This window comes from Rothia sp. HMSC068E02 (assembly GCF_001813565.1).
GTDB lineage: Bacteria > Actinomycetota > Actinomycetes > Actinomycetales > Micrococcaceae > Rothia.
The window spans coordinates 18,776-134,118 of record NZ_KV812887.1 but is presented as its reverse complement, the minus strand read 5'-3'; the positions used below and the strand labels follow the sequence as shown (position 1 = coordinate 134,118).

Sequence of the window (115,343 nt, the reverse complement as noted above, 5' to 3'; positions counted from 1 at the left end):
TTGCACCGGAGAACCCGGCGATGCAGCTGGCGGATAGCACTCTGTGGAATATCCGTTTCCCGCGTGTGCTGTTGGGTGTGCTGGTGGGTGCCGCTTTGGGTACTTCCGGTGCGGTGATGCAGTCGGTGTTTGGTAACCCGTTGGCTGAGCCGGGCGTGATTGGTGTTTCCTCGGGTGCGGCGGTTGGCGCGTGTTTGTCGATTGTGTTGAACCTGCAGTTCTTCGGTATTTTCACGACTCCTGCATTCGCGTTTGTGGGTGCGTTGGCGGCTACTGCGCTGGTGTATTTCCTGTCGCGTTCTTCGGGTCGTGCGAAGGTCCTGTCGATGATTTTGACGGGTATTGCGGTGACCGCGGTGGCGAATGCGATTATTGCGTTCCTCATGTTTATTGCTGATACGACGAGCCGCGATCAGATTGTGTTCTGGCAGATGGGTTCGCTGAACGGTTCCACGTGGAAGGCTGTGGCGAGCGTGTGGCCGGTTATTCTGATCGGCTTGGTGGCGTGTTTTGTGATGGCTTCTTCGCTGGATGTTCTGGCGTTGGGTGAGCGTGCGGCGCAGCATTCGGGTGTGAACGTGGAGCGTCTGCGTGCGGTGTCTATTGCGGCGACGGCTTTGTTGACGGGTGCTGCGGTGGCGTATGCGGGCATTATTGCGTTTATTGGTCTGATTATTCCTCACCTGTTGCGCATGATTTTGGGTCCGTCGAATCGTGTGTTGTTGCCGGCTTCGGCGTTGGGTGGCGCGCTGTTGATTGCGCTGTCTGATTTGGGTGCGCGTACGCTGGTGCCTTTTGCTGATTTGCCGATTGGTATTTTTACGGCTTTGGTGGGCGGCCCGACGTTCTTTGTGTTGTTGCGTCGTTCCCTGGGTCAGGGCGGAGGTGCTTCGTGAGTGAGTTGTTGAGCTTGTCCGGTGTGTGTTTTAACGCTGGTGGGCGTCAGATTTTGAATGATGTGTCTCTGTCTGTTGCTGCGGGCGAGGTTGTGTCGCTGATTGGTCCTAATGGTGCCGGTAAGTCGACTCTGTTGGGTGTGATTGCTGGTGATATTGCGCCCAGTAGCGGTGAGATTCTGTTGGATGGCACCCCTCTGGGTTCGATTCCTGCCCGTCAGATGGCGCGTCAGCGTGCGATGCTGTTGCAGAAGTTGAATGTGGCGTTTTCGTACACGGTGCATGAGGTGGTTCAGATGGGCCGCACCCCGTGGAAGGGTACGGAGCGCGCTGAAGAGGATGACTCCGTGGTTGCTTCGATGATGGAGCGTACGTCGGTAACTCATTTGTCGGATCGCGATATTACGACTCTGTCCGGTGGTGAGAGTGGTCGTGCTCATTTGGCGCGTGTGTTCGCTCAGCAGACTCCGCTGATTCTTTTGGATGAGCCGACTGCGGCGTTGGATATTACGCATCAGGAGCAGACGTTGCGGGTGAGCCGTGAGTTGGCTGCTGAGGGTGCTGCGGTGTTGACGGTGCTTCATGACTTGGATGTGGCGGCTGCGTATTCTGACCGTATGGTGTTGTTGCGTGGTGGTGAGGTGGTTGCTTCGGGTGCCCCTGAGCAGGTGTGTTCGGCGGAGTTGTTGTCTGAGGTGTATCAGCATCCGATTGAGGTGTTGAGGCATCCGGTGACGAATCGTTTGTTGATTCTGCCGGAACGCTGATTCTGCTGGCGCGCTGATTTTATGGGGCGTTAGCGAACCATCCCGCAAACACTTTCCACATCAAAATATGCCAGTATTCGCATATATTAAATCTCCGTTCTGGAATGGCTGTAAATATCAGCTCATTACAGGGCGGAGATTATCTTTATCCCCTTCTGCACGGATACACTGAAAGGTAGTGTCCGCAATACTGAACTCTATTCAGTTCAGCATTCCATCCATTCGAGAAAGAGACCCCCGCATGGATCCTCAGCAGAAAACGGCAGCGCCTGCCGTTGCCGGCTACATTCCCGAATATTCTGAAACACCGCATAGCGGATCTTTCGATATTGCCCAGCACGGTTTGAGCAGCGATGATGTTGCCCGCCTGACTGCTGAAGGTAGGGTCAATACCCAGAACAATAAGTCTTCTCGCACGCTGTGGAGCATTATGCGTGCGCACCTGTTCACGGTCTTCAACTTTGTGTTGGGTGCCTGTGGTGCCGTAGTGATCATGTACCAGCGTTGGGCTGATCTGCTCTTCCTGGGGGCTGTTATCGCTAACGTGGTGATTGGTTTTGTGCAGGAGTACAAGGCGAAGCTTGAGCTGGACCGCATCTCCCTGCTGGACCGCTCCCCCGCTACTGCCGTGCGTGACGGTAAGAGCGTTGAGGTTCCGATGGAGCAGCTGGTTGAGGGTGACGTTGTCATCCTCAAGCGCGGCGATCAGGTTCCCGCGGATGCTGTTGTGCTCACCTCCGATTCTTTGGAGCTGGACGAGTCCCTGCTGACCGGTGAGAACGACCCGATTGCTAAGCGCCCCGGCGATATGGTGCTGTCGGCGTCCAGTGTGCTGGGTGGTACCGGTCGCGTCCTGCTCTCTCACGTGGGTGCGAATTCTCGTGCAAGCAAGATTTCTGATGAAGCGCGTCAGTTCTCGCGTATTCAGTCCGAGCTGCGTGATGCGCTGAACCGTGTGGTCCGCTGGATTACGGTGGGCCTTGCGGTCATTATTCCTGTGGTGTCGTGGGGTCAGATTCAGGCGGCTGGTGGCCTGGAAACCGTGCAGCAGAACCACCTGTGGGAGCAGGTTTCTATTGCTGTGGTGTCCTCGGTTGCTTCGATGATTCCGCAGGGTCTGGCACTGATGACTACTCTGGCGTTTGCGGCGGCGGCTGTGGCGCTGGGTCGTAAGCACAACATCCTGGTGCAGGAGCAGCCTGCGGTTGAGGTTCTGGCTCGTGTGGATGTGGTCTGCTTCGATAAGACCGGCACCCTGACTGAGGGTGGCGTGATTTTTGATTCGGTGCGCCCGCTGGACACCGTTGCTGAGGCTGAGGGCCCGGATGCTGACTCGGCGGAGCACACTTCTTGGCGTGCTTCTCTGCCTGCGGGTTGGAATGAGGCGCTGGCGTGGTTTGGTCACGATGAGAACGCGAACCCGACCGCTGCGGCTCTGACCGGTGGCTTCCCGGATGCTTCCTCAGCGTCGGTGAGCGGTATTGTGCCGTTCTCCTCGGCTCTGCGTTTTAGCGCGATTGAGTTTAAGGATTCGGGTGCGTGGCTTCTGGGTGCTCCGGAGGCGCTTCTCGCCAAGGGCACCGCTGAGCGTGAGCGTGCCGCCGAGCTGGCGGCGCTGGGTCTGCGCACGATGGTTTTGGCGCATGCTTCTGCGGTGGTTCGCAATGAGAAGGATGAGCCGATCCAGAAGATCCCGTCGGATGCTGCCCCGGTTCTGTTCGTGATTTTCCGTGAGAATGTGCGTGCGGATGCGCCTGAAATTGTGGAGTATTTCCACCGTCAGGGTGTGACTTTGAAGGTCTTCTCGGGTGATAACCCGTTCACTGTGGCTGCGGCTGCGAAGACTGCGGGCATGGATACGTCTGCGGGTGCGGTTGATGCGTCGACTCTGCCTGAGGACGGTCCGGAGCTTGCTGAGGCTGCGGCTACTCACAATATTTTCGGTCGTGTGTCGCCCGAGCAGAAGAAGAACATGGTGATTGCTCTGAAGGAGCGCGGCCATGTGGTGGCGATGACCGGTGACGGCATTAATGACGCTCTGGCGCTTAAGCATGCAAGCTTGGGTATTGCGATGGGTAACGCTGCTCCGGCGACGAAGGCTGTTTCTCGCTTGGTTCTGCTGGACGGTAAGTTCTCGTCTCTGCCGGCTGCGTTGGAGCAGGGCCGTCAGGTCATTACGAACATTGAGATGGTGGCGAACCTGTTCTTGACGAAGACTGGTTTCGCGATTCTTCTGGGCGTTCTGTTCAGCCTCTTCGGTTTGACCTTCCCGTTCTTGCCGCGTCAGTACTCGACGGCTGACTTCTTGATTGTGGGTGCGTCGTCCTTCGCGTTGACTCTGTTGCCGAATTCGCGCCGTTACGTGCCGGGCTTCTTGCGCCGCGTGCTGAATTACACGGTTCCGAACTCGATTATTGTAGTTGCGATGCTGTTGGCGGTGACGTTCACGGCTCGCGGCATGGGTGTTGAGGATATCCGTCAGGTTCAGACGGCTTCGTTCATTACCCTGGTGATGATGGGTCTGTGGAACTTGGCTGCGGTGGCTCGTCCGTTCAACCGTGCTCGTGTTCTGCTGTTTGGTGCATTGCTGGCGGTGTTCTTCGCGGCGCTGTTCGTGCCGATTCTGGTGGAGTACCACCAGTTCGTTACTGTGCTTCCGCATCTGCTGTGGACGGCTCTGGGCGCCGGTGCTCTGGGTGCCGCGCTGATTGAGGTGAATGCGCATCGTAATCGCCGTTGGCAGAAGCGTAATTACCCTGAGCTGGAGGTTGCTCCGCTGAATTTCTTCCCGGCTAAGTAGTTAGTCGGAAGGTAGCTGCTTCGGTAGCGTGTGGGCCCCGTATCCTGTGGATGCGGGGCCCTTCCGCGTCTTCAAGAGCGCCGTCTTCGAAAGCACCCGGTCCGGGGCGTATCTGGGCGTACCGGAGGGCTCTGGGACCCTGCCTAGGCTTTGCCTGAGCCCTGCTGGATTCCAGCCGGGAGGCTCCCCGCAGTCAGTGCCGAGAGCGTGTCTCAGCTATTCTCAGCTATCACCTGGGTGAAACATTTAACAGCTTCTGATAGCTTTTGCCTCTCACCTTGCTCTTAACCTGGGAAAACCCTTAGAGTTACAGGGAACTATTTGAGAAGGGAAACCTTCTTCAGGGTTGTTACTGGTTTGGCAGGCAAGACCTGAGTTACTCAACACCGTATGGGACGGCAGTATATATCTGTCGAGAATCCCCTCTATTTGCTGTACCGAAGCTCCATAGTGGGCACGAGTGTAGTGCTTCCGGTGGTCGAGAGACTCGGGTCTTTTGTGTTTTCTGGACGTGTTTTCCGGGGCTTTTTCGGCTACCGCAACGTCAGGTAGGCACAGCCTCCGGCAACAACCGCATAGACATTGACCGCATATCTAAGGAAGTATCGTGAATAACCGCGAACTTGGCGAGAAGATTCTTGACGGCCTGGGTGGCCCCGAGAACATCGCGCACATTACTCACTGTGCAACCCGCCTTCGTGTCACTCCTGTGTCTAACGATGCAGTGCAGAACAAGAAGATTGAGGGCCTGCCCGGCGTTCTCTCTGTGATTGAGCAGTCCGGCCAGACTCAGGTTGTTCTGGGCGATCGCGTTGAGGCTGTGTACAACGAGATCAACGCTCTGCCTTCTATGTCCGGCCACGCTGAGGGTGACACCAAGGTTGAGGCTGGAGGCAAGAAGGCTGGCTGGATTACCAACGTCTTCGACGTCCTGTCTGACTCCTTCCGTCCTCTGCTGTGGGCACTGCTGGGTACCTCGATGATTCTGACCCTGATCGTGTTCCTGCAGCAGTTGGGTTTCTTCGGCCAGTACACTGACTTGACCGGTCAGAGCGTGAACATCGACATCATTAACGGTGCTCGTGTGGCTGACCCGGAGGCTGCTAAGGCTCTGAACAACCAGTGGATGCAGCAGTTCGCTTTCTGGTACATCCTGAAGGCTGCTTCGCTGTCGGTTCTGAACTTCATGCCCATTATGCTGGGTGCTACCGCTGCTAAGCGTCTGGGCGCGAACATGTGGGTTGGTGCGGCTATCCCCGCTGCACTGATGACCGGTACTTTCACCGATCTGACTGCTCTGGCTGACAAGACCACTAAGATTCTGAACGTTCCGTTCTTCGGTCTGGATCTGCCGCTGTACGCATTCAGCTACACCGGTCAGGTCTTCCCCCCGCTGCTGGCTGTTGCTTTGCTGGCTCCGCTTGAGCGCTTCCTGAAGAAGGTTATTCCTTCGATGCTGCAGATGGTGTTCGTGCCGATGATTTCGGTCATGATTCTGGTTCCGGTGACCGCGTTCCTGGTGGGCCCCATCGGTATCGGTGTGGCTATGGGCATCTCTGACTTCCTGAAGATGATTAACGATGTTGCTCCGGCTCTGGTTGGTGCTCTGATTGCTGGCCTGTACCTGTTCATGGTTCCGCTGGGTCTGCACTGGCCGCTGAACGCTGTCATGATTAACAACCTGCAGACCATGGGTACTGACTTCATTCAGTCCCCGATGGGTGCGTACAACTTCGCTGTGTTCGGTCTGGTCACCGGTGTGGCTATCCGTGCGAAGCATGACCGTGAGCTGCGTCAGACCGCTATCGGTGCGTCGATGTCCGGTCTGCTCGGTGGTATTTCTGAGCCGTCGATGTACGGTGTGGTACTGCGTTACAAGCGCGTGATCCCGATTATTCTGGTTCCCGCTGTTATTGGTGGTGCTACCATTTCCTTCCTGGGCGTTAAGTCCTACGCGTTCGCGTTCACTTCGCTGCTGTCGATTCCGGCTATGCAGCCTTCCTACCTGTACGTGATTGGTCTGGCTATTGCGTTCTTCGGCGCTATGACCGGTGTTCTGCTGTTCGGTTATGAGTCGAAGGCTGACGCTGTAAGGCACGCTGCGGAGCGTAAGGCTGAGGATGCTGAGGCCGCTCCTAAGGCTGAGGCTGTTGCCGCTAAGGCTGCTCCGGCTGCTGCCGCTACTGCGACCGCTGCTGCTGTACCCGCTGCTTCCGCCGGTGAGGTCATTGAGCTGCACGCTCCTCTTGAGGGTACTGCTGTTGCTCTGTCTGATGTTCCGGACCCGATCTTCGCTGCTGGCAAGCTGGGCGAGGGTGTGGCTATTGAGCCGACCGGTACCACTGTTGTTGCTCCCGCTGCCGGTAAGGTTGCTGCAACCTACCCCTCAGGCCACGCTGTGGGTCTGAAGCTGGAGAACGGCATTGAGCTGCTGATTCACGTTGGTCTGGATACTGTGAACCTGGACGGTAAGGGCTTCAGCGTGAAGGTTGCTAAGGGCGATGTTGTTGCTGCTGGCGACGCTCTGATTGAGTTCGATCCTGAGGTTATCAAGGAGGCGGGTTACCCGCTGATTACCCCGGTTATCGTAACCAACACCCGCAAGTTCGCTGAGGTTAAGGGTCTGCCGGGCGTTGCTCACCAGAACCTGAGCACTGTCCTGAAGGTGACCACTAAGTAGTTCGCTTTCTAGGCTCTAAGGGGCCCCACCATTGTGGTGGGGCCCCTTTCCTTATGCCTCCCTTTCCTGATGCCCTGCTTCCTGATGTGCTGATTCTTTAGACAGGGTTTGTTGGGCAGGTTTTGCTGGGGTTTAGGCACTAGCCGGGGGGGTATTTCTGCTAATGTAAGAATAAGCTCAACAAGGAAGTTCTCAAGTGATAGGGAGTACGATGATGTCTTCTGATACTAGGACATGGGATACCGGAGTGTGGGAAGAGCAGCAAAAAGAGCTACGCGCTCTTTCTCCTGTTCGGCGGCTGATGCGCCGGCTCAATCTTGAGGCGCTCGTCTACGAGTCCGCGCCGTTTCCGGTTCTGTTGCGTAAGCTCTCCGCGCTGATTCCAGCGTGCCTTCTGTGGTGGGTTATCTACGAGCCGCACCGGCTTGCTTCCTCCACCAGCCTCCCCGAGGGTACTCACGCTATTACGCTGCTCCCCGGAGCCTGGGGCGACCCCGCTACAGGGGCTTATGGAGGTCTTCCTGAGCTGCCGGGGGTCCTCGTGCGCTGGGTACTGTGCATCGCGGCAATGGTGGCTGTCGTTCATGTCTGCGGCGTCAAGGCGAAGGGTCAGAGCTTCACCATTCCTCACGATGCGCGTTCACGGTTGATTGCGCTGATGCAGGCTCTGGGCATTTTCGGTGCTTTTGCGCTGGTGGTCTGGATTGAATACATGATGACTCCGCTGACCCTCATGTTTGAAACCGTGTACGCTGGCCCGACCGCCGTCTATAGCGGTGACGGCATGATTCCCCTGCACCTGTTCCTGTCCTCCTCGTTGAGCGCTATTTTCTTGGGCTATTTTTGTGTGAACATTCTTGCCTCGCTGAATATCCCCGGGTACCTGGGCATCCCCGCAATTATTTACGTGGGGGCGCTCCCTTGGGCTCAGGCGGAGCGGCACCAGTTCACGTTGGCGCTGGCGTGGGTCATTGCGGTGACGCTGGTGAGTTGGCTCGTGCGCGGCATGTGGGGCACTCTGCTCGCCTGCGTTGGCTATTCTCTCTGGATTGTGCTGGTGGCAACCAGCGGTGATCCGTTTGATCTGTCCGCTAATATGAGCCGTGTGCTCGTGATTTTGGGTTTCCCGCTGGCTTTCATCGTTGCTGGAGGCGGCATTTACCGTATCTTCTATCTGCGGCAGAACCCGAAGATGTTGAGGTACCTGCAGGAGCGCGCCCTGTACCTGGGCGAGTGGTAGCAGCCAGTTAGAGTGGCGCTCCCCTAGTTTTTGTAATTACATATCCCGCTAATGTATCCAGCTAAAGGACGCAGAACAAGCGGGACAGAAAAATCCCGGGCACTCTCTCGTGAGAGTACCCGGGATTTCGAGTCCTACAGGACGGCTAGAGCGTTACCGTAAGCGGTACTACTCCTGCCAGCCAACGTTGACCCAGTAGTCAGCGCTGGTGTAGCTCTGCTTGAACAGGGACGGACCGTAGTTCGCGACCTTAGCCTTGACAGCGGCGTACATCGGGCCGTTTGCGTAGGGCAGGTACACTGCGACCTTCTCGTAGTAGAGCTTCTCCGCCTCGTTAGCGATCTTGATGCGCTCGTCTTCCTTCTCGGTGTTCTGCAGCTTCTCGATGAGCTTATCAACTTCGGGGTCACCGACTCCGAACACCTCGGTGGTGAAGAAGTAGGGTGCCGAGGAAGCCAGGTCGGGCAGAACGCCCCAACCGGTGAAGATTGCTTCGTAGCTCTTCTGGCCGAGCACGGAGTTGGAGTTCGACTGCGGCTGGTTGTCAGCGCTCAGGCGGATACCTGCGGACTTCAGCTGCTGCTCCAGAATCTGGTAGACCGCCTGGTAGACCGCCTCGGAACCGAAAGAGGTCAGAGCGAAGCCAGCAACCTTGCCGTTCTTAGCGTAGTAGTCGCCGGACTTGGAGTAGCCTGCGGCCTCCAGAATCTTGCCAGCTGCCTGTGCACCGGTGTCACCAGCGTAGTTGTTCTGGTAGCCCTTCTGGAACGGCATTGCGATGATGGAGCCGGGCAGCGGCTCGGTCCAGCCGAGCTGCGAGAAGTATGCCTTAGCGATCTGCTCGCGGTCCACAGAAGCAAGGATTGCGCGGCGCAGTGCCAGGTCCTCGATGCGCTTGGGGTTCAGCTGAATGATGTTGACGTTGGTGTTCTGGCTCTGGCGAATCTCGGTGCCTGCCTGGCCCTTCACAGCGTTGTAGCTGGTTGCACCCACGAAGGTGAAGGCATCCAGTTCGCCGTTCTTGAAGCTTGCACGGATTGCTTCGGAGTCCATCTGACGCCAGATGATGCGGTCCAGGATCGGCTTCTCGCCCCACCACTTGTCGTTCTTGACCAGGGTGAGCACCTTCTGGGAGGAGTTCCACTCGCCAATCTTGAAGGGACCTGCCCAGTACTGGTCGAGGGGCTTGTCAACGAAGCCTTCGTTGAAGAGGTTGACGTCTTCCAGTGCGGGGTGGATTGCGAAGGCGCACAGACCCTCGGAGGGGTAGTACGGAGCCTTCATGGTGACCTTGACGTGGAAGTTGTCGCCGTCCACAGCCTCGATGCTCTCAACCTGCTGCCACATGGTGTTGTCGGTGATGTGGTAGGGGTTGTCGGTGGTTGCGCGGTAGACCTTCCAGCAAGCCTGCACGGCCTTTACGTCCATGGGAGTACCGTCATTGAAGGCGGCCTTGGGGTTGATCTTGAAGGTTGCGGTCTGCACACCGTCGACGGTTTCGGTCTTGTGCTCGGTGCAGAACTCGGGGTTGAGGGTGCCTTCACCTTCGGGGCTCATGGTGTAGAAGCCCATCACGGCGGGAATGTTGCAGGGTGCCAGTGCGTCCAGGTTGCTGGAGGTGTAGCCGCTCTGGGTCTGCAGGTTGAAGTTCGGACCCAGGGCGGTAGCCGCGAGAGTCAGGGTGCCGCCCTGCTTGAGGGAGGAACGGTCCTGCTTGTTGACCTGAAGGTTCTTCAGAATATCTTCAGCGTTGTTAGCGGCACTACCGCCAACCTTTTCCTTCGAGCTGCCGCAGGCAGCCAGTAGACCAACGGTGCCGAGGGCAACGGTGCCGGTCAGGAGGGTACGGCGAGAGACAGACATGCTCTTCATGGAATTTCTCCTAGAGTATTCGCAGTGTTGTGGAGGCGGCGCGCGAACGGTGCGCAACTAACACTCCAACCCGGCGGGAGGACAGTCTCTGCCGGGGTCGCAGGCAGAATGCCCGCATTTGTTTTAAGTATATCCGTGCAAATCTCTGAGGAACGGGAAAGCGGCGTGCTCCAGAAGGTTTTAATCCTTCTGTAACACGCCGCTGTAGCGCTTTTACCCCTTATGGAGTGTGTGAGCGGTGCTCAACGCTTAGATTTTTACTTCTCCCAACCGACGTTGATCCATACGTTCGGGTTGTAGTAGGGCAGACCGAAGAGCATGGGGCCGTAGTTCGCCAGGCCCTTACGGCATGCCTTGAAGTTCGGGCCGTTATTGGTCGGGACGTAGATTGCGACCTCGTCCAGGTGGCGCTTCTCCAGCTCGTTCATGATCTTGAGCTGTTCCTTCGGGTCCTCGGTGGACATCATGGTTGCTGCCAGCGAGTCCAGATCCTTACCGTGACCGTTGTTGGTCTCGGAGATGTAGAAGTAGTTCGCTGCATCCACCGGGGAGGTGGTGATGCCGTAGCCGCCGCTCTTGATGGTGAAGTTCTTCGCGGAGATGATGCTTGCCATTTCGGATGCACCGTGGTTGTCGATGCTCAGCTCGATGCCGATTTCCTTCATCTGCTGGGTGAGGAACTGTGCGGTGGAGCTGACGACCGGGTCGGTACCGAAGGTGGTCACCGAGTAGGAAGCCTTAGTGCCGTCCTTCTCGTAGTAGTCGCCGTTCTTGGTGTAGCCTGCATCTTCGAGGATCTTGGTGGCGACGTCCTTGCCGAGCTTGGTCGGGTAGTTGTCCTGGTAGCCTTCCTGCATGGGCAGCATGCACATGGAGCCGGGCAGGTTTTCCTTCCAGCCAAGCTTCTCGTAGCGCAGCTTGAGCAGCTGGTCACGGTTCAGGGCTGCAACGAATGCGCGGCGGACGGGCAGGGGCATCTTTTCGGGGTTGATTTCGTAGTTGCCCACGGCCAGCGCGCTACCCTTGCGGATATCGATGTTGCTGACGCTGGAGAGCTCGTTGTAGGAGCTGAGGGTGCTTGCGTCGGCGTAGTCAATCTCGTTGTTCTTGAAGGCTGCCTGCTCTGCCTGGGAGCTCATTTCACGCCAGGTGATGCGCTCGAGCAGAGGCTGGGTGCCCCACCACTTCTCGTTGCGGACAACGGTGAGGACCTTGGAGGAGGAGTTCCATTCGCCGACCTTGAAGGGGCCTGCCCAGTACTGGTCCAGGGGCTTACCGTTCATGCCGTCGTTGAAGAATGCGACGTCGACGAATGCAGGGTGCAGGAAGGAAGTGAAGCTACCTTCGATGGGGTACCAGGGCTTGGACATCGTGACCTTCACGTGGCGGGTATCGCCGTCCACTGCCTCGACGCTTGCGACCTGCTCCCAGATGGGCGAGGGGGTGATCTGGTAGTCCGAACCGGATGCCGCGGCGGTGTAGATGGTCTGGTAGCTCTTGACGGCGTTCACGTCGATGGGGGTACCGTCGTTGAAGACTGCCTTCGGGTTGATCTTGAAAGTCACGGTCTGCACGCCGTCAACGGTCTGAGCCTTGTACTCGGTGACGTAGTCCTCGTTCATGTGGCCTTCACCGCGGAAATCAGCGTAGTAGCCGCCGGTGAATGAGGAGTTAATGGCCGCCTGAATGTTCAGGTTACCTGCGGTGTAGCCGTTGGTGTTGAGGATGTTGAAGTTCGGGCCAATGCCGTCTGCGCTCAGTCGCAGCTCGCCGCCGTTCTTGAGGGCGGAGCGGTCCTTCTCGTTGTAGGAGACTGCCTTGGACAGGTCGTCGCCGGCAGAGAGGGCGTTGCTCTCGGTCTTGGAGGAGTTGCCGCCGCATGCTGCGAGCAGGCCGACGGTGCCCAGGGCAACGGTGCCGGTGAGCAGGGTACGACGGTTGAGGGTGAAAGTGGTCATTAGTTTTCCTCAGTTAGGTGGGATGCTGCTTTGCTGTACGCGGGGGAACACAACCCGCACACCTTTGTGACAGCACGCACATTTTGCATTGGCAATAGTATACACACATTTCCCATGCAATATGACCCAGTTCACCATTCTGGGGAAAATATTTCAGTCAATTCCCGAAACCACCCCATTACAAAACCACCCATCAAAAACGCAGAAAAGCCCCGCAGCACCCCGCCTCTAAGGCGGAATACCGCGGGACTTCACCCTTCCGGAGTCCTATACCGGCGCCTCCAAAAATTCAGAAACCACCGAATAGGAATCCAGAAAATTAACCTGTGGCTTTAGTTCTGCCAACCCACATTGACCCAGCGCTTGGGGTCGGTGTAGCTGGTTGCGAAGAGGGAAGGGCCGTAGTTAGCCAGCTTCTCCTTCACAGCTGCGTAGCTGGGGCCGTTAGCGTAGGGGAAGTAAATAGCAACCTTCTCCATGTGCTGCTTCTCAGCCTCAGCAGCCATCTTCAACTGCTCCTCGTGGGATTCCTTCTCGTAAATGGAGGCAATGTACTTATCCAGCTCAGGATCGCCCACACCCTCGTTAATTTCGCTGGTGTAGAAGTACTGAACGCTGTCGGCGGGGTCAGCACCAATGCCCCAACCGGAGAAGGCACAGTCGTACTGCTTAGCGCCCATCACGGAGTTGAACTGGGACTGCGGCTGGTTGTCCTGCTCGAGCTTAATACCTGCCGCCTTGAGCTGCTGCTCGAGGTTCTGGAACTGAGCCAGAGAGGTTGCATCCGAACCGAAGTAGGTGATGGAGAAGCCTGCAGTCTTGCCATCCTTGGCGTAGTAGTCGCCGTTCTTGGAGTAGCCTGCTGCTTCCAGAATCTTTGCCGCAGCCTCGGCGCCGGGGTTGGACGGCATGTTGTTCTGGTAGCCCTTCTGGAAGGGCATAGCGATCAGGGAGCCGGTCAGGGGCTCTTCCCAGTTGATCTGGCCGAACTTGACCTTAGCCAGCTGAGAGCGGTCAACCGCTGCGAAGACTGCACGGCGCAGAGCGGTGTCGGTCACGCGGGTCGGGTTGAACTGCAGGTTGATCACGCCGAGGCTCTGGCCGGTACGAATCTGGACACCGGGCTGACCCTTGACAGCATTGTAGGTTGCCAGGCCAGCAAAGCCGATGCTGTCCAGCTCGCCATTCTTGAACGCTGCGCGCTCTGCTTCGTCGCCCATTTCACGCCAGATAATGCGGTCCAGCAGCGGCTTCTCACCCCACCACTTGTCATTGGGTACGAGGGTGAGGGTCTTAGCCGAAGAGTTCCACTCGCCAATCTTGAAGGGGCCGGACCAGTACTGATCCATAGGCTTGTTCACGAATCCGTTGTTGAAGAGCTCCTTGTCGGTCAGTGCGGGGTGCAGACCGAGCAGGCCGAGGGTTTCGGCAGGGTACAGGGGCTTGGACATAACGATCTTGACGCGGGTCTTGTCGCCATCCACGGGGTCGATGGACGCCACCTGCTGCCAGAAGGGAGTTGCGATGACGTTGTAGCCGTCATCGGGGTTGCGGTAGACGGTCCACGCGGCGCGGATTGCCTCAACGTCAACGGGGGTGCCGTCGTTGAAGACAGCCTTAGAGTTGAGCTTGAAGGTGATGGTCTGCACGCCGTCAACGGTCTCTGCCTTGTAATCGGAGACGTAGTCATCGTTGAGGCTATAGTCGCCGGCAGGGCTCAGGGAGGTGAAGCCGATAGCGGAGGGGATGTTGCAGGCGCCACCGAATGCGGTGAGGTTCTCGGTGGTGTAGCCGCTCTGAGTCAGAATGTTGAAGTTCGGGCCGACTGCGGAGACGCTACCGCGGAACTCGCCACCCTGCTTGAGGGAGGAGCGGTCCTGCTTGTTGATTTCGAGGTTCTTGACGATTTCCTCGGTGCTTGATGCAGCCTTACCGCTGATCTTCTTGTCAGAGCCGCCGCCGCATGCAGCGAGCAGGCCGACGGTACCCAGGGCAACGGTGCCGGTCAGCAGGGTACGGCGATTAATACGTAGATGAGTCATGTATTCTCCTCATGCCGGAGGGCTCGGGTGCTATTCGATAAGCGCACCGTGTTGTGCGCTGATTTTTCGGGAGCGCCGAAGCTCCCGCCCATCACCTTTGTGAGAGCCCCCACATTGTTTGTGGTTGAAACACAGTATACCCCCAAAAGAAGCGACGCAGACCACAGTCCAATCCGTGGAAGAACTATACACCGTCTAAAAATCACGGGTTCAGCGCCCGAACCCGCATCATCATGCGGAAGCCGCGTGCGAAAACTAAAAAATGAAATATTATGTAGCATTGGCGCGCGAGCGCGTCACACCCGGTACTTTGAGAGTCGTTACAAGTTACAAGCACAGCGTCGGGGCAACTAAAGCGCACTGAACCCTCCACAAGAAAAAGCTCCCCACCCCTATACGACACTGCGAAAACGTATAGGGGGCAGGGAGCTTAAAACTGCGGCTTATGCCATCCAGCCGACGGTAGACCAGTCGGTGGTCTTGAAGAGGAACGCACCGTAGTTAGCGAGCTTCGGGCGGCATGCCTTGAAGTCCGGGCCATTGAGGAAGGGGATGAAGAGGCAAACCTCGCTCATGTGCTTCTTCTCAATTTCGTTGCACTTCTCGGCGCGCTTAGCGTCATCGAGGATGGTGACCATCTCGTCGACCATAGCGTCGATTTCGGGGGTGCCGACGCCGTTCCAGTTCTTGGAGTGGTAGAAGTACTCGGCTGCACTGGTCGGCTCGGAGGTCACGCCGAAGCCCGAAATGCTTACGTCGTACTCGCGGTTACCAACAACCTTCGAGAATTCAGACTGTGCACGCGAATCGAGCTCGAAGTTAATGCCGATTTCCTTCATGCTCTGGATGAAGGTCTGTGCCTGGCCCTTGGTGGTGGCGTCATCACCGAAGGTGGTCAGCTTCAAGGTGATGGTCTTGCCGTCCTTCGCGTAGAAGTCGCCGGACTTGGTGTAGCCTGCCTTCTCCAGGACCTTGCGTGCTTCCTCCGGGTTACGTGCCGGGTAGTTGTCGCGGTAGTACTGGGAGGAACCCAACAGAAGCATCGAGCCGGGAACTTCTTCTTCGTAGGGCAGACCCTGGAAGCGAATCTTTGCCAGAGCACCACGGTCGATACCCAGGAAGATTGCCTTACGGACAGCAACATCAGTGATGTGCTCTGCGTTCAGGTTCATGCCGCCGGCGAAGAGGCGGCGACCGCGGCGGATTTCAGAGTTTGCAACGTCCTTCATCTCGTTGTAGGCGCTGAGGGTACGTGATTCCACGACGTCCAGCTCGCCGTTCTTGTAGGCGGCGCGAGCTGCAGCGTCTGCCATTTCACGCACGACGATGCGGTCCAGCTTGGGCTTCTCACCCCACCACTTGTCGTTGGGGACTGCGGTGAAGGTCTTCTCGGAAGAGTTCCAGCCGTTGGGTGCCAGAGTGAAGGGGCCGCAACCGAGCTCGGGGTGGGGGTTGTCGACGAAGCCTTCGTTGAAGAGGTTTACGTCGAGCATCGCCGGGTGCAGGATTCCACCAAAGAGCAGACCCTTGACGGGGTTGTGCGCAGTCTTGAAAACAACGCGTGCGTGGTAGCGGTCGCCATCGATAGCTTCAACGCTTTCGATGAATTCGTAGATACCCGCTGCGGCAATCTTGTATTCACCGTCGGGGTCACGCTGGATCTGCCAGGTTGCCTTGAGGGCGTCGATGTCGATGGGGGTGCCGTCGTTGAAGACTGCCTTGGGGTTCAGGCGAACCTCTGCGGTGATCTTGCCGTCTACTTCCTTAGCTTCGAAGCCGAGGCAGTAGTTGGGGTCGAGCTCGTCTTCGCCCTTGTAGGTGCTGCGCCAGATGCCGGCACCGGCGATAACGCCCATGGTTTCGGAGACGGAGGTGCTCGAGCCGTTCTGGGAGAAGCGGTTGAAGTCCGGGCCCAGGGAGTAGGTGCTCAGGTTCAGGGTACCGCCCTGCTTGAGCTTCGAGGTATCCTGCTCGTTGATTTCATAGAACGGGGTTTCGCTTGCCTTGTGCTCGGTCTTGGAGGACGAGGAGCCACAAGCGCTCAGTACGCCGACAGCAGCGACGGCGGTTGCGCCGCCGAACAGTACGCGGCGGCTCATGATCGGGTTGAATCCGGAGAGGGAGGGGATGGGGTGGGGGCTCATGACGGGCTCCTTGGGGGTGTGGACTGCACTGATGCAGTGTTTGCAGTGTAAAGTGGGTGGCTCGCGTGCTCTGGAGGCGGGGTTTCCGCCTACAGGAGCGTCTGCCATCTGCGGTGATGGGCGGGCAGGTCAAGCCATGCAAAATAATGTGACCTAAAGCTATGTTCTAAGCCACATTTAATATTTTTTAGTAGTGTACACCACACGCATCACCACAAGTGCGCAACACGATAAATATTTCTAAATTATTACGCCCGGCCCTAAGACACCGAGCCTAAATCCATGTCGGCACAACCCCACCACCCTTCACGCAGTGCCCCCTCCCCCACCTCCAGAAATAGTCAGCGGGCACAGCAAAGCGGGCCGAACGCGCATATACGCATTCGACCCGCTCATAGGGCAGGAACCCCTAGGAATTCATCCAGCCCACAGCAGTCCAGTCCATCGACTTGTACAGGCGCGGACCGTAGTTAGCCAGAGTCTTCTTGACCATCACAAAGTCAGGACCGTTCGTAATGGTGCCCAGGAAGGCGAACTCCGCCATGTGCTTCTTCTCAATCTCGTTGCAGGCGAGGTTACGTTCCTTGTCGTCCTCAATGAGGGTCATGGCGTCGATGAGGGCATCGATTTCCTTGCTGCCGATACCTTCGTTGTTCTCGGAGTAGTAGAACTGCTTGGTACCCTCGGTTGCGTCAGCAGAGACCGAGTAGCCGCTGAAGGAAATATCGTAGTCCCAGTTGCCCAGAATGGTGGCGAACTCACTATCGGCGTGCTGATCGATCCGGATCTCAATGCCGACATCCTTCATCTGCTGAGTGAAGGTCTGAGCCTTACCCTTGTTGGTCGGATCGTCACCGAAGACCACCACTGCACAGCCAGCCTTCGTGCCGTCCTTCTCGTAGTAGTCGCCGTTCTTGGTGTAACCGGCGGCCTCCAGAATCTTCTGCGCCTCCGAAACGCTGTTATTCGGGGTCGGGTAGGAATCCTGGTAGTAGGGTGAGAAGGGCATGTGAATCATCGAACCGGGGATGGTTTCCTCGTAGGGCAGGCCCTGGTACTGAATCTTCGCGAGTGCTTCACGGTTGGTGCCGACGAAGATTGCCTTACGCAGGGCAGCATCCTTGACGCGGCGGGGGTTAATATCCAGGCCGCCAGCGTAGAGGCGGGTGCCCTTACGCAGTTCGGTACCCGCAATGTTCTTCACCTCGGCATAGGTGGAGGAGGTGCTTGCACCGATAGCGTCAATTTCATCGTTCTTGAACGCGGCACGTGCAGCGCTGGATTCCATCTGGGTAAAGACAATCTTGTCCAGCAGGGGCTTGGTGCCCCACCACTTGTCGTTGGGTACAACGCTGAAGGTCTTCGCGGTGGAGTCCCAGCCCTTATCCGCCAGGGTGAAGGGGCCAGCCCAGTACTCGGGGTGGGGCGCATCCACGAAGCCGTTGTTGAAGAGCTCGACGTCTTCCAGTGCGGGGTGCAGAATCTCAGAGAAGAGGCTCTGCAGCGGATAGAAGGGCTTGGAGAAGGTGACGATTGCACTGTAGTCGTCTTCGCCCTTTTCTACGGATTCGACGAATTCGTAGATGCCGCTGGAGACAATGTTGTAGCCGTTATCCAGGCTCTTGAAGATGTTCCAGGTGGACTGGAGCGCCTTGTAGGTAATGGGGGTGCCATCGTTGAAGACAGCCTTGGGGTTGAGCTTGACGGCAACCTGAACCTTGTCGCCCTTCTTGCTGTGCTCGAAGGAGACAGCAAAGTCGGTGTTCAGCTTGTAAGTGCCGTCAAAGTCGAGGTTCCACATGCCGGCCTGGCTGATGGTGCTCATAACGTTGACGTTATCGCTGGTGTTACCGCTCTGGGTGTAGAAATTGAAGTTCGGACCGATGGATCCGGCGGGCAGGCGCAGGGTGCCGCCCTTCTTCAGGCTGTTCACATCCTGAGCGTTGATGTTGTAGAGGTCTTCGATATTGGCACCGGCGCCGGCGGCCTTGGTCTTTTCAGAGCTTGCGCTGCCGTTGCCGCAGGCGCTGAGCAGACCTACAGCTCCCAGAGCCGCGGTGCCGCCAATGAGGGCGCGGCGGCTGAAGCTGTTCTTGGTCGCTTCGTGGCTACTCGCGGTGTATGCGGTGTGGGCGGTCATGGGAGTGGTTTCCTTCTGTCTTGCGTGGGCGGGTGTATCCCGTATCCCCGAAGTGTTGATTATTTATGCAGAGCACTGCATAACTTTGTATGACTCCACTGTAGCGCGCCCCAGGATCGAAAACCAAGAATTATCACAATATTTCTTAATATTTATCGTGTCTTTTGGATATTCATACTATGAATACCCTGTTTTTGCGCGAATTTTTCGGATTTTGCCGGATAGCTATACCATCACTCCCCCACATAGGTACACAAAAGCACCCAAAGCCCCCTCCAGAAATGCAAAAAGTGTCCACCCGGATAATCCGGGTGGACACTTTCAATAGCTCTAGGCTATTCACCTAGGAGGTGAAGGGATGAGGACTTACTTAGCCCAACCAACCTTCTCCCAGTGAATGCCGGTGCCCTGGAAGAGGGACACGCCGTAGTTGCGCAGACCCTTCTTCACGAACTTGTACTCGGGGCCGTTCATGAGCGGAATCAGCACTGCGAACTCAGCCAGGTGCTTCTTCTCGATCTCATTGCAAGCCTGGTTGCGTTCCTTGTCGTCAGCAATGAGCTTCATCTTTGCGATCATCTCATTGATCTCATCGGAACCAGCTTCCTCAGGCTTACGGCGCATGTAGAACTGCTCGGTAGCCTCGGTAGCATCCGGGGAGCTCGGAGCGAAACCGGAGGAGGTTGCGTCGTAGTCCTTGGAGGCCATGGTCTTGTTAAACTCGCTAACAGCACGGGAGTCGAGCTCAGCATTAATACCTACGGACTTCAGCTGCTGAACCAGGGTCTGACCGACAGCCTTGGAGGTGGGATCCTCACCGAAGATGGAGAACTTGAAGGCAGCCTGCTTGCCGTCCTTCTCGTAGAACTCACCGTTCTTGGTGTAGCCTGCCTCTTCCAGAATCTTGGATGCAGCAGCAGCATCGTTGTTCGGGGTCGGGTAGGTGTCCTGGTAGTACTCGTTGAAGGGCATGTGAATCATCGAGTTGGGAAGCTTCTCTTCGTAATCCAGGCCCTGGAAACGAACCTTGGCGAGAGCCTCACGGTTCAGACCAGTAACCACAGCGCGGCGCAGAGCAACATCCTGCATGCGGGCGGGGTTCATGGTCACGCCACCGGAGAACAGGCGAGAGCCTCGGCGGATCTCGATGTTAGCAACGTCCTTGAGCTCCTTGTATGCGGAAGCGGTGGTAGCACCAATCGCATCAAGCTCATCGTTCTTGAATGCCGCGCGCTCAGCAGCGGGATCCATCTGACGGAAGACAATGCGCTCCAGAACGGGCTTCTCGCCCCACCACTTGTCGTTGCGGGTCAGGGTCAGGGTCTTCTCGGTCGAGTTCCAACCACCTTCAGCAATGGTGAAGGGGCCAACCCAGTACTCGGGGTGCGGCTTGTCAACGAAACCAGTGTTGAAGAGTTCCTTGTCCAGCAGAGCCGGGTGCACAATGCCAGCGAAGAGGGTATTCAGCGGGTAGTAAGGTGCGGAGAAGGTTACCTTCACCTTGAAGTCATCACCGTCGCGCTCCACGGAAGCAATGCTGCTGTAGATGCCGCTGCTTCCGACCTTGTAGTCACCATCGGTGCTCTTGAGGATGTTCCAGGTAGCCTGCAGAGCCTTGTAGTCGATGGGGGTACCATCGTTGAACTTAGCCTGGGGGTTCAGCTCAATGGAGACGACGGGCAGACCGTTTTCTTCGGCGACATCGAAGCTCTTCGCAAACTCGGGAGCCAGAGTGCGCTTACCCAGGGGGTCACCCTGCCACAGGCCTGCGTAAGCCACGGGGCTCATAGCGGTCTGGGTGTACAGGGAGTTGCCGTCCGCGCTGAAAAGGTTGAAGTCCGGGCCAATACCCGGAATAGCCAGGCGCAGAGTGCCGCCATCCTTCAGCTCAGATACAGCGGCCTCGCCAAGGTCATAAAGCTCCTTGGCATCGGTGCCCACGGTTGCACCCTTGGTGGTTGCCTTGGAGTCCTTGGACGAGCCGCACGCAGCCAGTACGCCCACGGTACCCAGTGCTGCAGCGCCACCGAGAACGGTACGACGGTTCAGGATGAAATTCTTCTCCATGAGAGTGTCCTCTTATACGTTTGACCCTCAATAATCCTGCAGGAAAGCGTCAAGGATTCCCTGCTCATGCGCCGCAATAGGGTGCGGTGAGCGATGAATTAGTGCCGGTCTATGAATGTGTTCCTTGAGGTACGCCCCTAGCGGCGCACCCACAGGCTTAATTATGGCTTACTGCCAGCAGGAAAGCTCTTCCATAAATATTCATATCTTGAATGGTGAGAAAGGTTATACCTAGTCAGGGCGGTTTTACCCGTTTTCCGGACCGTTTCAGTGCCTAGCGCCACATTCTGCGGTTCCCCCCGTCTCACTAGGTGACAATCTCGAACAACGTACAGCCCACCAATACCGGGCATAAAAAACCCGAGGGGCGAATATTCAACGAATATTCGCCCCTCGGCACACATGCGACTTATTCAGCCGACTCTAGAGCTACACCGTAGCGGCCTCAGCCTCAGGGTAGTAGCAAGCATAACCGTGATCCTCACCCTCAACGTGGGTCAGCTCCGGCATCTCCTCCAGGCAACGACGCTTCTTGTCCTCAGGCAGGAGCTTGAAGACCGGGCAGCGGCTCGAGAAGCCACAGCCCTTAGGCGCGTTCACCGGAGTGGGCAGGTCACCCTCAAGCATAATGCGGTGGCGCTTTGCCTCAACCTCGGGATCCGGAACCGGAATCGCCGAGAGCAGTGCACGGGTGTACGGGTGGATCGGGTTGTCGAACACCTGGTCGACGTCACCAATCTCAACAATACGACCCAGGTACATCACTGCAACGCGGTCGGATGCGTGGCGAATCACCGCGAGGTCGTGAGCAACCATCAGGTAGCTCAGGCCCAGGTTTGCACGCAGCTCCTCCAGCAGGTTAATCACACCAGCCTGGACGGACACGTCCAGTGCGGACACCGGCTCATCCAGAACCACGAGCTTGGGGTTCACAGCAAGCGCACGAGCAATACCGATACGCTGACGCTGACCACCAGAGAACTGGTTCGGGAAGCGGTTCACGTGGTCAGGCTGCAGACCCACAATGTGCATCAGCTCGATGACGCGCTTCTTGATGTCTGCCTTGTTCATGCCCTGGTTTTCCAGCGGCTCAGCAAGCACCTCGTAAACGGTGAAGCGCGGATCCAGAGCACCGGTGGGGTCCTGGAACACCATCTGCTGGTTCTTACGCAGCTCAAGAATCTCACCTGCGGACTTGCCGTCCTTGGTGGAGGTTCCGTTGATCAGAATCTCACCGTCGGTGTTCTTGTTGAACTCCATGATTTCCAGCAGGGTGGTGGTCTTACCACAACCGGACTCACCCACGATGGAGAAGCACTCGCCCTCGCGAATGTCGAAGGACAGGCCGTTCACAGCCTTCACAGTGCCCACGCGGCGCTTAATCAGCGCGCCCTTCATGAGCGGGAAGTGCTTCTTGACGTTGCGGACCTCCAGGACGGGGGCACGCTCCTCACGCGGAATACCGTCGTACTTCGATACCGGGGGCTCCGGAACCGGGTACAGCTCGTCAGCGGTCTTACCGACCAGCTCCTGAGAGATGGTGCAGGAGGAGTAGTGGCCCTCGCCAACGCCTTCCAGCAGCTGCAGATCGGGCTCGCCGTTGGAGTCCTGGCAGCACTGGCCACCGCTCTTAGCGATGGGGCAACGCGGGCGGAAGGAGCACGCGGTCACCGGGTTAATCAGGTTCGGAGGGGTACCCTCAATCGGAACCAGGGAGACCTTCTCGGAACGGTCCACACGCGGGACCGCACCCAGCAGACCGATGGTGTACGGGTGGGAGGGATGCTTGTACAGATCTTCTGCCTTCGCAATCTCCACCGGCTTACCGGCGTACATCACCAGAATGTCGTCAGCCATACCAGCCACAACACCAAGGTCGTGGGTAATCATGATGGTCGCTGCTCCGGTCTCTTCCTGAGCCTTCTGCATAACCTCCAGCACCTGCGCCTGAATGGTCACATCCAGTGCGGTGGTGGGCTCATCAGCGATGAGCACGCGGGGGTCATTCGCAATCGCCATAGCGATCATGATGCGCTGACGCATACCACCGGAGAATTCGTGCGGGAAGGAACGCAGGCGGTCAGCCGGCGAGGGAATACCCACCATACGCATCAGTTCGATGGAACGGTCCTTGATAGCCTGCTTGCTCATGCCCTTGTTGTGGACCTTGAGCACCTCGGCAATCTGATCACCAATGGTGTACACGGGGGTCAGTGAGGACAGCGGATCCTGGAAGATCATAGAGATCTCCTTGCCGCGGTATGCGCACATTTCCTTATCGCTCAAGCCCAGCAGCTCAGTGCCGTTGTACTTGACCGAACCGGTGATGTCAGCGGTAGTCGGGTGCAGACCCATGATTGCCATGGAGGCAACGGACTTACCGGAACCGGACTCACCCACAATACCCAGGGTCTTACCGGGGTACAGGTCAAAGTTCACACCGCGAACAGCGTGCACGACGCCATTCTCAGTATTGAAGCGGACGTTGAGGTCCTTAACGCTCAGAACGGGAGAGGTACTCATTAGTTCTTCGCCTCCTTTGCAGCGGCAGCAGGTGCCTCTGCCTTCTCGTTCTTCTTGGACTTCTTGATCTTACCGACAGACATGGAGGTCGGGTCGAATGCGTCACGCAGACCGTCGTTCATGAGGGCCAGCGGACCAACCAGCAGGAAGAAGAACAGAACCGGGAACCAGAACATGTGCGGCAGGGTGTTAATCTGCTGCGAAGCATCCGAAATCAGCGAACCCAGCGAGTAGTTGGGGTACTTAATACCGATGCCGATGAAGGAGTAAGCGACCTCAGAGAGCACAGCGCCCATGATGCCGCTGGTGAAGTTCAGAACCAGCAGGGAGCCAATGTTCGGAACCAGGTGGCGCATCACAATCTTGAAGGGGTGCACACCCATGTAGCGTGCAGCCTTCACGAAGTCGCGGTTGATGAGGGACTGCGCCATTGCACGAATAACACGGGCGCTACCCATCCAGCCGAAGGCAATCAGCACTGCAGAGAGCAGAACCCAGGTGGGGACGCTCTTCTGAATCTGCTTACCAACCTGACCGTTAATCAGAATTGCCAGAATCAGCAGCGAGGGAACCATGATCAGGGTCTCGAGGATGAACAGCATAATCTTGTCAATCCAGCCACCGAAGTACGCCATCACACAACCGTAAACTGCGGAGATGAACACAGTGGCCAAACCGACGACCACACCAATCTGGAGAGAGGTCCAGACGGCCTCAGACATCATGGCGAACACGTCATTACCCGCGATGGTGGTACCGAACCAGTGCTCGGCCGAGGGGCCTTCACCCAGCGCCATGTAGTCAATGTCGTTGGGCTTGTACTTGGTCAGGTACTTACCGAACAGACCGAACAGACCCATGCCGATGAACACGCACAGACCGAAGACTGCAGCCTTGTTACGCAGGAAGCGGCGCAGAATAATAACGCTCTTGTTGATGACCTTGAAGTCACCGTTCTCCTGTACCACCGGTACGGAGGAAGTTGCAGTTACCTGACTCATGAGATCCTCACTCGGGGGTCGACGATGGTGGTAGCGATATCAGCGATGATCGCACCGACAGCGAACAGTGCAGAACCGTACGCGAGGGTCACGGTCGCAGCGTTCACGTCCTGCGCGGAAATGGAGTCAATCGACCACTTACCGATACCGGGCCATGCAAAGACGGTCTCGGCGAAGAATGCACCCGCAAAAATCATCGGAATCTGGTACGCGATGGACTGTGCCACGGGGATGAAGGAGACGCGCAGTGCGTGGCGAGTAATCGCCTGGTTACGGGTCAAGCCCTTAGCACGAGCGGTACGCACGAAGTCAGCGTTCACGTTATCGAGCAGGTACTGACGCTGTGCAATCTGGTAACCAGCCCAACCGAAGATGGTCATACAGAAGGTCGGCACGACGTAGTGCGCCGCCATATCCATGGTGATTTCCCAGAATCCGGTCAGACCCGGAGTCGAAATACCGGTCACATAGAAAATCTTCTCTCCACCATTAGCAACGGCGATGTTGTTGATAGTGGTCGCGCCCTGCTGCACCACGAAGTAAGCAACGGGAGCGGGGATGATGTAGACCAGGTAGGAGTAACCGGTGATAACACGGTCAGAGAACTTGTACTGGCGAGCTGCCGAGTACACACCCAGGGCAATACCAATCACAATCGAGAGAATGGTAGCCACCAGCAGCAGGCGGGTAGAAACCCACACGCGCTGGCCAAATTCCTGGTTAATGTACGCGCCGTTGGGGCTACGGCCCCAATCGAACTTGGTGACCACATTGGTCAGCCACTGAACGTAGCGGTCCCAGGGGTTCATTTCGGGATCGAGACCCAGGGATGCGAAGTTACGGTTCACCTGCTCGGGGCTAGGCTTCGGAACCTTTTCCTGCTCCAAGAGGGCAGGCTTCAGGGCAGTAACCGCTGCAAAGTAACCCATCGTGGTCGTAATAAAGACCATGACGAGGTACGTCAGCGATCGCTGGAGGATGTACCTAAACATGGGACGGTTCCCCTCCTTGTGTAGATGTCGGTGTTAAGGCATGTGTGTCATGCTGTCCTAGCGCACTGCTTCGTGATGACTGTCACTAGGAGCATATGTACTTTATCTTATATAGCCTGTAACACTTCCACCAAACCCACATTGGGCACTTTCACCCCTTAGAACAGCCTGTATGCAAGCTAAAAGGGAGCTGGGTAAAAAAATGCCCCGGAATACCGGGGAAAAGGGGCGGATTAACAATTTTTACGAAAATTTTACATCGGAAACAATTCTCTCGACATAGGGACGTAATAACCTTTTCGATAAGCGCTTTAATGGGGCAAAACACCACGTAAACCCACTATTTAAGGGACTAAACCAACACTTCCAACCCCTAAACCAAGCACTAAGGCACACCTCTTAAGCGCACTGGTTAAGGCAACTCAGCCAAAAGCGGCGCCCCGGCACGAGCACACGACTCGCACCGGGGCGCCACTTATACAGGAAGGCAACGCCTCCGCGTCTAGTGCTAAGACCCTAGCTCTTAGCGTTAGGCTCCGAATCAGGCGAAGCCTCCGAGCTCAACGACTCATTAATACGAGCACGAGCAGAGCCGTGCATGCTCTTCAAATCCTGAGCGTCCTTAGCAGCCATCTCCGGAGTAATCACCGGAATCGCGCCAGTCGCCGCGCGAGCAATATCAACAGCCGGCTCAGTCTCCAGGGTCGTCGCCAACGCGTCCTCACGAATGAAGAGCAGAAGCAGCGTAGACACCAGACCCAGCGGCACCAGGTACAGGAACAGCGGAATCAGCGCATCGTTATACGCATTCACAATGATGCCGTGCACCGGCTCCGGCAAAGACGCCACCAGTTCAGGAGTCAGAGACGAAGACGCATGGCTACCCGAAGACTGCAGCGCCTGCTGCGGCATACGCTCAGAAATCAGCGAGGTCAGACGCGAGGTAAACAGACCACCCACCAGCGAGGCACCCACAGTAGCACCCACCTGACGGAAGAAGTTATTCGACGCCGTCGCGGTACCAACCACACTCACCGGGAACGCATTCTGAACAATCAGAGTCAAGAACTGCATAGACATACCCAGACCGGCACCCATCACCGCGAGGTACACACAGAACAGCCAGGTCGGAGTCTCAACAGTCACAGTCGACAGCAGGAACAGGCCCAGCGCCACAATCGCGGTACCGCTCGTCACATAACGCTTATAGCGACCGGTCTTCGACACCACGCGGCCCGTCACAATCGACACCACCAGCATGACGCCCATCATCGGGATCATCAGCAGACCAGCCACCGTAGCGCTAACACCCAGCGCCATCTGCAGATAAGTCGGGATATACTCCACCGCACCGAACATTGCCACACCCAGCGCCAGCGAAGCACCCAGAGTCAGCAGGAAGTTACGATTCTTGAACAGGTACATGGGCATGACCGGCTCAGCCGCACGGTTCTCCACCGGGATAAACACCAGCGCAGCAACCACAGAGAAGACCAGCAGACCAATAATCTCGGGCGAAGTCCACTCGTACTGGTTGCCACCCCAAATCGTGGCAAGCACCAGCGCACTCGTACCCGCCATCAGAATCAGCGAACCAAGGTAGTCGATGCTGTGCTTCTCACGCTCACGGAACGGGCGGTGCGGCAGCAAGAAAATCACCGCAAGAATCGACAGGATAGCCAACGGCAGATTCAGCCAGAACGCCCAACGCCAACCCGGACCCTCAGTAATCCAGCCACCAATCAGCGGACCAGCCACCGACGAGAAAGCAAAAACGCCACCGATAATACCCATGTAGCGGCCACGGTCGCGGGGAGGAATCACATCAGCAATCACAGCCTGAGAAAGAATCATCAGACCGCCGCCGCCCAGACCCTGCAGGCCACGAGCAAAAATCAGCCAGTTCATGCTCTGCGCGAGCGCACCAACAATCGAACCCGCCATGAAAGCGACAATCGCAAAAATCAGGAAGGGCTTGCGTCCGAACTGGTCAGAAAGCTTGCCGTAGACCGGCATCGTAATCGTCGAAAGCAGGATGAAAATGGTAATCACCCAGCTCATGTGCTCCACGCCGTGAAGCTCACCCACAATCGTGGGCAGCGACGGCGCCAGAATCGTCTGGTTCAGCGAGGACATGAGCATCACAATGACCAGGCCCAGGAACATGGCGCGGATGCGGTTTTTACTTTCCTGCTTAGCCTCACCGGCTGGCGGCTGAGGTAGATTCTTTTCCTCTGTACTCATCGTTTAATCCTTAGTTACGTTCTATATGTCTGTTGTGAGTGTCCGCCGGGCTCTGGATTCGGTTGCCTCGATTCGGGGCCTCGGATTCGGTTTCCGGCGGGCTTTTGTAGTTTGTAGCAGTGAACCGCCGCTAGATTGCCGGTCGGTTCTGCTCAAAAAGCAGGAACTGGAAGGTCTTCACCGTCTGGCGGATATGGCGGGCAATATCCTCTTTATCTTCCAGGTCGCGGGCGAACTCCAGCTGACGAAGCACCGCGGAGGCAAGCTGGACCTTTGCGCGTGATCGCTCCCGGAAGTGATCGGTCAGCGGGTCAGCGGGGGTTCGGCGCGGGAAGGGGCCGCGGCGACCGGCCGCGTCAAAAGCCACCCAGTCAATAGTGTTCAGGTAATCGGTGAGCACCTGTTCGCACTTCATGTAGTGCATTTTCATTCGTTTCGCGGACTCGGGGAACTCCTGAAAGGGAGCTCGGGGGTCCTTGCCATTGGCGTAGTGGAAGCTCTGGAAAATGACCTCCCAGAGAAGGTGGGTTACACGAATGATGGTGTTGTCATCCTCGTGGGCGCGGTCTGTTTCGAGGATTTCCTCGCTGACCACCGGTTCACGCAGACCCAGAACGGCGTCCTCTTTGGAGGGGAAGTAGTTGAAGAAGGTACGCGGGGAGACGCCCGCCTCCTGGGCGATTTCTTCAACGGTGGTTCCGCGCATCCCGTGTTCGCGGACGCGTTTGAGGGCTGCTTCGTGGATTGCCGTCCAGGTTTGTTCGCGGCGGCGTTCGCGAAGGCTCTGTTCCTTTTTCTGCATAACTGCAATTATTTCATCACTGCACACAATGCTCAAGTGCATTTTTAGCGTTAAGGCCCACAGCATAGCCAGCTAAGCTCCAGCCCCACACAAAACATCGGCATAATAGAGGGATGAACTTGTTTGCCCCCACCTCCCTCGATTTCCTGCCAGACTGGCTACGCCTCGCACTCGGCATCGCCGATATCCTCATCCGACTCGCAGCCCTCTGTTGGCTCCCCTACAACCGCAAACCCGTGGTTGCCCTGGGCTGGCTCATGGCCATCTTCTTCATCCCCTTCGTAGGGTTCATCGCATTCCTCGTCTTCGGCTCCTCGCGCCTGCCCGCCTACCGCCGCGCACGCCAACACGCCATGAACGACTTGATTCGCGAAGTCAGCGAGAACAAGCCCTTCCTCACCCGCACCGACGACCTCTCCGACCCCGCAAAGGCAGCCAGCCAGCTCAACTACACCCTGGGCTCACTCCCCCTGGTCGGCGGCAACCAATTCACCCTCCACACCGACAACCACGAGGCAATGGTCGCCATGGCGGAAGAAGTCGACCGCGCCACCAAATACGTGCACTTCGAGTTCTACATCACCGCCTACGACGAGGCGAGCGCAGTCCTCTGGGACGCCCTCTTCGCAGCCCACGAACGCGGTGTACAGGTGCGCGTACTCCTCGACCACATCGGCTCCTGCAAATACCCGTCCTATAAGAAACTCGTGAAAATGCTCAACGACTCGGGTATGCAGTGGCGCCTCATGCTGCCGCTCAAACCGTGGAAACTCAAGTGGCAGCGACCCGACCTGCGTAACCACCGCAAGGTCCTCGTCGTGGACGGACGCGTCGCGTTCTCCGGTTCGCAGAACGCTATTCACCGCTCCTACGACATGCCCGAAAACATTAAGAAGGGCTTGGAGTGGAAGGACCTGACCTTCTCCTGCACCGGCCCCATCGTTGAAGAGCTCAACGCCGTTTTCGTCTCCGACTGGTACTCCGAAACGAACCAGCTGATCCTGGCAGAAATTAACACCAATATCCCCTACTACAAGGATGGGATGCGCGCCCAGGTTGTGCCCTCCGGCCCCGGTTTTGAAACCGAAAACAACCTGCGCCTCATTAACTACCTGATCTACAACGCCGAGCGGCGTATTACCATCTGCTCACCCTACTTCGTACCCGAAGAGACCCTACTGCAGGCACTCACGAACGCCGCATACTCCGGTATTGAAACCACCGTGATTGTGTGCGAGAAGGGCGACCAGTTCCTGCCGAACATGGCGCAGCGTTCCTACTACGAGCAGCTGTTGCAGGCGGGTGTGCGTATTCTGCAGTACCCCAGCCCGACCGTGCTGCACTCCAAGTTCATGATGGTCGACGACGAAATCGCGTTCATTGGCTCGTCCAATATGGACCCGCGTTCCTTCTCGCTGAACATGGAAGTGTCAACGTTCGTCATTGACCGCAAAATGGTGGCGATGCTGGATGAAGTATGCGCCGAATACGAGCAGGTCTGCACCGAGCTGCTGTACACCCAGTGGGCGGAGCGCCCGCGCCGCATCAAGATGACGGAGAACCTCTGCCGACTGTGGTCATCGCTCCTCTAAACTATTTTTCGCACACTCGCAGGGTCTGAGTTTTCATCCCCGCACTCGCCAAAGGACTATCGGTTGCCCCTTCTAATTCGTAAAGCACGGCGCAAATTCGCTGAACTCGATGCACACGATGTAGCCCACCGCATCTCCGCGTACACCTACGGTAATTTCTTGGTGCTGGCGGCTCTGCTGAGCGTCTACGACGCGAACGCTATCTTTGACGGCACCGCGATTCTCTACATTACGGGTACCGGTCTGACCACCTACATTGCCCACGTCATCGCAGAAATGCAGGAGTACCGGGTACTGCACGGCGGCACCCCGCCGCGAGAATTCGTCAAGCACGCGCTGGGCAACGCAAGCCCGATTCTGGGTACGACCGTATACCCCGTGCTGTTGCTGATTCTGGCGGCAATCCTACCGCCCGGCGCCACCTACGAGATCATTTTTGACTACACTATTCTCCTCTGTCTTGCGACCGTGGTGTGGCGTATTTTTAGCCTCAACTTCGCGATTGCTCGCTACCGCGGCGAACCGCTCTGCTGGCGTACCTTCCGAAGCGCTGTGTGGCTCACCTTCGCCGTTATTGTTCTCGCGATTGTGAAGATTATGTTTACCCACGCTGGTAAATAACCTAAAAGCTCCCTCTGAGCTCGATTGAATCGACGCTCAGGGGGAGCTTTCGTTTCCCTCGCATTCTTTTCCCGCGCACCATTGCAGGATGCGCGGGGCTACAAGCTAGAGCAGCGCTACAGGTGAGCCTCGTAAAAGCGCATGCAGAAAAGGCAAAAGGGCAAAAAGAAACACGCGACACCTCCGACATTGCATACTTTCGTATGCGGCGAATGTATCGCGCGTTCATTTCTACCCTGGACTAGTTTAGCGCCATAAACGGTTTCCCGTGTGGATTGAAGAAGGTTTAATCTGCAACCACTCCGGCGCAAGCAGGCGAACAGCCTTCGCACAACCCGACAAAGCAGTAATAATCGACTCGCAACGCTGATTAAACTCGCTCTGGTGACGCTTATCCACAATCTGCCCCGGAAAATGGCGATGCATCTTCGACACAGAGTCGCTACTCTCCTGCAAACCGTGGCCCGTATGGCCCGGAACATGCTTCACCAGCACACGCTTCTCGCGGATAGCCTCCGTCAAAGCACGCATCTGAGCCACAACACGCTCATCCTGAATGCCCTCAGAAACCCAGGCTTCAAAAGCCCAACGGCTATGCGCCAAACGCAACACAAACGTCAACGCACCCAAAGAATCCGTATGAATAATCAGGCGGCGCGAACCGCTATGGAACACCGTATAAGCCGCCAACATTGCAGACAGCTCACCGGTCATAATGTTCACGCCATCATAGTGGGCATGAAAATAGAAGCCGTCCTCACTCACGCCGGCGATACCCATACGGCCGCCACGCTGATACTTCTTATTGTGAGTCGAACGGAACGAACAATCCGTGAAAACGCTATAGTCCTGCAGCTGAGCCAGCGGACGAGGGGTCAGTGCCTCCTCCACCATCTCATCCACAGCGGTACGTGCCGCACACACCTCAGCCTGCATCCGCTCATACGCGGGCGTGCCAGCAAGCTTCACATGCACTTCACCCAAAGAATGGTTATCGTACGGGTCCAGCACCTTCTCAAAGGCGCGGTACTCCATAATCCCCTTCAACTGGTCGCAATCACGGAAAAGATGCTTCAAATTCTTACGGTCAGCAGCAATCGTCACCAGGTTCTGACGGTACTGCTCAGGAACCACATCCCACGCAGAAAGCACGGCACGGCCCAGCAGACGCGGATGCACCTCATCACAGCACTCCATCAGGGAATGAACGTGAGTGAAAAGCATCAGCTCCTCATTCACCACCGTGCGGGTGCCGTCCTGCTTAGAAATAAAAACCACCGTCGACAACGCCGAATAGCAAAAACCCTGCGCCGTACGATGCTCCTGAGCCACCGCAATCACAGCAACGCCCTGATTCGTGTACCCGGCAGGGTACGAGGCGCTATAGTCGGGAGCCTCCCAAGTCAGGGTGCATCGTTTGATATGCGCCGGTGAAAATCCCATGAGTGTCACCCCCCATGTGTGCCATACCGCTTCTCCTTCCATTCATGCGGTGTATCGTCCTCGTTCTTTTATAGGTCGAAAAGAAAGGGGCACGCAAATATAAAACACCTTTTTTACAGTTAGCGAATGGGCCAGCCGAAAATCCTCTCACCCGCCGCCACAGCGCAGAAACACCGCCCACAACACAGCGCGAGAAACCCCCACGCATACCTCACCGAGGCGCAGGGAAAGGTGTACGGTAAAAGAGTCATATACGACGCGGCAACCGCCGCACCACCCCACAAGGAGAGCCCCATGATTGGTGTTTACGCCGGAGTATCCGTCAAGCCCGAGCACGTCGAAGAATTCCTCAAGACCATCGAACCGCTCGTGACCGCAAGCCGCCAGGACGAAGGCAACGTCAGCTACGACTTCGGTGCCGTCTCCGACACCGACTTCGCATTCATCGAGCGTTGGGAATCCCAGGAACTGCTCGAAAAGCACATGGGCACCGAACACTTCCAGAAGGCTGTCGCCGCATGGGAGCCGCTGCTCTCCTCCGAGCTGGACGTTCGCATCGTCAACTTCCGCTAAACGACGTTAAAGACCGAGGTGCCCGGCACCCCCTAAGTGAGGGGTGCCGGGCACCTTCGCATGTCAGTTATGGAGGCGAGCGCAGCTACTCGCGGCGCGCCTTTATGCTCGGTCTAGCGGCGTTCCAAACCGACCTCCACCGAATCAAGCGTGAAACCGTTCGTCGCGCTCACGCAATGCACCTTACCGGTATTCACCGACTTGCAGGTGTAACCGTACGCAGTCACCACCTGACCGGTAGACAGGGCAACAATGCCCTCAGTATTCACCGGCTCCGGGGTGGCGGTCTGACCGACCAGGCTCACCTCGGGCGCCTGGCCCTGCACCATGTGCACGCGCTGCTGCGCCTTACCGGATGCGGCATCCCAGCCCTCCAGGGTCACGCCCACCATCGCCTGGCAGTCCACACCCGACGGGGTCACCGAGCACGCGACCTTAGAGTCCGGGCTGGTGAAACGCAGCGCCTCAACAGTCTTCGCAGAATCACCCTGACCGAAAGTGCCGCCACCGTACGCTTCAGCGAAAGTCAGCGTACCCGACAGCATGCGGGTCTGTGCCGGAATCAGCGCCAGGCGCGGCTTCTCAACGCTACCACCCTGCGTGAAGCAGGCACCCGTAATGTAGTCGCGGCCCTGCACCTTCGTAGCGCACTGGTACCACTCAACACTCGCCGCGCCGTCCTGGTTCTTGCGGCTGTTGAAGAGGCGCACCGCCTCCTGAGCCTTCGCGCAATCCGAACCGTCATACACGTAAATACCGGCGGAACCACCCAGCTGGCTGGTCATGCCGCAGCGGGTGCCCGCATCGATAGTGTTCGCGGAGCCGCTCGCCGTGGCGTATGCAGCCTCGAACTCGGCATCGGTGCTCGGCTCATCCGTGGGGGTCGCTACCGAGTCGTAGGTTGCCGGGGAGTCCAGGCCGGCAGAAATCTGGACAGTATTCGGCTTCCAGGAGCCATCCGCCGCGTGGAACAGGGTCTTTGCATCAACGGGCGCGGAAGAAGTCGCCACCATCATCGGGGCGGTTTCAGAATCATCAGCCTGCGGCTGAGCGGAGCAAGAGCTCAAAGCGAGCGCACCGATGCAGGCAAGAGCCGTCAGGGCACGACGAGTAAAAGCACGCTGTGCGCGCGCGGGCAGGGTAACCATGAATGCGTCCTCGTGAGGGTTGCGAATTGCGTTGTGTCGAGTGGTTGTGCTGAGTCGGTGAATCGGGTACCTAAAATACCTTCTTACACCCTACTGCAACACCACTGACAAGGCAATACGCCGCACCGGGTATCCCACGACGGTGGACAAAGATACGAACAAAGACGCGAACAAAGAGCAGCGCCCCGCCCGCAGAAAAACCGCGGAACGGGGCGCCAGACATTAGGGCAAGATATTAAATTCTCACACGATACGTGAGGGGCTTATGCGTCCTCGGGCAGGATGCGCACGCCGCCCTTATCAGCCGAAGCAGCCAGCATGCCGTACACCTTCAGAGCGGCCGAAACCTGACGCTCACGCGGCTTCGACGGACGCCACGGTGCAGCGCCCTTCGCCTCGCGGCGAGCAGCAAGCTCCTCATCCGAAACGTTCACACGCAGGATACGGTTGTTCACGTCAATCTCAATCTCGTCACCGGTCTGCACCAGGCCGATCGCGCCGCCAGCAGCCGCCTCCGGGGAGACGTGACCGATAGAAATACCCGAGGTACCACCGGAGAAACGACCGTCAGTAATCAGCGCACACTTCTTGCCAAGGCCCAGACCCTTCAGGTAGGAGGTCGGGTACAGCATTTCCTGCATGCCGGGGCCACCCTTCGGACCCTCGTACTGGATGACAACAATGTCGCCTTCCTTCACGTTCTTCGACAGAATCTCGTGCACAGCCTCGTCCTGCGACTCGACCACGAAGGCGCGGCCCTTGAAGTGGAACAGCTCCTCATCAATACCAGCAGACTTGATGATCGCGCCGTTCTGGGCAATGTTGCCGTACAGGACCGCCAGACCGCCGTCCTTGGTGTACGCGTGCTCCACGGCGCGGATGCAACCGTTCTCGGCGTCGGTCTCGTGGGATTCGTACTTGTTCGCGGTGGAGAACGCCTGAGTGGTGCGCACGCCGCCGGGAGCAGCGAGGAACAGTTCCTTCGCCTTCTCGCTCGCCTTGCCGCTGCGGATATCCCACTCGTCCAGCCACTCGTCCAGCGAGTCAGCGTGAACAGAATGAACGTTCTTGTGCAGCAGGCCGGCACGGTTCAACTCACCCAGCAGGGCAGGAATACCGCCGGCACGGTGCACGTGCTCAATGTGGTACTTAGTGGAGTTCGGGGCAACCTTCGCCAGGCAGGGAACCTGACGCGAAATGCGGTCAATATCCTTCAGAGTGAAGTCAGCGCCCGCCTCGTGAGCAATCGCCAGGGTGTGCAGCACGGTATTGGTCGAACCGCCCATCGCCACGTCCAGCGCCATAGCGTTCTCGAACGCCTCCTTGGTCGCAATGGAGCGAGGCAGAACCGACTCGTCATCCTGCTCGTAGTAGCGCTTAGCCAGCTCAACGATGCGGCGGCCAGCATCCAGGAACAGTTCCTTACGAGCAACCTGAGTAGCCAGGGTGGTGCCGTTACCGGGCAGCGCCAGACCAATCGCCTCATTCAGGCAGTTCATGGAGTTCGCGGTGAACATACCCGCACACGAGCCACAGGTCGGGCACGCATTCTTTTCAACCTGAGCGAGCGCCTCATCGCTGACGCTGTCATCAACAGCCATCACCATGGCGTCAATCAGGTCGAGGCGGTGCTCAACAATACCCTCAATGCCCTCGCCGGACTCCATGGGGCCGCCAGAGACAAAGATGGTGGGGATGTTCAGGCGCATAGCCGCCAGAAGCATACCGGGGGTGATCTTGTCACAGTTAGAGATGCAGACCAGCGCGTCGGCACGGTGCGCGTTGACCATGTACTCGACCGAGTCAGCGATCAGATCGCGGGAAGGCAGCGAGTAGAGCATACCGTCGTGACCCATCGCAATACCGTCATCAACAGCGATGGTGTTAAATTCCTTGGCGACGCCGCCAGCCTCACGAATCGCGCCGGCGACCAGCTCACCCATGTCCTTCAGATGCACGTGGCCGGGCACGAACTGGGTGAAGGAGTTCGCGATAGCAATAATGGGCTTGCCGAAGTCGTCATCGCCCATGCCGGTGGCACGCCACAGGGCGCGGGCACCAGCCATGTTACGGCCGTGAGTTGAAGTACGTGAACGCAGTTCTGGCATTGTTTTACCTTCCGTAGTGATGCAAGTACTGATTTTACGCGCGGCGTCCAACGCTCTTCAGCTCAGGGTCACTTTGGTTTCATGCATCGAAACGCGCACGAGCCTGCAACCGCCTATCGGTGGGAGGGTTGAGGCCACGGGGGTTGTGCCGGATCTGCGGCAGAATTGCCCCCTTTGGGGTAGATGGGGGACATCACCCCATTATGCCCCCTAATCTGGAATGAGCCCAGGTTGCGGGCGTCGATATTCAGTCGGCGAACGCACCGGGAGGCGGCGGGCTACTGTGCCTGCCGCGTACGGGCCTCGCTGCGCATACGTAGCAACATCCGTAGCACCGGCGCAGTTCGTTTCTAACGCACTGATTTATACACGCTTTTATACACGCTGAACCCTGCTTACGTTTCAGAAGGTTTCCATGACACAGGCACCCACCGCATCGCTCACCCTCACGCCGGCAACCAGCCCGGCAACCACCCCGGCAGGCGGCAAGGATTTCGCGTCCTCCGTCATCTACCAGGTGTACCCCAAGTCCTTCTACTCCTCGGCGGGTGGCGCCTACGGCGACCTGCGCGGCGTCATCGAGAAGGTGCCCTACATTGCTTCCCTGGGCGTGGACATGGTGTGGTTCAACCCGTTCTTCGCCTCCCCGCAGAACGACAACGGCTACGACATCTCCGACTACTACGCCATCAACCCCGACCTGGGCACCATGAAGGACGTCGAAGAGATGATTGCCGCCCTTGCCAAGCACGGTGTGGGCGTCATGTTCGACATGGTGCTCAATCATGTTTCGACCGAGCACGAGTGGTTCCAGCGTGCGCTCGCCGGTGAGCGCGAGTACTGGGATTACTTCTACATTCGCCCCGGCAAATACACCGAGGACGGTCAGCTGCGCGAACCGACCAACTGGGAGTCGAAGTTCGGCGGCTCCTGCTGGTCCCGCTTTGGCGAGTACACGGATGAGCACGGCACTCCCCTGTTCTATATGCACCTGTACGACCGCACCCAGGCGGACGTGAACTGGTACAACCCGACTGTGCGCGACGAACTGTTTAAGGTCGTGAATTTCTGGTACGAGAAGGGTGTGCGCGGTTTCCGTTTTGACGTCATTAACGTCATCGGCAAGGGTGAAGAGCTACTCGACGCCCCCGAAGGCACCGTGGACAAGGCACAATACACCGACACCCCGATTGTGCACACTCGCATTCAGCAGCTTAACCGCGCCTCCTTCGGTCAGTATGATGACACCGTGACCGTGGGCGAAATGTCCTCGACCAGCATCGAAAACTGCGTGGGCTACTCCAACCCGGCAAACCACGAGCTAGATATGGTGTTCAGCTTCCACCACCTGAAGGTGGACTATGAGAACGGCGAGAAGTGGTCGAAGGTGCCGTTCCGTTTTGCCGAGTTGAAGCAGATTCTGAACGATTGGGCGCTGGGTATGCAGGCCGGCGGCGGCTGGAATGCGCTGTTCTGGAATAACCACGATCAGCCGCGTGCGCTGAACCGTTTTGGTGACGTTGAGCGTTACCGTGCCGAGTCGGCGACCATGCTGGCGACTGTGATTCACCTGCTGCGCGGCACCCCGTACGTGTACCAGGGCGAGGAAATCGGCATGATTGACCCGGTCTACTCCTCGATCGAGCAGTACGTGGATGTGGAGGCGCACAACGCCTACGCAATGCTGCGTGAGCGCGGTCTGAGCGAGCAGCAGGCCCTGGAGATTGTGGCGTCGAAGGCTCGCGATAATTCGCGTGTGCCGATGCAGTGGACCGCGGATCCGGTGATTGCCGGGTTTGGTTCCACGTCGCCGTGGCTGGCTCCCGCCCCGGTTCGTGATGCGGCGACCGGTGCCGGTATTTCGGTGGAAGATGAGGAACGCGACGGCATGATTCTGCCCTACTACCGCAACCTGATTGCCCTGCGTAAGCAGTACCCGGTCATCTCTGCGGGTTCGTACGCGCCCTACGCGCTGGATCACGAGCGGGTGTTTGCGTACCTGCGTGAGCTGCCGGCTGAGGCTAGTGCTGAGAACGGTAGCCCGGCGCAGCGCCTGCTGGTGCTGACGAACTTCTACGGTGAGCCGACCGAGGTTGAGGTTCCGGCTGAATTCGTTCGTTCCGGTCGCGTGCTGGTGTGTAATTACAAGAATTCTACGGTCGATTCTGCCGTATCTGATTCGGCTGAGACGGTGACGCTGAGCCTACGCCCCTACGAGGCTCTGGCGCTGCTGATTGAGGGCTAAAAGCTACTGTATGCCCCTCCCCTAACGTGTGGGATAAGGGCAATATAAACCGACCTGGCAATATTCTATTTCTAGAATATTCCCAGGTCGGTTTTGTTTATAGACATTCCTATAGAGGAATTTATATGGAATATCAGGCAGAATCTTAGAAGCCGTGCTCGTTCAGCCAGGCAGCCGCCGCCTGCGCAGGCTCCTGCTTAGAGGTACCCGAAACACGGTCATTGAGAGTGCGCAAATCAGCGGTGGTGAGCTTCGCCGAGACGCGGTTCAGAACCTCCGCCGCGGAGTCGGGAACTCGCGACGTATTGATAATGGGCAGCACCTGCTGAGCCAGAATCATGTTCTTCGGATCCTCCAGCACCACCAGCTGATTCTGCTCAATTGCAGGGGTGGTCGAGTAGAGGTCAACCACCTGCACAGTGTCATCCAGCAGGGCCTTAACGGTCAGCGCGCCACCACCATCCGAGAGGGGCACAAACTCGGCGGGGACGCATCCGTACTTCTCTTTCAGACCCGGGATACCGTAGGCGCGCTCGGCAAACTCCGGGGCGGCGCCAAGCTTCAAATTCGTACAGCGAGAAGCAAGGTCCTCTAGGCTTCGCAGACCGTACTTCTGGGCGGTCTGCGCGGTAACGACAAGCGAGTCCTTATCCTCCGCCTCGGAGGCGTTCAGGGCGCGGATTTCAGCCCCGGAGCCACCCGTGGTGAGGGTGCCGAGGGCGGCGGGTAGCGCCTGCAGAATCTCCTGCGCAGTGTTAGCTGTAGCCTTCGGGTCGAGGTAAAGCAGCAGGTTACCGGAGTAGTCCGGGATAACATCCACCGCACCGGAGGCAAGCGCCCCCAGATACGCCTCGCGGGCGCCGATGCTCAGCTGGGTGCGGGCGTTGAATCCCGCCCGGGCGAGGGCTCCAGCGTAGATTTCGGCAAGGATTTGGGATTCGGCGAAGGCGGCTGAGCCGACGATGATTCCTTCATGTTCGCCGCTGAAGACTTTATCGCCGCTGAGCCCGCAGGCGCTAAGAATACCCGCCATGCCGAGTGCACCGGCGGCGGTGAGTGCAACGCGACGAGATACGGTACGGCGCGTGAAGGTTTGATGCGTCTGATTCATCGGTTCATGCCTTCTTCCAGTTGATGGTGAGCCCCGCGGGAGTGAGCGCACGCTGCACGAGGCCCATGAGCGCGTCCACGGCGAAAGCGAGAAGCGCCACGAGCAGGGTTGCGACGAGCATACGCGGGTAATCGCGCACGGCGAGCCCATCAAAGAGGTACCTGCCGAGGGTTCCGCCGCTGAGGTAGGCGACGATGGTCGCGGTTGCGATGACCTGCACGAGTGCGGAGCGGAGCCCGCCGAGCATCATGTTGGCGGCGAGCGGGATTTCGAGGCCGGTCAGAATCTGCCATTCGGTGAGTCCCTGGGCGCGGGCTGCGTCCACGAGGTCTTCCGGCACGGCGGCGAGGCCTTCAAGAACTCCGGCGAGCAGAGGTGCCGCCGCAATAATAATGAGCACGATGAGGGCGGGCAGGGTCGAGACACCCAGCCAGAGTGCCAGGATAGTGAGCAGACCGAGCGCGGGCAGCGCGCGGGTGGCGGCAACGGTGCTCATGAGCAGGTTGCTACGGCCGCGGTTGGTGCCGTCGGAGGGTCGGTGGTGCCCTGCCCAGAGGCCGAGGGGCACGACGATGAGTGCCGCGCAGACGGTGGCAAGGGCGGTGACGCTCAGGTGTTCGAGCAGGCGCACGAGGATTCCGCCGCTTCCCTGCCAGTTGGCGCCGTCCATGAGGTAGGCGAAGGTTCGTTCTATGACGTTCACGGGTTATGCCTTCCTTTCGGGGCTGCGGCGGTTCGTAACCGTAGCCGCCTGCCAGGGCGTAAGTGCCCTCATCAGAAGGATAAGGAGCAGGTCGAGGACCAGTGCCAGCAGCAGGCTAAGGACTACGCCAGCCAGGATTTCCGAAGGGATATTGCGCGCGAGTCCATCGGTGAAGAGCGTACCGAGCGAGGGCACACCGATGAGGGCACCCACGGACACCATCGCAATATTTGCCACGGTTGCCACGCGGATTCCTGCCATAATGACGGGCGTAGCGAGGGGCAGGTAGAGCTCCATCAGCGCCTGTCGGGGCGTGTATCCGAGGGCGCGTCCAGATTCGTGCACGCTATCGGGCACAGAGTCGAAGGCATCCACGCCGGAGCGCACCATGAGCGAGAAGGAGTAGACACTCAGGGCAACGAGCACGTTCAGCGGGGAAATAATGGAGGTTCCCAGAATGAGCGGCATCAGCACAAAAAGCGCGATCGAGGGGATGGTGTACAGCAGTGAGGAGAGATGCATGAGGGTTCGCGCACCGATGCGGCGTTCGGAGCCGCGGTCGCGGCGACGGCTCGCGTAGTAGGCGACCGGCAGCGCGACGAGAGCGCCAATCGCGACGGGCACGACGCCCTGGTAGAGGTGGCTGAGGGTCAGCTCGAGGATGCGCTGACTATTGGTGGCGACCCATTCCCAGTGCATGTCGCTTGCGGCGAGGGGTGATGCCACTAGGGGATGCGCGGTGAGAGGTGGTGCCGCGATCACACTATTTTCTAGAAGACTCATTCGCTTTTCTCGCCTTCTACCGCACCATTCTGTGCTTCTCGGGAGGCGGCAAGTCGGCGTTCACGCGCCTGGCGCACCGTCTGCTCATCCAGCAGGCCGGCAACGGAGCGGCTCACGAAGGAGCGCACAAAATCATCGGCGGGGCTGTAGAGAATCTCTTCGGGAGTGCCGAACTGGGCGAGGCGACCGCCCTCCGCGAAGACGGCGATACGATCTCCCAGCAGGAGCGCCTCATCAATGTCGTGGGTGACGAACACGATCGTCTTGGCGAGTCGAGCCTGCAGGCGCAGCAGCTCGCGCTGCAGGTCGGTACGCACCACCGGATCCACCGCGGAGAAGGGTTCGTCCATCAGCAGGATGGGCGCATCGGCGGCGAGAGCACGCGCCACACCAACGCGCTGCACCTGGCCACCCGAGAGCTGGGCGGGGTAGCGCTTAGCATACGAAGAATCCAGGCCGACCACTTCAAGCAGTTCGAGCGCGCGAGCCTGCGCCTCCTTGCGGGAGGCGCCGAGCAGGCGCGGTACGGTGGCAATATTCTGCGCGACGGTGCGGTGCGGCATGAGCCCGCCCTGCTGCATGACGTAGCCAATACCGCGGCGTAGCTCGTAGGGGTTCTTTTCGTGCACGTTCACGCCGTCAATGGTGATGGTGCCGCTATTGGGCTCGACCATGCGGTTAATCATGCGCAGACTAGTGGTTTTACCGCAGCCGGAGGGGCCGACGAACACGGTAATCTGCCCCGCGGGGATGTGCAGGTTCAGGTTCTGGAGCACCGTGGTGGGTTCGCCGGTTCGGCTCGGGTAGCTTTTGGTGATGTTTTCGAAGCGGATTCCGCCCGCCTGCGTGCTACCAGTGGCAGCATTTTTTGCCCAGGGAATCTGAGGTGAGTCCTTTTGGTGCGGGTGAGTTGAATTTTGTGCGGCTGAATTTTGGGCGGTCATGGGTGCGTTGGTGCTTTCTGCAGTGGCTATAGGGCAGGTGCCTCTGTATACAATCTGTATACAATTCTATATACGAAAAGGCGGCATCTCAGGGTTTTATTCCCAAGATGCCGCCTTTTCGACGGTTTTGCAGTATCTGCAACCGCAAAGTTTTTTAAAAACAAAACCCGCCCCACTGTAGAAGCCTGGAGGCGGATTTCGTGGCTCCGACCGGCGTCGATCCGGTGACCTTACGATTTTCAGTCGTACGCTCTACCAACTGAGCTACAGAGCCTTGCGTATTTACTTTTAGATACGCAATGACCGCGTCTTCGGATGAATAATCATCTGAACTTACGCGGCCAGAGCGACCCCGACGGGACTTGAACCCGCGACCTCCGCCGTGACAGGGCGGCGCGCTAACCAACTGCGCTACGGGGCCTTGTTGGAATCAACAGAAGTAAACTCTATATCATCTAACTTGGCTTTGCAAATCGTGAGATTTGCAAGTACCCCCAACGGGATTTGAACCCGTGCTACCGCCGTGAAAGGGCGGCGTCCTAGGCCGCTAGACGATGGGGGCCTAGTCGATCGAACAGGTTCCGTTTTCTTCATCCCGTCGTTCGAACCTCCACTAGTCTATGACAGGTTTGCGGAGGCACGCAAACCGTTTTGTTCGATTTTGCCCGATTTTGACCCCCATTTTCGACCATTTATAGCCTGGCACATATGTGTTTAAGCTTGTCAATGAGGATTCAGAGAAACTTCAAAAAATTTTAAAATTTCTTCACAACACCCCAAATCAGGGGCTTTTGGAAGGTTTTTAGACACGTTTGGGTACCTACAGGAGCCCAGAGAAAGACTTTTTCGCCACCTCCATTTCTACAGATTTTCTACAAACTCCTCCGAAACTCCTCCGAAATTTTGTTTTGAAGATGCCGGCATCAGTCCCGCAAGAATTCCGAAAACCCACCTTCACATCTCTTATACACCCCTCTTATGCGCATCGCAGCGGCCAAAAAACTCCACAATATCTCCAAAAAATTTTCGACAACTTTCTACACGCTTATATAGGACATGCAGGCAAGACGCTACCCTGGGTGCAAATATCTGCAAGAGAGTGCACGGCAACACCTCTTTAGGGGGGTTCACCCCAGCCTCCCCGGAGCCCTCAAAAATGTGCCGCGCAAAGCAACTACAGGCCAGAATGCACATAGATGCAAATATTCACTCTTGGGAATACAATAAACCAGCTTGTCAGACGCTTATTTTTCTCTCAGTGCAGATATCTACGCAATTATGACGACGCAGAAATATAAAGATTTGATAAACCTCTAGCGATTGACAAGGAGAGATGAAAGCTGGCTGAAAATACCCCCTGAAATAGCTTGAAGCCCCCTCTTTGAGCACCGTACTATAGAGGGCGTGAGGTCACTTCCGGACCTTGCACGGGGCCACTTCCGGAGCCCCAGACGTAAAGTCACCGCACATTACAGCACCGATAAACCGCATAGAGATCCAAAGGGGGATCCAGTGTCCGCAACGATGAATCGCCGCATGGCATTCCGTGCACTCGGCGTAGGCACCGCAACCATCGCTCTCGGCTGTGTAGCTGCACCCGCAGCGCAGGCACAGCAGATGGCGCACCCGCAGAAGGCAATGACTGCCGACCAGCAGCTCAAGCTGATCCTGCGCCGCCTAGAGCAGGTACCTGCCCGTTTGAAGTATGCGAAGCCTGGATCCTCCAACCGCGTTAATAGCGGCATTGAGAGCGCACTGGGCAACCTGACCACCGTCCAGGGCACTGACGCAGGCCGTCAGATTGCAAGCGCTAAGGCCGCTGTTCGTAAGTCTGATGGACGCGCCCACGCAGCTCTCTCCCCCGTTGGTGTTATTGCCTGCGTTGTCAGTATTGCAAAGTTTGTCATTCAGCTGGGCATCGCCATTTACAAGCTTATTAAGGCACTCGTTAACGCCTTCAAGCAGTGGAAGACCTTCAAGAACATCGTGAAGGCCGTCATTTCTGGTGAAGCCCGCAAGAAGCTGGGTACTGAAACTGAAACCGTACTCAAGGCCATTTTGGGCATTGAAGACGTCCTCAAAAAGTGTGCATAGTCTACACACCGTACGGCTATGCGCTTGTTTAGAGAGCTAATCTTGGTGTTTCTTTAGCTTTCTAGACCCCGTTAAGGGATGCGCCGCACGTGGAGTCACTGCATGGGCTCGCTGCGCGTCCGGGTAGCCGGAGGGTATGTCCTCGAGTGTCTTCGGCGCCTACCCAGCCCACCCCGCATGACCTCATGGTGCGGGGTGGGTTTCTTTAACCGCTCTTTCGACGGCTCTTCCGGGCGAGCGCTTCTTGAGCTTCCTCCCCCGCTACTCCCCTACTTCTTATTACCTCCTTATATATAGACAAAAATCGACCCCGCACCGGTTCACGGTACGGGTCGATTTCTATACTCTACGTACTCAACGTAAGGATTACTCGCCGCGGGAGACGTTAATCATCTCGTCGCGGTCCACAACCTTCACACGGGCGCGAGGCTCACCGGCTGCATCCTTGGATGCGGCGCCCAGTGCCTTCTCGTGGTCGTCCAGACGGTGCCAGCCTTCCCAGGTGGTGTACTTGATGCCCTTGGAGTCCAGGTAGGCGCTGAATGCCTCTGCCTCCGGCTCGGGTGCGGTGTAGAGGTTCTCGCGGTCCTCGAGCAGGTGGGTGATGGTCTCGAGTGCATCAGACTTGGTGGAGCCGATCAGGCCGACGGGGCCGCGCTTAATCCAACCGGATGCGTACAGGCCGGGAACGACCTCGCCGTTCTCGTCCACGACGCGACCCTCAACGTTGGTGATGACGCCGCGCTTGTCGTCGTAACCGATTTCGGGCAGTTCGGAACCAAAGTAGCCGATCGCGCGGTAGACAGCCTGTACGGGGTAGTCCACGTACTCGCCGGTGCCGATGATACCGCCGTTGCCGTCGAGCTTGTTGCGTTCAATGCGCAGGCCCACGACCTTGCCGTCTTCGCCGAGGATCTCGTGCGGGGACTGCAGGAAGTGCAGGTGCAGGCGGCGGGATGCGGTCTGCTCATTGGTCTTCTGGTCTTCCAGCCAGCCGCGCAGGGTCTTCATCATGACCTTGGTCTGCGCGTTCTTCTCCATTGCTTCTTCGGAAGCAGCGTCGAACTGGAAGTCCTCTTCATACAGGACGATGTCCACGTCGCGGGAGTGTGCGAGTTCGCGCAGCTCGAGCGGGGTGAACTTCATCTGTGCGGGGCCGCGGCGACCGAAGACGTGCACGTCGGTCACGGGGGAAACCTTCAGGCCCTCGTAGACATTGTCGGGGATTTCAGTGACGAGCAGGTCGTCAGCGTGCTTGGAGAGGATGCGGGAGACGTCCAGGGCGACGTTGCCGTTACCGAGCACTGCAACCTGCTCAGCTTCGAGCGGCCAGGTGCGGGGGTAGTCGGGGTGGCCGTCGTACCAGGAGACGAAGTCTGCTGCGCCGTAGGAGCCGTCCAGGTCGATGCCCTTAATGTTCAGGGGTGCATCAAAAATCGCGCCGGTTGCGAAGATGATGGCGTCGTAGTGTTCGCGCAGGTCGGCGAGGGTCAGGTCCTTGCCGTATTCGACATTGCCGAAGAAACGGATGTCACCGCGGTCCAGGACCTTGTGCAGCGCGGTGATGATGCCCTTGATGCGGGGGTGATCCGGTGCCACACCGTAGCGGATCAGGCCGAAGGGGGCGGGGTAGCGGTCGAAGATGTCGATGGCGACCTCGACGGCGCCGGTGCGGACCTCTTCAGACTTGGTGAGGATGTCGGCGGTGTAAATACCGGCGGGACCTGCACCAATAACGGCGACGCGCAGGGGGCGTGCTGCTTCAGACACGAAAATCTTCCTTTCGAAGTTCACCGTCCGGCGCCCGGTGCGGCGCGAACAGGCGGTGAGCTTAGTGTTCACTTCTTGCCTATTTTACCGGGGATTGACGGGTGTTCGGTGGCTTATATGTCTTCGCCCACTAAATAGGATAATTTTCTGTCACCTAATCCGGGCGGGGTCACCTAATTCAGGAGGGGTCGCCTAATCCGGGCAGGGCGGCGCATCCGACCCCGGGCACCTCCGCACGCAGCGGGCATAGAACTGCCCCGCCCTCCGAGGTGCAGGAGGGCGGGGCAGGGTAACGAAGACTAGGGGTCGGTTTTAGGCGGCGGGTACCGCCTCAAAGGTGACGACCAGTTCCTCGCGTTCACCGAAGCGGACCAGGTGGCGGTCCAGCACATCCGCCAGACCAGCAGCCAACTCGTCGCTTTCGGCGCGTACCTCCATGATGAGTGCACCGTCGGCTTCGCGCAGGTCACCGTAGCCGCGGAAAATGCCGTCCCGGTTGAAGGTGAGGCGCAGCCCGTCAGGCAGTTCTGCAGTGCCGAGCTTGCGGCCCATGTGCGAGCCGAGCTGCTTGATGTATCGGGCGGGGCGGTCGGTTGCTACGACGGCGCGCTGGCGTACCGGCAGGGATTCCGCGGCGGGATAGTTCTCAGCGGTGTTTTCTTGGGGAGTTTCAGTCACGGTGGGCTCCTTCTCATCTATGCCGAATTCTCATCTATGCCGAAAAAGGCTCACCACACGGAACCTGGCATCCGGCGACGCATGTTTCACCTCGAATATAGCAGAAACTTAGGGTCTACTAACCTAACAAACTATCATTGTTCGCGCAGGGGCGAGAGATAGTTACCGCTATTACGCCTCCCACAAAAGATCTCTGAACGAAAGCTGGGAATTTCCTGGATTAACGCTTAGAGAAACTTTAACCGTAGAATATTTCGGTACAACAGTGTCACCTCCCCAACACACCGGGAAGTGGCACTTTTTTATGCGGGCTCGGAACCCCGAGTCACGCCCCGACTATGAGTATCTACGGATTTTCACGAATGTCTTCTGAGAACACCGCGGCTCCCCAGACCCCCAAGGCAGAAGCCAAGGGCGCACTGGACCGTTACTTCAAAATCACTGAGCGAGGCTCCACCATCGCCGCAGAATTCCGCGGCGGCCTCGCCACCTTCTTCGCGATGAGCTACATCGTCGTGCTGAACCCCCTCATCATCGGCCTCGGCAAGGACGCATCCGGCAACGCCCTCGGCGTACCGCAGGTCGCAGCAATGACCGCACTGGTCGCAGGCGTCATGACCATCCTCATGGGCGTCGTCGCCAAGCAGCCCTTCGCCATGGCGGCAGGCCTCGGCGTGAACGCACTGCTGGCAACCACCATCGCCTCCACCCCCGGACTGACCTGGCCCGCCATCATGGGCCTCGTCGTATGGGCTGGTGTGCTGATGACCATCCTCGTGCTGACCGGCTTCCGCACCGCAGTGTTCAACGCGGTCCCCGAATCGCTCAAGGTCGCAATCGTCGTCGGTATCGGCTTCTTCATCGCCTTCATCGGCCTCGTCAACGCAGGTATCATCCGCCGCATGCCCGACGCAGCAGGCACCACCGTGCCCGTCTCCTTCGGCGTGAGCGGTCACCTGCTCGGCTGGCCCACCCTGGTCTTCCTCTTCGGCCTGTTCCTCACCATTGCGCTGTTCATCCGCAACGTGAAGGGTGCAATCCTCTACGGCGTGCTCGCCTCCACCGCCCTCTCCATCATCCTGGAGAAGGTCGTGCCCTCCGGCAGCTCGCTTCAGTCCCCCACCGGCTGGTCTCTGAACGTCCCCGTCTGGGACTCCAACACCAGCAAGCTGCCCGACTTCTCCCTGTTCGGCTCCGCTGACCTGTTTGGCGCCTTCGGCACCCTCGGCGGCATGGCTGCAGTTCTGCTGATCTTCACCATCCTCATCTCCGCGTTCTTCGACGCAATGGGCACCTCCGTCGGTCTCGCAACCGAAGCAGGCACCATCAAGGACGGCCAGATTGAGAACGTCGACAAGGTCCTGCTCGTGGACGCCCTCGGCTCCGTAGCCGGCGGTGGCACCTCCTCCTCCGCAAGCCAGATCTTTGTGGAATCCGCAACCGGTATCGGCGCGGGCGCACGCACCGGCTTCGCGAACGTCGTCACCGGCGCACTGTTCCTCGTCGCGATCTTCCTGTCCCCCCTGGTCACCATCGTGCCCTTCGAAGCTGTTGCACCCGCAATGGTGTTCGTTGGCTTCCTGATGATCCGCCAGGCAGTGAACATCGACTGGAACGACTGGGGTCTGGGTATCCCCGCGTTCATGACCATCATCTTCATGCCGCTGGCATACTCCATCGCGGACGGTATCGGCGCAGGCTTCCTGTCCTACGTCTTCATCCGCCTGGTGCAGGGTCGCGGCAAGGAAGTTCACTGGCTCATGTACGTGGTTTCCGCAGTGTTCCTCATCTTCTTCGCTAACGGCCTGATTACCGGCTGGATGCACTAAATACATCAGGTGTCTCACCCTCCACACGTGGAGACGCGGGCACCATCAGGGCGGGGTATCGGCACCTTTGGGTTGCCGGTACCCCGCCCTGCGCTATTCTTCCCTCTACCCCAACTACCCAATTCTGGTTGCAGGGGTCGGGGAAACACCACATCACCGACTGAACCGCCGCACACAACGCGTTTCAACGGCACAAGCTAGGAGGCGGCGCCTACAATGGTTGAACCATCGTGGCGCCCAACCCGGGACTTACCCGCGAGCCTCGCCCGTGAAATTTACCCGCGAGCTTTAGCCGCGAAACCGGCGGCGGAAACCGGCGGCGCAACACAGTACACACCGAACAACATCAACGGATCCTCACATGTCTGAACCCCAGAAGGCGGCAGCGCCCACCAGCGCACTCGACCGCTACTTCAAGATTTCCGAACGCGGCTCCTCCATCGCCGCAGAATTCCGCGGCGGCCTCGCCGCGTTCTTCGCCATGAGCTACATCGTGGTGCTGAACCCCCTCGTCATCGGCCTCGGCAAGGACGCATCCGAACGCACCCTCGGTATCGCACCCGTCGCAGCTGTGACCGCGCTGGTTGCCGGCGTGATGACCATCCTCATGGGTGTTATCGCCAAGCAGCCCTTCGCCATGGCGGCTGGCCTGGGCGTGAACGCGCTGCTCGCCTCCACCATTGCCACCACCCCGAACCTGACCTGGGCAGACATCATGGGCCTGGTCGTTCTTGCCGGTCTAATCATGACCGTTCTGGTGCTCACCGGCTTCCGTACCGCGGTGTTTGAGGCGGTCCCTGAGTCGCTCAAGACCGCGATTGTGGTCGGTATCGGCTTCTTCATTTCCTTTATCGGTCTGGTCGACTCCGGCATTATCCGCCGCATGCCTGACGCAGCTGGCACCACCGTTCCGGTGAGCCTTGGCGCGGGCGGTCACCTGCTCGGTTGGCCCACCCTCGTCTTCCTCTTCGGCCTGTTCTTCACCATCGCCCTGTTCATCCGTAACGTGAAGGGCGCGATCCTGTGGGGCGTGCTCGCCTCCACCGCGCTGTCCCTGATTCTGGAGGCGGTTGTCCCCTCCGGTTCCGTGAAGGAATCGGCAACCGGCTGGTCCCTGAACGTGCCTTCCCTTGCGGACATGAAGTTCACCACCCCGAACTTCTCCCTCATCGGTTCCGCTGACCTGTTCGGCGCATTCACCCACATCGGTCCGCTGGCTGCTTCGCTGCTGGTGTTCACCATTCTGCTGTCCGTGTTCTTCGACGCGATGGGCGTTTCGGTGGGTCTTGCCGCCGAGGCTGGCACCATGAAGGACGGCAAGGTTGAGGACATCGACAAGGTCCTGCTCGTGGACGCTTTCGGTTCCGTTGTCGGTGGTGGAGCGTCCGGTTCGGCGAACCAGATTTTCGTGGAATCCGCTACCGGTATTGGTGCGGGTGCACGCACCGGCTTTGCGAACATTGTGACCGGTGTGCTGTTCCTGCTGGCGATTTTCATTTCGCCGCTGGTCACCATCGTTCCTTTCGAGGCGGTTGCTCCGGCGCTGGTCGTGGTCGGCTTCCTGATGATTCGCCAGGCCGTGAATATTGACTGGACCGATTGGGGTCTGGGTATTCCGGCGTTCTTGACCATTATTTTCATGCCGCTGTCGTACTCGATTGCGAACGGTATTGGTGCCGGCTTCGTGGCGTACACTTTCATTCGCCTGGTGCAGGGCCGCGGTAAGGACGTGCACTGGCTGATGTACCTGGTGTCCGCGGTGTTCGTGATCTACTTCGGTATGGGCATCATTAACGGCTGGACTAGCTAAGTCCGCTAGCCCCGATAGTTAGCCTCATTGAGAGGCGTCAACAAAGAATGGCAGAATCGTTCCGGTTTCGGAATGATTCTGCCATTTCTTTATCTGCCCACCCGCACTCAGCATGTACGAGAGGCAGGGAAAGTGACGAGACTTAGCGGACGTCTCCATCCACGTAGAACCAGGCGCCGCCCACCTTCTCAAAGCGCGACAGCTCATGCATACTGCCCTTCACCCGCTCCTCCGCAGGAACACCCGGCACCGAACGGTAATACGCAACGAACTCCACCGTACCGGACGCATCAAACGGGCCACCCGAAGCACCCAGAATATCCAGGCGATACCAGCAGATATTATCCTCCAACTCCAGCGTCGCCGGGCGAGTACTCGGATGCCAGCTCGCCAGCAAGTACGCCGCATCCCCTGTCGCAAACGCGGTAAAACGCGAGCGCATCAGCTGCTCCGGCGCGGGAGCAGTCAGCGTGCCGGAGGCGGCAAACTCGCCCAGGAACCTGCCGCAGCAGGCGCCGTACACCTCGCCGCTCGAGCAGGGGCAGCGGTCATCATGGTTAAGTTCAACCTGGTTCAGTTCAGTCATGCCACCCAGTATAAAGAACGTGCCACGTCAAGAAGGCATCGCATCAAGAAAGCACAGCGCAAAGAAACGCCCGCTCCGCCGGGGATACAAATCCTCCAGCAGAACGGGCGTTCTTGTTTTCAATCGTTAAGTTTGAGCGAACCTACACGGTGCGCTTCAGCGGCAACGCTTATTCAGCGATTGCGCGAGCCGGGGTGTCAGCAGCCGAAGGCTTGCCCACGTATGCGCCGCGGTACTTAGCAGCCGGGTGGCTGTCAGCAACCTTGGTGTGGCCCTTACCGAAGATGTTCTCACGCAGGGTGTTGCCCTCGTACTCGGTGCGGTAGCGGCCGCGCTTCTGCAGCTCGGGAACAACGTACTCGATGAAGTCCTCGAAGGAACCCGGGGAGACGTGGTACGCCAGGTTGATGCCGTCCAGGCCGCCCTCGTCGATCCAACGCTCCAGCTCGTCAGCAACCTGAACCGGGTCACCAACAATGACCTCGCCCATACCGCCGAGGGTGGTGTGCTCAGCGATGTCCTTGCGGGTCCACTTCTTGTCCTTCGCCTGCAGGGTGAAGGGGGTCAGGAAGGACTGAATCGACTCGGTCTGCACGTAGTTCAGGACCTCATCCTCGTCGAACTGGGACAGGTCAACACCGGACCATCCGCCGACAATAGCCTGTGCAGAGTCGAGGTTCACGTACTTCTTGTACTCCTCGTACTTTGCCTTTGCCTTCTCCTCGGTCTCATCCACGATGACGGAGAGCATTGCGAGGATCTTGACGTCGTCGCGGCTACGGCCCTGCTCCTCGGCAGCGGCACGGATACGGTCGGTCACAACGCGGGTCAGGTCGGGACGCAGGGCGCTGATGAACACAGCCTCAGCGTGCTTACCGGAGAACTGCTGGCCACGGCTGGATGCGCCAGCCTGGAAAATCACGGGGGTGCGCTGCGGGCTCGGCTCAGTCAGGGAGATGCCGGGTACGGAGAAGTACTTGCCCTTGTGACCAATCGGGTGGACCTTGGAGGGGTCAGCGTAGATGCCGCGCTCGCGGTCCTTGATGACTGCGCCGTCTTCCCAGGAGCCTTCCCACAGCTTGTAGCAGACGTCCAGGAACTCGTCGGCGATTTCGTAGCGCTCGTCGTGCGGAATCTGGGTGGGCAGGCCCTGGTTCTCAGCAGCCGAAGGCAGGTAAGAGGTCACAACGTTGAAGCCGACGCGGCCCTCGGTGAGGTGGTCGAGGGAGGCGTAGCGGCGAGCCAGAGTGTAGGGCTGCTCGAAAGTAGCGGCAGCAGTCACGCCGAAGCCGAGGTGCTCGGTCACTGCAGCCATTGCAGAAATCTGGGTTGCGGGATCGTTCACGGGAACCTGAGCGGCACCCTCAATGGCGGGAGCGGCAGAGTTCTTGTACACGTCGTAGATGCCGACCACGTCAGCGATGAACACGGCGTCAAACAGGCCGCGCTCAAGGGTCTTAGCCAGGTCAGTCCAGTACTTGATGGTGTTGTACTCGGTTGCGCGGGAGCGCGGGTGACGCCAGAGGTCGAAGCTCTGGTGACCAATGCAGGTCATTTCGAATGCGTTAACTACGATGCGCTTCTTCTGCTCAGCCATCGATTTTCCTTTCGCGAATGATCGGGGACGATCGGGTTAGTGCCCTGCACCCCGCGCGCCGCCTCCTTCTTGCCTTCTGCGTTCGGTGGTGGCCTTCGTGCAGGTGGCGCGTTCGCGCCGTACTTGCCTCGTAACGTTGAGGCCAGATCATCATCTGGGGCACCCCGCTACGGGAGAGGGTTGCCGCCCGGCTAGCCAGAGCTTAGCGCCGGGACTCATGATCTCGTGGTTTGAGTGTACGGGGCGCACGGGAGGGAGGTCACGTTTGTGACGAAAAAATCTTTTTGTGACGTGGAACCGAAATATTTCGTGATAAATGCGAAATATACGGTCATAGAAATTCATACGCGCCCGCCGGGTTGATTGAGGCACGCCACAGCCCATAGGGTGGGAGAAGCAAACCATCCAGAGCGACTGAGAGACCTGGCTCCACGACGTCGCAGCAACCGACACGGATTCTTCCGCCCCCGGTGCTAACGCCAGGAACGATGGAAGTGACATGACACTCAACAGTGCAGTAACTGACGTACCCACCAGTGAAAAGAACGGCCGCCGTGCCGTATCCACCGCCGCCGTCCCCTTGAGCTTTGAAGACGTCGGACAGTCTTTCCCCGTGCCCGGCGGAACCCACGAAGTTCTTCGCGGAGTCTCCTTCACCGCAGCCCCCGGCGAGATTATCTCCGTCATCGGATCCTCCGGATGCGGCAAATCCACCCTCCTGCGTGCAGCAGCAGGCCTGAACCGCATCACCGCAGGTACCGTGCGTATCGGCGAGAAGGCAGTGACCGGCCTCGACCCCCGCGTAGCTATCGGTTTCCAGGAACCGCGCCTGCTCCCCTGGCGCACCGTCGCCGACAACGTGGCGCTCGGACTGCCGCAGGGCACCAAAAAATCTGAAGGCGCAGCATCCGTAGCGAGCCTGCTCGACCTGGTCGGCCTGGGCGAATACGCAACCCACCGTCCCAAGGAAATTTCAGGCGGTATGGCTCAGCGCGTGTCCCTGGCACGAGCGCTCGCACGCAACCCCGGCGTGCTGCTGCTCGACGAGCCCTTCGGTGCTCTGGATGCGCTGACCCGCATCAACATGCAGGATTTGCTGTTGGACGTGCACCGTCAAGACCCGACCACGATTCTGCTGGTCACCCACGATGTGGAAGAGGCGCTGTACCTCTCTGACCGGGTGATTGTCCTCGGTAAGGACACCCCGGAGGCGCCCGCCACCATCCAGCGCATCGTGACCGTTGACCGTTCTCACCCGCGTGACCGCGCCGATGCAGAGATCACGGCGCTGCGTAGCGAACTGTTGGCTGAGCTCGGCGTGGAAGATAACGCCTAAAGCCGCCACGAAACGCATTTCTTACACATCACATCATCATCTTCAGAAGCGAAAAGATTTCATCATGACTTACTCCCCGTCTCGCCGTACCGCCCTCAAGTCCTTTGCCGCAGCCGCCGCTTTTGCTACTCTGCTCAGCGCCTGCGCTGGCGAAGGTTCCGGTTCCGCTAACGCCTCCGGTGCTGCCGGTGGTGGCGACCAGAACACCGTGACCATTGACTACGCGACTTACAACCCGCTGTCCCTGATTATCCGCAAGAAGGGTTGGCTTGAGACCGCCCTCGCCGCGGAGGGTAAGAAGGTTGAGTGGGTCAAGTCGGCTGGTTCGAACAAGGCGAATGAGGCGCTGCGTAGCGGCAATATTGATGTTGGCTCGACCGCCGGTTCGGCGGCGCTGCTGGCACGCGCGAACGGCTCCCCCATCAAGGTCATTAGCCTCTACTCGCAGCCGGAATGGTCGGCACTGGTGACCCGCAAGGATTCGGGCATCACCAAGGTTGCGGACCTGAAGGGTAAGACCGTTGCCGTGACCAAGGGTACCGACCCGTACTTCCTGCTGCTGCAGGCACTCAAGCAGGAGGGTATCTCTGCTTCGGACCTGACCATTCAGAACCTGCAGCACGCTGACGGCCGCACCGCCCTGGATAACGGTCAGGTCAACGCGTGGAGCGGCCTGGACCCGATCATGGCTGCCGCCGAGGTGGAAAGCGGCGACGTGCTCTTCTACCGCAACCTGAACTTCAACACCTACGGATTCCTGAACGCGACCGAGAAGTTCATTCAGTCCAACCCGACCGCCGCACAGACCATCGTGGACGTGTACGAGTACGCTCGCGCCTGGGCTAAGAAGAACCCCGAAGAGGCTGTGAAGATTGTCGAGGAGGAGTCCGGCATTAAGCACGAGACCGCCCAGGTCGTCATGGAGCGCACCCACCTGGATATCGACCCGGTTCCGGGCGCTAAGCAGGTTGAGGTTCTGAAGGGTGTCGGCCCGATCCTGGTGGAGTCCGGCGACGTTCCTTCCCAGTCCGACGTGGACAAGGCGCTGAACAGCATTGTGGACGACCAGTTCGCAAAGAAGGCTGACAGCGCAGCCGTCGAGAAGATCGCGAAGGTAGTTGAGAAGTAATGACCGCCGCAACGATTACCGCCGCCTCCAGCGCTCGCGCTGAGCGTGCCGAGAAGCGTGTCTCTTCCGTGAAGCTGCCGTCGAACCCGTTCGCCGGTAAGCAGTACCTGGGCCTGATTCTTCCCCTGGCGCTGATTGCCCTCTGGTATATTCTGAGCACGAACAGCGTGTTCACCCAGGTTCAGCTGCCCTCCCCCGACCGTGTGGTCAGCGCCGGTGTTGAGCTGGCGCAGCGCGGCGAGTTGGGCCGCCACGTGGCGATTTCTACTCAGCGTGTGCTGATTGGTTTCGGTATTGGTGCCGTGCTCGGCCTGGTGCTGGGTGCGCTGATTGGCTTGTCTGCGCCGGTGCGTCTGATTGCCGCACCGACCATTGGTGCGCTGCGTGCCGTGCCGTCCCTGGCGTGGGTTCCGCTGCTTCTGCTGTGGATCGGTATCGGTGAGAATTCCAAGGTGACCCTGGTTGCTATTGGTGCATTCTTCCCGGTGTACACCACGGTTTCTGCGGCTCTGGCGCACGTTGACCCCAAGCTTGTGGAGGCGGCACGCGCCTTCGGTCTGAAGGGTCTGCGCCTGTTCACCACGGTTCAGCTTCCCGCGGTTCTGCCGTCGGTCGTTTCGGGTCTGCGTCTGGCGCTGGCTCAGGCGTGGCTGTTCCTGGTCGCCGCTGAGCTGCTGGGTGCATCCATGGGCCTGGGTTACCTGCTGACCGACTCGCAGAACAACGGTCGCACCGACCGCCTGCTGCTGGCTATTGTGGCGCTGGCGGTGCTCGGTAAGATTACCGACGCCCTGGTGGGTGTTTTCGAGCGCTGGGTGAAGGCGAAGTACCCCAGCAACTAACGCCACCAGCAATTAGCACCACAGCTAAACGCAATGCTCAGCACGCGCTGAGTTTTAGGAGAGATGTCCGCCGCGTGGTTGCTCCTCTGAAGGTGAGCTAATCATCGCTACGCGCCGGAGAAAGAAGTCGGCGGGGAAACCTGTCGCCTACTGAATGATGATGATGAACCCCGCCCCGCGCCCCACAGCAGTGAGCGCGGGGCGGGGTCTTTAAATATTTCGGAATATTACGAACCGGTACTCACCATGCCGAATATGACGGTCCCCTTTGCTTCCTGGCCCGGAGCGCGCTTTACTAAGAAGGCAAACCATCCAGAGCGACCGAGAGACCTGGCTCCGTGACGTCGCAGCAACCCCCTCGCCAACGCACACACAGACCCCACGGTCACACAGACAGCGGCACGGCGAGCAAGGGTGCTAATGCCAGCAACCGATGGGAGAATAATGGGACTGCCCACCCCCTACTCGTTCACCGACCCGCTGAACCCCACCCCGAACCCCGCCCTCGAATCTGACGAGGCACGCGTCGCGTTCTGGGAGAAGCAGGCGCAGCGCCTCACCTGGGCTGAGCCCTGGCACACCGCGCACCGCTTCGAGAAGCCGAAGTCCCTCGGCTTCGATGAGGAAGGCATCGAACAGTTCACGATCCCCGAAATTAAGTGGTTCGAGGGCGGTAAGCTCAACGTCGCCTACAACTGCGTAGACCGCCACGTGGAGGCGGGCCGCGGCGACAAGGTCGCCCTCTACTTCGAGGGTGAGCCCGGCGACCGTGAGGCCATCACCTACTCCGAATTGCAGCGCCGCATCGCGAAAGCAGCAAACGGCCTGCTGTCCCTGGGCGTGCGCAAGGGTGACCGTGTGGTCATCTACCTGCCTGTCATCCCCGAAACCATTATTTTCACCCTCGCCTGCGCGCGTATTGGCGCGATCCACTCCCTCGTCTTCGGTGGCTTCTCCGCCGAGGCGCTGAAGTTCCGTGTGGAAGACACCGGCGCGAAGGTCCTCATCACCACCGACGGCCAGAACCGCCGCGGCAAGGTCGTTCCCGTGAAGGTCAACGCCGACGAGGCATGCTCCGGTGAGAACAACATTGAGCACGTTATCGTGGTGGACCGCACCAGCGCCTCCGACCCGGTAGCGCACGCCGCTGTGCCGTGGACTGAGGGCCGCGACGTCTGGTACCACGACCTGGTGGACGACCAGCCTGACACCCACGCCTACGAACTGCACGACGCAGAAGACCCGCTGTTCATTATTTACACCTCCGGCACCACCGGTAAACCCAAGGGCCTGGTGCACACCATGGCTGGATACCTGGTGCAGACCGCGTACACCCACGCGCTGCTCTACGATCTGCTGCCGGATTACGTGGACGAGAACGGTGTGCTGCGCCCGGACGAGCTGTCGGCGGTCAACGACCCGGAAAAGGTTGAGTCCACCGTTCACTGGTGCACCGCCGACCTGGCGTGGGTTACCGCGCACACCTACGAAATTTACGGCCCGCTGGTCAACGGTGTGTCCGAGGTGATTTACGAGGGCACCCCGAACACCCCGCACTACGGCCGCCACTTTGAGGTTATCGAACGCTACGGCGTGACCAACTACTACACCGCCCCGACCCTGATTCGTTCCCTCATGGGTGCGTTCCCGAACGGCCCGGAGCCCGGCAAGTACGATTTCTCGACCGTGCGCCTGCTCGGCTCGGTGGGTGAATCCATTAACCCGGAGGCGTGGCGCTGGCTGCGCGAGCACGTGGGCGGCGGCACCGCGGCGTTCATCGACACCTGGTGGCAGTCCGAGACCGGTTCGACCGTATGCTCCCCGCGCCCGCACGACCCGGCATTCGCACCCGAGGGCACCTACCCGGAGGGCACCCCGCACTGCACTCCCCTGCCCGGTTGCGCTACCCGCGCCGTTCCCGGCGTGTCCACCCGCGTGGTGGATGAGCACGGCGACCCGGTCGAACCCGGCAAGCAGGGCTTCATCGTGGTCGATAAGATTGGCCCCTCGATGGCTCGTACCGTGTGGCAGAACCCGCAGCGTTTCCTGGATTCCTATTGGCGTCACTACGGCGAGCGCGGCTGGTTCCTCGCTGGCGACGGCGCGAAGGAAGACGAAGAGGGTAACGTGTACATCCTCGGCCGTATTGATGACGTGATTAACATTTCGGGTCACCGCCTGTCCACGATTGAGATTGAGTCGGCTCTGGTGACTCACCCGGCTGTGGTTGAGGCTGGTGTCTGCCCCGTGGAGGATGAGCTGACCGGTCACCAGGCGGTCGCCTACGTGACGCTCACCGATGAGGGTAAGGACCTGACTGAGGATGAGCTGAAGGCGGCGCTGACCGCGCACGTGCGTGAGCACATTGGCCCGATTGCTAAGCCGAAGGACGTTGTGGCGGTTGCCGATATCCCGAAGACTCGTTCGGGTAAGATTACTCGCCGTCTGCTCGGTGAGCTGTACCAGGGCCGTTCTTTGGGCGATGTTTCTTCGCTGCAGAATGAGGAGGCGCTGGGCCACATTGCGCAGGTGCTGGTGGATACCGGCCGCGTGAGCTAGGCCCTCTAGGCTCTGTTGCTGAGCTGAACGCTACGCCGAGCTGAAAGCTACATAGAGTAAAGGTGCGGATACCGAATGCTGATTCGGTATCCGCACCTTTTGTTATGCCATTTTACTAAGCTGACAGGGCTCTTTGTTGGCGTTGCGCCGCCTAGTCAGCCTACTTGATCAGGCCCAGCGAACGAGCGTGTTCGGCGGTAATGCCACTCGGTTCAATGTGCTCGGGGCCCTTGTCCTTCTCGGGGTGCTCGGTCGCCTGGAAGCGGATCATCTTCACATCGTTTGCCGCACCCAGGTTCGTGATCATGCCGTCACCGTTCAGGTCCACGGAGACCGGCTCGGTGTCGATCTTGCCGTTGCCGTTGAAGTCAATCGGCTGGTTGGCGGGCTTGCCCTTGTACAGGAAGCCAGCCGCGCGGGGACCGAAGCCGCGCGCCTCGTACAGCTTCGCCTCGTTGAGCATGCGGTACTCGGCGGTGGAGTAGCCGAAGTAGCGGCTACCGTCAGCCATGGGCACGCCGGTGAGGGTGTACTGGTAGTTCATGACGCTGTAGTAGTTGGGCTTGTAATTGATTTCGTCCCAGCCGCCGTGGCTCAGCGCGAGGTTGTGGCCGAGCTCGTGCACGAACACTGCCACGCGGATGTCGCTGCTTGCCTCGCCCCAGAAGTGCGGGCCGACGGTGACCATAAAGTTACGACCGCCGAAGTTAGCGATACCGGAGGAGTAGCTGTTGTCGTAGTAGTCTCCCCAGATCATGTAGTGGAAGGTGCCTTCGCGGGCGGGGTTGAACTTACCTTCGGTCGCCTTGATGCGGTGGAGCGCCTTGAATTCGCTGTCGAGTGCCTGGTAGCTGATTTCGTTGCCGCCGCCCAGGTTGTACTTGGCGCTACGGGCGTCACCGGCGTCCAGGTGGATGTTCACGCCGTGGGTGCCGTCGGGGTTGCGCAGGGGCAGGTCGGCGTAAATCTTGGTGATGCGGTCCAGTTCATCTTCGCTGGGCAGCAGGCCTGCCATGTAGTCCATCTCGACGAAGATGTCCTTGTGCTTGGGGTCTGCGCCCATTGCGGGGAAGTCGACATCGATTTTGCCGTCGCCGTCAGCGTCGTAGCCCTTCATTTCCCAGGTGTTGGGGATGCCGTCGCCGTCAATATCGGGGCTGTAGGCGTTTGCTGCGGGGGCTGCGATAGTGCCCAGGCAGAGCACTGCGAGGGAGGCAAGCGTGACGCGTGCGCTCTTCATAAATGCCATGTTGTGTTCCTTCAGTGTGTGGTGACCGGTGGTGTTTCTGTGGAGTTTTCCGGGAGGGCGTTCTCCACGGTTTCCATGATGCTCCCGTTTCACGTATTAGGTGAGCTGGGTGCCGCAATGTTCATACATTGAAGTAAAAGTTGAGATAATTTTGAAGATGAGCTGAATTACATTAGAGTATCAGTAATTCAAATCACATGCATCACCACATTTTTCACAACAAGAGAGATCCCATGACTTCTTCCTCGAACACCACTAACGGTCTGAACCGCCGCGCACTCATCAAGGGTGCCGCATGGAGCACCCCCGTCATCGCAACCGCCGCAGCGGTACCCGCCTACGCGGCATCCACCGACGCGCAGGAAACCCCGACCCTGAAGTTCGGTGTCTTCACCCAGGCGTTCAACTCGAACCCCTCCAACGACTTTGATACCCGCTACGGTCTGGACTCCTACACCGTGCAGGTTCCCAACATCAGCGCAACCTCCACCACCCCGCAGAGCCGCGGCGGCGGCACCTTCACCCCCGGAGGTAGCGTCGGTGCCGGCCTGTACGGTGGCGCGGGTCTGTGGATTTCCGCACCCATCAACTCCAAGGGCGAGTTCCAGGGCAGCTCCTGGCTGTACCCTCAGGCGCATCTGCAGGTGACCTTCGAGTTCACTTTCCCCACCGCCGAGGATGTCACCGACCCGCTGCTGTGGGATGTCGATAACGACGTTGAGATCCCGGCACTCGCCAAGAGTGCGGGCGGCGCAAAGACCAACAACCCCGCCGTGGCGGCGTTCAACGGCATCGCATACACCGCGAAGTTCTACGAGCCGACCATCGAGGACAACGTCTGGACCGGCGTACTGGACATCCGCACCTCCGACTACCTGGAAGCCACCGCGAAGGACGGCGTGAGCTACGCGCAGGTGCTGGCTTCGCTGGTTCCGGTGTACTTCACCGAGGTGACCTCCAGCTACACTCTGACCACCACCGCTCAGATCACCAGCGGTAGCGTCGCAATGCAGCTGACCGAGGGTGGCGAGTACACCTTCCAGGACCTGGCTGGTTTGCGCGCTTCGGCGACCATCACCCGCTAAGGGAAATGACCCGCTAAGACAGCGAATTTAAACACCGGGGGCCCGGCATCCGTTATGGATGCCGGGCCCCTCGCCGTGTTTAAGGCTTATCCTACTGGGCACCGCCGGTAGCTACTAGAGGCTAGTCCTTCGCGGGAACCAGACCCTCAGCTGGTAGCAATAGTTCATGACGCTCAGGTAGTTCGGCTTGTCGTTCACGTCATCGGTGCCGCCGGGCAATAAAAACCTAGCACTTCATCATAACGCCGTCTTGAGCCCCGCACGAGAATTCTCATCATGCGGTGCTGTTTGAGCGCATCAGCACAGGGAATGCGGGTATCTGTCGTTCTCGGGAAGCATAAGAAAAACCATAGACGTTGCGGCACAGCAAGCCTATTCTGGATATACAAGTATTTTTCAACATACAGGAGGATACGATGGCTAACGTTACGATCATTGGCGGGCACGGCAAGGTTGCTCTTCTGGCCGAGCCGCTGCTGGTGGAGCGCGGGCATGCGGTCAATGCGCTTATTCGCAGGCCGGAGCAGTCAGAGGATATTGTCACGCGCGGGGCGAACCCTGTGGTCGCTGACATTACCGCGTTGAGCACCGAGGAGATGGCGAAGCTCTTCAAGGATTTACATACAGAAGTGCTGGTGTGGTCCGCGGGTGCGGGCGGTGTAGGTGGCCCCGAACGCACCTATGCGATTGACCGTGACGCTGCGATCCGGTCGATGGATGCGGCGCGGCTGGCCGGTATTAAACGGTACGTGATGGTATCGTACCTGGGCGCGGGTTCCGGGCACGGCATCGACCCTGATGACAGTTTTTACGCCTACGCCGAGTCGAAGACGATCGCCGATGAGCACCTGCGCGGCTCGGGGCTGGATTACACGATTCTGGGGCCGGGGACGCTCACCCTTGAGGAGGCAGGCGGCATTACTCTGGGGATTGAGCCCGCCCACACGCCCGGCGCCGAATCTAATACTCCGCGGGCCACCGTTGCCCAGGTGCTGGCGGCGGTTCTTGAGGACCCGTCCACGGTTGGGAAGGCGCTCCCGTTTATTGGCGGGCCCACCCCGATAGCTCAGGCTCTCGCATCGGCGCCTAACAGCAATAAGCTGCGCTAGGGTTTGCCGGATGCACCCGCCCCGGCTGAGTGCGGACGCGTCCCGAGCCTCTTCACGGGTTTGGGGCGTGTTTTTCTCTCACGCAAGGTTGGTGCCGCATCGCTCAGTATCCTAAAGTACCATGTATTTTTAGAGCAACTGCAAGAGGTTCCCGTGGGATTCTTCGATCTCTTCGCCGACAAAACCCCGGACGAGCCCGCCGAGGCGTAGCTTACCAGGACATTTCTGGTCTGACTGCTTCGGCGACCATTACCCGCTAAGGGGCATGAGCCGCTAAGACAGCGAATTTAAAACACCAGGGGCCCGGCATCCATACTGGATGCCGGGCCCCTTTGCTTTCGGGCTCAGCCTATCGGCCGCCGCCGAGGTAAATTGTCGCAAAAAGTAGTTCCCAAAAAAAGAGAACTGTATTACAATGTATATATAGTCTTTAGGAACGAGGTACCAACTATGGAAAACCTAGTAATTTCAGTCTTTAACACCGAAAGCGAAGCTTATCAGTCCTTTGCAGATTTGAAGGCTTTCCGCCAAACTCAGACGACCAAGGTTGCTCAAATCGCCCTGGTCAAAAATGAAAACGGTCATATCGTTGAAAAAGAACGCTATGACTTTGAAGATTCAACGACGGATGCAACCCTAAAAGGTGGCTTGCTCGGTGCAGTTATCGGGCTTTTGGGTGGTCCTATCGGCGTCTTGTTTGGTTATGGTATGGGTAGCCTCTATGGTTTGGCTGCTGGTGCTACTGTTGATACGGCAGAAACTGGCCTGATTGACGTTGTTTCTCAAAAATTGACTAACGGTGAAACAGCCGTTGTTGCCTTGGTGCAAGAAGACAACGAAGCAGTCATCGATGCTTACTTCACCAAGTACGACACCCAAATCGTGCGTTGGGATGTAGCAACCGTCGTAGCCGAAATCGAAGCAGCTCTGCAAGTCCAAGAAGACCTCTACAACCAGGCGCGTGCACAGATGAAGGCTGAACGTAAAGCCGAACGCAAGGCTAAGCGTGAAGAATTCAAGGCGAATGTCAAAGCAAAGTTTGACAAATTGGAAGCGTAAGCACCCAAGCATCTCATAAAAAATAGGCTATCTACTTCTGGTAGATAGCCTATTTTTTTTAAAAACTAGATTTTAGAAAGAGGAAGTGAGGATTTTGGCTCAAGATCTTGAACAAATCAAGGAAGACAATGGCAAAAATACCAAACTCAAGGTGGGGATTTTAGCCATCTCTCTTTCTCCAGGTGGATGTTGATGCCGGTGGTGCCGTTGGGGTTGCGCAGGGGAAGCTGGGCGAAGGATTCGGTGATACGGTCCAGCTCATCCTCGCTGGCGAGCAGGCCGGGCATGTAATCCATCTCCACGAAGATGTCCTTCTACAGCGGGTTATTGCGCTCTCACGAGGTTTCAACACCTCAGGGCAACAATAACCCGCTTCATCATACACAGAGTGCATATAGATTTTCTCCGGTATAGCACCATATCTCAGGTTTATGCACCGAATATGACGTAAAACTGTTCTAGCAAGTCTCTATTTGGCGTTTTCTGCCCCAGCGTTCTGTGCGGCGGCTTTTGCCTCGGAGGTCTTCTTGGAGGCATAGAACAGGCACACGACCGCGCCCACCGCCGAGGCAACCAGGGGCAGCATCATGGAATCAGCCATTGCCGCCGCGTAGGGTTCACGCAGGACCTGCGGAAGCACGCCTCCAGCAGCGCTGCCGTGAGAGCTACCGCCCGCTGCGGCAGCCGGACCCAACGCGGACAGGTGCGAGGTAATCGCAGAAGCCATAATCGTCGTAATCGCAGCCGAACCCAGCACCGACGCCATCTGGCGGGTCTCGTTGTACACGCCCGAACCGGCACCGGCACGCTGCGGCGGCAGGTTACGGGTCGCAGACACCGACAGCGGACCCCAAATGCAGGCATTCGCCGCACCCAGAATAATCATCGGACCAACCATCAGCCACAGGTTGCCTTCCGCAACCATCGTCGGGCGGAGCAGAGCAAAACCAACAACCATCAGCGTAAAACCAATTACCGCAATCCACTTCGGGTCGTTACGGTTCAGACGCGCACCCACCACCGGCGCCAACGCGCCCGAAAACAAAGCCATCGGGGCGGTCATCAGCGCAGCCTGGGTCGGGTCCAGGCCCTCCACCTGCTGCAGGTACAGGGTCAGCGGGAATGCCATGCTGATAGCGACCACACCCATAGCGGAGATAGCCACATTCGACACGGAGAAGTTACGGTCACTGAACAGGCTCAGCGGAACCAGCGGCTCACGCGGGTTAATAGCCTGCCAACCAATGAACAGACCCAGCACCAGAATGCCGGCAATAATCAGACCCCACACGCTCACCGCAATACCGGTGCCCAGGAACGAATCGGTCATGGTGCCCCAGTCGTAGGTGGCACCTTCCTGAATACCGAAAACTAGCAGGAACAGACCGACCGCCGAAAGCACCACGCCCAACCAGTCGAAGCTGTGCTTCTTCTGCTCAAACACCGGCACGTTACGCCACGCCAAGAACAGACCGACCAAACCCACCGGAATGTTCACGAAGAAAATCCAGCTCCAATTCAGGGCATCCACGAGCACGCCGCCCAGAATCGGGCCAACCAGCGAGGCGACACCCGCCGTCGCACCCCAAATACTCATCGCAACACCGCGCGCATTCGGCGGGAACATCAGCGTAATCAGAGACATGGTCTGCGGGGTCATCAGCGACGCACCCAGGCCCTGCACCACGCGGGCAGTAATCAGCGATTCAACGTTCGGTGCCAGACCACACCACAGGGAGGCGAGCGTAAAAATAGCCATACCGATCATGTACAGGTTCTTCTGACCGAAGCGGTCACCCATACGGCCGGTAATGAGCAGCGGCACCGCATACGCCAGCAGGTAGGCGCTCGTCACCCACATGCCCGCCGACAGCGACGCATCCAAATCCTGCAGCATGTGCGGCAGGGCGATGGTGACAATATTGCCGTCCACCAGAATCATGAAGAAGCCAACAACCAGGGACCAGAGAGCAGGCCAGGGCTTGTACGGTGCCTTCGCCGGGTTACCGACGAGGGGCTCTTTCTTGGGGCGGGAATTCATGATCCTCCAGTGGATGAGCGTTGCGGGTACAGTCTGCGTGTTCAGCGTTGCCGCTAATAAATATCACCCCATCTTACTCCCCTTGTGGGCACGGCTCCGGTTGCTCTACCCTAATTCAGCTGTTCACGACGCGTGCGCGAGGCAACCAGGCAACAGGCGCCCTGATGCCACCCCGAAGCACTCTGAACCCACTAGACTGAAGCTATAGAAACTGACAGGGCGCCGCCAATGCTGGCGCGCCCCCCATCAGACCACCCTCAACGAGACGACCACGGGAGGACCCATGGGTTTCTTTGATTTCTTCACCGACCGCACCCCGGCAGAGCCCGCCGAAATCCGCCTCGTCGCTTTCGTCAGCGGCAAAGTGCAGGGCGTGGGCTTCCGCTGGTGGTGCGCCGGAACCGCCAAGCCCATGGGGCTGACCGGCTACGCCGAAAACCTCGACGACGGGCGCGTGAAAGTCGTTGCGGAAGGTACCGCCGTCTCCTGCGCTCGCCTGGTAGATATTCTGCGCGGCGGCGACACCGCGGGCCGCGTGGATGAGGTGCTCGTCGAGTGGGAGGAGCCGTCCGGCTCGTTCCGCGGCTTCGGCATCAGGTAGCGCGGACTAAAGTAGCGCGGTTTAGCTAGCCCAGAGCTAGTCAGACCAGAGCGCCGCGAACTGGGCGCGGGTCATATCGGCGCGGCGCACCCGATGCTGCACCGGGTGGCCGTTCTCGTCGGGGCGGCCGGAGCTCGGGTCAATATCGTCGTAGATGCCGGTGAAACCCGCCTTAACCGCCACCCGTTCCGAGGGCTCGTTACCCGCCAGGGCGGTCCAGCGCACACTCTCAAGACCCAAGCCAAGCGGGTCGAAAGCGTAGCCGAGGACGGCACGCAGCGCCTCGGTCATGTAGCCCTTGCCGCGCACTTTCGGGGCGGCATAATAGCCCAGTTCGGCGCGGGTTCCGGGGCTTTCGGGGGTGCCCTCGGGCAGGCGCAGTTCAATGGTCCCGGCAAACACGCCGGAGGCGTCAATCGCCCAGCGTTGAATCTGCCCGGCGGCAATCTGGCGGGCGGTGGTGAGCAGGTAGTCTTCGGCGTCGGCGCGCGTGTAGTTCAACGGGAGGCGGGTGTAGCGGAGGGTTTCTTCGTCGCGGCAGGATTCCACGATGTCGGGGATGTCCGCCTCGCACAGGTGGCGGAGGGTGAGGCGCTCGGTAATGAGTTCGGGCTGGTTGGGCTCTACGTGTTCGCTGTGTTCTGAGAAGTTACTGTGTTCGGGGGTCATGATTCGAGCTTAACCCCTGGGGTTTACATGTGGGATTTGCGCATGGATATTTGCACGGGGGAGATTTGCACGTGGAGAAGCTTTTTGAGCACCCCAGAATATTCGGTGATGCAAATCATAGTTAAACCTTCGGGTTTTAATCCAACACCACTTGATTATTATGAATTATTCATAATAAAATATTTATCGAGCCCGCCCAATGGGCACCACTTAGAACAAGCGCCGCGCAACGAATCCGCGCGGCACGAAGTAGAAAGAAGAACACTATGGCAGTTCTGACCATCGGCGACCAGTTCCCCGCATACGAGCTCACCGGCGTTGTCCCCGGTAAGCTGGCTGACATCGAAGCAACCAAGCCCGAAGACTACTTCACCACCGTCTCCTCCGAGGGTCTGGACGAAGGCACCTGGCGCGTCGTCTTCTTCTGGCCGAAGGACTTCACCTTCGTTTGCCCCACCGAGATTGCAGCATTCGGCAAGCTCGCTGACGAGTTCGAGGCGCGCGACACCCAGGTAATCGGTGTTTCCGTTGACAACGAGTACACCCACTACGCATGGCGCCGCTCCCACGAAGAGCTCCTGGACCTGCCCATCGTCATGGCATCCGACCTCAAGCGTGAGCTGGTCAGCGCACTGGGCATCCTGAACAAAGACGGCGTTGCAGACCGCGCAACCTTCATCATCGACCCCCACAACACCATCCAGTCGGTCTCCATTACCGCTGACTCCGTCGGCCGTAACACCGACGAGGTGCTCCGCCAGCTGGACGCACTGCAGTCCGACGAGCTGTGCGCATGCAACTGGCAGAAGGGTGCAGCAACCATCGACGCATTCAAGGAGATGAAGTAATCCATGAGCATCGATAACCTGCGTTCCGCTCTGCCTTCCTACGCGAAGGACATGAACCTCAACCTGTCCTCCCTGCCCCGCATCACCTCCCTGACCGAGCAGCAGCTCTGGGGCGCAATCCTCGCAACCGCAGCAGCAACCAAGGTTGACTCTGTTGTTGTTGAGATTGCTGCAGAGGCTAAGGAGCACCTGAGCGACACCGCTTACGAGGCTGCTCTGGGTGCTGCGACCATCATGGGCATGAACAACATCTTCTACCGCACCCGTGGCTTCCTGCACGGTGCATACGATGACCAGCGTGCAAACCTGCGCATGCAGATTATCGGTAAGAACGGTGGCATTGAGAAGCTGGACTTCGAGATGTTCGCTCTGGCAGTGTCCGCAGTCAACGGCTGCTCCCACTGCGTTGAGGCTCACGAGCACACCCTGCGTGAAGAGGGCGCAACCAAGGAGCAGGTCAACGACCTGATCCGTATTGCTGCAACCCTCGGTGGCGTGGCACAGGGCATTCAGCTGGCTGAGGCACTGGGCTAAACCCACTAAGCGTTAGAGCTTACACAGAAGCGGCGCATCCACCCCTTTACGGGTCGGATGCGCCGCTTCCTTTATGTCCTCAAGCCCAGCAACGTGTTGGGTAGCAGTTTCTAAATTCCCCCGATTTGGCGCTATACAATGCCTGTATGCGGTACTGTATTTTGGACTCCACCAGCCCCTATCCCAGCGTGGAAGAACTTACTGAGCTTTACGATTCTGTCGGCTGGAGCGCCTATACCAAAACGCCCGAACGCCTCCTCCCGATGTTGGAAGGGTCGCGGTATCTCTACACCGCACGAGAGGCGACCGCAGAAGAAACAGGACGACTCGTCGGGCTAGTACGCGCCGTCGGGGACGGTCACTCTATCGCCTACATTCAGGACCTCCTAGTGCATCCGCACGCCCAGCGTCAGGGCGTTGGTTCTGCGCTTCTAAAGCGTGTCATTGATGACTTTGACCGAGAAGACATTCGACAGCGACTCATTACCACCGACGTTGCGAGTGAACACGCCATTGCGCTCTACAAACGCTACGGTTACGCCCCCGTAGAGGCGGCAGGATGCATCACCCTTGCATACTATCGATAAGGCAATATCGCATGCGGCTTGATACGGATTGACTCGTTCAAGCTGGCTGAGACGCTGGGCTAAACCCACTAAGCGTCAGAGCTTACACAGAAGCGGCGCATCCACCCCATCACGGGTCGGATGCGCCGCTTTGTTTTAACTACTTTTGGCTGTCCGCAGCGCCAATGCGCAGGGCTGCATCCCAGCTACTCGCCAGGCGCGTCGCCGCGGCCACCAGAGCCACCAGATCCTCGGCGTACACCGGGGTCGAGCGCACGCCCGCACACCAGTCAATCGTGCCCAAACCCAGCCAGGGCTTACCGGGGAAGAACTCGCGCCGCAGCGCCACGCGGCGCTTACCCAGGGCGCGGCGACCGGGCACGTACCCGCCGCGGCTGATGAACAGCGTCTCGCGGCCCTCGAACTCCACCAGCGCCTCCAGGGCCCTCAGCGCAGGAACCCAGCTCGGCTCCCCCACGCTCGCCAGGTCGGCCAGTTCGGGATACTCGCTCTCGTGCTCCGCCACGCTCACGCCCAGGATGTACTGGTAGCGCACCTGCCCGAGCTCCTGCGGCAGGCCGCGGTCAGCGGTCTGAATCGTGCCGCACAGGTGCCGAACGACCGGCTCACCTTCGGCGTTCACGCCGGTCAGGGGCTCGCCGTCCCGGTAGATTGCGGGGCCGTCCAGATAGAGCCCCACCGCGCCGGTACCCGTGATGTTGGGACGCACCGACCAGCCGGGAAGCGCCTCCTCCAGGCGGGGCACCACGCCCCGCAGGATTTCGAAAACTTCGTCACGCGATACCGTCACGGCGGCTCCTTTCACCTTACGCAGATAACGATTTGCGATGTGGCCCGGTCTATCAAACGACCGGGCCACATGCCTTCAGTATTCGTCTAGACCCAGCTTAGCGAGCGCTCCGCTTACGGGAGGGTAGCCACACCATGAGCGCCGACAGCGCCGCACCGGCAAACATCATGATCGCCATAGACTCCACCGCATTCAGGGGGCTCAATGCCAACAGTAGCGAAGAAATGATGCCACTACCGTCCTGGAAGGACCCCAGCACAAAAACAATCATGACAGAGCATTGGGGGTGGAGATTCACTCATTCTACGCCCATCTTTTAGCGCGCCCACAAGCTTCTCCGTTACGTCTCAGAGCTCGTCATGAGCACCTTTCAACTAGGAGCAGAGGCGGCGGCGGGTCTACAATAAATCGGTGCCAATTCAGGTACGCGCACAGGCAAACAGAGCCGGATGCGGTGATAACGTCGTCACCCGACCCCCCGTTGCGCGCACTTCCCCTACCGGCACACGCATCACGTACGCAGGAGAACGCCCATGCACGAGCTCTTTGACCCAGATCAGGTATTCCGCATCGTCGACATTGCCGCCGTTGTCGCTAACGGCCTGCTCGGCGGTGCTGTGGCGCGCGCCTTCCGATTCGACATTGTGGGCTTCCTGCTGCTCGCGGTCGCCTGCGGCATGGGCGGCGGTATGATCCGTGACATCCTACTGAACTCCGGACTGCCCGTGGCACTCACTGACGGCGGCTACTGGGTGGGTGCTATCGGCTCCTCGATTCTGGCGTACAGCATCGACTTGAGTGCCCGCTGGGCGACCCGAACCATGCTCATCATTGACTTCATCGGTATGGGTGCGTGGGCGGCAACCGGCACCATTAAGTCCCTGAACTTGGGCCTGCACTGGCTGCCCGCTATTGCACTGGGTGTGACCACCGCGGTTGGTGGCGGCGTTATCCGTGACATTATGGTCAACCGCATTCCGGCGATTTTTGGCGGTAACTCGCTGTACGCGACGGTCGCGTTTGTGGGTGCGACCGAGACGGCGATTGTGTCTGGTTTCTTCCACCGCCCGAACCTGGCGATGGGTCTGTCTATTCTCCTGTGCCTGGTGTTTGGTGTGCTCTCCCATATGAAGAATTGGCAGCTGCCGACTACCCCGGCTGAGCTGCGTGTGCCTCGCCCGCGTCTCTTCACTTTTGGTAAGCAGGAGGACCGTGCCGTTGCTAATGAGGGCTGGGCCCCTGGTGCTCCGCTCACTGAACAGCTTGAGGTGATTAATGCTGAGCAACTGGAGGAGTACCGCCGCTCTAAGGGTCTTTCAGAGTAAAAACCAATATATGCTGAATATAGAATATGGGATGGTTTCCGCTCGTCAGATGATTATCTGACCGGCAGAAACCAGCCCATATTTACTATGTGCAGTACGGCTAAATCGTGTACTCGGTGCTGTCGTACACCGTCAAGAACTTACGGATACGCTCATCATCCGAAGCAAAGAAACCGGTCGGCTCACCGTTATAGCGCAGGGTACCGTTCTCCAGGAACACGATACGATCCGCAACCTTCTTCGCAAACGCCATATTGTGCGTCACGATGACCAGGGAGCGCCCCTCCTTCGCCAGCTGCATCAGCACGCGGATCACCTCCGCCTCCAGCTCGGGATCCAGCGCACTCGTCGGCTCATCAAAGAGCAGGTAGGAGGGTTCCAACGCCAAGGCGCGGGCAATCGCCACACGCTGCTGCTGGCCACCAGAGAGAGCGTCCGGGTAGGAATCAACCTTGTCGGCAAGACCCACCTTAGCCAGCAGCTCACGGGCACGCTCCTGCGCCTGCTGAGCATTCAGGGTGCCGTTGAGGGTCGGGGCGAGCGCCACGTTCTTCAACGCCGTGTAGTTCGGGAACAGGTTAAACTGCTGGAACACCATCGCCGAACGGGAACGAATATCACGCACCTGCGCGTCGGTGAGCTTCTGACTGTAGTCCACCTGCGCGTCGTCAATGGTGAGCGTGCCGGACTGCGGGGTTTCCAGCAGGTTCAGGCAACGCAACAGAGTCGACTTGCCGCTACCAGACGGGCCCAGAATCACCGTGGTCTCACCGTCGGGGATGTCCAGGCTGATGTTCTTGAGCACCTGCGTGTCGCCAAAGCTCTTCGACAGGGAATCAACGCTAAGCATTGTTGCTCCTTACGTAACGGTTACTGTACTTCTCCAGGGCCGACTGCGCGGCGGTCAGCAGAGTGAAAATCACCAGGTAAATGATGGCGACCTCGGAGTACATTGCCAGCGGCTCGAAAGTACGCGACGCGATCTGCTTACCGGTCTGGAACAGGTCAACCATCGAAATAACCGACACCAGCGAAGTGCCCTTAATCAGGTCGATAAAGTTGTTGCCCAGGTTCGGCAGAGCAATACGCACCGCCTGCGGAATGACCACGTGGCGCAGGGTCTGCATGCGGGTGAAGTTCAGGGTTGCCGCCGCCTCAAACTGGCCGCGCGGAATAGCCGCCACCGCGGAACGGAACGTCTCCGCCACGTACGCGCCGGTGTGCAGGCTCATCGTGATGATCGCGGCACTCCACACGTCCAGGGCAATACCGACCTTCGGCAGGCCGTAAAAGACGATGAACAGCTGCACCAGCAGCGGGGTGCCGCGGAAAACCCAGATATACAGCCAGGCCAGCCAGTTCACCGGGGCGAAGCGGCTCGTGCGCGCGCCGGCGGAGATGATGCCCACCAGCAGCGCCAGCGCGAAGGAGATGAGCGATAGCGGAATGGTCACTGCCAGGGTCGAGCCCAGCAGCTGCGGCAGTGATTCTGCCCAGAGGTTGAGGTAGCGTTCCATGCGCGGAACTCAGCTCCTTATGAGAGTGTTAGTTCTTCGGGGAGAGGTCTTCGCCCACGTACTTCTCGTAAATCGCCTTGATGTCACCGTTGCCCAGGTGCTTCTTCAGCGACTCGTCGATAGCGTTACGCAGAGCATCCTGGCCCTTAGGCAGCAGGATGGAGGAGTTGCTGCCGGTGCCCAGGTCACCGGAGAGCAGGCGCAGGTTAGCGTCCGGGTGCTCCTTCAAGTACTCGGCGAAGGACACGGAGTCGTTCGCGGTCATCTCTGCACGGCCCGAGAGGACCTGCTCGATAGCCTCGTCGAAACCGGAAACAACCACGATCGAGGCGCCCTTCGCCTCCACCATCTTGCGGAAGTTCGAGGTCTCAGACTGCGCCGAGGAGTGACCGGAAATCTCGCTCACGTTCTGCAGGGAAGAATCCTTCTTCACGGCGACCTTCGGCTCGGAGTACAGGTAGGGTACGGAGAAGTCGTACTTCTGCTTACGCTCGTCGGTTGCAGAAACGTTGTTGATGACGATGTCGTAGCGGTCAGCGTCCACGCCGGCGATCAGCGAATCCCAGGGGGTTTCGGTGAACTCTGCAGTCACGCCCAGGTCCTTAGCGACCAGGTCGATGATTTCCTTCTCGAAACCGACCAGGGCGCCGTTCGAGTCGTGGAAGGAGAAGGGGCGGTAGGTGCCCTCCAAGCCCACACGGATCTTGCCGGCAGACTTGATAGCCTCCAGCTTGTTGGTGCTGGATGCGGTGCTGCTGCTGGACGAACCGCACGCTGCGAGCAGTGCAGCCAGGCCGGTGAAGGCGGTGCCTGCGAGGACTGTGCGGCGGTTAATCATTGCGGACATGTTTCTTCCTTTGCGTCGTAGTCGATGCTCTTGTAGGTGCGGGTTGTCACCTTGCGATAACCCGGGGCATCATGCGGTGTGCCCCTTACTCTGCGGGTACAACGCTGGCTATCGTACAGCTATTCCCGATGGGAAAGAATTCAACGTAACATTCCGTCATATTCTCTCATCAATACGGGAAAAGCGGCTGAGACATCAACCACGACGCAGTGCCGGAAGTCCTAGAAGGCGAACCCCTTCCGAGCCTTTCACGAAAGCTTAGGAGGCGGGGCTCAAGTCCTCGCTCACATGCTTCTCGAAAATTGCTTTGAAGTCGCCGTTGCCCAGGTGCTTCTTGATGGAGGCGTCAATCGCATCCTTCAGCGCGGTCTGGTTCTTGGGCAGCAGAACGGCGACGTTGGTGCCGGGGCCGACCTCACCCTCCAGCAGGCGCAGGTTGGCGTCCGGGTGCTCCTTGAAGTACTCGGCGAAGGACACGGAGTCGTTGGCGGTCAGCTCGGCGCGGCCGGTGAGCACCTGCTCGATGGCCTCGTCGAAGCCGGTGACTTCGATGATGGTGGCGCCGCGTTCCTCCACGAGCTTGCGGTAATTGCTGGTCGCGCTCTGGGCGGCGCTGTGGCCGGAAATCTCGGAAGCGTTCTTCAGGCTCGAGTCCTTCTTCACGCCCACGCGGGCACGGGAGTGCGCGTAGGGCACGGAGAAATCGTACTTCTTCTTACGTTCCTCGGTGGGTGCCACGTTATTGAGTACGATGTCGTAGCGGCCCGCGTCCACGCCGGCGATAAGCGAGTCCCAGGGGGTTTCGATGTACTCGGCGGTCACGCCCAGGTCCTTGGCGAGGGTCTCGGCGATGTCGTACTCAAAGCCGGCGAGCTTACCGGAGGCGTCGTGGTAGGTGTAGGGGCGGTAGGTACCCTCCACGCCGATGCGGATTTTGCCCGCGGACTTGATGGACTCCAGCAGGTTGGAGGAGCTCTGTGCGGAGCCTGCGCTGGAGCCGTTACCGCCGGAGCAGGCGGCGAGCAGGCCGGTGGTTCCGGCGAGGGCCGCGCCCAGTAGCAGGGAGCGTCGGTTCAGCACGGCGGAGGTGTTGAGAACGGTCATTCTTGGTTCCTTAATCTACGTTGATGTGTGGTGTGAAAGTTGAAATCTGCGGTATGGATCGGCGACGTTCGCCAGCGGTATGAACCGGCGGCACGAACCTAGCCGGCGAAGGCGGCCTTCAGACCAATCTCCAGGGCCGCGATGAGGTCCTGAACATCCTCAATGCCGATTGCCAGGCGCACGAGGCGGTCATCCACGCCGAACTCGTCGCGGTGCTCCTGGGCGTATGCGCCGTGCGTGGTGTGCGCGGGCAGGCTCACGAGCGATTCGATGCCACCCAGGCTCACGGCGTTCACGAAGATGGGCAGGGAGCGGGCGAAGGCCTGCGCGTCGCCGCCGTCCTTGAGCAGCAGCGAAAAGACGGAGCCGATGCCGCGGGCCTGGCGGGACTGCACCTCCGCCTGTTCCTCGGAGGAGCTGCCGGCGTAGAAAATCTTCTCGACCTCGGGACGCTCAGAGAGGAACTCGATGAGCTCGCGGGCGTTCTGCTGCTGGCGTTCCAGGCGCAGGGCCAGGGTCTTCACGTCCTGCAGCAGACGGTAGGAGTCAATCGGGGGCAGCAGCGCGCCGCTGACGAGCTGACCGCGGTGCAGCAGAACGGCCAGGTCAGGGTCGTTCGTGGCCGCGACACCGGCGAGCAGGTCGGCGTGGCCGGCCAGGAACTTGGTGGCAGATTGCACGGTGATGTCAGCACCGAGTTCCAGGGGACGTTGCAGGTAAGGCGTCATGAAGGTATTGTCCACGATCAGCAGGGCGCCGTGGCGGTGCGCCAGCTCCGCAACCGCGTCAATATCGGTGACCTGCAAGGTAGGGTTCGTGGGGGTCTCAAGGAAGACGACCTTCACGTCCGGGGTGAAGTCCTCATCGCTCAGGGCCGTGAAGTCGCTGATAAAGCGGGTCTTCACAGCACGTTTAGTCAGCTCGGTGGTCGCGAAGCGGTAGGTGCCGCCGTAGGTCGGCATGCCCAGCAGCAGGGTGTCGCCCGCCTCCAGAACGCCGAGGGCCGCCGCGGTGGCCGCCATGCCGGAGGGGTACGCGTAGGCGTGCTCAGCCCCTTCGAGCGCGGCGAGGGTCGCCTGCAGGTTATCGCGGGTGGGGTTCGCGCCGCGCTGGTACATGTAGGTGGTGTCCTCACCTGCGGTACCGAAGGTGCTAGCCAGGTAGACCGGCGGCACGGACGCATCGTAGCGGGCATCGTGCACGGCGTGGATGGTGCGGGTCGTGAAACCGGTCGGTTCGAGCTGGTTCTGTTGGCTCATGGTGGTTCTCCTCTGTTCGGGCTACCCCGAACGCGGGTGTAGCTGTGTGTGTCGTCGTGTATCTGAGATTTACCCTACCCGCATTTTTTATGCCGTTCTAGCTAAACTTCACGGGGGTTAATATGTTCACGCAACGTCATATAAAAATGCGGTGAGGGTACACAAAATACCCGCATTAAAAACATTCTTTTACGTTGAAAGAAATACGTTAATCCGGGTATTTTGAGTAATTATTATGGGTGACATTACACCGCGTATTTGGGGCACCTCGAATCACGCGATACGGTCGTGCGGTGCCTCATGTTCAGGGACTATGCCTGATGCGCCAGGGCCGCGGTCAGGCCGCGCTCCAAATCCTCGATAATGTCCTCAATCTCCTCGATGCCAATGGCCAGGCGGATGAGGTTGTCGCTCACGCCGTATTCGTCGCGGTGCGCCTGCGTGTAGGCGGCCTGCACCATGAGCGCGGGACGAACCACCAGCGACTCGATACCGCCCAGGCTCACCGCGTGGGTGAAAATCTTCAGGGCTTCGAGGAAGGCGGGCAGGTCTGCGCCGTCCACCAGCTCCATGGAGATGAGCGCGCCCAGGCCGTTCGCCTGGCGGGCGTGCACCTGCGCCTCATACTCGCTGTGCGAACCCGCGTAGAGCACGCGCTTCACGGCGGGGTGCGCCTCCAGGTAGTTGATGACCTCGATGGTGTTCTTCTGCTGCTGAGTCAGGCGCAGCTTGAGGGTCTTGACCTCCTGCAGCAGGCGGTAGGAGTCGGTGGGCGAAAGCATTGCGCCGGTAATCATCTGCAGGTGCCAGAGGCGCTCGGCGAGCGCGTCATCGTTGGTTGCGGCGACGCCTCCGAGTAGGTCGGCGTGACCGCCCAGGTACTTGGTGGCGGACTGCACGCTGATGTCTGCGCCCAGGTCGAGGGGCTTCTGCAGCAGCGGGGTCATGAAGGTGTTGTCGACGACCACGATTGCGCCGTTGCGGTGCGCGATTTCGGCGATGGCGGCGATGTCACTCACGCGCAGTAGCGGGTTGGAGGGGCTCTCCAGGAACACCATGGTCACGTTGTCGGCGAAGTCCTCGTCGGTGAGGGCCGTGAAGTCGCCGATGAAGCGGGTCTTGACGCCGCGGGCGGGCAGCTCGATGGTCGCGAAGCGGTAGGTGCCGCCGTAGGAGGGCATTCCCAGCAGCAGGGTCTCGCCTTCCTTGAGGATGCCGAGGGCGGCAGCGGTGGCGCCCATTCCGGAGGGGTAGGCGAAGGCGTGCTTGGCGCCTTCGAGGGTTGCGAGCGTGGTTTCGAGGGCCGCGCGGGTGGGGTTGCCGCCGCGCTGGTAGTCGTAGGGACCTTCGGTGCCGTCACAGGGCTGGGCGTAGGTGGTGGTCGTGTAGATCGGAGGCAGGATGGAGCCGTACGGGTTGTCGCGGTCCGTAGTGTGAATTGCCTTCGTCGTAAATCCGGTCATGCTGTCCTCGGCTAAGGTTGGGCATAAAATGCGGGGGATAAATATATTGCTAGCTTATGGCTCTTTTTAGTGGCTGACTAGTTTTTTCTTTTCTGTGACCGAGTGACTTTTTATGACCGAAAAATAGCGTTATATTTCGACATTTTAGACATATATTTCGTCATATTTCGCGCGTGAAAAGACCCGGCGGTCGGTACGCGTGTGTGCTGAGTACCGGCCGCCGGGCTCCACACTAGGATACCGGCTCAGCACCCCAGAACATAAGGGTAGGTTTACCTTAAAGCTGAACTTCCCTCCACTAGGGGCGATGCTGCGCTCTCAATCTCGCCCAAACACGCCGGAATTTTGGGCTTTGCAGAGGTATCAGTCGTCGGCATCATCCAGAGACGAGAACCATGAGCTACACGGTTTCTCAGAGTAGTCAGAGACCTAAGACGACCCTCAAAGTGCTTATGGTTTACTCCCATGTACTCTGCCGTACTTCGGTTCGCCGTAGAACCGAACATAAAAAAGGACCCCCTCGAGATGCGCTTGAATCAGAGGCGGAGGGGGGACTGTTACTACAACAATAACATTGGAGCTACACGCTCTCAAGGAATCTGGGCGTTTTCCCTGGTCATCTTATGGTTGCTTATATCACTGCGTCAGCATCAAAGAAGGAGGGGCGTACCCGGGAATCACCCCGGGTACGCCCCTTCCATTCAAACGCTAACGAGCGCCTGATTTTTTGTAATTACAAGCCGCAGCGGCTTACACAGCACAGGCTGCTTACTTCGACAGCACCTGACGCTTCGAAGAAATCACGCCCGTGTTGAAACCAGCCAGGTGCAGGCCACCGTGGAAACGCGCATGCTCAATCTTCACGCACTTATCCATCACCACGTTCAGGCCAGCAGCCTCACCAATCGCGGCAGCCTCCTCACTCCAGGAGCCCAGCTGCATCCACACGGTCTTCGCGCCCAGATCCACAGCCTCCTGAACCACGCCCGGCAGGTCCTCGTTACGGCGGAAAATCTCCACCAGATCCGGGACCTCCGGCAGGTCCTGCAGCGCCGGGTACACCGGCTGACCCAGCACAAGCTTGCCCTTCGCCGCCAGAATCGGGTTCACAAAATACAGCTTGTACGGCGACGCCGACTGCAGATACGTTGCCACAAAGTACGAGGCACGCGAAATCTTATCGCTCATACCCACAATCGCGATCGTGCGGGTATTACGCAGAATGTTCAGACGCTCAGGGGCGGAAGGACCCACCCAGGTACGCTTCTCAGTCATTACTTCTCCTCCTGAGTGGTAGTAGGCAGGGAGCAGGATGCGCCAGCAGCAGCCTCAGCGGCGGCAGCGTCCTCGGCGGCCTTAGCGGCGGCAACCGCCTCCTCAGCCTCCACAACCTTGTCTGCGCTGGACTCACCCACACGCTCACCGGCGTGGTTCAGACCGGTCGCGTAGGTCAGCGCCTGGTCCAGGTCCCAAATGATGTCTTCAACGTCTTCCAGGCCCACCGAAATGCGAATCAGGTCCTCACCCACGCCGGCAGCCTCAAGCTGCTCACGCGACAGCTGCTGGTGCGTGGTCGAACCCGGGTGCAGCACGAGAGTGCGGGAGTCACCAATGTTTGCCAGGTGGCTTGCCAGCTGCAGGGCGCCAATGAACTCGCCACCGACCAGACGGCCGGACGCCTTCTCGGTGCCCTTCACACCGAAGGAGAACACGGAACCGACACCCAGCGGCAGAAGCTTCTTCGCACGCTCGTGGTGCGGGTGGTCTTCCAGGCCGGCGTAGTTCACGTAGGCGATACGCTGATCCTCAACCAGCCAGGAGACAACCTGCTTAGCGTTCGCCAGGTGCGCATCCATACGCTGCGGCAGGGTCTCAACACCCTGCAGCAGGTTGAACGCGGACTGCGGGCTCAGCGACGGACCGAAGTCACGCAGCTGCTCAGAACGCAGCTTAGTCAGGAAACCGAACTCACCGAAGTTACCCCACCAGGACACGCCATTGTAGGAGGGAACCGGCTCGGTCATGGACGGGAAGTTGCCGTTACCCCAGTTGAAACGACCGGACTCGACGACGATACCGCCGAGGGTGGTGCCGTGACCGCCCAGGAACTTGGTGACCGAGTGAATGACGATGTCCGCGCCGTGCTCGATGGGGCGGATCAGGTAGGGGGTGGACAGGGTTGCGTCCACGACCAGGGGGATGCCCGCCTCGTGGGCGACCTCTGCGAGGCCTTCCAGGTCGGCAACCTCACCGGAGGGGTTCGCCACGATCTCGGTGTAGATTGCCTTGGTGTTCTCGGTCAGTGCCGCCTTGTAGTCGGCGGGGTCGGTGCCGGGCACGAAGGTGGTCTCAATGCCGAAGCGGCGCAGGGACACGTCCAGCTGGGTGACGGTGCCGCCGTACAGCTGGGAAGAAGCAACAATGTGGTCACCCTGCTGGCACAGAGCCGCGAAGGTGATGAACTCGGCAGCCATGCCGGAGGCGGTCGCTACCGCACCGATACCGCCTTCGAGGGAGGCGATGCGCTCCTCCAGCGCGGCTACGGTCGGGTTGGACAGGCGCGAGTAGATGTTGCCGTACTTCTGCAGAGAGAAGAGGTTCGCGGCGTCGTCAGCGTCTTTGAAGACGAAGGAGGTGGTCTGGTAGATGGGGACCGCGCGGGATCCGTGCTCGGCGTCGGGGGTGCCGCCCGCGTGTAGTGCGCGGGTGCGGAAGCCGAAAGTATGTTCAGCCATTGGTTTGCTCCTGTGTATCTGCCCGCCTGTGTGCGGGGAGTCGATAGTGGCTCGACTTTATACTGTGCCACCGGCGCGGGGGTGCACCAAGTACGGGTACCTATGTGTCGTTTGTTGCGGATTATGACGGGCTGTTTTCGGTGAGGCGGGGCATCATATCAGCCGTCATAACAGAAGTTGTTATGACGGCTGATATGATGCGCGGTCAATGAGACCGACAGGAATGCCCAGTTTTAGCCTGCAATTTCGGGGTTTTTAAGATTCTAAGAATGATGAAGACAGCGAATCATATCAACATCATCGCAGGATCATAACAACATCATCGCAGAAATTGTTATGATGCTGTTATGACGTTGCTATGACGTTCACCAAGAAGTAGCCATCGGGAGCATGCATGGAAACAAACACCACCGAACTCATCGAAAACCTACGCCGTAGCCAGGCTGAAAACGGGCGAGTAGAAGTCAAAGCTGCAGCTGGCGGGTTCCCCAAGTCCGTTCTTGAAACCGTTAGTGCCTTCGCCAATGGAGACGGTGGCACCATTCTTCTTGGCCTCACCGACCCGGCAGAAGGTCTACAGCCAGTTGAAGGTTTCAACGCACAGGCAGTCCACGACGCATCCGTTGAGGCAATCCGTTCCAAGATCACGCCTCGACCCCCGGTAGATATTCAGATTGAGGCGACAGACGAGCAGCACCGTATCGTGCGCATCGATGTGCTCCCCGGCGACCCGACGCAGAAGCCCTACTACATCGAAGCACACGGCATGTATAACGGCTCCTACCAGCGCGTCGGCGAGGCCGATATTCGCCTCACCAAGTACGAGATTGACCGCTTCCTAGAGAACCGCAGTCAGCCCCGCTACGACGAGGAGCTGGTCAGCGAGGCAAGCTTCAAGGACCTCTCTCCCACCCTTGTGAGTGCCTATGTCGCTCGCCTGCGCGAGGAGCAACCTCGCGTTTTTGCGGCGCTTTCTGACCGTGAGGTTCTTCTGCAGGCACGCATTCTACGCATCGATTCTGAGGGCCGAGAAGTGCCCACTCTTGGGGCGCTTCTCGCCATGGGATCCTACCCGCAGGCGTTCTTCCCGCAGCTGATGATGAGCGTTGTTGTTCTTCCCGGTGAAGAGCTTGGTGAGGTCACTGAGGACGGTCGACGTTTTCTGGACAATCACAGCTGTACCGGGCCTATCCCCTCCATGTTGGATGAAGCTATGGGCGTTTTGGTTCGCAATATGCGCAAAACGTCCACGATGGAGGGCCTCAACAGTAGCGGTATCGGGCGGGTTGAGCGCTACGAGTATCCGCTGGAGGCTATCCGCGAGCTCTTGGTTAACGCCCTCATGCACCGCGACTACTCGCCGGGTGCGCGCGGCTCGCAGGTGCAGGTTGAGCTCTACACCAACCGCCTGGTGGTGCGTAGCCCGGGCGGTATCTACGGTGCTGTGACTATCCGAGATTTCGGTCAGCCCGGTGTTTCTTCAACCCGCAACAGCTACTTGGCAAGCATTCTGACTGATCTGCCCGACCCGGGTACGGGGCGTTTGATTGCAGAGAATAGGGCTTCCGGTATTCCCACGGTTCTACGCGCACTGAAGGAGGCGGGTCTGCCCGCTCCCCAGTTTGCTGACCGTCTACTCTATGTGCAGGTCACTCTGATGCAGCCCCCGCAGGGTGCGTCTTCTACGGAACAGAAGACCGCGCCTGAGGATAAGACTCAGCAAGCAACCCATTCCACGGGCAAACATTCAGCCGACACCGTCGAACCGGCAGGCGCCGATGCGTCGCTTGACGGCCTCAGCGAACGCCAGGCTGGTATTGTGCGTGGCCTGCGTGCACAGGGCGAGGCTGTTTCCACGACATATATCCAAGAGCATTGGGGTCGGGGCGCTTCACGTACCTCCATTACGAATGATTTGCGCCATCTTGTGGAGGCGAAGCTGATTGTTCCTACGGCTCCGCCGCGTAGTAAGAACCGTAAGTATCGCGCTGCTTAGACGTGCCCGATAAAAGGTACACAAAAAAGGGGAGGGAAATAGAGCGGTTATTCTCTATTTCCCTCCCCCTTCGACTATTCAGCCAAAACCACGTTTAGCCGCAAGCCCATTCAAAGACGACCTGCGAGAAGTCGCGGGCGGCAAGCGCCTCCGGAGTAATCAGCCAGTTCGCCGCACCGGCATCACCCCACATGATCTCAATCTCCTCGTCTTCGTTCTCCTCGTTCTCCGATTCGGAGACGATAGTCAGCAGGTTCACCGTGTGGCCGCGCAGCTCCTTGAACTCGTCACGCGGGTCATTCTGCACGAAGAACGGGTATCCGCCCACGTGGGAGTACTCTTCCTCCGATTCGAAAGGCTCCGTCAACTCGTAGAGAGCTTCGCGGCGAGGCTGGTTCTTATACGGGTTCTCGTGCGCTTCGGGAAGCAACTCATCCGGGTAGGTTTCATCCCACTTCGCACCAAAAACGTCGTAGTAGTCGTAGCCGGAGGCGGTCACACCCTGCTCACGCACCTCAAAGGTCATGCCGTACTCAATTTCGAGCGGGCCGCTCTCACAGTCGAAACCACCGATGGGCCAACCGCCCTCGTCCCAGTCAACGTTGGGGAACGGGGCATCCGGGTTCGGCTCACCCAACGTCTCGTAGTAGACAACGCGGTGATTCTTCTGCGAGAGAGGGTTCTCGTAGTCAAAGCCCCACAAGCACTCTTCATCGTTCGGGTTAATCCAGAACTGCAACATACCGGTCGCCGGGTAAATGTCATTCTCGGGCAGGTCGGCGCAGTTAATCTGCGCAATCATGCCCAGCGGCTCACCCTTCTCATTGGTCGGCGCAGACTCCCCGGCAGGCAGGTACGGTCGGCCACCAAACTTGGATGCGGTCTGCGGCAGCGGGGCGTCGGGGCGGGTTACCTTCAGGCGGATCGCCTGCTTGCGGGCGCCACGTTCGTTGAGTGCGTCGATGACGCGGCGTGCCTGTGCCAGGGTCTCTTCGGAGGGCTTGTTCTTCGGCATTGTGTGCTCGTTTCGTCGGTGAATTAATCGGTGTGTAAGGTTTCAGTGTGTCAGGCGCGGGCAACGGTACCGCTGCGCCTTCTACCCCCATTAGACCCTATTTCGGGCGGGCGCGCGCCAATTCCGGTCACGAGTGCATCCGGCGGCAGCAATCAGGTGGGAAAGCAGGTGCCAAGCGTGCAGAAAGCCCCGCCTCCTCACCCTCATGCGCGGGCATGAGAGGTAAGAACGCGGGGCTTCCCGGCGAATCTCTACGAATCTCTACGAATCTCTACGAGAGGCTAGAGCCTTTAGAGCGCCTTCTCGATGGTCTCCAGAACGCCAAGCGCGGCAGCCGGGCCAGCGTTCAGGAAGAACATATCAGAATCCACGCTGTGCGCGCGCTTCTCGGTAACAGCCTTGAGGGTGCTCCACAGCGCCTCACCGGTCAGCTTAGACTCGTCACCGCCCTGCACACCGTAGAACAGGTAATCGCCGTCAGCCTGGTCAAGCTGCTCGGAGCTCAGGTCGATGGAAGTCTTCTCAACCTGCGCAGCTGCGGGGCGTGCCAGGGACGCATCCTGGCAGATGGAGCCCACGAACGAGGACTTCGCGAAGATGCGGGTGCGGTCAGCGGAAGCGTACAGGAAGGAGAAGGTCTTCTCGGTGCCGGCCTTCTGACCGACCGACTTCGCCTTGGTGGTGTACTCCTCCATAAGCTTCTCAGCCTTCTCGGTGGTACCCAGCGCGGCGGCAATCAGCAGGAAGTCCTGCTTCCAGTTAATGCCGGTACCCTCGGTGACCACGGTCGGCGCGATCTTGGCGAGGGACTCGTACAGCTCGTCCTTCTTGTTGGTGTTGTTGATGAGGATCAGGTCGGGCTTGAGGTTTGCGATGGCCTCAACGTCCGGGTCGGTGCGCTTGCCGACCTTGGCAATCTTGTCGAGCTCTGCGGACTTATCGGAGAACTTGGTCTTCAGGTAGGTGGGGACCAGGTCGGCGTCACCGGCAGTTGCCGCGCCGACGGGTACGATGCCCAGGGAGAGCACGCCGTCGAGCTGACCGGTGGAGAGAATCACGACCTTGGAGGGTGCGGATTTGATGGTGGTTTCACCGCGGAAGTGCTTGACGGTGCGGGGGAATTCGCCGTCAACGGTGGTGGTGCCCATGCCGGAGGGCAGGGCGGAGGGTGCCACCTTCTTACCGGTCGCAGAAGCAGACGCGGAGGAAGAGCCGGAAGTGTTGGAGGAGCCGCATGCCGCCAGGGCGAGGGCACCGAAGGAACCGAGTGCGAGTGCGCCGAAGGAGCGGCGGGTGATCTTATTCGTCATATTTGCCATTTTATTAGGATAACCTCATATATGCATATGCGATACTTAATACTCATCTATTGATACGTTAAGCATCCTCCGTCCGCACGGGAGCGCACCGCTCCCCCACCACCTCCAAGGCATATGACCCCACAGACCACCACCCCTTCCGGACCCGCCGTCAGCGAAGGCTCCACCGTCAGCGCTGCCTCCCTGGCGAAAATTCGTGCCCTCTCCGCTTCTTCGGACGCCGTATCTGGCGCCTCCTCGGGCGGTCAGGGCGGCAAGTCTATCTCGCGTCTGGCGGTTGCGCTCATTATTGGCGGCGTTCTGCTGGTGCTGCTTTGCGCCCTGTCGTTTGCGGTGGGTTCGCGCATGTTCCCCCTGGATCGCTCCATTGACGGTTTCCTCCACCCGGAGGCGAACACTATCGAGTCGAAGCTGATTTGGGCGAAGCGTGCCCCGCGTACCGCCGCGGCGCTACTGGTCGGTGCCGCGTTGGCGGTGTCGGGTGTGCTCATGCAGGCGTTGAGCCGTAACCCGCTGGCTGAGCCGGGCCTGCTGGGTGTGAACTCGGGTGCTGCCGCCTCCGTGGTGGTGGGTGTGGGCGTTTTTGGGGTGTCGTCCCCGTTCGTTCAGCTCTGGCTGGCTCTACTGGGTTCGGGTCTAGCGGCGGCGCTGGTGTTCGTCATGGGTCTGGTGGATTCTAAGCCGAACCTGGATTCGACGGCGCGTCTGGTGCTGACGGGTGTGGCGGTGAACGCTTGCCTGGGCACGATTACCGGCATTATCACGATGTTTAATTCGAAGGCTTTTGATTCGCACCGTTTCTGGGTGGTGGGTTCGCTGGAGAACCGCACCTTTGAGCAGGTGCTGTCTGCGCTGCCCTTTGTTGCGTTGGGTTTGGTGCTGTCGTTTATGCTGATCGGTCCTCTGCGTGCCCTGGCACTCGGTGAGGATGCGGCAGCCGGCTTGGGCGTGCCGGTGACGATGGTGCGTGGCGCGACGATTATTGCGATTATGGCGCTGTGCGGTGCAGCGACTGCGGTTGCGGGCCCGATTGGTTTTGTGGGTCTGGTCGTGCCGCATGTGGTGCGTCTGCTGGTGGGTTCCGATATTGCGCGCGTGCTGCCGCTGTCGTTGGTGTACGGCCCGGTGTTGGTACTTGCCTCCGATATTTTGGGTCGCGTTCTGGTCATGCCCAGTGAGCTTGAGGTGGGTATTGTGACCGCCTTTATTGGTGCCCCGGTGCTGATGGTTCTGGTGCTGCGTTTGAGCACCGGTGCGCGCGGTGCGAAGAAGGGCCGCATGGGTTCGAAGGCGCAGGCGCACGATGAGTCGGGTCCGGCTCACGTGTCGGAGCACGGTCCGCATCGTGCTCAGCGCCCTGTTGCGCGTGGTTCGTCTGGTTCGACTGGCGTATCTGGTTTGTAGGCCCCGGTTTCTGAGAGGTTTTATTGTGAGCGTTGTGTCTCGTTCTGTAGCCGGGTCTGCTGTTGCCGGGTCTGTGCGTATCCCGGGGCGTTACCGCACCCCTATTCCGCGTACCCTGCTGGTGGTGGCGGTGCTTGTGGTGGTGGCGGTCGCCTCACTGGTGTTTGGTAGTTATCAGATGAGCCCGGATCAGGTGTTTCGCCTGATTTTTCAGGGTGAGGGCACGGAGATTGAGCGTCAGCTGGTGTTGAATCAGCGTCTGCCGCGTATGCTTGCCGCAGTGGTGGTGGGTGCGGCTTTGGGCTTGTCGGGCGCTATTTTTCAGTCAGTTTCGCGTAATGCTCTGGGTTCGCCGGATATTATCGGTTTCACGGTGGGTTCGGCGACCGGTGCCCTGTCTGTGGTGCTGATTGGGTCGTTGAGTTCTACCGGCGTGGGTATGGGCATGGGCGCTATTATTGGCGGTTTTGCGACGGCGGCCGTGGTGATGCTTCTGGCGGGTGCGCGCGGTGGCGCGACGATGGGTCAGAAGATGGTGCTGATTGGTATTGCGGTGAGTGCGATGCTCAGTTCCGTGAACGATTACCTAATCACACGCGGTGATTTGGAGAAGGCGGAGGCGGCGAAGACCTGGCAACACGGTTCGCTAAATGCGCTGTCGTGGAATCAGGTGTCGGTGCAGGCGGTGCTGCTGCTGGTGGCGATTCCGCTGGTGCTGATGCTGACGCATCGCCTGCGCGTCTTGGAGCTCGGCGACGATTTGGCGGCGGGTTTGGGCCTGCCGGTGAAGAGGACCGTGAACCTGCTGGTGGCGGCTGCCGTGCTCCTGGTGGCTGTGGCGATTTCTGTTGCGGGCCCAATTGGTTTCTTGGCGCTGGTTGCCCCGCAGATTGCGCGCCGCCTGTGGAACACTCCGGGTATGGCGATGTGGCATTCGGCGCTGCTGGGTTCGGTGATTTTGGTGCTGGCTGATTTTGTGTCGGCTCGTGCGTTGGCGCCGTTCCAGATTCCGGTGGGTCTGGTGACGGGCGCGTTGGGTGGCGTGTACATGCTGTGGTTGCTGCACCGTCAGCGCTAGTTGCGCCGTCTTATTCCGTATGAGTGACCGGGTGTTCCCAACTGGGGGCACCCGGTTTTCTCTGTTTCACGGGGTTTCGCTAGGTTTCACGGGTGGTTTCAGAATTTTTCAGAATTTTCCCAGTTTTACCCCGGGGTAGATTAAAAACTGCTTATCGTGTCAGGGGTCGCTCATAGAGTGTAGGTGTTGGAAGGGACGATCCTTCCGACCGGGCACACCGTCTCCTGCGGTGTTGCCGCTAGGTTGATTCAGCATCTACGGAAGGAACGGTCATGGACAACACCACTCACGAGAGCCAGTACGCAAACGCAGAGATTTCCTGCACCGCCGATGAGCAGCTGTGCCGTGATGCAGAGTTCAACCTGCTGATGCAGGCGGGCACCATCGTCCGTATGGAGCGTTTCAACGTGGAGGAGCTCCGCGGCGTTCTGGAGCAGCTGGTAGCTGACGGTTCGTGCTTCCGCACCGCGCCGGCCTCTTCGACGATGGGCCGCGTGATGCGTCACCTGACTCAGGGTGCTTCCGGTTACGAGGCGAACTTGACTGAGCTGCGTGCGGCGGCACAGAACGCTCTGCTGTTCGTGTTCCCCCTGGAGAAGGACCTGGAGATGTGCCTGCGCTTTGAGCGTGTGCAGGGTACCGGCTTGGCGTTGACTCGTCTGGGCGTGAGCCCGGTCAATGGTGACCTGTGGACTCAGCACTGGGCGATGCGCGCGCTGGAGTGCACCGGCGGCGTGTTTGCGGTGGAGTCCGCTCCGGGTGCCTGCAATTTTGAGCTGCGCCGCGAGATGTTCTACGCGATGCTGTCGCTGGTTGAGCTGTCGACTTTGGGTCTGTCGGCTGAGCCGGAGGACTTCTACATGTTTGCCGATTCGGAGGCTGTGTGTAAGAAGTTCAAGCGTGAGCGTCGTGATTGCCGCCGCGCAATGCGTGCCCAGTACGACCGCGCCGCGTAAGGCATGTGTGTATGCCCTGCGCGGCATACGCGTTTAAAGGCCTAGCCAGTGCCGTTTTGTGGACTGTTAGAGCCACTTATTCTTCTTGAAGAACCAGTAGAGGAGCAGACAGGAGACCAGCATCAGCAGCAGGGCCGCCGGGTAGCCGAACTCCCACTTGAGCTCGGGCATGACCTCAAAGTTCATGCCGTACACGGAGCCAACGATGGTGGGCACCATGAGTAGCGCCGCGTAGGCGGAGATTTTCTTGGTGTCGTCGTTCTGCTGCTGACCGAGCAGGGTGTCGTGCACGCGCAGGGCGTTTTCGAGGGAGGTGCGGAGGTCCTCCAAACGTTCCTTCGTGTGGACCACATGGTCGAGCACATTACGGAACTGGCGGGCAAGTTCCACGGCCTCGTCTTCGACTTCGCCTCGGCTCGCGCCCGGGTAGGGGGACGGGTCGAGCGCGCCGGTGCGTAGGCCTTCAATGATGCGACCCATCATCGGTTCGAGGGGTCGGCAGGCTCGCTGAAAGTCAATCACCTGGTTGAGTAGCTCGTATATGCGCTGCGCCAGGGAGTTGGCGTCTTGGCGGTCGTGCGCGGAGAACAGGATGTCTTCAATCTCGTCGTTGTCGTTCTCGAGTCCCTCGAGCACGGGGGCGTACCTGTCGACGGTGCTGTCGAGGATGCGGTGCAGCAGTCGGGCGGGGGATGCATCGGGGGTGGCGTAGAGCAGGTTGAACTTGTCGTTGATGCGCTGTTCGTCGCGAACGAGTGCGAGGGTGTAGCGGGGGCCGGTGAAGAGGTGCAGTTCGCTGAGGCGCACTTCTTCTTCTTTGTCGAGGTAGATGGCGGGGCGGATGACGGTGAAGAGGGAGTCGCCGTATCGTTCTAGTTTGGCGCGCTGGTGGCCTCGTCCGGCGTCTTCGATGGCGAGTTCGTGCAGGTTGAAGGTTTTTTGCAGGGCGTGTAGTTCGTGGATGTCGGGGTTGGCGTATCCGAGGGCTACGGCGGTGTTCTCGTCCGCGTAGGCGCGGAGGGTTTCTTCCTCGGTGGCACCCAGCTGAGGGCGGTCCGAGCTCGGGTAGATAGCTCCGGTGATATAGGACATCGTTTTTCTCCTCTGAACGCTTTGGCGCCACGTGTGTGGGCGCTCTTTCCAGCATACGGCACACGCCCCGCCTGGTCATGTGCACCGCGTGTGCACCTGGCATGGAAAAGCCCCCGGAAGGCACCTGTAAGGCACCCTCCGGGGGCTTTCACGTATTGAGCTTATTAGCTTAGTCTTCGTTGATGAGGTCGCGGACCACGATGGTCTGGTCGCGGTCCGGGCCCACACCAATCGCAGAAATACGGCAGCCAGAAATCTCTTCCAGCTTCAGCACGTACTTGCGGGCGTTTTCGGGCAGCTCATCCAGGCTCTTCGCATCCGAAATGTTCTCGGTCCAGCCATCGTAGTACTCGAAAATCGGCTTAGCGTGGTGGAACTCGGTCTGAGTCATCGGCATCTCGTCGTGGCGCACACCGTCAACGTCGTAAGCCACGCAGACCGGGATCTTATCCAGGCCAGTCAGCACGTCCAGCTTGGTGATGAACAGGTCGGTGAAACCGTTGATGCGCACAGCCTGACGCGCCAGCACGGCGTCGTACCAGCCGCAACGACGCGGGCGGCCAGTGTTCACGCCGAACTCGCCGCCGGTGGTGCGCAGGAACTCGCCCATCTCATCGAACAGCTCAGTCGGGAAGGGGCCAGCACCCACGCGAGTGGTGTACGCCTTCTGAATACCAATCACACGGGAGATGCGGGTCGGGCCCACCCCCGAACCGACGCACGCGCCGCCGGAGGTCGGGTTGGAGGAGGTCACGAACGGGTAGGTGCCGTGGTCAACGTCCAGGAAGGTTGCCTGGCCGCCCTCCATCAGCAGGGTCTTACCCTCGTCCAGTGCCTTGTTCAGCAGCTGGGTGGTGTCCACAATCATCGGCTTCAGACGCTCAGCGTAAGACATGAAGTACTCAACGATCTCGTCAACCTCAACGTGGCGGCGGTTGTAGACCTTCACCAGCAGTTCGTTCTTCTGGCGCAGTGCGCCTTCAACCTTCTGACGCAGGATCGACTCGTCCAGGATGTCCTGAACACGGATGCCGAGGCGGCCAACCTTATCCATATAGGTCGGGCCGATACCGCGGCCGGTGGTGCCGATAGCGCGCTTGCCGAGGAAACGCTCAGTCACCTTGTCCATGGTCTGGTGGTAGGGTGCGACCAGGTGTGCGTTAGCGGAAATCTTCAGGCGGGAGGTGTCAGCGCCGCGGGCCTCAAGGCCGTCAATCTCAGCGAAAAGAGCCTCGGGGTTAACAACCACGCCGTTACCAATCACGGGGACGGCGTTCTCGCTCAGAATACCCGCGGGCAGCAGCTTCAGCTCAAACTTCTGGCCGTTCACCACCACGGTGTGACCGGCGTTGTTACCGCCGTTGGGCTTGACCACGTAGTCTACGCGGGGGCCGAGCAGGTCGGTTGCCTTACCCTTACCCTCATCGCCCCACTGGGCGCCCACAATCACGACAGCTGACATTTTTGTGCTCCTTGAAAGCCTTGAAGATACGCACCGGATTTCACGGCGCGGCGGCGACCTACCGCCTCATGATCCGGGTAGGCACACCTCTTCTAATGATACCGTGCCCGCCCCTTTAAGTCCCGTGTTACGGGGCGGTAGGCGTGCCGGATCCGGTGCCGGTGAGCCTCACCGGGCACAGTAGCGCCCCCATCCGATATTCGGACGGGGGCGCTACCGGTATGAGCTTATGAAGACTACTTGATGATCTCGATGAAGGTCATCGGGTAGGTGTACTGCTCACCGCGGTTTGCGGCCAGAGCAGCCAGGCTGTGGAAGATAACCATCAGGATAGCCACAACCATCGGGACGACCCACAGGATGATGCCCAGGATGCCGAAGGTCAGAATAATCAGCAGCCAGGAAGCCATGCTGATGACCCACAGGGAGAAGTTGAAGTTGAACGCGCGGCGGGATGCTTCCTTAGTGAAGGAGTAACCGGGCTTGTCCTTGTAGATGAACCACATGACCAGCGGCGCGAGAATACTTGCGGATGCGAAGGACAGCAGAGACAGAATTGCAGAAGCCAGGTGCGCGAGCATCGCCATGTTCTGGTCGTCCTTGGAGGAGACTACGTAACCGTTGGGCTGCTGACCCGGCGCCTGCGAGTAGGAGGGTGCCTGCTGGGAGTACTGGTTGTACTGTTCAGGGTTCGGGTTCTGGGACATCGTTCTTTTCCTTAATCTATCGATGAGTGGATACAGCTAATCGTTGAGGCGCGGCTAATCATTGAGGCGCGGCGGCAGGCTAACTCGCCGTTTTCGGCGGGTGCCCGCCTCGCTCGGCTTGGTCGCAACGCTCGTGATGGTTTCACCCTATCAAGGCAAAGTAAATGGAATATTAACCCTCGCCGGACAACAGACGAAGAAACCCGAATATGACACAAAAAGACGCCCCTGCCCCTCCACGCGGTGTTATGTACGTGGAGGGGCAGGTCGTTATACGGTGTGGGCTGGCCGAGGTTAGTCCTGTTTCTCTTCATCAGCGAGCGCAGGATGCGCGGCGGGCTTATGTAGTGCGGCAGCCTCGCGCTGTGCGGCGGCCTCGTGTAGCTTTGCGTGTTCTTGCTTTTTCAGAAACTCGTACACCGAGAAAGAATCCTCTTCTTCCTTCGTGAAGCCATTGACGCCCGTGTAGCCGTCCGGCAGGCGGTTGTACACGAGGTAGTACCAGAACTCGGCATGTGCCGTCTCTATTTTCTGGAGGAGTTCCCTCAGCTGATTCTTACGCTTCACCGCCTGAACAATACCCACAATCCATAGGATCGGCACCACAAACAACGATCCCACGCCGATAGTGATGAAGAAGAGCAGCATCGACATGCCAGCACTACTATCTAACATACTCACCAGAGGAACCAGCACAAACGGGTTCAGTATCAGCAGGACAATAAGCACGGTCTTCCAGAATGTGCGCTGACTCTCGATCTCTTCAATGTTGGAGCCAGCAAACGGATTATTGATGGGAACGTAGCCTACCGGCTGGATCATTGCCGCCCGCGATATGGGGTTCTCCTCAACCTTGACCGGGTTCAGGTGGGCAGCGCACGCCTGCATGGGTGCGGACTCGTCGTGGGAGCGGTCCAGTAGGCGCATTTCGATGAGTTTTGAGTCGGGGGTGCCGAAGAGCGGGTCGGGGATGACCGGCAGAATAGCGCCCGGTTGCAGACCGAGGTGTTCCAGCCGAACGTACTCGCCGTAGGCGTGCGTTGCCTGAGCCTGTTCAGTGGAGGCGAGCGCCACCGGGTGGTTCGCCTCGTCGTCCTTGCGAGATTCGTGAGTATCTTCCGGGGTGTCTTCTGAGGTGTCTTCCGGTTCGTTGCTACCGTCGGAGTCTTCGCTGTCGGAGGCTTCGTGCAGCTCAACGTCTTCATTTTTCTGCGTCTGCTCGCCCATGAGTAGCGCCATGTATTCCGGGATGGACTGGTCGGTGTCCCAGAGGGGCTGGTACGCCTCGTCCTTCTTTGCAGCTTCCTTCTTTTCAGTGAGTCGGTCTGCCATGGTCGTCTCCTTCGCTTACCAGACATACTCCTAGCGGCACCACCGTACCAGCAGGCGCTGGATAGTCCCTTGAAACCTGCCTGATAAAAGCTGAGAAAAAGCCCCCGACAAGCGCCAACACACACGTGTTAACACTGCCGGGGGTTCAGCGCTACCAGAGTCCAGGGGCTCACGGGAAGTCGACTACGATACATCCGCTGAGTTTGGATCAGAGCTTGAGGTAGGGCTCGGGGCACTCAGCGGCTGAGGGGCTGACGCCACCGAAGACATCGAAGACGCTGCACCCAGGATTCCCTGCATTTCCTCGGAGTCCCTAGGCAGGCGGTCATACACCAGGTAGAACCAGAACGACCCGAGAGGCATGGCCTTCCACTTCAGCGCCCGATACTTTCGGCTCACTCGGAGTAGCGCAAAAATCAGCGCACCAGCCCACAAGAACAGGGGAAGACCCATCGTCAGCAGAGAAAGCATCAAGAAGTAGTAGAAGACATACCCACCGATCTGAGGGTCCCCTGTAACGGTAGCCAGCAGAAGATAAGTCAGGGGATTAAACACCACACCCACGAAGAAGAGCACTATGAACTCAGGCCAGGCTTTCCACCATAAGTCTGATACACGCACCTTGCCCGCAAGTGGGGTCGCTGAGATATACCCGATGGGTCGCGGTGTACCCACTACTTTCCCCTCCTGCCAGGTAGGAAACACACTTGGCACCTGCTGGTTTGCAGATGCGCCAGTATCCGTGCCCATGGGGGACATTCGGCGCATCGTGGGGCCCGGGCGGCCATACAGCGGTCGATTCAGCACCGGGTACCCCTCCGCCGAAGGGAAAAAATTCGCCGCCTGCGCAGAGGGCGCAGGAGCCGAAACCGCCAGAGTAGACGCCGCAGAATTGGGCGCTGCAGGGTTGGGCACCGCAGAATCAGGTGCTGCAGGAACCGATGGGACAGCAGGCGCGGATGCAGAACGAGCCTTCTGTATCGCCAGGACCTCCTTCACCGGCTCGGGAATCTCCCCGGTCGGCGCGGCAACCAGCGTTCCATGAAGCAGCAAAGCCGAGTAATCGGGGGCGGGCTGATCCGTATCCCACAGGGGCTGATACCTGCTATCGCTCTTCTCGGTTGGGTTCTGAGGGTTTTTCGGTGCTTCGCTATGCTCCGCCACGGTGGTCTCCTCCAATGCTTGTCTGCTGTTATGTGTCTGTTGTGTTATCTACACTGTGTGTTCAGTGCGCGGGGGCTATCCCCCAGCTACTATCGGCGGTCATGATTCCTCCTCATCGCGCGATTCAAAGATGCGGTGTAGCAACGCCGTGGCTGAACCACCGTCAAGCGGGGTGCACTCGTACACCTGCCGGAACTCAAGATCGTGCTGAATCTTGTGCTGCCCGATGAACAGGCGCATCGACTCGACGGCATCCTCAACGGCCTTCAGAAACTTTCCTGCACTGAGAAACAGCAACCAGATTCCTACAACGACCCCAACCAGAATCAGCGGCGGAAAGTAAAAGAACGGCGCGAAGATATTCATCAGCACCAGCTCCATGCCTTCACTGATTTCTATATGGCTCTGGGAGAGGAGCACCGGACTCACCAGCGCGATAAAAAGAGACGACCAGAACGCCATCCGCAGTACCGGTCCCAGCACATACAAGGTGAAGCCGTCCCAATCAGTGAAGAAGCCCTTCGCATCGAAGGTTTCGCGCGACTTCTCCATGGGAACATAGCCCACCACCTCGCCAATCTGCCAGGCGGATGAGCTGTACTCGGTGAGGATGCCCTGCACCTCTCCTCTATGGATGCGTTCCAATAGTGAGCCGGGGCGGCCGTAAATAACCTGGGAGGACATCAGCAGAACAGAATCGTCGATGAAAACGCGTCGCTTGACCATGGTTCGGCCCTCCCTATCCCATCATTTTTGATAGATGTTCAATAGATGGTTTTACAGTAACAACCGAACCTGAAAAGAACCTGAGCCCAAATGCAAATGAAAAACGTGAAAAAGAAAAGGGTCGAACATGTCCACAATTTGATGCATTTAGGAGTAATAAACGCTTCACAAGCCATTTTGAGGTGTATCCTAGTTCACATCTAGTGTGTTCAAGTTCAGCTGGAACCCACCAGAACAACACCACAAGCCTCCCAGAAACACTCCGGGAGCCAAGCAAAGGAGCACCGTGACACACACCGCCTCCCCAACCCCCCGCGGCCGGTCGCATCGACGCCGAATCGGCAGCGGGCTACTCACCCTCAGCATGGCACTGAGCCCCCTCGCAGCCCTGGGCACCACCGCCCACGCCGCGGAAGACCCCGACGCCGTCAAGCAGGTACTCAGCGAAAGCATGAAGAACGCCAGCGGCACCGTCACCGCCTTCGTCCGCTTCAAGGGTAAGGGCGCCTTTGAACAGACCCAGCCCGCAGGCGTACGCGCCGGCACGCAGGCACCCGTCAACACCAGCTCGCAGGTGCAGGCAATCGCCTCCCAGGTGCAGAGCCAGGCACAGCAGGTCAGCAGCCAGTCCGGCGCGCAGGTCCTCTACACCACCCACAACGCAGTACGCGGCGTGGCAGTGCGCGGTGACGCCGAGTCCATCAAGGCACTCGCCAACCGCTCCGACGTAGAGAAGATCTCGCCCATCCTGCCCAAGTACCGCCAGAACGCGGGCGCCGCCATTGACGCAGGCTCCCTCGCCACCTGGACCGGCACCACCAACCCCGCTGGCGCGGGCGGATACACCGGCAAGGGCGTGAAGATCGCCGTCATCGACTCCGGCATCGACTACACCCACACCGACTTCGGCGGTAGCGGCAAGCTCGAAGACTACGAGAAGGCATCCAAACTCACCGAGCTGCCCTCCGCAGACTCCGGGCTCATCAACCGCACCAAGGTTGCTGGCGGCTACGACCTCGTTGGTGACGCCTACGACGGCAGCAACACCGCTGTTCCCGACGGCAACCCGCTCGACTGCACCACCGGCGGCCACGGCACCCACGTGGCGGGCACCGCGGCAGGCTACGGCGTGAACGCCGATGGCACCACCTTCACCGGCGACTACAGCAAGCTCACCGCAGAGCAGCTCAAGACCATGAAGATTGGCCCCGGCGTCGCCCCCGACGCTGAAATCTACGCCTTCCGCGTCTTCGGCTGCAGCGGTAGCACCAACGTCGTTATCGAGGCGCTCGACCGCACTCTTGACCCCAACGGTGACGGCGACTTCTCCGACCGCGTGAACGTGGTCAACATGTCCCTCGGCGGCGAATTCTCCCCGCAGGACGACCCCGAAGCCTACGCCGTTGACGCGCTCACCCGCGCCGGCGTGCTCTCCGTGATCTCCGCGGGTAACGCCAACGACTACAGCCTGCGCGGCGACACCTACTCCAACTCCGGTCACCCCGCCACCGCAGCCAGCGCAATCACCGTAGCGAACGCCTACGGCTCCACCCGCGCCGTCGATGCGGCAGAGCTGACCGACCCCGCCACCGGCACCACCCGCAAGGTACGCGGCGACTACAGCGTCTCCTACCCCTGGGCACAGGCGGGCACCAAGGAATTCACCGGTGAACTCACCGCAATCTCCGAGAACAACCGCTACGCCTGCAACGCCCTCAGCGCCGACGAAGCGGTAGCTGTAAAGGGCAAGTGGGTGCTCATCGACTGGGCTAAAGATGACGGTGAACTCGCCTGCGGCTCCAAGGTGCGCTTCGACAACCTGGAGGCGGCAGGCGCCAAGGGCGTACTGCTTGCAGGCCATGACGAAGAGCCCGGCCTGGGTATTGCCGGTAACGACACCCTGCCCGGTTTCCGCCTGGCAGCATCCGCCGCTAAGGACCTGCGTGCACAGATCACCGCAGCAGAAGCGGCAGGTAAGCCCCTGACCGTGCGCCTCGGCAACGAGCTGAAGTCCTCCCTGCGCGTGGACACCGACAAGCTGGATCAGCTGAACCCCATGAGTGCCCGCGGCTTCCACGGCAGCTACGGCTACACCAAGCCCGACATTGCGGCACCCGGCTCGTACATCACCTCCGCGGCGGTGGCGACCGGTAACAACTCCGTGACCTTCAGCGGCACCTCCATGGCGGCACCCTACGTGACCGGCTCCGCCGCCCTGGTCATGCAGAGCCACCCGACCTACACCCCCGCACAGGTCAAGTCCGCCCTCATGAACACCGCAACCCACGATGTGCGCACCGAATCCGGTGCCGCATACGCGGTGGACCGTGTGGGCGCCGGACGAGTCGACACCCTCGCTGCCGTGCAGTCGAAGTCCCTCGTCTACAACGCTGACAAGAGCGGCACCGTGTCCCTGAGCTTCGGCGTGCTCGAGTACGCACCGGATGCTGGCGTTCAGACCCTCACCCGCGAGGTGACGGTCGAGAACACCGACTCCGTGGCACACACCTACGCCCTGTCCTACGCTGAAAGCACTAATATTCCCGGCGTGGAATACTCCTTCCCCTCCGCGGTCACCCTCGCACCCGGTGAAACTAAGAAGTTCGAAGTCACCGTGCGCATCGACCCGTCCAAGCTGGAGAAGACCCGCGACACAGCAATGGACACCACCCAGAACGCAACTGACTACTACACCGGCAACGAAATCGTTCCCGAACAGTACCGTCAGTACATTGCCAGCGCATCCGGCCGACTCGTCCTCACCGAAGACGGCACCAAGGCACTGCGCCTGCCCGTTCACGTGGCACCCAAGCCCGTGAGCACCATGCACGCTGCCGAAGACACCGTCACCTTCACCCAAAAGCCCTCCAGCGACGAGGCACAGAAGGCAGACACCGGCTGGACCAAGTCCCAGATCTCGCTGCGCGGCACCGAGGTCAACCAGGGCGGCTACCGCTCCCTGCTCGGCGCGTTCGAGTACGGTGCGAGCGTGGACCGTGTGGCTCCCACCTCCCTGTCGCTGAACAGCAACGTTAAGGCGAACCTGCAGTACGTCGGTGCTTCCTCGGATGCGCCCGCGCTGAAGGCAGCCGGCGGCAACGCTGATGACGGCACCCTGCGCTTCGGTATCTCCACCTGGGCGAACTGGGATGTTGTCTCCTACGAGAACACCTTCACCGTAGAAATCGACACCGACGGCAACAACCGCGCCGACTACAAGCTGGTCACCGACCGCGCTAAGGGTCTGGACTACCCGCTGGTTCGCCTCTACGGCTACAAGAACGGCAACCTCGTCGAGCTCGGCTACTACCCGCTCAACGGCGCCTGGGGTGATGTGGACACCAACATGATGGACACCAACACCCTCATCATGAGTGCACCCCTCAAGGATCTGGGCCTGACCAGTGCAAACAACCCGGACATCCAGTACCGAGTCAGCGCAACCACCCAGTACGAGTGGGGTAACGTCAGCGAAACCGGCTGGATCAAGTACCGCCCCTTCAGCCCCAAGCTGTGGTTCAGCGGCGACTCCTCCGCCGTGGCTGGCCTCCACCCGGATGCCTCCAGCACCACCCTGACGGCGCACCGCTCCGCTGACGCAATCCCCGCGCTCGGCGAATCCGGTACCCCCGCCAAGGCGCTGTTGCTGCACCTGCACAACGGCACCGGCGACCTCTCTGGCACCAACGGCGCCAAGGGCAACCGCGCCGAGGTGCTGAACATCAAGGAGCAGCAGACCGAGTACATCACTCCGTCCCGCTTCACCGATGTGAAGAACGGCGACCAGTTCTACACCGAGATTTCTTGGTTGGCTCAGCGCGGCATCACCACCGGCTACCCGGACGGCACCTACCGCCCGCTGGAGTCCGTGGAACGTGGCGCAATGGCGGCGTTCTTCTACCGCATGCAGGGTTCCCCGCAGTTCACTGCCCCCTCCACTCCGAGCTTCAAGGACGTGCCCACCACGCACCCCTTCTACAAGGAGATTGAGTGGATGAAGGCTCAGGGCATCACCACCGGCTACTCGGACGGCACGTTCCGCCCCTCCGCACCGGTGAACCGTGACGCCATGGCTGCGTTCTTCTACCGTGCAGCGGGTTCCCCGCACGTGGATCTGCCCGCAACCAGCCACTTCAGCGATGTTTCCACCGATAACCAGTTCTACCGTGAAATCACGTGGCTGGCTTCGAAGGGCATCAGCACCGGCTGGCCGGACGGCACCTACCGCCCGGTGACCCCCATTGCCCGCGACGCAATGGCTGCGTTCATCTACCGCTACACCGAGAAGGTTGCTAACCAGGCCGGCCGCTAGACGGTAGCTAACCGGTAGCGAACAGTTCGGGTCCTCTCCCACCTCCTGCATGGGGTGGGAGGGGTACCTGGAACCGGCAGGCTCCGGGGCCTGAAATCCCGGAACCTCTCAAGTTTTGGTGGCGGTTTCACCGGCGGATGCACTCACTCGTCGTCTGCCGGTGGGGCCGCCTCCGCACATCACCGATACACAACCACAGAGCACACAGCACTGTCGAAAAATAGATAATCCGAAGGAGGATTCCATGACAACGCCTCATGCGCCACGCCGCAGAATGAAGGCTGTCGGTGCGACCGGTTTGAGTGCGGCTCTTGCCCTTACTCTCGGCGTTCCCGCCACTTTCTCTGCCGCTCACGCTCAGAGCCCCCAGCAGGTCGAAGGAAGCACTGCGAGCGCATCCGGTAACGCTGCCTCGCGTATCAGCCCGGGCCTGCAGAAGGCTGAAGGCCAGATCACCGTGTACGTGCAGTTCAAGGGCAAGGGCGCGTATGAGCAGACCCAGTCCGCGGCTGTTCTGGCACGTAAGGAGGCGCCGGCGAACCGTCAGGCGCAGGTGCAGGCTATTGCAGCTCAGGTGCAGTCGCAGGCTCAGTCTGTGGCGGCTGCTTCTGGCGCGAAGCTGATGTACACCACGCATAATGCGATGCGTGGTGCGGCGATTACTGGTGATGCTGCGCAGATTCGTGCGTTGGCGGAGCGCCCGGATGTGGAGCGTATTTCGCCGATTATCGCGAAGGAGCGTATGAACTCCGGTAGCGAGATTGATACGAAGACTCTTGCCACGTGGACTCGTGAGAATACGGGGTACACGGGTAAGGGCGTGAAGATTGCGGTTGTTGACTCCGGTGTTGACTATACGCACGCTGATTTTGGTGGCCCCGGTACGGTGGATTCGTACCTGAAGGCTAAGGCGATGACGGAGCTTCCGTCCGCTGATTCGGGTCTGATTGATCGTAATAAGTTCATTGGCGGCATTGACTTGGTCGGTGATGACTACAATGCGTCGGTGGCTGAGAAGTCGACTCCGCAGCCGGATAATAACCCGCTGGATTGCCGCCCGGATGGTTTCGGTTCTGGCGGTCACGGCACGCACGTGGCGGGTACTGCCGCCGGTTATGGTGTGACGGCGAACGGTACGACTTACCGTGGCGATTACAAGAACCTGACGGAGGAGCAGCTGAAGGGCATGTCTATTGGCCCCGGTACTGCTCCTGATGCTCAGATTTTGGCGATTCGTGTGTTCGGTTGCTACGGCAATTCGAGTGTTGTGATGAAGGCGCTCGATACCGTGATGGACCCGAATGGTGACGGTGATTTCTCTGACCGCGCCGACATTGTGAACCTGTCGCTCGGTGGCGAGTTCGCCCCGGCTGACGACCCTGAGTCGTACATGATTAATACGATGGCGCGCCAGGGTGTGTTCACTGTGGCTGCTGCCGGTAACGCCAATAACTACAACGGTGTGGGTGACACCTACTCCGATTCGGGTAGCCCCGCGAATGCGGCTGCGGCGCTGTCGGTGGCGAACGCCTACGGTTCGACTCAGCCGATTGACCGTGTCCGCGCGACCACGAAGACTGGTTTGGAGTGGTTGCAGGGTGATTACTCGGTGAACTTCGATTATTCGAAGGCGTCCGCTGATCAGCTGCGCGGCGAGGTTGTTGCCGCACCGAAGCGTAACCGTTACGCTTGCGAGGCTTTCACCGCTGAAGAGGCGAAGGCTTTGAAGGGTAAGTGGGTTTACTTCGAGTGGGATCAGGACGATTTGACGTTCCCGTGCGGTTCGAAGGTGCGTTTCGATAACGTTCAGGCTGCCGGCGGTGTTGGTGTGGTGATGGCCGGTAAGGCTGAGCGCTACACGATCGGCATTGGTGGTAATGCGACCATTCCGGGTCTGCGTCTGACTGCTTCTTCGACGAAGGACCTGGAGAAGGCCCTGGCTGCCGGTCCGGTAACCGTCGAGATGAACCTGGACTACAAGGCTTCGGGTCGTAGCACCCACTCGCACGCTTTTGATCTGAATTCCTCGAGCGCTCGCGGCCAGCACGGTTCTGATGGCTTCATTAAGCCTGACCTTGCGGCACCGGGTACTGAGATTGTCTCTGCCGCTGTGGGCACGGGTAATAAGGGTGTTTCCTTCACCGGTACCTCCATGGCGACCCCGCATGTTGCCGGTGTTGCCGCTCTGGTGATGCAGGCGCATCAGGATTACAACCCGCAGATGATTAAGGCTGCGCTGATGAACGGCGCGTCCACCCCGATCAAGAATGAGCAGGGTGCGCAGTACGCGGTGGATCGTGTGGGTACGGGCATGGTGAATGCTCGCGCCGCCGTGGACGCGAAGGTTATCGCATACGATGCGAAGACCCCCGAGCGTGTTTCGACCGCGTTTGGTGTGCTGGAGTATACCCCCGATTCGGGTATTCAGACTGTTCAGCGTGAAATCGTGCTGGACAACACCGATTCGCAGGCTCACACCTACACTCTGAGCTACGAGGCAAGCACGACCATCCCGGGTGTGGAGTACTCCTACCCGCAGCAGGTGAGCGTGGGTGCCGGTGAGCGTAAGAACGTGACCGTGACCGTGCGTATTGACCCGTCCAAGCTGGAGAAGACCATGGACCCGGCAATGAGCGCCGACCAGGTCGCTCAGGACTGGACGAACGGTAAGACTCTGGCTGCCGGTAAGCGCCAGTACATTGCGAGCGCTTCTGGTCGCCTGATTTTCTCTGAGAATGGTCGCGAGGCGATCCGCCAGTCGATTCACGTGGCACCGAAGCCCGTCTCGAAGATGCGTGTTGATGCCTCCCGTATTGATTACAAGGGCATTGCCGATAAGGAGTCCACGGTGACTCTGCGCGGTACGACCCTGAACCAGGGTGGTTACCGTTCGCTGCTGGGTGCATTTGAGCTGGGTGCGGTCAGTGACCGTATTCCGTCCGGTCAGTTGAAGCTGCCGTCGAACCAGGCTGTTGACCTGCAGTATGTGGGTGCCGCCTCGGACGCTCCGGCTTTGAAGGCTGCCGGTAAGAACCCGAACGATGGTTCTCTGTTCTTCGGCATTTCGACCTGGGGCACCTGGGACAGCATGCACTGGGGCCGTCAGGTACAGGTTCAGATTGATACGAACAACGACTCCGCCGCAGATTACGTTCTGGAGGTGACCCGCGAGAAGGGTCTGGACTACCCGCTGGTGAAGGTCTGGTCCATCTCCGGTAACGCATCCACCGTGGTGGCTCGCTACCCGCTGAACAACGCCTGGGGCGACACCGACACCAACATCATGGACACCAACACCATGATTCTGGGTGTGCCGCTGAAGGACCTGGGTCTGACCGCTGAGAAGGCTCAGAGCATCAAGTACACGGTGCAGACTGACACCTGGCACAACGAGGGTAACTCCTACGTGGACACCACCTCGGCTATCGAGTACTCCCCCTTCAACCCCGGTGTTTGGTTCACCGGTGAGGAGTCGGGCGTGCCCGGCCTGTTCGTGGACCGTGACGGCGGTCAGCTGACCGTTCACCGCAAGAACAACAACAAGGAGCGTCAGGCTCTGTTCCTGCACATGCACAACGCGACCGGTGACCTGAGCGGCCGTAAGACCGCTAACGGTGTTGCCGCTGGCGACCGTGCGCAGGTCGTGAAGGTGGCTCGTACCATCCACGATGCACGCTTCACCGACGTTCCGGCGGATAACCAGTTCTACCGTGAAATCACGTGGATTGCTGCCCGTCAGATTGACCGCGGCTACCAGGACGGCACCTTCCGCCCGCTGAACAACATGGACCGCGCAACCATGGCTGCGTACTTCTACCGTATGAGCGGCTCGCCGCAGTACACCGCGCCGTCCACCCCGAGCTTCTCTGATGTTCCGCTCAACCACCCCTACTACAAGGAGATTGAGTGGATGAAGGCTCAGGGCATCACGACCGGCTGGCCCGATGGTACGTACCGTCCGGAGGGTTCGGTGAACCGTGACGCGATGGCTGCGTTCTTCTACCGTTACGCTGGTTCGCCCGAGTACACTGCCCCCGCGCAGGCTCGTTTCACGGACGTTCCGACCGACAAGCAGTTCTACCGCGAGATTTCGTGGCTGGCTGAGCAGGGCGTGACCACCGGCTGGCCCGATGGTTCGTTCCGCCCCGTGGAGCCGGTGCACCGCGACGCTATGGCGGCGTTCGTGTACCGCTACAGCACGGGTGTGCTGAAGGAAAGCCCTGAAATCTAGGGTTCCGGAATCTAAGAACCTATAGGTTCTACCGAGGGAGCCGTACCGTTGCAGTTTATCTGCGGCGGTGCGGCTCCCTTTTTCTGTGGTTGGGTGCTTTGTTATTTACGCGTAATGTTCCGTAATACGAGTTTGACTAGGTTATATAAAGAATCGTTGAGACAATAAGTGAAGGTTTCTTCACCATCGGCATGAACCTTGACGTTTACGCCGCACAGACGCACTGGAGGCGCACTGGAAACACAGTGCAGACGCACCGTAGCACTCTCGGTGCAGAACCCTTGCCGTACAGCTCTCCGAGTAGAACTCTCGGCGTAGAAACCGCTAAGAAACACACCATAACTAAAAGAATCAAGGAGCATTCAGTGGCAACCTTCCCTGAAGCTACCCCCGCGCGAGCCGCCCGGCACACACAGCCGGGCCGCCTCAAGCAGCTGGCACGCAGCTGCGGCGCACTCACCCTGGGGCTCACCCTCGGGCTGACCGCCCTGCCGTTCGGTACCGCCGCCTACGCGGCACCGGGCGTAGTACGCGGCGCAGACCGGGACGCACCCCACCAGAACACCGGCACCGGCGAGAACAACAACGAAGTCCTCTCCCCCAGCCTGGACGGCGCCACCGGCGAACGCGCCGTATTCGTCCGGTTCAAGGGTCAGGGCGCGTACGCCCAGACCCAGCCGGACGCGGTCCGCTCCCGCGCGCAGGCACCCGTCAACGCGCAGGCGCAGGTGCAGGCAATCCGCGCCAGCGTGCAGCAGCAGGGCGCCTCCGCGGCGAAGGAATCCGGCGCGCAGGTCCTGTACACCACCCACAACACGATGCGCGGCGTGGCGCTCTACGGTAACGTCGAGCAGATTCGTGCGCTCGCGAACCGCGACGATGTGGAACGCATCAGCATCATTGAGGACATGGCACCGCAGAACAGCGGCACCCTCATTGATACGGACACGCTCTCCGTGTGGGCGAAGAGCCCGGCGAACCCCGCCTCCACCGGCTACACCGGCAAGGGCGTGAAGATCGTCGTGCTCGATACCGGTATCGACTACACGCACGCCGATTTGGGTGGCCCCGGCACGCAGGAAGCCTTCGAGAAGGCAAAGGCTTCCGACACGATCCCCGAGGGCACCTACGATCCGAAGAAGTTCCTCGGCGGCTACGACCTGGTCGGCGACGACTACAACTCCGGCAAGAAGGAAACCTCCACGCCCCACCCTGATAACAACCCGCTCGACTGCGGCGGCCACGGCAGCCACGTTGCCGGCACCGCGGCAGGCTACGGCGTGAACGCGGACGGCAGCACCTTCCACGGCGACTACTCCAAGCTCACCGAAGAGCAGCTCAAGGACATGAAAATCGGCCCCGGCTCCGCACCGGACGCCCAGCTGATTGGCCTGCGCATCTTCGGTTGTAAGGGCACCACCGCGTTCGTCCCCAAGGGCCTGGACCGCGTGCTCGACCCCAACGACGACGGCGACTTCTCCGACCGCGCCGACATCGCGAACCTGTCGCTCGGCAACGAGTTCGGCGTGTTCGATGAGACCGTGAACTACGCGGTCGGTTCCCTCTACCGCGAGGGCATCCTCTCCGTGGTTGCGGCGGGTAACGCCAACAACTACAACGCCGTGGGCGACACCTACTCCAACTCGGGTGGCCCCGGCACCAGCGCCTACGGCCTGACCGTGGCGAACTCCATCGGCTCGACCCAGCTGGTAGACCGCGTGAAGATTCTCGCCCCCGCGAACGAGGCGGACACCTACGGTGACTACTCGGTGAGCTTCGACTACTCGAAGGCGACCGAGGAGCAGCTGCGCGGTACCGTGGTGCGTGCCGCCTCCCGCAACCGCTACGCCTGCGAAGCATTCACCGAAGAGGAAGCCGCAGCGCTGAAGGGCAAGTGGGCTCTCATCGACTGGGCGGACGCTGACGGCACCGCACCCTGCGGTTCGAAGGTACGCTTCGACAACCTGCAGGCGGCTGGCGCAACCGGCGTGGTGCTCACCTCGAACACTGAGGTTGGTGATACCGCTATCGGCGGTAACTCCTCCATTCCGGGCGTGCGCCTGGCAAAGAGCCAGGTGGAGCGCCTTTCCGCGCAGATTGATTCGGGTGAGATGACCCTGCAGCTCGGCGAGAACCTGCGCGACTCGATCCGCGTGCCCAACGGCAAGCTGGATCAGGCGAACACCTCCACCGCGCGTGGCCTGCACGGTTCGCACGGCATCACCAAGCCGGACGTTGCGGCACCGGGCACGAACATTTCCTCTATCGAGGTTGGTAGCGGCACCGGTTCGAGCGTGAAGACCGGTACGTCCATGTCCACGCCGTTTGTTGCCGGTGTTGCGGCGCTGATCATGCAGGCGCACCCGGAGTACGGTCCGCGCATGCTTAAGACCGTCATCATGAACACCGCCGACCACCACATGCAGGACGCCTGGGGCAACCCCTACGCGGTGGACCGTGTGGGTACCGGCCGCATCAACACGCGTGCGGCGGTGGCTGACCGCGTCATGCTGTTCAACGCGGCACGCCCCGAACAGGTTTCGGACACTTTCGGCGTGCTCGAGTACACCCCGAACGCCGGTGTGCAGACCCTGCAGCACCGCGTGAGCGTCGAGAACACCGACTCGGTGGCGCACACCTACACCCTGAACTATGAGGGAAGCACGAGCATCCCGGGTGTGGAGTTCTCCTACCCGCAGTCCGTGTCTGTGGGTGCCGGTCAGAAGGCAACGTTCACCGTGACGGTGCGCATTGACCCGTCGAAGCTGGAGAAGACCCGCGACCCGTCCATGTACCCGAACCAGGATTCGGTGAACTACTCGACCGGTACGGTCACCATTTCGGGTGCCCGCCAGTACATTGCGAGCGCTTCGGGCCGCCTGATCCTGACCGATGCTGACTCGTCGGCTGCGGTGAAGACCCTGCGCATGCCGCTGCATGTGGCCCCGAAACCGGTCTCCGCAATGCGCGTAGCCGGTGCAGATATTCACTTTGACACGAACGGCGTGGGTGCCCTGGAGCAGACCCTGACCCTGCAGGGTACCGCGGTGGATCAGGGCGGTTACCGCTCCCTGCTGGGTGCCTTTGAGCTGGGCGCTTCGAGCCCGCGCATCCCCACCGCGAAGCTGGGTGTGGGTTCGGATTCCCGCATGGACCTGCAGTATGTGGGTGCCACCTCGAACGTGGCGGCGTTGAAGGCTGCCGGTGCGGACACCTCGCAGGCGCACCTGTCCTTTGGTATTTCCACCTGGGGTAACTGGCAGGAGGTGACCCCGCGCGGCACCTACTACGTGTTCGTTGACACCGACAAGGACGGCACGAGCGACTACCGCCTGCAGACGGTGCGTGAGAAGGGCCTGGACTACCCGCTAGTGAAGGTTTCTAAGCGCAGCAACGGCAAGTGGCAGGCCATTGAGAACGCCCTGTACCCGCTGAACGGCACCTGGGGTGATACGGACACCAACATCATGGATTCGAACACTCTGGTGATGACTGTTCCGCTGAGCGTTCTGGGTCTGGACCCGGACGCCGAGTCCACTGAGATTTCGTACTCGGTGACCACTTCTAGCGCGTTCTCCGCGACGACCGTGGTTGATACGACTGATTCGGTGGTGTTCAACTATGCGGCGCCGAAGCTGTGGTTCAGCGGCGATTCGGCGGGCGTGCCGAACCTGTTCGTGGACGCACCCTCCGCGCAGCTGGTGGCGCACCGTAACGGCGACGCGAAGAACGTTTCTGCGCTGTTCCTGCACATGCACAATGCGACCGGTGACCTGTCCGGTGTGAATGGGGCTGCGGGTGAGCGTGCGCAGGTTCTGCGTGTCTCGTCGAACTCTGAGGATACCGCCGCGAGCGCGCACTTTACGGATGTTCCGGCGGATTACCCGTTCGTGAATGACATTAACTGGCTGGCTCAGCGTCGTATTACGACCGGCTACCCTGACGGCACGTTCCGCCCGAACGGTTCGGTGGAGCGCGGCGCGATGGCGGCGTTCTTCTACCGTATGGCGGGTTCGCCGCAGTTCACTGCGCCGAGCACTCCGAGCTTTAAGGATGTGCCGCGTGACCACCCGTTCTACAAGGAGATTGAGTGGATGCGCGCTCGCGGTATTACGACCGGCTGGTCGGATGGTACGTTCCGTCCGAATGCTGCGGTGAACCGTGATGCTATGGCGGCGTTCTTCTACCGTTTTGCGGGTTCGCCGGCGTATTCGGCTCCTGTAGCGTCGCCGTTTAGCGACGTGTCGGCCGGTAGCCAATTCTACCGTGAGATTTCGTGGTTGGCTGATCAGCGTATTACGACAGGTTGGGCTGATGGTTCGTTCCGTCCGGTTCAGCCGATTGAGCGTGGCGCGATGGCGGCGTTCTTGCACCGCTATAACGTGCGTGTGCTGAATAACCGCTAGTCGGATGCGGATGTGAGGGCCGTGTCGGGGTAGAGTTTTCTGCCCCGACACGGCTCTTTCTGTGGGCTGTTATGTCTGCGGCGTAGACTTAGGTTATGCGTGAATTACAGGTTCAGAACGGCGAGGATGAGACGCTGTCAGCTACTCGGGACGCCCTCGACCAGGAGGAGCTTCTGAACGCGGCGGCGGACTTCGTTGACCGTTATGAGAGCGTCTTTGAAAATCTAAGCCACTGATATTCCTTTGAAAGAAATACCCCCGGTGGATGCCGTACGCATCTGCCGGGGGTATTTGCTTGCCTCACTCTGCCCGAGGCGGCCTAGTTAGCGTTGGCGGGCTTCTTTACGGTTGAGCTTCTCAATGGCGGCTTCCACCTTGGACTTGCGGTGACTCAGCTTCCAGAGGCTGAAAGACTGCGTCAAGGTACTCTTGCCGATCTCCACGAGGGAAGGCAGCCCCTGCCGGATGAGTGCCTCATTGATTTCTTCCTGGGTGGCGCCCTGCTCCTTCATCTGCTCGACGAGGATGTTCGCCTCCGCTATTTTCCCGGAGGTGAGCGGGTGGTTTTCGAGGCTGGTTTCGATGTCTACGAGCTCGTCGTAGAGTTCAGTTTTTGTTTTTGCCATGGTGCTGTCTTCACCGTCCTTGGTTGACGTGTTCTGTGGCATTGGGTGTGGGGGCGTTTTCCCTCATCACCGGCTGTTTTGAACGGTATTTGAACCGTATGTTCATGCTAACAGCCGCGTAGCTTGTCGCACAGGGTTTTTACCGGTGAGTATGCTGTGTATTTGCGGGCCTGGCGGGAGGCTGGGGCACCACTGAACCCGCCGCGTGCGCCGCGCTGAACGCACCGTGTGGAATACTACCTCGCCTCCCTCGGCGGTTCACCGCGCGGGCTATAAGGTGGAGCGTACACTTAAGTCATGCGTGAATTACAGGCACAGATCATCCGTGAAATGGGCGTCAAGCCCAACATGACCGAAGAGCAGGCACGCGAAGAAGTGGAGCGTCGCATCCAGTTCATCTGCGACTACCTGGAAGCCACCGGAAGCCGCGGCCTGGTACTGGGCATCAGCGGCGGCATCGACTCCACTCTGGCGGGTCGCCTCTGCCAGCTGGCTGTCGACCGCCTCAACGAGCGTGGCCGCACCACCGAGTTCGTGGCGGTGCGCCTGCCCTACCGTGTGCAGCACGACGAAGAGGACGCGCAGGAGGCGCTGCGTTTCATCCAGCCCACCCGTTCCCTGACCTTCAACATTGCGGAGGCTGTCGACGGTTTCGACACCGCCTACACTGCCGCGACCGGCGAGCAGATGAGCGACTTCAACAAGGGTAATGTGAAGGCGCGCGCCCGCATGATCGCCCAGTATGCGGTGGCTGGCGGCCCCGGCTACCTGGTGGTGGGTACCGACCATGCGGCGGAGTCCATTACGGGTTTCTTCACGAAGTTCGGTGACGGCGGCGCGGACCTGCTGCCGCTGTACGGCCTGAATAAGCGCCAGAACCAGCTGCTGCTGCGTGTTTTGGGTGCGTCTGAGCGTCTGTGGGCTAAGCCGCCGACGGCTGACCTGCTGGACGGCGTGCCCGGCCGTACCGATGAGGATGAGCTGGGTCTGACGTACCCGCAGATTGATGACTACCTGGAGGGTAAGGAAATCGACGAGGCGGCCGCTGCGAAGCTGGAGCAGATTTACCTGCGTAGCCGCCATAAGCGCACCACTCCGGTGACGATTTTTGATTCCTGGTGGAAGAACTAGCGCTTTACCGCCGTAAAACTAACGTAAAAGCTCCGGGCTCCTATGCGGGAGTCCGGAGCTTTCGTGTAAACGCTGACTGCGTAGGTGCTCGCCGCGTAGGTGCTGGCGAGCGCTCGCGTTCAGAGGCGTTTATGCCTTCGATGCGGCGGCAGCCTGAACGTCCGAATCCTCAGAACCTTCAGCCTCAACCTCAGCTTCAGCGGGCGGTACCTTCGCGCCACCCGTGGCGAGGAACAGCACCAGGCCCAACGCGCAGGCGAGCACCTGGGTGAAGGGGAACGCCCAGGTCAGACCCTTAAAGCCGAACCACATGTTGCCGAAGTACACGGCGGGGAAGAACAGCAGAGCAATACCGAGGGTCATCAGCATTGCCGGGCCGCCCTTACCGGCCGCCTGGAACCAAGACACAAACACGATGCTGACCGCGTTGAACACGGCGGCGAGCATCAGCGCAACCATAATCTCCTCGCCGGTGTCGATGAGGCTTGCATCGCCAACCACGGCGAGCAGTTCACGGCGGAAAATCAGCACCGGAATGGTGATGATCGCGGAGGTCGCCACGGACAGGATCGTTGCGGTGCGCAGCGCCTCCTTCACGCGGGCGCCGTTGCGGGCACCGTACGCGTAGGCGTACAGCGGGATACCGCCCATGCACAGGCCCATGCACAGCATTTCGGGCACCATGTTCAGGCGCATTGCCAGGCCGAACGCTGCGACGGTGTCGTCACCGTAGGAGGCGGCGAGGTTGTTCAGCAGCAGGGCGGCGAAGATCAGGTTGAGGCTCTGAATGAGCTCGGCGGCACCGACCGCGACCACGGGCTTGATAATGGCGGGGTCGAGGGAGAAGTCGCGGATGTTTGCGGAGAAGTTCTCGCTCTGACGCATCAGGAACAGCAGGTAGTACAGCATGGACGCAACGTTCGCCAGGATCATCGCCCAGCCGGCGCCGGCGATACCCATGCCCATGATGGCAATGAACAGCACATCAAAGATGCAGGTGACGACGGTACCGACGATGATGCCGTACATGGACTGCTTGGCGTAGCCTTCGGATCGGACCAGCTGTTCCAGGGTGAACATGCCAATGGCAAAGGGGGCGCCGAGGAACATGAGGTGCACGTAGATGCGGGTCGGCTCGTAGGAGCCGCCGGAGGCACCCATAATGCCGGTGATCGGGTCGGCAAGGATGAAGCCGATAATGGCGGCGATAACACCGGCGCCGAGCGCCGAGTAGAGGGCGAAGGAGGTGACGCGGTGAATTTCGTGGGCGGGCTGGCCTTCACCGAGCTTGCGGGAGGCGAGGGTTGAGGAGCCCAGGCCGAACAGGCCTGCGATCGCCATGATGACGCCGAAGACGGGCACGCCGTAGCTGGTGGCGGCGAGGTCTTCGGTGCCGCCGTAGTGGCCGACGAAGTAGGAGTTCACCACGTTGTAGATGCTGGTGATGGCGAGGCCGAGTGCCATGGGCACGCCGAGGGAGAGGAGCGCCTTGAGGATGGGTGCTTCTTTGAGCAGGTAGATGTTCTGCGGGTCTTCGCTTGCGCCGTGCGGGCCGTGTCCTGCGGCGGGTGCGGTGTTGTTGGGTGCGCCGTTTTTGGGCGCGTTATTTTCAGTCTGGTGGGACGTCATAGGTTCCTGTGGTTCTAGTCTGTGTTGTGTCCGGTGCGCGGCAAGAAGCGTGGTCCGCGCGAAAAAACGGGCTAGTGTATTGTACCGTCTCCACGTAGTGGTGGGTCTAGAGGTTTAGACATAAAAAGCAACGAGGCGCCCCTCCCCGTTTAGGGGTGGGGCGCCTCGCCTCATACGTATCGCATGTAGGAGTGTGAGCTATTCGAGCTCAACCGGACCAAGCACGCGAACCTCCTCAATATCCAGGATTTCCTGAATCGCGTGGAGCACATTCGTGTCGATTATGCGCTCATTACGCAGGCGCTTGAGCACGCTGCGTTGCTTCTCCAAATGCCGCAGGCGCAGCTCTTTCTCAAGGTCGCCCGCTTCAATAATGCGGCGGGCTTCTTCCGGCGCATTCGCACCGTCTTTACGAACGGCGTGCAGGTTGCGGTGTATACTCGCGTTGTACATCTGTTCGTCGGCAATGCGGTCGATAATCCACTGTGGTGCACCAATTTCCTGGCCGATCTCAGCCACAGAGTCGAAGGACTCGGCAATGATTGTGCGGATTGCTTCATTAATCTCATCTTCTTCGGTGGTATCAACCGGAATTTTCGCCCACCTAATAACGAGCGGCAGGAGCATCCCCTGAACCACCATCGACAGCAGAACCACGCCCGCAACAACAAAGATAATAAAGTCACGCGCGGGAACATCAGTCGGCACGGAGAGAGCCACCGCGAGGGAAACACCGCCGCGCAGTCCCGCAAAAGTGTTCACTACACGACCACGGAAAGTTGTGCGCAGCTGCCTCTGCTTTTCTGAACGGTCAAGGGCACGAATAATACCAATCGAGATGTGCAGGAAGATAAAACGCACCGCAATGGAAACGAGCCACACCACCACAATCACGGCGAGCGCCAAAGCCCACGCATAGTTGTATTCATGAACAACACCATCCATATGCTCAACGGCGCTGGGCAGCTGAACACCCACGAGCACGAAGAGCGCACCGTTCATGACATAGGTGACGAACGCCCAGATGGGCAGTCCGTAGAAACGGTTCTGGGGTTTGATGGTATCCGGTCCGCGATAGGTCAGGTAGAAAGCGGCGACCACCACAGCCACCACTCCGGAACCTTTCATGCCTTCAAAAGGCTCGATTTCTTCAGACAGGAAGAAAGCAATAAACGGTATGGTAAACATGAACACACTGAAGTTCATGGGGTTGCCGATGTGCGCACGCAGCTTATCTGCACCCCATCCGACGGCCAGGCCAACGAGAGTTCCAATCAGGAACGAGAAGAAGAACATTCCGGATGCGGTCCCCAGGGTAAGTTCATGACCGCCCGCAAGCTGCAGGGCGAGTGCGAAAAGAACTAGGGTGGTGCCGTCGTTAATGAGTGCTTCCGCTTTGAGGGTGGTGATGGAAGATTTGGGGAGTTTGCCGTTAAGCGTTGCCACGGCCACAGCATCGGTGGGGGCGAGCGCCACACCGATAATCAGCGCCACAGGCCAGATGAAGACGCCCATAAATGTGTGAATCACCCAAGCGATAACGAACGCCGTGAGAATTACGAGCACCGTGCCCGAGAGCAGGATGCCGCGCAGACGGGCGCGCGCTTCACGCCATGAGGTGTTGCGGGCTTCCCAGAAGAGCATGATGGGCAGGAAGATTTCGAGGATGACGTGCGGCGGCAGGCCGATACTCTGAACTTCGTGCAGTTCGTGGGCGGGCATAATGCCGATAGCCAGGCCAATGAATATCAGCACAATGGCGGGGGTTATCCGTATTTTATGGGCGAGGATATTACCCAGAAGAATTGCCAGCGATAGGGCAATGATGACTTCAAGCAATTTGGTGTGTTCCTTTTGGATGTGGCGGCTGGTTCATGGTGTGCGTCTGATAGACGGCTGATGTCCGCGAGTGTGCGGGTGCCAGGGTGCCCAAAATGTTTTGCTCGTTCCCTGGGCCGTGAGGCTTCCGCGTGGGGACGAGTGCGGGCGTAGCTTCTGTATTTTACCGTTGTTCAGTGCGGGTGGGTGGATGTTTACCCTGAGCAAAACCTTGCCTTATGGCCGCTCGGGATGTGAGTTTATGGGAGGCGACCTGCGTGCATCCGGCGGGTCTGCTCAGCCGGGCCTGCTCAGCCCACGAACCGCCCTACTCTGACCGCTTTTCATGACGTTTTGTGTCATTCTGACGTGAACTTGGGGTCGTACTGTGTCAGAGAACAGAAAATCCGCCCCTGTGAGTGCGCGCGAACACTCAGAACGTGAGAAGATAAGGTCATGACTGATAACAACACCGTAACCGGCAGCCCGCTTGTTAAGCGCGGCCTGGCCGACATGCTCAAGGGCGGCGTCATCATGGACGTCGTCACCCCCGAACAGGCTAAGATCGCTGAAGATGCTGGCGCTGTTGCCGTCATGGCTCTCGAGCGCGTTCCTGCGGATATTCGTGCGCAGGGTGGCGTGGCTCGTATGTCTGACCCGGACATGATTGAGGGCATCATTGATGCTGTTTCGATCCCGGTCATGGCGAAGGCACGCATCGGCCACTTCGTTGAGGCTCAGATTCTGGAGACCCTGAAGGTCGACTACATTGACGAGTCTGAGGTTCTTTCCCCCGCTGACTACGTGAACCACATTGATAAGCACCAGTTCAAGGTGCCTTTCGTGTGTGGTGCTACCAACCTGGGTGAGGCTCTGCGCCGTATCACCGAGGGTGCCGCTATGATCCGTTCGAAGGGCGAGGCTGGCACCGGTGACGTCTCTGAGGCAACCAAGCACATCCGCACCATTAAGCGTCAGATTGCTGAGCTGCAGGGCCTGTACAACACCATGCCTGATGAGCTGTACGTGAAGGCTAAGGAACTGGCTGCACCGTACGAGCTGGTTCGTGAGGTTGCTCAGACCGGTAAGCTGCCCGTGGTGATGTTCACCGCTGGTGGTGTGGCTACCCCCGCCGACGCTGCGATGATGATGCAGCTGGGTGCTGACGGCGTGTTCGTTGGTTCCGGTATCTTCAAGTCGGGCGACCCGGTTGCTCGTGCGAAGGCTATTGTGAAGGCTACCGCTTTCTACAATGACCCGGAGAAGGTTGCTGAGGCTTCTCGCGGCCTGGGTGAGGCTATGGTCGGCATTAACGTTGCTGACATTCCGGCACCGCACCGCCTGGCGGAGCGCGGCTGGTAATTCGTGCGCGCACCCCACGTTTGGGGTGAGTGTTTGATGAGGGGGTGGGGTTCGCTGAGGCGGGTCCCACCCTCCTTGTTTTTGTTGATTTTCTGAAGGGAGCGGTGATGGTTGAGAAGGTTCAGCCTGCCGGTGTTTTGCCGGGTGAGGGTTTGACGGTTGGTGTTTTGGCGTTGCAGGGCGGCGTGAGTGAGCATGCGGAGATGCTGGAGTCTCTGGGTGCGCAGGTGCGTTGGGTGCGTACCGGTGAGCAGCTTGAGGGCCTGGATGCGCTGGTTTTGCCGGGTGGTGAGTCGTCGACGATTGACCGTTTGACCCGTATTTTTGGTGTGCGTGAGCCGCTGATTGAGGCGATTTCTTCGGGCCTGCCGACTCTGGGTACGTGTGCTGGCCTGATTATGTTGTCGAAGCGTATTGATGATCCGGCGCCGGGTCAGCAGTCGCTGGGTGTTTTGGATGTTTCGGTGGGTCGTAACGCGTTTGGTTCGCAGGTTGATTCTGCGGAGGTGCGCCTGCCGTGGCTGACCCCTGCCGGTGATGAGGTGGTTATTGATACGGCGTTTATTCGTGCGCCGATTGTAACTGGCACTGGTGAGGGTGTGCAGGTGACGGCTCGTCATGAGGGGAAGATTGTGGGTGTGCGTTCGGGCAACCTGATTGGTATTTCTTTCCACCCGGAGGTTACGGGCGATACGACGGTGCATGAGGAGCTACTGGCTCTGGCACGCGAGGTGAAGGGCAAGTAGCCCCTCCCCCAAAAAATAAGCCCGGTAATGACCGTTTAAAGAGTTGTGGCGATGACCGTTGTTCGGTCACCGCCACAACTGTTTTTGCGTGGGCTTATGCGTGAGTGGGTTTATGCGCGGGAGCTGCTGGGGATTTGGGGCTGGGCCTTCCATTGCTGGTAGGCGCTCGTGGCGAGGAATCGTGCACGGTTCGCGTCGCTGAGCGTCTTGATGTCTGCGGGGGCTGCCTCGTACCACTTTTCGTAGAGACGAATAATCATTTCGGGGTAGGCGGCTTCTTCCAGGTCGGCGCGGTGAGGGATGAATTCGTTGCGGTCCTTGATGTCTCGGTACTCGCTACCGGCGAAGGGGTCGGAGAGTCCAACGCTGGGGCGAGCGTTGTAGGCATCGATGTTTTGAACGTATTCGGGGAAGGTGCTCCGCCCTGCTTTGAGTGCGGCGTGGCACTTGCTGTCGATTTCGCTGGGCTCAATCATGTGGGCGCCGTCTGCGAGGATGTGCCGGTACTGGATGTACGCGGGGTATTGTTCATCGGTGCGCGGGACGGGCTTGGCGGCTTCTGCTGATGCGAGATCTTCAGCGGAGTATGAGGAGCAGCTGACGGTGGGCGTGGTGCTTGCCGTTGCTGAGGCGCTCGCCGTGGAGGGTGAGGGGGTGCTGCTTGCCGCGGTGTTTGCACCACCGCAGGCGGCAAGGAACAGGGGCAGGGTTAAGAGAGCGGCACCGTATCGCAGTGCGCTATAGCGGGGGTTGGGGGTCCTAGAATTCAGGGTCATGATGTTACCTCATTGTGGGCTGGAACATACCGAATTGACCCTCACTATACGGGCAGTTTTGATACGTGGTCAAGAGAAAATTATGTTTATTTTTTAAAAGCCAACAGCTCGAAAGAAAATCGACAAACAAGCTTATTCAGCGTCTTGACTTGCGCAAACACGGAAGCCACCGGGCTCTTGAAGCAAATACGGCACAAAGACACCAGCATCAGATATTGTTATTTGCCCGATAATCAGCAGAAGCCAACATATCCAGAGGGGCACGGTTGGAGCGCCCTTTATGCAACCTCGAACTCCGTAAAAGCCTGCACCTCAACGGCCCAACGCTACTGCAGGAGGAAATAGATAAGTCCCCTAACGTATTCCCAGAGCAGCACCGAGAGGACGCACTGCGCAACAAATGCGGCTACAGCTGCGAGGGTTGGTATCCAGTAGCTACGCTTAGAACATGCAATAAAAACTGCTATAAAAATAACGCATGAGACAATATCGGGACCCAATAGAATGAATGCCTGTAGATCATATGGCCACAATATTCCATGCATATATTCTGTAGGAACTTTACATGAACTTAAGATATTGCCTTTTAAAATTTCATAAGTCCCATACATTTTAAAAACTAAATATAGCGACGCAATCCAAAAAATGCCTATGCGAAGCTTTACACCCAGCCATATACTAAAGATCTGCCACAAGCTAGCTAATACAACTCCCACCACGAAGAAGGGTATATAGTCGAAATATGCACTTTGCCACCTATCACATGGCGAGACAAATCCATTGAACTCTATATACAGGCTAGTTGGGAAAATATAGAAAAATTGCAATACAATGAGAAACAAGATATATAAAATTATTTTCTCATTTACGGCAAACATCTTATAAGTAGAATTCATGATGCCATTTCCTTTCAGTAGCATAAAACGCTAGTAGCGGAACACCGAATACATAGCCTCAATGTTGTTTTTCTTATCTACTAAGCCCCAAAACCAAAGCTAAAACAGTAAGTGACCCGCAAAATCTCCGCACTCTTACCCTATCTACCTCATGTTTAAGCAGGTCAGAACCTTAAGACTACTGGGTAGCACACCTTGTGTCTAGAGTGTTGGTTTTAAACTAAGATGGTATTTTCCATTGACCACATATCAAATATTTGGGTATGTTTAGACGCAATATATCGTTCCATCCCTCTTGTGAGGTGGTCTCATGACCCACACCCCTGTTTTTCTTTCGTTCCGTTCCAGCGGTCTACGACGCAGTGCCGCGCTGGCGATTCTCCCCCTGCTTCTTGCCTCCTGCGGTAGCTCCACCAGCACGGCATCAAACACTCCCGCACCCTCGAACACAACCGTGGCTTCATCCCCGTCAGCTTCAAGCGCCGCCGGGTCCGCTTCCTCTTCCGCGGCGAAGAAGACCTCCACCCCCTGCCTTGAACCTGACGAAGCCGCGAAAGCTCAAGCCCTCAAGCAGCAGGAAGCCATCAGCGCCGACCGCGGTACGGCACTGCCCTCCTACGTCTCCGCGCGGCATGTTGTGCGCAACCAGGCGAACTTCCCCCCCCCCC

83 protein-coding genes, 3 tRNA genes, 2 pseudogenes and 2 riboswitches (1 of these 90 cut by a window edge) are annotated in these 115,343 nt (G+C 59.2%); of the genes and pseudogenes, 36 read left to right on the top strand and 52 right to left on the bottom strand.

Annotated features, from left to right (window positions below; all coding sequences use genetic code 11):
* The 5 genes from HMPREF2919_RS06970 to HMPREF2919_RS06950 form a co-directional block, all read left to right on the top strand.
* A protein-coding gene (locus HMPREF2919_RS06970) for a FecCD family ABC transporter permease (RefSeq protein ID WP_012904203.1) crosses the window boundary here: on the top strand, positions 1-896 show its 3' portion. The gene continues 184 nt to the left of window position 1, outside the view; the window shows 896 of its 1,080 coding nt (coding positions 185-1,080); its start codon lies off the left edge, out of view; it ends in the stop codon at positions 894-896.
* On the top strand, positions 893-1,663 hold the full coding sequence (locus tag HMPREF2919_RS06965) for a heme ABC transporter ATP-binding protein (RefSeq protein ID WP_070666953.1): 771 nt from the start codon (positions 893-895) through the stop codon (positions 1,661-1,663). The genes HMPREF2919_RS06970 and HMPREF2919_RS06965 overlap by 4 nt, the downstream gene beginning before the upstream one ends.
* Positions 1,664-1,904: 241 nt before the next feature.
* Positions 1,905-4,463: an HAD-IC family P-type ATPase gene (locus HMPREF2919_RS06960; RefSeq protein WP_070666951.1), complete on the top strand. Its 2,559-nt coding sequence runs from the start codon at positions 1,905-1,907 to the stop codon at positions 4,461-4,463.
* A gap of 607 nt (positions 4,464-5,070) precedes the next feature.
* Positions 5,071-7,143 carry a glucose PTS transporter subunit IIA gene (locus tag HMPREF2919_RS06955; protein WP_070666949.1) on the top strand — a complete coding sequence of 691 codons (2,073 nt, stop codon included), beginning with the start codon at positions 5,071-5,073 and terminating at the stop codon, positions 7,141-7,143.
* 211 nt (positions 7,144-7,354) lie between these two features.
* Entirely contained in the window at positions 7,355-8,383 is a 1,029-nt protein-coding gene (locus HMPREF2919_RS06950; RefSeq protein ID WP_246824068.1) for a dihydrodipicolinate synthase, read from the top strand.
* A gap of 168 nt (positions 8,384-8,551) precedes the next feature.
* Here HMPREF2919_RS06950 and HMPREF2919_RS06945 read toward each other — a convergent pair whose 3' ends face one another.
* The 11 genes from HMPREF2919_RS06945 to HMPREF2919_RS06895 all read right to left on the bottom strand — a co-directional run bounded on the left by HMPREF2919_RS06945 (position 8,552) and on the right by HMPREF2919_RS06895 (position 28,168).
* Positions 8,552-10,255, bottom strand: coding sequence for an ABC transporter family substrate-binding protein (locus HMPREF2919_RS06945; protein WP_070666947.1), 1,704 nt, complete (start codon positions 10,253-10,255; stop codon positions 8,552-8,554).
* Between the two features lie 257 nt (positions 10,256-10,512).
* Complete coding sequence (locus HMPREF2919_RS06940) at positions 10,513-12,213, bottom strand: ABC transporter family substrate-binding protein (protein WP_070666945.1); 1,701 nt, start codon at positions 12,211-12,213, stop codon at positions 10,513-10,515.
* Between the two features lie 332 nt (positions 12,214-12,545).
* A complete protein-coding gene (locus HMPREF2919_RS06935) occupies positions 12,546-14,255 on the bottom strand; it encodes an ABC transporter family substrate-binding protein (RefSeq protein WP_070666942.1) in 1,710 nt (569 codons plus the stop codon).
* A 443-nt stretch (positions 14,256-14,698) separates the two neighbouring features.
* Complete coding sequence (locus HMPREF2919_RS06930; RefSeq protein WP_049357820.1) at positions 14,699-16,399, bottom strand: ABC transporter family substrate-binding protein; 1,701 nt, start codon at positions 16,397-16,399, stop codon at positions 14,699-14,701.
* A 409-nt stretch (positions 16,400-16,808) separates the two neighbouring features.
* Positions 16,809-18,539, bottom strand: coding sequence for an ABC transporter family substrate-binding protein (locus tag HMPREF2919_RS06925; protein ID WP_070666941.1), 1,731 nt, complete (start codon positions 18,537-18,539; stop codon positions 16,809-16,811).
* 366 nt (positions 18,540-18,905) lie between these two features.
* Positions 18,906-20,606, bottom strand: coding sequence for an ABC transporter family substrate-binding protein (locus HMPREF2919_RS06920; protein ID WP_070666939.1), 1,701 nt, complete (start codon positions 20,604-20,606; stop codon positions 18,906-18,908).
* Between the two features lie 429 nt (positions 20,607-21,035).
* Positions 21,036-23,129, bottom strand: a complete 2,094-nt coding sequence (locus tag HMPREF2919_RS06915) for an ABC transporter ATP-binding protein (RefSeq protein ID WP_005507215.1) — start codon at positions 23,127-23,129, stop codon at positions 21,036-21,038.
* Positions 23,129-24,130, bottom strand: coding sequence for an ABC transporter permease (locus HMPREF2919_RS06910; RefSeq protein WP_005507216.1), 1,002 nt, complete (start codon positions 24,128-24,130; stop codon positions 23,129-23,131). The genes HMPREF2919_RS06915 and HMPREF2919_RS06910 overlap by 1 nt, the downstream gene beginning before the upstream one ends.
* A complete protein-coding gene (locus tag HMPREF2919_RS06905) occupies positions 24,127-25,122 on the bottom strand; it encodes an ABC transporter permease (protein WP_005507218.1) in 996 nt (331 codons plus the stop codon). Before HMPREF2919_RS06905 ends, HMPREF2919_RS06910 begins: the two co-directional genes overlap by 4 nt.
* A gap of 516 nt (positions 25,123-25,638) precedes the next feature.
* Entirely contained in the window at positions 25,639-27,366 is a 1,728-nt protein-coding gene (locus HMPREF2919_RS06900; protein WP_070666937.1) for an MDR family MFS transporter, read from the bottom strand.
* A 130-nt stretch (positions 27,367-27,496) separates the two neighbouring features.
* Positions 27,497-28,168: a TetR/AcrR family transcriptional regulator gene (locus HMPREF2919_RS06895; protein ID WP_239669157.1), complete on the bottom strand. Its 672-nt coding sequence runs from the start codon at positions 28,166-28,168 to the stop codon at positions 27,497-27,499.
* Between the two features lie 113 nt (positions 28,169-28,281).
* On the opposite strand from HMPREF2919_RS06895, the gene cls reads away from it, so the two are divergent.
* Complete coding sequence (gene cls, locus HMPREF2919_RS06890) at positions 28,282-29,760, top strand: cardiolipin synthase (RefSeq protein WP_049353431.1); 1,479 nt, start codon at positions 28,282-28,284, stop codon at positions 29,758-29,760.
* A 63-nt stretch (positions 29,761-29,823) separates the two neighbouring features.
* Complete coding sequence (locus HMPREF2919_RS06885) at positions 29,824-30,381, top strand: hypothetical protein (RefSeq protein WP_049340248.1); 558 nt, start codon at positions 29,824-29,826, stop codon at positions 30,379-30,381.
* A gap of 246 nt (positions 30,382-30,627) precedes the next feature.
* Here the strand turns inward: HMPREF2919_RS06885 and HMPREF2919_RS06880 are convergent, their stop codons facing one another.
* The gene (locus HMPREF2919_RS06880; RefSeq protein WP_049338251.1) at positions 30,628-31,824 is read right to left on the bottom strand and encodes an RNase H family protein; all 1,197 of its coding nucleotides are present in this window, start codon (positions 31,822-31,824) and stop codon (positions 30,628-30,630) included.
* Positions 31,825-32,118: 294 nt separating this feature from the next.
* Here HMPREF2919_RS06880 and HMPREF2919_RS06875 point away from each other — a divergent pair, with 294 nt between their 5' ends.
* The gene (locus HMPREF2919_RS06875; RefSeq protein ID WP_044150828.1) at positions 32,119-32,397 is read left to right on the top strand and encodes a putative quinol monooxygenase; all 279 of its coding nucleotides are present in this window, start codon (positions 32,119-32,121) and stop codon (positions 32,395-32,397) included.
* Between the two features lie 113 nt (positions 32,398-32,510).
* Here HMPREF2919_RS06875 and HMPREF2919_RS06870 read toward each other — a convergent pair whose 3' ends face one another.
* Both HMPREF2919_RS06870 and ilvD read right to left on the bottom strand, forming a co-directional pair.
* Complete coding sequence (locus HMPREF2919_RS06870; protein ID WP_070666933.1) at positions 32,511-33,545, bottom strand: 2-oxoglutarate dehydrogenase; 1,035 nt, start codon at positions 33,543-33,545, stop codon at positions 32,511-32,513.
* Between the two features lie 263 nt (positions 33,546-33,808).
* Positions 33,809-35,653: a dihydroxy-acid dehydratase gene (gene ilvD, locus HMPREF2919_RS06865; protein WP_070666931.1), complete on the bottom strand. Its 1,845-nt coding sequence runs from the start codon at positions 35,651-35,653 to the stop codon at positions 33,809-33,811.
* A 415-nt stretch (positions 35,654-36,068) separates the two neighbouring features.
* Between ilvD and HMPREF2919_RS06860 the strand changes: the two genes are divergently transcribed.
* Positions 36,069-37,898, top strand: coding sequence for an alpha,alpha-phosphotrehalase (locus HMPREF2919_RS06860; protein ID WP_070666929.1), 1,830 nt, complete (start codon positions 36,069-36,071; stop codon positions 37,896-37,898).
* A gap of 145 nt (positions 37,899-38,043) precedes the next feature.
* Here HMPREF2919_RS06860 and HMPREF2919_RS06855 read toward each other — a convergent pair whose 3' ends face one another.
* From HMPREF2919_RS06855 to HMPREF2919_RS06825, 7 genes are all read right to left on the bottom strand, one after another.
* A complete protein-coding gene (locus HMPREF2919_RS06855) occupies positions 38,044-39,009 on the bottom strand; it encodes an ABC transporter substrate-binding protein (RefSeq protein WP_070666926.1) in 966 nt (321 codons plus the stop codon).
* 4 nt (positions 39,010-39,013) lie between these two features.
* Positions 39,014-39,712 carry an ABC transporter permease gene (locus HMPREF2919_RS06850; RefSeq protein WP_049357837.1) on the bottom strand — a complete coding sequence of 233 codons (699 nt, stop codon included), beginning with the start codon at positions 39,710-39,712 and terminating at the stop codon, positions 39,014-39,016.
* 3 nt (positions 39,713-39,715) lie between these two features.
* The gene (locus tag HMPREF2919_RS06845; RefSeq protein WP_070666924.1) at positions 39,716-40,495 is read right to left on the bottom strand and encodes an ABC transporter permease; all 780 of its coding nucleotides are present in this window, start codon (positions 40,493-40,495) and stop codon (positions 39,716-39,718) included.
* Positions 40,492-41,439: an ABC transporter ATP-binding protein gene (locus tag HMPREF2919_RS06840; RefSeq protein WP_070666922.1), complete on the bottom strand. Its 948-nt coding sequence runs from the start codon at positions 41,437-41,439 to the stop codon at positions 40,492-40,494. Before HMPREF2919_RS06840 ends, HMPREF2919_RS06845 begins: the two co-directional genes overlap by 4 nt.
* 201 nt (positions 41,440-41,640) lie before the next feature.
* Positions 41,641-41,713, bottom strand: a tRNA-Phe gene (locus tag HMPREF2919_RS06835).
* Positions 41,714-41,786: 73 nt separating this feature from the next.
* A tRNA-Asp gene (locus tag HMPREF2919_RS06830) sits at positions 41,787-41,860 on the bottom strand.
* 68 nt (positions 41,861-41,928) lie between these two features.
* Positions 41,929-42,001, bottom strand: a tRNA-Glu gene (locus HMPREF2919_RS06825).
* Between the two features lie 950 nt (positions 42,002-42,951).
* Between HMPREF2919_RS06825 and HMPREF2919_RS06820 the strand changes: the two genes are divergently transcribed.
* A complete protein-coding gene (locus HMPREF2919_RS06820) occupies positions 42,952-43,533 on the top strand; it encodes a hypothetical protein (protein WP_049358906.1) in 582 nt (193 codons plus the stop codon).
* Positions 43,534-43,899: 366 nt separating this feature from the next.
* Here HMPREF2919_RS06820 and HMPREF2919_RS06815 read toward each other — a convergent pair whose 3' ends face one another.
* Positions 43,900-45,303 carry an FAD-dependent oxidoreductase gene (locus tag HMPREF2919_RS06815; RefSeq protein ID WP_070666921.1) on the bottom strand — a complete coding sequence of 468 codons (1,404 nt, stop codon included), beginning with the start codon at positions 45,301-45,303 and terminating at the stop codon, positions 43,900-43,902.
* Positions 45,304-45,615: 312 nt separating this feature from the next.
* Complete coding sequence (locus HMPREF2919_RS06810) at positions 45,616-45,981, bottom strand: DUF2218 domain-containing protein (protein ID WP_070615506.1); 366 nt, start codon at positions 45,979-45,981, stop codon at positions 45,616-45,618.
* Between the two features lie 362 nt (positions 45,982-46,343).
* Between HMPREF2919_RS06810 and HMPREF2919_RS06805 the strand changes: the two genes are divergently transcribed.
* Positions 46,344-47,810 carry an NCS2 family permease gene (locus HMPREF2919_RS06805; RefSeq protein WP_070666919.1) on the top strand — a complete coding sequence of 489 codons (1,467 nt, stop codon included), beginning with the start codon at positions 46,344-46,346 and terminating at the stop codon, positions 47,808-47,810.
* Positions 47,811-48,171: 361 nt separating this feature from the next.
* A complete protein-coding gene (locus tag HMPREF2919_RS06800) occupies positions 48,172-49,620 on the top strand; it encodes an NCS2 family permease (protein WP_049361864.1) in 1,449 nt (482 codons plus the stop codon).
* Between the two features lie 142 nt (positions 49,621-49,762).
* On the opposite strand, the gene HMPREF2919_RS06795 is transcribed toward HMPREF2919_RS06800, so the two are convergent.
* Both HMPREF2919_RS06795 and HMPREF2919_RS06790 read right to left on the bottom strand, forming a co-directional pair.
* Entirely contained in the window at positions 49,763-50,206 is a 444-nt protein-coding gene (locus HMPREF2919_RS06795; RefSeq protein ID WP_070666917.1) for a YchJ family protein, read from the bottom strand.
* Positions 50,207-50,375: 169 nt separating this feature from the next.
* A complete protein-coding gene (locus tag HMPREF2919_RS06790; RefSeq protein ID WP_070634277.1) occupies positions 50,376-51,803 on the bottom strand; it encodes an LLM class flavin-dependent oxidoreductase in 1,428 nt (475 codons plus the stop codon).
* Between the two features lie 114 nt (positions 51,804-51,917).
* Positions 51,918-52,026: riboswitch (SAM riboswitch) on the bottom strand.
* Between the two features lie 175 nt (positions 52,027-52,201).
* Positions 52,202-52,298: riboswitch (SAM riboswitch) on the top strand.
* Between the two features lie 4 nt (positions 52,299-52,302).
* Between HMPREF2919_RS06790 and HMPREF2919_RS06785 the strand changes: the two genes are divergently transcribed.
* From HMPREF2919_RS06785 to HMPREF2919_RS06770, 4 genes are all read left to right on the top strand, one after another.
* Positions 52,303-53,139, top strand: coding sequence for an ABC transporter ATP-binding protein (locus HMPREF2919_RS06785; protein ID WP_049353440.1), 837 nt, complete (start codon positions 52,303-52,305; stop codon positions 53,137-53,139).
* A 64-nt stretch (positions 53,140-53,203) separates the two neighbouring features.
* Positions 53,204-54,268, top strand: coding sequence for an aliphatic sulfonate ABC transporter substrate-binding protein (locus tag HMPREF2919_RS06780; protein ID WP_070666915.1), 1,065 nt, complete (start codon positions 53,204-53,206; stop codon positions 54,266-54,268).
* On the top strand, positions 54,268-55,110 hold the full coding sequence (locus HMPREF2919_RS06775) for an ABC transporter permease (protein ID WP_070666913.1): 843 nt from the start codon (positions 54,268-54,270) through the stop codon (positions 55,108-55,110). Before HMPREF2919_RS06780 ends, HMPREF2919_RS06775 begins: the two co-directional genes overlap by 1 nt.
* 444 nt (positions 55,111-55,554) lie before the next feature.
* A complete protein-coding gene (locus HMPREF2919_RS06770; protein ID WP_070666911.1) occupies positions 55,555-57,669 on the top strand; it encodes an AMP-binding protein in 2,115 nt (704 codons plus the stop codon).
* A 160-nt stretch (positions 57,670-57,829) separates the two neighbouring features.
* On the opposite strand, the gene HMPREF2919_RS06765 is transcribed toward HMPREF2919_RS06770, so the two are convergent.
* A complete protein-coding gene (locus HMPREF2919_RS06765) occupies positions 57,830-58,918 on the bottom strand; it encodes a zinc metalloprotease (protein ID WP_070666909.1) in 1,089 nt (362 codons plus the stop codon).
* A gap of 233 nt (positions 58,919-59,151) precedes the next feature.
* Between HMPREF2919_RS06765 and HMPREF2919_RS06760 the strand changes: the two genes are divergently transcribed.
* From HMPREF2919_RS06760 to HMPREF2919_RS06750, 3 genes are all read left to right on the top strand, one after another.
* Positions 59,152-60,003 (top strand): hypothetical protein, encoded by an 852-nt coding sequence (locus tag HMPREF2919_RS06760; protein ID WP_049338269.1) that lies wholly within the window; start codon positions 59,152-59,154, stop codon positions 60,001-60,003.
* 416 nt (positions 60,004-60,419) lie between these two features.
* Entirely contained in the window at positions 60,420-61,112 is a 693-nt protein-coding gene (locus HMPREF2919_RS06755; RefSeq protein WP_044151027.1) for an SDR family oxidoreductase, read from the top strand.
* Positions 61,113-61,562: 450 nt separating this feature from the next.
* Positions 61,563-62,171, top strand: a complete 609-nt coding sequence (locus HMPREF2919_RS06750) for a DUF1269 domain-containing protein (RefSeq protein ID WP_070666907.1) — start codon at positions 61,563-61,565, stop codon at positions 62,169-62,171.
* Between the two features lie 176 nt (positions 62,172-62,347).
* On the opposite strand, the pseudogene HMPREF2919_RS06745 reads toward HMPREF2919_RS06750, so the two are convergent.
* Both HMPREF2919_RS06745 and HMPREF2919_RS06740 read right to left on the bottom strand, forming a co-directional pair.
* A pseudogene (locus HMPREF2919_RS06745) lies at positions 62,348-62,485 on the bottom strand (C4-dicarboxylate ABC transporter substrate-binding protein); the annotation flags it as partial.
* A 155-nt stretch (positions 62,486-62,640) separates the two neighbouring features.
* On the bottom strand, positions 62,641-64,212 hold the full coding sequence (locus HMPREF2919_RS06740; protein WP_070666905.1) for a DHA2 family efflux MFS transporter permease subunit: 1,572 nt from the start codon (positions 64,210-64,212) through the stop codon (positions 62,641-62,643).
* Positions 64,213-64,495: 283 nt separating this feature from the next.
* Between HMPREF2919_RS06740 and HMPREF2919_RS06735 the strand changes: the two genes are divergently transcribed.
* Positions 64,496-64,813 carry an acylphosphatase gene (locus HMPREF2919_RS06735; RefSeq protein ID WP_049334014.1) on the top strand — a complete coding sequence of 106 codons (318 nt, stop codon included), beginning with the start codon at positions 64,496-64,498 and terminating at the stop codon, positions 64,811-64,813.
* A 36-nt stretch (positions 64,814-64,849) separates the two neighbouring features.
* On the opposite strand, the gene HMPREF2919_RS06730 is transcribed toward HMPREF2919_RS06735, so the two are convergent.
* Positions 64,850-65,482 carry a GNAT family N-acetyltransferase gene (locus tag HMPREF2919_RS06730; RefSeq protein ID WP_049353448.1) on the bottom strand — a complete coding sequence of 211 codons (633 nt, stop codon included), beginning with the start codon at positions 65,480-65,482 and terminating at the stop codon, positions 64,850-64,852.
* A gap of 266 nt (positions 65,483-65,748) precedes the next feature.
* Between HMPREF2919_RS06730 and HMPREF2919_RS06725 the strand changes: the two genes are divergently transcribed.
* The 3 genes from HMPREF2919_RS06725 to HMPREF2919_RS06715 all read left to right on the top strand — a co-directional run bounded on the left by HMPREF2919_RS06725 (position 65,749) and on the right by HMPREF2919_RS06715 (position 67,451).
* On the top strand, positions 65,749-66,330 hold the full coding sequence (locus HMPREF2919_RS06725; RefSeq protein WP_070666903.1) for a peroxiredoxin: 582 nt from the start codon (positions 65,749-65,751) through the stop codon (positions 66,328-66,330).
* Positions 66,331-66,333: 3 nt separating this feature from the next.
* Positions 66,334-66,864, top strand: coding sequence for an alkylhydroperoxidase, AhpD family (locus HMPREF2919_RS06720; RefSeq protein WP_049333921.1), 531 nt, complete (start codon positions 66,334-66,336; stop codon positions 66,862-66,864).
* A 146-nt stretch (positions 66,865-67,010) separates the two neighbouring features.
* Positions 67,011-67,451, top strand: a complete 441-nt coding sequence (locus HMPREF2919_RS06715; protein WP_070634572.1) for a GNAT family N-acetyltransferase — start codon at positions 67,011-67,013, stop codon at positions 67,449-67,451.
* Between the two features lie 139 nt (positions 67,452-67,590).
* Here the strand turns inward: HMPREF2919_RS06715 and HMPREF2919_RS06710 are convergent, their stop codons facing one another.
* Positions 67,591-68,241, bottom strand: coding sequence for a hypothetical protein (locus HMPREF2919_RS06710; protein ID WP_049346558.1), 651 nt, complete (start codon positions 68,239-68,241; stop codon positions 67,591-67,593).
* A 97-nt stretch (positions 68,242-68,338) separates the two neighbouring features.
* Positions 68,339-68,512 carry a hypothetical protein gene (locus tag HMPREF2919_RS09190; protein ID WP_168165092.1) on the bottom strand — a complete coding sequence of 58 codons (174 nt, stop codon included), beginning with the start codon at positions 68,510-68,512 and terminating at the stop codon, positions 68,339-68,341.
* 262 nt (positions 68,513-68,774) lie between these two features.
* Here HMPREF2919_RS09190 and HMPREF2919_RS06705 point away from each other — a divergent pair, with 262 nt between their 5' ends.
* Complete coding sequence (locus tag HMPREF2919_RS06705) at positions 68,775-69,566, top strand: trimeric intracellular cation channel family protein (RefSeq protein ID WP_070634573.1); 792 nt, start codon at positions 68,775-68,777, stop codon at positions 69,564-69,566.
* Positions 69,567-69,666: 100 nt separating this feature from the next.
* Here the strand turns inward: HMPREF2919_RS06705 and HMPREF2919_RS06700 are convergent, their stop codons facing one another.
* The 9 genes from HMPREF2919_RS06700 to HMPREF2919_RS06665 form a co-directional block, all read right to left on the bottom strand.
* Positions 69,667-70,416, bottom strand: coding sequence for an amino acid ABC transporter ATP-binding protein (locus tag HMPREF2919_RS06700; RefSeq protein ID WP_005507268.1), 750 nt, complete (start codon positions 70,414-70,416; stop codon positions 69,667-69,669).
* Positions 70,409-71,083, bottom strand: coding sequence for an amino acid ABC transporter permease (locus HMPREF2919_RS06695; protein ID WP_070541738.1), 675 nt, complete (start codon positions 71,081-71,083; stop codon positions 70,409-70,411). The genes HMPREF2919_RS06700 and HMPREF2919_RS06695 overlap by 8 nt, the downstream gene beginning before the upstream one ends.
* Before the next feature lie 28 nt (positions 71,084-71,111).
* Positions 71,112-71,930: a transporter substrate-binding domain-containing protein gene (locus tag HMPREF2919_RS06690; protein ID WP_049346550.1), complete on the bottom strand. Its 819-nt coding sequence runs from the start codon at positions 71,928-71,930 to the stop codon at positions 71,112-71,114.
* 258 nt (positions 71,931-72,188) lie between these two features.
* Entirely contained in the window at positions 72,189-73,034 is an 846-nt protein-coding gene (locus HMPREF2919_RS06685; RefSeq protein WP_049346548.1) for a transporter substrate-binding domain-containing protein, read from the bottom strand.
* Positions 73,035-73,132: 98 nt separating this feature from the next.
* Entirely contained in the window at positions 73,133-74,293 is a 1,161-nt protein-coding gene (locus HMPREF2919_RS06680; protein ID WP_070666901.1) for a trans-sulfuration enzyme family protein, read from the bottom strand.
* A 311-nt stretch (positions 74,294-74,604) separates the two neighbouring features.
* On the bottom strand, positions 74,605-75,756 hold the full coding sequence (locus tag HMPREF2919_RS06675) for a trans-sulfuration enzyme family protein (protein ID WP_049346545.1): 1,152 nt from the start codon (positions 75,754-75,756) through the stop codon (positions 74,605-74,607).
* Positions 75,757-76,028: 272 nt separating this feature from the next.
* Positions 76,029-76,262 (bottom strand): Abi family protein, encoded by a 234-nt coding sequence (locus HMPREF2919_RS09370; RefSeq protein ID WP_141754850.1) that lies wholly within the window; start codon positions 76,260-76,262, stop codon positions 76,029-76,031.
* Between the two features lie 262 nt (positions 76,263-76,524).
* A complete protein-coding gene (locus HMPREF2919_RS06670) occupies positions 76,525-77,031 on the bottom strand; it encodes a CoA-binding protein (protein ID WP_005507272.1) in 507 nt (168 codons plus the stop codon).
* Entirely contained in the window at positions 77,031-78,491 is a 1,461-nt protein-coding gene (locus HMPREF2919_RS06665) for an O-acetylhomoserine aminocarboxypropyltransferase/cysteine synthase family protein (protein ID WP_070666899.1), read from the bottom strand. The genes HMPREF2919_RS06670 and HMPREF2919_RS06665 overlap by 1 nt, the downstream gene beginning before the upstream one ends.
* Before the next feature lie 394 nt (positions 78,492-78,885).
* Between HMPREF2919_RS06665 and HMPREF2919_RS06660 the strand changes: the two genes are divergently transcribed.
* The gene (locus HMPREF2919_RS06660; RefSeq protein WP_070666897.1) at positions 78,886-80,487 is read left to right on the top strand and encodes an ATP-binding protein; all 1,602 of its coding nucleotides are present in this window, start codon (positions 78,886-78,888) and stop codon (positions 80,485-80,487) included.
* Between the two features lie 94 nt (positions 80,488-80,581).
* Here the strand turns inward: HMPREF2919_RS06660 and HMPREF2919_RS06655 are convergent, their stop codons facing one another.
* Together HMPREF2919_RS06655 and HMPREF2919_RS06650 are read right to left on the bottom strand one after the other, a co-directional pair.
* A complete protein-coding gene (locus HMPREF2919_RS06655; RefSeq protein ID WP_070666895.1) occupies positions 80,582-81,502 on the bottom strand; it encodes a YwqG family protein in 921 nt (306 codons plus the stop codon).
* 290 nt (positions 81,503-81,792) lie between these two features.
* Entirely contained in the window at positions 81,793-82,812 is a 1,020-nt protein-coding gene (locus tag HMPREF2919_RS06650; protein WP_070605202.1) for an ABC transporter substrate-binding protein, read from the bottom strand.
* A gap of 123 nt (positions 82,813-82,935) precedes the next feature.
* Between HMPREF2919_RS06650 and HMPREF2919_RS06645 the strand changes: the two genes are divergently transcribed.
* The 3 genes from HMPREF2919_RS06645 (at position 82,936) to HMPREF2919_RS06635 (ending at position 86,259) form a co-directional block, all read left to right on the top strand.
* Entirely contained in the window at positions 82,936-84,225 is a 1,290-nt protein-coding gene (locus HMPREF2919_RS06645) for a FecCD family ABC transporter permease (RefSeq protein WP_070666893.1), read from the top strand.
* A gap of 25 nt (positions 84,226-84,250) precedes the next feature.
* Entirely contained in the window at positions 84,251-85,303 is a 1,053-nt protein-coding gene (locus tag HMPREF2919_RS06640) for a FecCD family ABC transporter permease (protein WP_070666891.1), read from the top strand.
* A gap of 272 nt (positions 85,304-85,575) precedes the next feature.
* The gene (locus HMPREF2919_RS06635) at positions 85,576-86,259 is read left to right on the top strand and encodes a hypothetical protein (RefSeq protein ID WP_049350446.1); all 684 of its coding nucleotides are present in this window, start codon (positions 85,576-85,578) and stop codon (positions 86,257-86,259) included.
* A 66-nt stretch (positions 86,260-86,325) separates the two neighbouring features.
* On the opposite strand, the gene HMPREF2919_RS06630 is transcribed toward HMPREF2919_RS06635, so the two are convergent.
* The 6 genes from HMPREF2919_RS06630 to HMPREF2919_RS06605 all read right to left on the bottom strand — a co-directional run bounded on the left by HMPREF2919_RS06630 (position 86,326) and on the right by HMPREF2919_RS06605 (position 92,742).
* A complete protein-coding gene (locus tag HMPREF2919_RS06630; RefSeq protein WP_012904285.1) occupies positions 86,326-87,351 on the bottom strand; it encodes a magnesium and cobalt transport protein CorA in 1,026 nt (341 codons plus the stop codon).
* A gap of 169 nt (positions 87,352-87,520) precedes the next feature.
* A complete protein-coding gene (locus HMPREF2919_RS06625) occupies positions 87,521-88,813 on the bottom strand; it encodes an adenylosuccinate synthase (RefSeq protein ID WP_049340360.1) in 1,293 nt (430 codons plus the stop codon).
* Between the two features lie 236 nt (positions 88,814-89,049).
* Entirely contained in the window at positions 89,050-89,520 is a 471-nt protein-coding gene (locus tag HMPREF2919_RS06620) for a DUF4870 domain-containing protein (protein ID WP_012904287.1), read from the bottom strand.
* Between the two features lie 294 nt (positions 89,521-89,814).
* Complete coding sequence (locus tag HMPREF2919_RS06615) at positions 89,815-90,852, bottom strand: pyruvate ferredoxin oxidoreductase (RefSeq protein WP_070666889.1); 1,038 nt, start codon at positions 90,850-90,852, stop codon at positions 89,815-89,817.
* A 183-nt stretch (positions 90,853-91,035) separates the two neighbouring features.
* A complete protein-coding gene (locus HMPREF2919_RS06610; RefSeq protein WP_070666887.1) occupies positions 91,036-92,016 on the bottom strand; it encodes a magnesium transporter in 981 nt (326 codons plus the stop codon).
* A 99-nt stretch (positions 92,017-92,115) separates the two neighbouring features.
* On the bottom strand, positions 92,116-92,742 hold the full coding sequence (locus HMPREF2919_RS06605) for a hypothetical protein (protein ID WP_070642261.1): 627 nt from the start codon (positions 92,740-92,742) through the stop codon (positions 92,116-92,118).
* A 364-nt stretch (positions 92,743-93,106) separates the two neighbouring features.
* Between HMPREF2919_RS06605 and HMPREF2919_RS06600 the strand changes: the two genes are divergently transcribed.
* The 4 genes from HMPREF2919_RS06600 (at position 93,107) to HMPREF2919_RS09185 (ending at position 105,927) form a co-directional block, all read left to right on the top strand.
* Positions 93,107-97,054: a S8 family serine peptidase gene (locus HMPREF2919_RS06600; RefSeq protein ID WP_371326262.1), complete on the top strand. Its 3,948-nt coding sequence runs from the start codon at positions 93,107-93,109 to the stop codon at positions 97,052-97,054.
* A 244-nt stretch (positions 97,055-97,298) separates the two neighbouring features.
* Positions 97,299-101,285 (top strand): S8 family serine peptidase, encoded by a 3,987-nt coding sequence (locus HMPREF2919_RS06595; RefSeq protein ID WP_070666883.1) that lies wholly within the window; start codon positions 97,299-97,301, stop codon positions 101,283-101,285.
* A gap of 365 nt (positions 101,286-101,650) precedes the next feature.
* The gene (locus tag HMPREF2919_RS06590; RefSeq protein WP_070666881.1) at positions 101,651-105,691 is read left to right on the top strand and encodes a S8 family serine peptidase; all 4,041 of its coding nucleotides are present in this window, start codon (positions 101,651-101,653) and stop codon (positions 105,689-105,691) included.
* Positions 105,692-105,786: 95 nt separating this feature from the next.
* A complete protein-coding gene (locus HMPREF2919_RS09185) occupies positions 105,787-105,927 on the top strand; it encodes a hypothetical protein (protein ID WP_161799349.1) in 141 nt (46 codons plus the stop codon).
* An 87-nt stretch (positions 105,928-106,014) separates the two neighbouring features.
* On the opposite strand, the gene HMPREF2919_RS06585 is transcribed toward HMPREF2919_RS09185, so the two are convergent.
* On the bottom strand, positions 106,015-106,317 hold the full coding sequence (locus HMPREF2919_RS06585) for a hypothetical protein (RefSeq protein ID WP_049350518.1): 303 nt from the start codon (positions 106,315-106,317) through the stop codon (positions 106,015-106,017).
* A gap of 297 nt (positions 106,318-106,614) precedes the next feature.
* On the opposite strand from HMPREF2919_RS06585, the gene nadE reads away from it, so the two are divergent.
* Positions 106,615-107,448, top strand: a complete 834-nt coding sequence (nadE, locus tag HMPREF2919_RS06580; protein WP_070599234.1) for an ammonia-dependent NAD(+) synthetase — start codon at positions 106,615-106,617, stop codon at positions 107,446-107,448.
* A 129-nt stretch (positions 107,449-107,577) separates the two neighbouring features.
* Here nadE and HMPREF2919_RS06575 read toward each other — a convergent pair whose 3' ends face one another.
* Positions 107,578-109,077 (bottom strand): MATE family efflux transporter, encoded by a 1,500-nt coding sequence (locus tag HMPREF2919_RS06575; protein ID WP_070666878.1) that lies wholly within the window; start codon positions 109,075-109,077, stop codon positions 107,578-107,580.
* A 198-nt stretch (positions 109,078-109,275) separates the two neighbouring features.
* Complete coding sequence (locus tag HMPREF2919_RS06570; RefSeq protein WP_070666876.1) at positions 109,276-110,916, bottom strand: Na+/H+ antiporter; 1,641 nt, start codon at positions 110,914-110,916, stop codon at positions 109,276-109,278.
* 435 nt (positions 110,917-111,351) lie between these two features.
* Between HMPREF2919_RS06570 and pdxS the strand changes: the two genes are divergently transcribed.
* Complete coding sequence (gene pdxS / locus HMPREF2919_RS06565; protein ID WP_005507298.1) at positions 111,352-112,257, top strand: pyridoxal 5'-phosphate synthase lyase subunit PdxS; 906 nt, start codon at positions 111,352-111,354, stop codon at positions 112,255-112,257.
* A gap of 107 nt (positions 112,258-112,364) precedes the next feature.
* Positions 112,365-113,003, top strand: coding sequence for a pyridoxal 5'-phosphate synthase glutaminase subunit PdxT (gene pdxT / locus HMPREF2919_RS06560; RefSeq protein WP_070599239.1), 639 nt, complete (start codon positions 112,365-112,367; stop codon positions 113,001-113,003).
* A 110-nt stretch (positions 113,004-113,113) separates the two neighbouring features.
* Here the strand turns inward: pdxT and HMPREF2919_RS06555 are convergent, their stop codons facing one another.
* Entirely contained in the window at positions 113,114-113,779 is a 666-nt protein-coding gene (locus HMPREF2919_RS06555) for a hypothetical protein (protein WP_070593105.1), read from the bottom strand.
* A gap of 1,206 nt (positions 113,780-114,985) precedes the next feature.
* Here HMPREF2919_RS06555 and HMPREF2919_RS06545 point away from each other — a divergent pair.
* Positions 114,986-115,343, top strand: a pseudogene (locus HMPREF2919_RS06545) (hypothetical protein); the annotation flags it as partial.

Bases quoted from the DNA above. Each gene is read 5' to 3' on its own strand.
- HMPREF2919_RS06600 (WP_371326262.1), top strand. From the start codon at position 93,107: ATGGCACTGAGCCCCCTCGCAGCCCTGGGCACCACCGCCCACGCCGCG.
- HMPREF2919_RS06660 (WP_070666897.1), top strand. From the start codon at position 78,886: ATGGAAACAAACACCACCGAACTCATCGAAAACCTACGCCGTAGCCAG.
- HMPREF2919_RS06685 (WP_049346548.1), bottom strand. From the start codon at position 73,034: ATGACCGTTCTCAACACCTCCGCCGTGCTGAACCGACGCTCCCTGCTA.
- HMPREF2919_RS06635 (WP_049350446.1), top strand. From the start codon at position 85,576: ATGGACAACACCACTCACGAGAGCCAGTACGCAAACGCAGAGATTTCC.
- HMPREF2919_RS06930 (WP_049357820.1), bottom strand. From the start codon at position 16,399: ATGAGCCCCCACCCCATCCCCTCCCTCTCCGGATTCAACCCGATCATG.
- HMPREF2919_RS06780 (WP_070666915.1), top strand. From the start codon at position 53,204: ATGACTTACTCCCCGTCTCGCCGTACCGCCCTCAAGTCCTTTGCCGCA.
- HMPREF2919_RS06720 (WP_049333921.1), top strand. From the start codon at position 66,334: ATGAGCATCGATAACCTGCGTTCCGCTCTGCCTTCCTACGCGAAGGAC.
- HMPREF2919_RS06655 (WP_070666895.1), bottom strand. From the start codon at position 81,502: ATGCCGAAGAACAAGCCCTCCGAAGAGACCCTGGCACAGGCACGCCGC.
- HMPREF2919_RS06705 (WP_070634573.1), top strand. From the start codon at position 68,775: ATGCACGAGCTCTTTGACCCAGATCAGGTATTCCGCATCGTCGACATT.
- HMPREF2919_RS06760 (WP_049338269.1), top strand. From the start codon at position 59,152: ATGACTTCTTCCTCGAACACCACTAACGGTCTGAACCGCCGCGCACTC.
- HMPREF2919_RS06895 (WP_239669157.1), bottom strand. From the start codon at position 28,168: ATGCAGAAAAAGGAACAGAGCCTTCGCGAACGCCGCCGCGAACAAACC.
- HMPREF2919_RS06785 (WP_049353440.1), top strand. From the start codon at position 52,303: ATGACACTCAACAGTGCAGTAACTGACGTACCCACCAGTGAAAAGAAC.
- HMPREF2919_RS06770 (WP_070666911.1), top strand. From the start codon at position 55,555: ATGGGACTGCCCACCCCCTACTCGTTCACCGACCCGCTGAACCCCACC.
- HMPREF2919_RS06940 (WP_070666945.1), bottom strand. From the start codon at position 12,213: ATGACCACTTTCACCCTCAACCGTCGTACCCTGCTCACCGGCACCGTT.
- HMPREF2919_RS06920 (WP_070666939.1), bottom strand. From the start codon at position 20,606: ATGGAGAAGAATTTCATCCTGAACCGTCGTACCGTTCTCGGTGGCGCT.
- nadE (WP_070599234.1), top strand. From the start codon at position 106,615: ATGCGTGAATTACAGGCACAGATCATCCGTGAAATGGGCGTCAAGCCC.
- HMPREF2919_RS06905 (WP_005507218.1), bottom strand. From the start codon at position 25,122: ATGTTTAGGTACATCCTCCAGCGATCGCTGACGTACCTCGTCATGGTC.
- HMPREF2919_RS06585 (WP_049350518.1), bottom strand. From the start codon at position 106,317: ATGGCAAAAACAAAAACTGAACTCTACGACGAGCTCGTAGACATCGAA.
- HMPREF2919_RS06840 (WP_070666922.1), bottom strand. From the start codon at position 41,439: ATGACCGCCCAAAATTCAGCCGCACAAAATTCAACTCACCCGCACCAA.
- HMPREF2919_RS06915 (WP_005507215.1), bottom strand. From the start codon at position 23,129: ATGAGTACCTCTCCCGTTCTGAGCGTTAAGGACCTCAACGTCCGCTTC.
- HMPREF2919_RS06575 (WP_070666878.1), bottom strand. From the start codon at position 109,077: ATGACGTCCCACCAGACTGAAAATAACGCGCCCAAAAACGGCGCACCC.
- HMPREF2919_RS06935 (WP_070666942.1), bottom strand. From the start codon at position 14,255: ATGACTCATCTACGTATTAATCGCCGTACCCTGCTGACCGGCACCGTT.
- HMPREF2919_RS09370 (WP_141754850.1), bottom strand. From the start codon at position 76,262: ATGTTCGGTTCTACGGCGAACCGAAGTACGGCAGAGTACATGGGAGTA.
- HMPREF2919_RS06595 (WP_070666883.1), top strand. From the start codon at position 97,299: ATGACAACGCCTCATGCGCCACGCCGCAGAATGAAGGCTGTCGGTGCG.
- HMPREF2919_RS06740 (WP_070666905.1), bottom strand. From the start codon at position 64,212: ATGAATTCCCGCCCCAAGAAAGAGCCCCTCGTCGGTAACCCGGCGAAG.
- HMPREF2919_RS06620 (WP_012904287.1), bottom strand. From the start codon at position 89,520: ATGTCCCAGAACCCGAACCCTGAACAGTACAACCAGTACTCCCAGCAG.
- HMPREF2919_RS06650 (WP_070605202.1), bottom strand. From the start codon at position 82,812: ATGACGAATAAGATCACCCGCCGCTCCTTCGGCGCACTCGCACTCGGT.
- HMPREF2919_RS06875 (WP_044150828.1), top strand. From the start codon at position 32,119: ATGATTGGTGTTTACGCCGGAGTATCCGTCAAGCCCGAGCACGTCGAA.
- HMPREF2919_RS06925 (WP_070666941.1), bottom strand. From the start codon at position 18,539: ATGACCGCCCACACCGCATACACCGCGAGTAGCCACGAAGCGACCAAG.
- HMPREF2919_RS06945 (WP_070666947.1), bottom strand. From the start codon at position 10,255: ATGAAGAGCATGTCTGTCTCTCGCCGTACCCTCCTGACCGGCACCGTT.
- HMPREF2919_RS06870 (WP_070666933.1), bottom strand. From the start codon at position 33,545: ATGGTTACCCTGCCCGCGCGCGCACAGCGTGCTTTTACTCGTCGTGCC.
- HMPREF2919_RS06855 (WP_070666926.1), bottom strand. From the start codon at position 39,009: ATGAATCAGACGCATCAAACCTTCACGCGCCGTACCGTATCTCGTCGC.
- HMPREF2919_RS06680 (WP_070666901.1), bottom strand. From the start codon at position 74,293: ATGAGCCAACAGAACCAGCTCGAACCGACCGGTTTCACGACCCGCACC.
- pdxT (WP_070599239.1), top strand. From the start codon at position 112,365: ATGGTTGAGAAGGTTCAGCCTGCCGGTGTTTTGCCGGGTGAGGGTTTG.
- ilvD (WP_070666931.1), bottom strand. From the start codon at position 35,653: ATGCCAGAACTGCGTTCACGTACTTCAACTCACGGCCGTAACATGGCT.
- HMPREF2919_RS06910 (WP_005507216.1), bottom strand. From the start codon at position 24,130: ATGAGTCAGGTAACTGCAACTTCCTCCGTACCGGTGGTACAGGAGAAC.
- HMPREF2919_RS06845 (WP_070666924.1), bottom strand. From the start codon at position 40,495: ATGAGTCTTCTAGAAAATAGTGTGATCGCGGCACCACCTCTCACCGCG.
- HMPREF2919_RS06805 (WP_070666919.1), top strand. From the start codon at position 46,344: ATGTCTTCTGAGAACACCGCGGCTCCCCAGACCCCCAAGGCAGAAGCC.
- HMPREF2919_RS06690 (WP_049346550.1), bottom strand. From the start codon at position 71,930: ATGTCCGCAATGATTAACCGCCGCACAGTCCTCGCAGGCACCGCCTTC.
- HMPREF2919_RS06765 (WP_070666909.1), bottom strand. From the start codon at position 58,918: ATGGCATTTATGAAGAGCGCACGCGTCACGCTTGCCTCCCTCGCAGTG.
- HMPREF2919_RS06665 (WP_070666899.1), bottom strand. From the start codon at position 78,491: ATGGCTGAACATACTTTCGGCTTCCGCACCCGCGCACTACACGCGGGC.
- HMPREF2919_RS06670 (WP_005507272.1), bottom strand. From the start codon at position 77,031: ATGACTGAGAAGCGTACCTGGGTGGGTCCTTCCGCCCCTGAGCGTCTG.
- HMPREF2919_RS06795 (WP_070666917.1), bottom strand. From the start codon at position 50,206: ATGACTGAACTGAACCAGGTTGAACTTAACCATGATGACCGCTGCCCC.
- HMPREF2919_RS06790 (WP_070634277.1), bottom strand. From the start codon at position 51,803: ATGGCTGAGCAGAAGAAGCGCATCGTAGTTAACGCATTCGAAATGACC.
- HMPREF2919_RS06900 (WP_070666937.1), bottom strand. From the start codon at position 27,366: ATGAGTACAGAGGAAAAGAATCTACCTCAGCCGCCAGCCGGTGAGGCT.
- HMPREF2919_RS06730 (WP_049353448.1), bottom strand. From the start codon at position 65,482: ATGACCCCCGAACACAGTAACTTCTCAGAACACAGCGAACACGTAGAG.
- HMPREF2919_RS06615 (WP_070666889.1), bottom strand. From the start codon at position 90,852: ATGGCAGACCGACTCACTGAAAAGAAGGAAGCTGCAAAGAAGGACGAG.
- HMPREF2919_RS06645 (WP_070666893.1), top strand. From the start codon at position 82,936: ATGACCCCACAGACCACCACCCCTTCCGGACCCGCCGTCAGCGAAGGC.
- cls (WP_049353431.1), top strand. From the start codon at position 28,282: ATGAACTTGTTTGCCCCCACCTCCCTCGATTTCCTGCCAGACTGGCTA.
- HMPREF2919_RS06755 (WP_044151027.1), top strand. From the start codon at position 60,420: ATGGCTAACGTTACGATCATTGGCGGGCACGGCAAGGTTGCTCTTCTG.
- HMPREF2919_RS06775 (WP_070666913.1), top strand. From the start codon at position 54,268: ATGACCGCCGCAACGATTACCGCCGCCTCCAGCGCTCGCGCTGAGCGT.
- HMPREF2919_RS06750 (WP_070666907.1), top strand. From the start codon at position 61,563: ATGGAAAACCTAGTAATTTCAGTCTTTAACACCGAAAGCGAAGCTTAT.
- HMPREF2919_RS06715 (WP_070634572.1), top strand. From the start codon at position 67,011: ATGCGGTACTGTATTTTGGACTCCACCAGCCCCTATCCCAGCGTGGAA.
- HMPREF2919_RS09190 (WP_168165092.1), bottom strand. From the start codon at position 68,512: ATGATTGTTTTTGTGCTGGGGTCCTTCCAGGACGGTAGTGGCATCATT.
- pdxS (WP_005507298.1), top strand. From the start codon at position 111,352: ATGACTGATAACAACACCGTAACCGGCAGCCCGCTTGTTAAGCGCGGC.
- HMPREF2919_RS06605 (WP_070642261.1), bottom strand. From the start codon at position 92,742: ATGGTCAAGCGACGCGTTTTCATCGACGATTCTGTTCTGCTGATGTCC.
- HMPREF2919_RS06725 (WP_070666903.1), top strand. From the start codon at position 65,749: ATGGCAGTTCTGACCATCGGCGACCAGTTCCCCGCATACGAGCTCACC.
- HMPREF2919_RS06950 (WP_246824068.1), top strand. From the start codon at position 7,355: ATGATGTCTTCTGATACTAGGACATGGGATACCGGAGTGTGGGAAGAG.
- HMPREF2919_RS06735 (WP_049334014.1), top strand. From the start codon at position 64,496: ATGGGTTTCTTTGATTTCTTCACCGACCGCACCCCGGCAGAGCCCGCC.
- HMPREF2919_RS09185 (WP_161799349.1), top strand. From the start codon at position 105,787: ATGCGTGAATTACAGGTTCAGAACGGCGAGGATGAGACGCTGTCAGCT.
- HMPREF2919_RS06555 (WP_070593105.1), bottom strand. From the start codon at position 113,779: ATGACCCTGAATTCTAGGACCCCCAACCCCCGCTATAGCGCACTGCGA.
- HMPREF2919_RS06960 (WP_070666951.1), top strand. From the start codon at position 1,905: ATGGATCCTCAGCAGAAAACGGCAGCGCCTGCCGTTGCCGGCTACATT.
- HMPREF2919_RS06630 (WP_012904285.1), bottom strand. From the start codon at position 87,351: ATGTCCTATATCACCGGAGCTATCTACCCGAGCTCGGACCGCCCTCAG.
- HMPREF2919_RS06675 (WP_049346545.1), bottom strand. From the start codon at position 75,756: ATGACCGGATTTACGACGAAGGCAATTCACACTACGGACCGCGACAAC.
- HMPREF2919_RS06800 (WP_049361864.1), top strand. From the start codon at position 48,172: ATGTCTGAACCCCAGAAGGCGGCAGCGCCCACCAGCGCACTCGACCGC.
- HMPREF2919_RS06700 (WP_005507268.1), bottom strand. From the start codon at position 70,416: ATGCTTAGCGTTGATTCCCTGTCGAAGAGCTTTGGCGACACGCAGGTG.
- HMPREF2919_RS06860 (WP_070666929.1), top strand. From the start codon at position 36,069: ATGACACAGGCACCCACCGCATCGCTCACCCTCACGCCGGCAACCAGC.
- HMPREF2919_RS06880 (WP_049338251.1), bottom strand. From the start codon at position 31,824: ATGGGATTTTCACCGGCGCATATCAAACGATGCACCCTGACTTGGGAG.
- HMPREF2919_RS06695 (WP_070541738.1), bottom strand. From the start codon at position 71,083: ATGGAACGCTACCTCAACCTCTGGGCAGAATCACTGCCGCAGCTGCTG.
- HMPREF2919_RS06625 (WP_049340360.1), bottom strand. From the start codon at position 88,813: ATGTCAGCTGTCGTGATTGTGGGCGCCCAGTGGGGCGATGAGGGTAAG.